Annotated in this window: 94 protein-coding genes (1 of these 94 running past the window's edge); 38 read left to right on the top strand and 56 right to left on the bottom strand. The window is 61.8% G+C overall.

Translation table 11 applies throughout. The features are described 5' to 3' along the window. Positions 1-2,109, bottom strand: the 5' portion of a protein-coding gene (locus AC0ZT5_RS00470; protein WP_488494818.1) for an autotransporter. 1,389 nt of this gene lie to the left of the window's left edge; only the first 2,109 of its 3,498 coding nucleotides appear in the window; it begins with the start codon at positions 2,107-2,109; its stop codon lies off the left edge, out of view. A 241-nt stretch (positions 2,110-2,350) separates the two neighbouring features. Then, entirely contained in the window at positions 2,351-3,076 is a 726-nt protein-coding gene (locus AC0ZT5_RS00465; RefSeq protein ID WP_488494817.1) for a hypothetical protein, read from the bottom strand. Between the two features lie 75 nt (positions 3,077-3,151). On the opposite strand from AC0ZT5_RS00465, the gene AC0ZT5_RS00460 reads away from it, so the two are divergent. Continuing rightward, positions 3,152-4,726, top strand: a complete 1,575-nt coding sequence (locus tag AC0ZT5_RS00460; RefSeq protein ID WP_488494816.1) for a caspase family protein — start codon at positions 3,152-3,154, stop codon at positions 4,724-4,726. A gap of 141 nt (positions 4,727-4,867) precedes the next feature. Here AC0ZT5_RS00460 and eglC read toward each other — a convergent pair whose 3' ends face one another. Next, positions 4,868-6,259, bottom strand: coding sequence for an endo-1,3-1,4-beta-glycanase EglC (eglC, locus tag AC0ZT5_RS00455; protein ID WP_488494815.1), 1,392 nt, complete (start codon positions 6,257-6,259; stop codon positions 4,868-4,870). A 232-nt stretch (positions 6,260-6,491) separates the two neighbouring features. Continuing rightward, positions 6,492-9,068 (bottom strand): glycosyltransferase, encoded by a 2,577-nt coding sequence (locus AC0ZT5_RS00450; RefSeq protein WP_488494814.1) that lies wholly within the window; start codon positions 9,066-9,068, stop codon positions 6,492-6,494. Between the two features lie 86 nt (positions 9,069-9,154). Between AC0ZT5_RS00450 and gmd the strand changes: the two genes are divergently transcribed. Then, positions 9,155-10,195 (top strand): GDP-mannose 4,6-dehydratase, encoded by a 1,041-nt coding sequence (gmd, locus tag AC0ZT5_RS00445; RefSeq protein WP_488494813.1) that lies wholly within the window; start codon positions 9,155-9,157, stop codon positions 10,193-10,195. Between the two features lie 24 nt (positions 10,196-10,219). Here gmd and AC0ZT5_RS00440 read toward each other — a convergent pair whose 3' ends face one another. Next, the gene (locus AC0ZT5_RS00440) at positions 10,220-10,570 is read right to left on the bottom strand and encodes a hypothetical protein (RefSeq protein WP_488494812.1); all 351 of its coding nucleotides are present in this window, start codon (positions 10,568-10,570) and stop codon (positions 10,220-10,222) included. Positions 10,571-10,934: 364 nt separating this feature from the next. Here AC0ZT5_RS00440 and AC0ZT5_RS00435 point away from each other — a divergent pair, with 364 nt between their 5' ends. The 3 genes from AC0ZT5_RS00435 to AC0ZT5_RS00425 are packed head-to-tail and all read left to right on the top strand — an operon-like array spanning position 10,935 to position 15,334. Then, positions 10,935-13,604 carry a hypothetical protein gene (locus tag AC0ZT5_RS00435; protein ID WP_488494811.1) on the top strand — a complete coding sequence of 890 codons (2,670 nt, stop codon included), beginning with the start codon at positions 10,935-10,937 and terminating at the stop codon, positions 13,602-13,604. Continuing rightward, positions 13,601-14,512 carry a UbiA family prenyltransferase gene (locus AC0ZT5_RS00430; RefSeq protein WP_488494810.1) on the top strand — a complete coding sequence of 304 codons (912 nt, stop codon included), beginning with the start codon at positions 13,601-13,603 and terminating at the stop codon, positions 14,510-14,512. Before AC0ZT5_RS00435 ends, AC0ZT5_RS00430 begins: the two co-directional genes overlap by 4 nt. A 51-nt stretch (positions 14,513-14,563) precedes the next feature. Then, positions 14,564-15,334: a glycosyltransferase family 2 protein gene (locus AC0ZT5_RS00425; RefSeq protein WP_488494809.1), complete on the top strand. Its 771-nt coding sequence runs from the start codon at positions 14,564-14,566 to the stop codon at positions 15,332-15,334. 48 nt (positions 15,335-15,382) lie between these two features. Here AC0ZT5_RS00425 and AC0ZT5_RS00420 read toward each other — a convergent pair whose 3' ends face one another. Then, positions 15,383-17,296 carry a sulfotransferase family protein gene (locus AC0ZT5_RS00420; protein ID WP_488494808.1) on the bottom strand — a complete coding sequence of 638 codons (1,914 nt, stop codon included), beginning with the start codon at positions 17,294-17,296 and terminating at the stop codon, positions 15,383-15,385. Between the two features lie 327 nt (positions 17,297-17,623). Between AC0ZT5_RS00420 and AC0ZT5_RS00415 the strand changes: the two genes are divergently transcribed. The 3 genes from AC0ZT5_RS00415 (at position 17,624) to AC0ZT5_RS00405 (ending at position 21,158) form a co-directional block, all read left to right on the top strand. Further along, the gene (locus AC0ZT5_RS00415; RefSeq protein ID WP_488494807.1) at positions 17,624-18,319 is read left to right on the top strand and encodes a class I SAM-dependent methyltransferase; all 696 of its coding nucleotides are present in this window, start codon (positions 17,624-17,626) and stop codon (positions 18,317-18,319) included. Between the two features lie 223 nt (positions 18,320-18,542). Beyond that, positions 18,543-19,016, top strand: a complete 474-nt coding sequence (locus AC0ZT5_RS00410; RefSeq protein WP_488494806.1) for a hypothetical protein — start codon at positions 18,543-18,545, stop codon at positions 19,014-19,016. Positions 19,017-19,079: 63 nt separating this feature from the next. Further along, complete coding sequence (locus tag AC0ZT5_RS00405; protein ID WP_488494805.1) at positions 19,080-21,158, top strand: sigma-54-dependent Fis family transcriptional regulator; 2,079 nt, start codon at positions 19,080-19,082, stop codon at positions 21,156-21,158. 109 nt (positions 21,159-21,267) lie between these two features. Here the strand turns inward: AC0ZT5_RS00405 and AC0ZT5_RS00400 are convergent, their stop codons facing one another. From AC0ZT5_RS00400 to AC0ZT5_RS00365, 8 genes are all read right to left on the bottom strand, one after another. Next, positions 21,268-22,311, bottom strand: coding sequence for an NAD(P)-dependent alcohol dehydrogenase (locus tag AC0ZT5_RS00400; protein ID WP_488494804.1), 1,044 nt, complete (start codon positions 22,309-22,311; stop codon positions 21,268-21,270). A gap of 45 nt (positions 22,312-22,356) precedes the next feature. Next, positions 22,357-23,988, bottom strand: coding sequence for a chaperonin GroEL (groEL, locus tag AC0ZT5_RS00395; RefSeq protein ID WP_488494803.1), 1,632 nt, complete (start codon positions 23,986-23,988; stop codon positions 22,357-22,359). A 77-nt stretch (positions 23,989-24,065) separates the two neighbouring features. Beyond that, on the bottom strand, positions 24,066-24,863 hold the full coding sequence (locus AC0ZT5_RS00390) for an iron-sulfur cluster assembly protein (RefSeq protein WP_488494802.1): 798 nt from the start codon (positions 24,861-24,863) through the stop codon (positions 24,066-24,068). Positions 24,864-24,868: 5 nt separating this feature from the next. Further along, a complete protein-coding gene (locus tag AC0ZT5_RS00385) occupies positions 24,869-25,891 on the bottom strand; it encodes an amidohydrolase family protein (RefSeq protein ID WP_488494801.1) in 1,023 nt (340 codons plus the stop codon). Between the two features lie 73 nt (positions 25,892-25,964). Continuing rightward, positions 25,965-26,336: an MmoB/DmpM family protein gene (locus AC0ZT5_RS00380; protein WP_095080699.1), complete on the bottom strand. Its 372-nt coding sequence runs from the start codon at positions 26,334-26,336 to the stop codon at positions 25,965-25,967. Positions 26,337-26,352: 16 nt separating this feature from the next. Further along, complete coding sequence (locus AC0ZT5_RS00375; protein WP_095080697.1) at positions 26,353-27,411, bottom strand: aromatic/alkene monooxygenase hydroxylase subunit beta; 1,059 nt, start codon at positions 27,409-27,411, stop codon at positions 26,353-26,355. Positions 27,412-27,458: 47 nt separating this feature from the next. Next, on the bottom strand, positions 27,459-28,520 hold the full coding sequence (locus AC0ZT5_RS00370) for a 2Fe-2S iron-sulfur cluster-binding protein (protein ID WP_488494800.1): 1,062 nt from the start codon (positions 28,518-28,520) through the stop codon (positions 27,459-27,461). A 54-nt stretch (positions 28,521-28,574) separates the two neighbouring features. Continuing rightward, positions 28,575-30,248, bottom strand: coding sequence for an aromatic/alkene/methane monooxygenase hydroxylase/oxygenase subunit alpha (locus tag AC0ZT5_RS00365; RefSeq protein WP_488494799.1), 1,674 nt, complete (start codon positions 30,246-30,248; stop codon positions 28,575-28,577). A 556-nt stretch (positions 30,249-30,804) separates the two neighbouring features. Here AC0ZT5_RS00365 and AC0ZT5_RS00360 point away from each other — a divergent pair. From AC0ZT5_RS00360 to AC0ZT5_RS00345, 4 genes are read left to right on the top strand one after another with little or no spacing between them, the layout of a single operon-like run. Next, positions 30,805-31,278 carry a hypothetical protein gene (locus AC0ZT5_RS00360; protein WP_488494798.1) on the top strand — a complete coding sequence of 158 codons (474 nt, stop codon included), beginning with the start codon at positions 30,805-30,807 and terminating at the stop codon, positions 31,276-31,278. Beyond that, the gene (locus tag AC0ZT5_RS00355; RefSeq protein WP_488494797.1) at positions 31,275-31,598 is read left to right on the top strand and encodes a hypothetical protein; all 324 of its coding nucleotides are present in this window, start codon (positions 31,275-31,277) and stop codon (positions 31,596-31,598) included. Before AC0ZT5_RS00360 ends, AC0ZT5_RS00355 begins: the two co-directional genes overlap by 4 nt. Positions 31,599-31,611: 13 nt before the next feature. After that, positions 31,612-32,739, top strand: coding sequence for a WD40 repeat domain-containing protein (locus AC0ZT5_RS00350; RefSeq protein ID WP_488494796.1), 1,128 nt, complete (start codon positions 31,612-31,614; stop codon positions 32,737-32,739). A gap of 32 nt (positions 32,740-32,771) precedes the next feature. After that, positions 32,772-32,945 carry a hypothetical protein gene (locus tag AC0ZT5_RS00345; RefSeq protein ID WP_167458684.1) on the top strand — a complete coding sequence of 58 codons (174 nt, stop codon included), beginning with the start codon at positions 32,772-32,774 and terminating at the stop codon, positions 32,943-32,945. Between the two features lie 102 nt (positions 32,946-33,047). On the opposite strand, the gene AC0ZT5_RS00340 is transcribed toward AC0ZT5_RS00345, so the two are convergent. Next, positions 33,048-34,475: a hypothetical protein gene (locus AC0ZT5_RS00340; RefSeq protein ID WP_488494795.1), complete on the bottom strand. Its 1,428-nt coding sequence runs from the start codon at positions 34,473-34,475 to the stop codon at positions 33,048-33,050. Positions 34,476-35,026: 551 nt separating this feature from the next. On the opposite strand from AC0ZT5_RS00340, the gene AC0ZT5_RS00335 reads away from it, so the two are divergent. The 3 genes from AC0ZT5_RS00335 to AC0ZT5_RS00325 all read left to right on the top strand — a co-directional run bounded on the left by AC0ZT5_RS00335 (position 35,027) and on the right by AC0ZT5_RS00325 (position 38,270). Further along, complete coding sequence (locus AC0ZT5_RS00335) at positions 35,027-35,251, top strand: hypothetical protein (protein WP_095080680.1); 225 nt, start codon at positions 35,027-35,029, stop codon at positions 35,249-35,251. 453 nt (positions 35,252-35,704) lie between these two features. Beyond that, positions 35,705-36,463, top strand: coding sequence for a LuxR C-terminal-related transcriptional regulator (locus tag AC0ZT5_RS00330; RefSeq protein WP_477289939.1), 759 nt, complete (start codon positions 35,705-35,707; stop codon positions 36,461-36,463). A gap of 385 nt (positions 36,464-36,848) precedes the next feature. After that, complete coding sequence (locus AC0ZT5_RS00325; RefSeq protein WP_488494794.1) at positions 36,849-38,270, top strand: glutamate-1-semialdehyde 2,1-aminomutase; 1,422 nt, start codon at positions 36,849-36,851, stop codon at positions 38,268-38,270. A gap of 223 nt (positions 38,271-38,493) precedes the next feature. Here AC0ZT5_RS00325 and AC0ZT5_RS00320 read toward each other — a convergent pair whose 3' ends face one another. The 4 genes from AC0ZT5_RS00320 to AC0ZT5_RS00305 form a co-directional block, all read right to left on the bottom strand. After that, positions 38,494-38,832, bottom strand: coding sequence for a hypothetical protein (locus AC0ZT5_RS00320; RefSeq protein WP_478348959.1), 339 nt, complete (start codon positions 38,830-38,832; stop codon positions 38,494-38,496). A 145-nt stretch (positions 38,833-38,977) separates the two neighbouring features. Beyond that, positions 38,978-39,631 (bottom strand): PIG-L deacetylase family protein, encoded by a 654-nt coding sequence (locus AC0ZT5_RS00315; RefSeq protein WP_488494793.1) that lies wholly within the window; start codon positions 39,629-39,631, stop codon positions 38,978-38,980. After that, positions 39,628-40,443, bottom strand: coding sequence for a sugar phosphate nucleotidyltransferase (locus tag AC0ZT5_RS00310; protein WP_095080663.1), 816 nt, complete (start codon positions 40,441-40,443; stop codon positions 39,628-39,630). Before AC0ZT5_RS00310 ends, AC0ZT5_RS00315 begins: the two co-directional genes overlap by 4 nt. Next, positions 40,440-41,735 (bottom strand): methyltransferase domain-containing protein, encoded by a 1,296-nt coding sequence (locus AC0ZT5_RS00305; protein ID WP_488494792.1) that lies wholly within the window; start codon positions 41,733-41,735, stop codon positions 40,440-40,442. The genes AC0ZT5_RS00310 and AC0ZT5_RS00305 overlap by 4 nt, the downstream gene beginning before the upstream one ends. 353 nt (positions 41,736-42,088) lie before the next feature. Here AC0ZT5_RS00305 and rfbC point away from each other — a divergent pair, with 353 nt between their 5' ends. Beyond that, positions 42,089-42,640, top strand: coding sequence for a dTDP-4-dehydrorhamnose 3,5-epimerase (gene rfbC / locus AC0ZT5_RS00300; RefSeq protein ID WP_488494791.1), 552 nt, complete (start codon positions 42,089-42,091; stop codon positions 42,638-42,640). On the opposite strand, the gene AC0ZT5_RS00295 is transcribed toward rfbC, so the two are convergent. The 5 genes from AC0ZT5_RS00295 to AC0ZT5_RS00275 form a co-directional block, all read right to left on the bottom strand. Further along, on the bottom strand, positions 42,635-43,954 hold the full coding sequence (locus AC0ZT5_RS00295; RefSeq protein ID WP_488494790.1) for a DUF4910 domain-containing protein: 1,320 nt from the start codon (positions 43,952-43,954) through the stop codon (positions 42,635-42,637). The genes rfbC and AC0ZT5_RS00295 overlap by 6 nt on opposite strands. Positions 43,955-43,959: 5 nt before the next feature. Then, positions 43,960-45,021 (bottom strand): NAD-dependent epimerase/dehydratase family protein, encoded by a 1,062-nt coding sequence (locus AC0ZT5_RS00290; protein ID WP_488494789.1) that lies wholly within the window; start codon positions 45,019-45,021, stop codon positions 43,960-43,962. 281 nt (positions 45,022-45,302) lie between these two features. Next, a complete protein-coding gene (locus AC0ZT5_RS00285) occupies positions 45,303-46,613 on the bottom strand; it encodes a glycoside hydrolase family 140 protein (RefSeq protein ID WP_488494788.1) in 1,311 nt (436 codons plus the stop codon). Positions 46,614-46,654: 41 nt separating this feature from the next. Further along, positions 46,655-48,088 (bottom strand): DUF4214 domain-containing protein, encoded by a 1,434-nt coding sequence (locus tag AC0ZT5_RS00280; RefSeq protein WP_488494787.1) that lies wholly within the window; start codon positions 48,086-48,088, stop codon positions 46,655-46,657. Between the two features lie 159 nt (positions 48,089-48,247). After that, a complete protein-coding gene (locus AC0ZT5_RS00275; RefSeq protein ID WP_488494786.1) occupies positions 48,248-49,315 on the bottom strand; it encodes an acyltransferase family protein in 1,068 nt (355 codons plus the stop codon). A gap of 331 nt (positions 49,316-49,646) precedes the next feature. On the opposite strand from AC0ZT5_RS00275, the gene AC0ZT5_RS00270 reads away from it, so the two are divergent. After that, positions 49,647-51,104 carry an oligosaccharide flippase family protein gene (locus tag AC0ZT5_RS00270; RefSeq protein WP_488494785.1) on the top strand — a complete coding sequence of 486 codons (1,458 nt, stop codon included), beginning with the start codon at positions 49,647-49,649 and terminating at the stop codon, positions 51,102-51,104. A 60-nt stretch (positions 51,105-51,164) separates the two neighbouring features. Here the strand turns inward: AC0ZT5_RS00270 and AC0ZT5_RS00265 are convergent, their stop codons facing one another. From AC0ZT5_RS00265 to AC0ZT5_RS00245, 5 genes are all read right to left on the bottom strand, one after another. Next, a complete protein-coding gene (locus AC0ZT5_RS00265) occupies positions 51,165-52,100 on the bottom strand; it encodes a glycosyltransferase family 8 protein (protein ID WP_488494784.1) in 936 nt (311 codons plus the stop codon). 80 nt (positions 52,101-52,180) lie between these two features. Next, positions 52,181-53,158: a glycosyltransferase family 2 protein gene (locus tag AC0ZT5_RS00260; protein WP_477289927.1), complete on the bottom strand. Its 978-nt coding sequence runs from the start codon at positions 53,156-53,158 to the stop codon at positions 52,181-52,183. Between the two features lie 125 nt (positions 53,159-53,283). Beyond that, positions 53,284-54,600 carry a polysaccharide pyruvyl transferase family protein gene (locus AC0ZT5_RS00255; protein WP_488494783.1) on the bottom strand — a complete coding sequence of 439 codons (1,317 nt, stop codon included), beginning with the start codon at positions 54,598-54,600 and terminating at the stop codon, positions 53,284-53,286. Between the two features lie 269 nt (positions 54,601-54,869). Further along, complete coding sequence (locus AC0ZT5_RS00250) at positions 54,870-56,048, bottom strand: glycosyltransferase (RefSeq protein WP_488494782.1); 1,179 nt, start codon at positions 56,046-56,048, stop codon at positions 54,870-54,872. Positions 56,049-56,087: 39 nt separating this feature from the next. Continuing rightward, positions 56,088-57,365, bottom strand: coding sequence for a glycosyltransferase family 4 protein (locus tag AC0ZT5_RS00245; RefSeq protein ID WP_488494781.1), 1,278 nt, complete (start codon positions 57,363-57,365; stop codon positions 56,088-56,090). 196 nt (positions 57,366-57,561) lie between these two features. Between AC0ZT5_RS00245 and AC0ZT5_RS00240 the strand changes: the two genes are divergently transcribed. Continuing rightward, complete coding sequence (locus AC0ZT5_RS00240; RefSeq protein WP_488494780.1) at positions 57,562-58,692, top strand: glycosyltransferase family 4 protein; 1,131 nt, start codon at positions 57,562-57,564, stop codon at positions 58,690-58,692. Here AC0ZT5_RS00240 and AC0ZT5_RS00235 read toward each other — a convergent pair. Beyond that, positions 58,685-59,917, bottom strand: a complete 1,233-nt coding sequence (locus tag AC0ZT5_RS00235; RefSeq protein ID WP_488494779.1) for a glycosyltransferase — start codon at positions 59,915-59,917, stop codon at positions 58,685-58,687. The genes AC0ZT5_RS00240 and AC0ZT5_RS00235 overlap by 8 nt on opposite strands. A gap of 245 nt (positions 59,918-60,162) precedes the next feature. Here AC0ZT5_RS00235 and AC0ZT5_RS00230 point away from each other — a divergent pair, with 245 nt between their 5' ends. The 4 genes from AC0ZT5_RS00230 (at position 60,163) to AC0ZT5_RS00215 (ending at position 62,879) form a co-directional block, all read left to right on the top strand. Beyond that, complete coding sequence (locus AC0ZT5_RS00230) at positions 60,163-61,035, top strand: glycosyltransferase family 2 protein (RefSeq protein ID WP_488495259.1); 873 nt, start codon at positions 60,163-60,165, stop codon at positions 61,033-61,035. A gap of 14 nt (positions 61,036-61,049) precedes the next feature. Next, a complete protein-coding gene (locus AC0ZT5_RS00225; RefSeq protein ID WP_095080625.1) occupies positions 61,050-62,360 on the top strand; it encodes a polysaccharide biosynthesis/export family protein in 1,311 nt (436 codons plus the stop codon). Between the two features lie 69 nt (positions 62,361-62,429). After that, positions 62,430-62,573 (top strand): hypothetical protein, encoded by a 144-nt coding sequence (locus AC0ZT5_RS00220; RefSeq protein WP_488494778.1) that lies wholly within the window; start codon positions 62,430-62,432, stop codon positions 62,571-62,573. Between the two features lie 75 nt (positions 62,574-62,648). Beyond that, entirely contained in the window at positions 62,649-62,879 is a 231-nt protein-coding gene (locus AC0ZT5_RS00215) for a hypothetical protein (protein ID WP_488494777.1), read from the top strand. 12 nt (positions 62,880-62,891) lie between these two features. Here the strand turns inward: AC0ZT5_RS00215 and AC0ZT5_RS00210 are convergent, their stop codons facing one another. The 3 genes from AC0ZT5_RS00210 to AC0ZT5_RS00200 form a co-directional block, all read right to left on the bottom strand. Beyond that, a complete protein-coding gene (locus AC0ZT5_RS00210; RefSeq protein ID WP_477289920.1) occupies positions 62,892-63,686 on the bottom strand; it encodes a sugar transferase in 795 nt (264 codons plus the stop codon). 121 nt (positions 63,687-63,807) lie between these two features. After that, on the bottom strand, positions 63,808-65,691 hold the full coding sequence (locus tag AC0ZT5_RS00205) for a GumC family protein (protein WP_488494776.1): 1,884 nt from the start codon (positions 65,689-65,691) through the stop codon (positions 63,808-63,810). A gap of 205 nt (positions 65,692-65,896) precedes the next feature. Then, positions 65,897-66,232, bottom strand: coding sequence for a hypothetical protein (locus AC0ZT5_RS00200; RefSeq protein WP_477289918.1), 336 nt, complete (start codon positions 66,230-66,232; stop codon positions 65,897-65,899). Between the two features lie 217 nt (positions 66,233-66,449). Here AC0ZT5_RS00200 and AC0ZT5_RS00195 point away from each other — a divergent pair, with 217 nt between their 5' ends. From AC0ZT5_RS00195 to AC0ZT5_RS00180, 4 genes are all read left to right on the top strand, one after another. Beyond that, positions 66,450-67,970 carry a phosphomannomutase/phosphoglucomutase gene (locus AC0ZT5_RS00195; protein ID WP_477289917.1) on the top strand — a complete coding sequence of 507 codons (1,521 nt, stop codon included), beginning with the start codon at positions 66,450-66,452 and terminating at the stop codon, positions 67,968-67,970. Positions 67,971-67,997: 27 nt separating this feature from the next. Continuing rightward, positions 67,998-70,304: an AGE family epimerase/isomerase gene (locus AC0ZT5_RS00190; RefSeq protein WP_488494775.1), complete on the top strand. Its 2,307-nt coding sequence runs from the start codon at positions 67,998-68,000 to the stop codon at positions 70,302-70,304. Between the two features lie 332 nt (positions 70,305-70,636). Then, entirely contained in the window at positions 70,637-70,918 is a 282-nt protein-coding gene (locus tag AC0ZT5_RS00185) for a hypothetical protein (protein WP_184871726.1), read from the top strand. A 183-nt stretch (positions 70,919-71,101) separates the two neighbouring features. Next, a complete protein-coding gene (locus tag AC0ZT5_RS00180; protein ID WP_477289915.1) occupies positions 71,102-71,821 on the top strand; it encodes a Crp/Fnr family transcriptional regulator in 720 nt (239 codons plus the stop codon). Positions 71,822-72,491: 670 nt separating this feature from the next. Here AC0ZT5_RS00180 and AC0ZT5_RS00175 read toward each other — a convergent pair. Further along, positions 72,492-73,001: a hypothetical protein gene (locus AC0ZT5_RS00175; protein ID WP_488494774.1), complete on the bottom strand. Its 510-nt coding sequence runs from the start codon at positions 72,999-73,001 to the stop codon at positions 72,492-72,494. 302 nt (positions 73,002-73,303) lie between these two features. On the opposite strand from AC0ZT5_RS00175, the gene AC0ZT5_RS00170 reads away from it, so the two are divergent. Then, positions 73,304-74,074, top strand: coding sequence for an alpha/beta fold hydrolase (locus tag AC0ZT5_RS00170; protein WP_488495258.1), 771 nt, complete (start codon positions 73,304-73,306; stop codon positions 74,072-74,074). A gap of 63 nt (positions 74,075-74,137) precedes the next feature. On the opposite strand, the gene AC0ZT5_RS00165 is transcribed toward AC0ZT5_RS00170, so the two are convergent. Beyond that, positions 74,138-75,124, bottom strand: a complete 987-nt coding sequence (locus AC0ZT5_RS00165; protein ID WP_488494773.1) for an aldo/keto reductase — start codon at positions 75,122-75,124, stop codon at positions 74,138-74,140. 162 nt (positions 75,125-75,286) lie between these two features. Here AC0ZT5_RS00165 and AC0ZT5_RS00160 point away from each other — a divergent pair, with 162 nt between their 5' ends. The 5 genes from AC0ZT5_RS00160 to AC0ZT5_RS00140 all read left to right on the top strand — a co-directional run bounded on the left by AC0ZT5_RS00160 (position 75,287) and on the right by AC0ZT5_RS00140 (position 79,983). Continuing rightward, positions 75,287-76,501, top strand: a complete 1,215-nt coding sequence (locus AC0ZT5_RS00160) for an ABC transporter substrate-binding protein (RefSeq protein ID WP_488494772.1) — start codon at positions 75,287-75,289, stop codon at positions 76,499-76,501. A 119-nt stretch (positions 76,502-76,620) separates the two neighbouring features. Beyond that, complete coding sequence (locus tag AC0ZT5_RS00155) at positions 76,621-77,502, top strand: branched-chain amino acid ABC transporter permease (protein ID WP_488494771.1); 882 nt, start codon at positions 76,621-76,623, stop codon at positions 77,500-77,502. Continuing rightward, entirely contained in the window at positions 77,499-78,536 is a 1,038-nt protein-coding gene (locus AC0ZT5_RS00150; protein WP_488494770.1) for a branched-chain amino acid ABC transporter permease, read from the top strand. Before AC0ZT5_RS00155 ends, AC0ZT5_RS00150 begins: the two co-directional genes overlap by 4 nt. Then, positions 78,533-79,255 (top strand): ABC transporter ATP-binding protein, encoded by a 723-nt coding sequence (locus AC0ZT5_RS00145; RefSeq protein ID WP_488494769.1) that lies wholly within the window; start codon positions 78,533-78,535, stop codon positions 79,253-79,255. Before AC0ZT5_RS00150 ends, AC0ZT5_RS00145 begins: the two co-directional genes overlap by 4 nt. Continuing rightward, a complete protein-coding gene (locus AC0ZT5_RS00140; RefSeq protein ID WP_488494768.1) occupies positions 79,252-79,983 on the top strand; it encodes an ABC transporter ATP-binding protein in 732 nt (243 codons plus the stop codon). The genes AC0ZT5_RS00145 and AC0ZT5_RS00140 overlap by 4 nt, the downstream gene beginning before the upstream one ends. 8 nt (positions 79,984-79,991) lie before the next feature. Here the strand turns inward: AC0ZT5_RS00140 and AC0ZT5_RS00135 are convergent, their stop codons facing one another. Then, positions 79,992-80,720: a FadR/GntR family transcriptional regulator gene (locus tag AC0ZT5_RS00135; protein ID WP_488494767.1), complete on the bottom strand. Its 729-nt coding sequence runs from the start codon at positions 80,718-80,720 to the stop codon at positions 79,992-79,994. A 138-nt stretch (positions 80,721-80,858) separates the two neighbouring features. Here AC0ZT5_RS00135 and AC0ZT5_RS00130 point away from each other — a divergent pair, with 138 nt between their 5' ends. Next, complete coding sequence (locus tag AC0ZT5_RS00130) at positions 80,859-81,764, top strand: NAD(P)-dependent oxidoreductase (protein ID WP_488494766.1); 906 nt, start codon at positions 80,859-80,861, stop codon at positions 81,762-81,764. A gap of 614 nt (positions 81,765-82,378) precedes the next feature. Here AC0ZT5_RS00130 and AC0ZT5_RS00125 read toward each other — a convergent pair. The 6 genes from AC0ZT5_RS00125 to AC0ZT5_RS00100 all read right to left on the bottom strand — a co-directional run bounded on the left by AC0ZT5_RS00125 (position 82,379) and on the right by AC0ZT5_RS00100 (position 90,230). Continuing rightward, on the bottom strand, positions 82,379-83,260 hold the full coding sequence (locus AC0ZT5_RS00125; protein WP_488495257.1) for an AraC family transcriptional regulator: 882 nt from the start codon (positions 83,258-83,260) through the stop codon (positions 82,379-82,381). A gap of 985 nt (positions 83,261-84,245) precedes the next feature. Then, positions 84,246-86,009, bottom strand: a complete 1,764-nt coding sequence (locus tag AC0ZT5_RS00120; protein ID WP_488494765.1) for an adenylate/guanylate cyclase domain-containing protein — start codon at positions 86,007-86,009, stop codon at positions 84,246-84,248. A 103-nt stretch (positions 86,010-86,112) separates the two neighbouring features. After that, on the bottom strand, positions 86,113-86,292 hold the full coding sequence (locus AC0ZT5_RS00115; RefSeq protein WP_488494764.1) for a hypothetical protein: 180 nt from the start codon (positions 86,290-86,292) through the stop codon (positions 86,113-86,115). Between the two features lie 543 nt (positions 86,293-86,835). Then, positions 86,836-87,549 (bottom strand): SOS response-associated peptidase, encoded by a 714-nt coding sequence (locus tag AC0ZT5_RS00110; protein ID WP_488494763.1) that lies wholly within the window; start codon positions 87,547-87,549, stop codon positions 86,836-86,838. A 454-nt stretch (positions 87,550-88,003) separates the two neighbouring features. Continuing rightward, on the bottom strand, positions 88,004-88,783 hold the full coding sequence (locus AC0ZT5_RS00105) for a FadR/GntR family transcriptional regulator (protein WP_488494762.1): 780 nt from the start codon (positions 88,781-88,783) through the stop codon (positions 88,004-88,006). A 7-nt stretch (positions 88,784-88,790) separates the two neighbouring features. After that, positions 88,791-90,230, bottom strand: coding sequence for an FAD-binding oxidoreductase (locus AC0ZT5_RS00100; RefSeq protein ID WP_488494761.1), 1,440 nt, complete (start codon positions 90,228-90,230; stop codon positions 88,791-88,793). A gap of 161 nt (positions 90,231-90,391) precedes the next feature. Here AC0ZT5_RS00100 and gloA point away from each other — a divergent pair, with 161 nt between their 5' ends. Continuing rightward, the gene (gloA, locus tag AC0ZT5_RS00095) at positions 90,392-90,805 is read left to right on the top strand and encodes a lactoylglutathione lyase (RefSeq protein WP_095080570.1); all 414 of its coding nucleotides are present in this window, start codon (positions 90,392-90,394) and stop codon (positions 90,803-90,805) included. Between the two features lie 83 nt (positions 90,806-90,888). On the opposite strand, the gene AC0ZT5_RS00090 is transcribed toward gloA, so the two are convergent. The 4 genes from AC0ZT5_RS00090 to AC0ZT5_RS00075 all read right to left on the bottom strand — a co-directional run bounded on the left by AC0ZT5_RS00090 (position 90,889) and on the right by AC0ZT5_RS00075 (position 95,597). Then, positions 90,889-91,854, bottom strand: a complete 966-nt coding sequence (locus AC0ZT5_RS00090; protein WP_488494760.1) for an ABC transporter permease — start codon at positions 91,852-91,854, stop codon at positions 90,889-90,891. 9 nt (positions 91,855-91,863) lie between these two features. Beyond that, entirely contained in the window at positions 91,864-93,366 is a 1,503-nt protein-coding gene (locus tag AC0ZT5_RS00085; RefSeq protein ID WP_488495256.1) for a sugar ABC transporter ATP-binding protein, read from the bottom strand. A 5-nt stretch (positions 93,367-93,371) separates the two neighbouring features. Beyond that, positions 93,372-94,412, bottom strand: a complete 1,041-nt coding sequence (locus AC0ZT5_RS00080) for an ABC transporter permease (protein WP_488494759.1) — start codon at positions 94,410-94,412, stop codon at positions 93,372-93,374. A gap of 102 nt (positions 94,413-94,514) precedes the next feature. After that, positions 94,515-95,597: a sugar ABC transporter substrate-binding protein gene (locus AC0ZT5_RS00075; RefSeq protein WP_488494758.1), complete on the bottom strand. Its 1,083-nt coding sequence runs from the start codon at positions 95,595-95,597 to the stop codon at positions 94,515-94,517. Between the two features lie 214 nt (positions 95,598-95,811). On the opposite strand from AC0ZT5_RS00075, the gene AC0ZT5_RS00070 reads away from it, so the two are divergent. Next, a complete protein-coding gene (locus AC0ZT5_RS00070) occupies positions 95,812-97,461 on the top strand; it encodes a GMC family oxidoreductase (RefSeq protein ID WP_488494757.1) in 1,650 nt (549 codons plus the stop codon). Here the strand turns inward: AC0ZT5_RS00070 and AC0ZT5_RS00065 are convergent. Continuing rightward, positions 97,413-98,258 carry an NAD-dependent epimerase/dehydratase family protein gene (locus AC0ZT5_RS00065; RefSeq protein WP_488494756.1) on the bottom strand — a complete coding sequence of 282 codons (846 nt, stop codon included), beginning with the start codon at positions 98,256-98,258 and terminating at the stop codon, positions 97,413-97,415. The two genes, AC0ZT5_RS00070 and AC0ZT5_RS00065, sit on opposite strands and share 49 nt — an antisense overlap. Before the next feature lie 143 nt (positions 98,259-98,401). Between AC0ZT5_RS00065 and AC0ZT5_RS00060 the strand changes: the two genes are divergently transcribed. After that, positions 98,402-99,133, top strand: coding sequence for a FadR/GntR family transcriptional regulator (locus tag AC0ZT5_RS00060; protein WP_488494755.1), 732 nt, complete (start codon positions 98,402-98,404; stop codon positions 99,131-99,133). A 48-nt stretch (positions 99,134-99,181) separates the two neighbouring features. On the opposite strand, the gene kdgD is transcribed toward AC0ZT5_RS00060, so the two are convergent. From kdgD to AC0ZT5_RS00040, 4 genes are all read right to left on the bottom strand, one after another. Next, a complete protein-coding gene (gene kdgD, locus AC0ZT5_RS00055; RefSeq protein ID WP_488494754.1) occupies positions 99,182-100,114 on the bottom strand; it encodes a 5-dehydro-4-deoxyglucarate dehydratase in 933 nt (310 codons plus the stop codon). Positions 100,115-100,193: 79 nt separating this feature from the next. Further along, entirely contained in the window at positions 100,194-101,021 is an 828-nt protein-coding gene (locus tag AC0ZT5_RS00050) for an ATP-binding cassette domain-containing protein (RefSeq protein ID WP_488494753.1), read from the bottom strand. Then, positions 101,018-102,091, bottom strand: a complete 1,074-nt coding sequence (locus tag AC0ZT5_RS00045; RefSeq protein WP_488494752.1) for an ABC transporter permease — start codon at positions 102,089-102,091, stop codon at positions 101,018-101,020. Before AC0ZT5_RS00045 ends, AC0ZT5_RS00050 begins: the two co-directional genes overlap by 4 nt. A gap of 143 nt (positions 102,092-102,234) precedes the next feature. After that, positions 102,235-103,326 (bottom strand): substrate-binding domain-containing protein, encoded by a 1,092-nt coding sequence (locus tag AC0ZT5_RS00040; RefSeq protein WP_488494751.1) that lies wholly within the window; start codon positions 103,324-103,326, stop codon positions 102,235-102,237. 187 nt (positions 103,327-103,513) lie between these two features. Here AC0ZT5_RS00040 and AC0ZT5_RS00035 point away from each other — a divergent pair, with 187 nt between their 5' ends. Beyond that, the gene (locus tag AC0ZT5_RS00035; RefSeq protein ID WP_488494750.1) at positions 103,514-104,542 is read left to right on the top strand and encodes an aldo/keto reductase; all 1,029 of its coding nucleotides are present in this window, start codon (positions 103,514-103,516) and stop codon (positions 104,540-104,542) included. Between the two features lie 110 nt (positions 104,543-104,652). Here AC0ZT5_RS00035 and AC0ZT5_RS00030 read toward each other — a convergent pair whose 3' ends face one another. After that, positions 104,653-104,808, bottom strand: coding sequence for a YjiS-like domain-containing protein (locus AC0ZT5_RS00030; protein WP_143748634.1), 156 nt, complete (start codon positions 104,806-104,808; stop codon positions 104,653-104,655). A 235-nt stretch (positions 104,809-105,043) separates the two neighbouring features. Here AC0ZT5_RS00030 and AC0ZT5_RS00025 point away from each other — a divergent pair, with 235 nt between their 5' ends. Continuing rightward, complete coding sequence (locus AC0ZT5_RS00025) at positions 105,044-105,913, top strand: LysR family transcriptional regulator (RefSeq protein ID WP_488494749.1); 870 nt, start codon at positions 105,044-105,046, stop codon at positions 105,911-105,913. 40 nt (positions 105,914-105,953) lie between these two features. Here the strand turns inward: AC0ZT5_RS00025 and AC0ZT5_RS00020 are convergent, their stop codons facing one another. From AC0ZT5_RS00020 to AC0ZT5_RS00005, 4 genes are all read right to left on the bottom strand, one after another. Beyond that, positions 105,954-107,687 carry a tetratricopeptide repeat protein gene (locus AC0ZT5_RS00020; RefSeq protein WP_488494748.1) on the bottom strand — a complete coding sequence of 578 codons (1,734 nt, stop codon included), beginning with the start codon at positions 107,685-107,687 and terminating at the stop codon, positions 105,954-105,956. A 47-nt stretch (positions 107,688-107,734) separates the two neighbouring features. Next, positions 107,735-109,147: an HlyD family type I secretion periplasmic adaptor subunit gene (locus AC0ZT5_RS00015; protein WP_488494747.1), complete on the bottom strand. Its 1,413-nt coding sequence runs from the start codon at positions 109,145-109,147 to the stop codon at positions 107,735-107,737. 21 nt (positions 109,148-109,168) lie between these two features. Further along, positions 109,169-111,475: a peptidase domain-containing ABC transporter gene (locus tag AC0ZT5_RS00010; RefSeq protein ID WP_488494746.1), complete on the bottom strand. Its 2,307-nt coding sequence runs from the start codon at positions 111,473-111,475 to the stop codon at positions 109,169-109,171. Positions 111,476-111,690: 215 nt separating this feature from the next. Then, a partial coding sequence (locus tag AC0ZT5_RS00005) for a beta strand repeat-containing protein (protein ID WP_488494745.1) occupies positions 111,691-115,343 on the bottom strand: 3,653 nt, incomplete at its 5' end.

Here is a 115,343-nt window from a genome sequence, read left to right as displayed (position 1 = left end):
CAGCGTCGAGCCGTTGCCGAGATTGAGCTGGTTGATGCCTTGCGTGCCACCGCTGAAGCGGAGCGTGGAGGCGTTGGCCGAAAAATTGTCGAAGCCGGTGAAGTTCTGGCTCTTGCCGCCGGCAGCGAGGTCGGTGCCGGTGACGGTGCCGTTGGCTCCCGTGCCGCTGAACAGGACCTCGTCGGCAAGGTTGAGCGGATCGACCGTGCCCACATTATCGATGATCAGCGTGTTGGCGCCGATTCCGGTGATGCTGCCGCCAATCGTGCCGCCGGAGAGATGGACGTGGTCTGCGTCGATGCCACCCTCGATGGTGCCGCCCGAAACTGAAACCTGGTCGAAACCGGCACCGCCGCTGACACTGCCGTGGATGGTTCCGCCGGAGACGGCTACGGTATCATCGCCGTCGTCGCCAGTTACGTTCCCAGTAATAGTGCCGCCGCTGACGGTCATCGTATCGTTGCCGGTGCCGCCGTTGACCGAACTGCCGATGGTGCCGCCCGAGATGTTGACGTGGTCATCGCCGTCATTGCCGGAAACCGACCCAGCGATCGTTCCGCCGCTGATGGTGATTGTATCGTTGCCGAGATCACCGATGATTTCACCCGTTACTACGCCACCGGATACAAAAATCCGGTCGTTGCCGTCATTGCCTTCGATGAAACTGTTTATCGTGCCGCCGCGCAGATCGATCGTATCATTGCCCGCGCCGCCGCTCACGGCGCCCCCGAGCGTGCCGCCGGTCATCAGGAAGCTGTCGTTGCCATCTTCCAGGCCGACAGAATCGACACCGTCCCCACCCTCACCAAGATCGATCCCGATACTGGCGTTGTCCGAGATCGTGACCTTGTCGTTCTGGCTGCCGGCGAAAATCGAACCGTCAATCCTACCGCCGCTCACGTCATAGGTGTTGCCGCCGCCGTCGCCGAAAACCGAACCGGTTACACGGCCCGCGGTCATGTTGAAAATATCGGCGCCGTCGCCGAGGTCGACGATGCCCGGAGACGCGGTCGTCCCGATGGTGCCGCCGTTGATGTTGACGGTGTCGTTGCCTTCGTTGCCGAATATGCTGCCGCCGATGGTGGCTCTGCCGCCGACCGTTATCGTGTCGTTTCCGATATCTCCATCAACGTAGAGATCGAGCGCGGCATTGCCGTTGATCGTGATCTGGTCGTCGCCTGCGTTTCCGGTCACGTAGCTGTGGATCGCGCCACCGCTGACAATCAGCGTGTCGTTGCCTCCGTCACCGCTCAGACTAGCGTCGAGGATGCCACCGGTCATGGTGAAATGGTCGTCGCCGTCGCCAAGCCCGATAGAACCTCCTCCTTCCGAGTCGCCGTAAACTATGGCGCCGTTCTTGATGGTGACGATATCGGCGCCGCCATTGGTGAAAACAGATCCGGTGACAACGCCGCCGGCGCCATCGACGACGCTTGTATCGCTGCCAATGGTGATGGTGTCGATGCCATCTCCGCCGAAGACTGAACCGTTGATTTGACCGCCGGTCATCTCCAGCGAATTATTGCCTTCGCCAAGGTCGATGTCCTGAATGCTGCCGGCCTGGATGACTACCTTGTCATCGCCCGCCCCGGTATTGAGATTGGCCATGACGTTGGGGCCGAATGGCTCGCCGTCGAAATCCCCATATGACATCTCAAACTGGTCGTTGCCGCCAAGGAGTTGGACGGTCCCCGCTCCCGGCTCCAAGGTGGTCGTTACCTCCGACGTTATCGGCGGCAGGTCACTTACGTCAGGCGTAGCCGTAATGTTGTCCAGGATGCCGCCAACGATGTTTACAATGTCGTCGCCATTGCCGTCATAATTGTTGACAATGACAGTCGAAGAGCTGTTGTCTTGCCCTTGGTAACCCTTGAACCCTGTCGTGAATGCGCCGTTGATGTCCTGGACATTTCCGGTTGTTGTGCACTTGACCGTGACCGACGTCGTTTCGAACGTCGTCACGGCCGAGATGCCTGAGCCGACCGTTGTCGCGGTGCCGCTCGCGGCAGCGGAGCAGGCTGCCGCGCCAGATATTTGGAAAGTGGATGCTGCCGCCAACGCGAGCAGCGAAACACCTGCCAACTGATAGGCCTCGCGCGGCACTCTCATTCGACTCCACCTTACGAGAAATCGATACCGTCACAAATTAAGGCAATTAAGATAGGTCCCCGACCCATCTGATGGGGCTCGTCGACTTGCTTGACCTTGAGTGTACGTGGCGGGCTGCTCTGCGGCAATGGTTAGACGTTCGCCCTCGGACCACTATAAGGCCATCTGTGGCGAGAAGGTCACTATAGAAAAGCTCAAAGCGAGCTTTTTACACCCATGTTCACAGTTCAAAGGGCACATCTTAGAGATCAGAATAGGCCGCGGAAACGGTCAGGTCTCCCGCATGAGCAACCTTGCGATTGTAGCTTGCCCATATTTCGCCGCCACACTGCTGCGCCCAGCGGTGACAGAAAGAAAAATCGGTGGGCAAATCCACGTCCGGCGTCACGATCTTTGAAAACGGCGTCAGAAAGCTCTCGAACTGCGCGGTGTATTTGTTGTTTCTGTAGCGCGACCGGTTCACCGTTTCGGGCAGTTTCTCAATTATGGTCGTCACGCAGTCACGGGAAATCAAAAAAATACCCGTGCCACATAGCGATACCCGGACAAAGCCGCCCATCTCCTGCCGCGGTTCAATGATGGTTCCGAGGAACTCCAGACTCCGCGCAAAGGCCTTGTCGAAGGGCAGTTTCGACAGTGAGTGGAGCTTGCGAAGATCGACCAGGCGCCGGGGATACAAAGTGCCGACCACCGGCTTGTCCAGCGCCAGCATCGCCGCGATGAGATCGGGCGAAAAGCCCATGTCGCTGTCGATCATCAGGATGTGGCTGCAATCCGGCTTGTTGTAGTAGAAATTGGTCAGCAGGTAGTTCCGGGAAAACGGGATATCCGTGTACTCGATTTCCGACAGCGAGAAGGCGTAGCTGGACAGGCTCTTGTGGGTCAGGGCCGCGAAGAGGCTGCGAACGAACACGCTTTTGTAGGCTGCTCCATAAACCGGCAGCGCAAGGTTGATCTTGATCGGCATCGCGTCCTCCTCAGTCCATCCGAGAGCATACAAACCCGTTTTCCCTATCTTTGACACGATTCTTGGTATAAATTTTTGCTGGCCTTTGGCGGCACGGGGTCCATACGCTCAGGCATGACTGTATTTGCGTGGGGTGCGCTTCGAAGGTTGCAGACCAGGATTGACGCAGACCGGAACGGGCATACTGATATGACCCATTGCCACAAACTCCTGCTTCGCATCCCGCTGCTTCTGCTTCTCGTGCTTCTTGGCTGGGCCGGCGCTCGCGCCGCGGTCGAGCAGAACCCGTCGCCGCAGCCCCGCAACCGGCTGGCGATCGTCATCGGCAATTCGAACTATCAAAGCACCCGCCTAGAGCATCTCCCCAATGCGGCAAACGATGCCACACGACTTTCGGAGAGCCTGAAACGGCTGAATTTCGAAGTCCTGACGGGAACTGATCTCTCGACCGAGGGTTTCGCCAAACTGCTTCGAGACGCCGATGCAAAGTTGCCGACCGCCAGTGCAGTCTTGATTTTCTATGCCGGCCATGGCGTGCAGTTGAATGGTGAAAACTACCTGCTCCCGGTCGATACGCCCGACCCCGAAAGCCTGGAAAAACTGGTGGCCAGCGCCATCAAGCTGAATGACGTCATCGCCAGGTACGCGCGCCGGGACCGCCAGACATTCATATTCCTGGACGCGTGCCGCAACAATCCGCTCGGTCCCGGCGCCGGTGCCGGCAATGGTCTGGCGCAAGTTGACGTCGGTGAGAACACGTTCGTTGCCTTTGCGACGCAGCCCGGCAATGTCACGGCCGATGGCGGCGGCGAGAACAGCCCGTTCACCGTCGCGTTGCTGAAGAATCTCGAGATCCCCGGACTGAGCGTCTCCGACATGATGATCCGCGTCCGCAACGAAACCGAGGCATTGACGGTTGGCCGTCAGGTGCCGTGGGATCAATCGAACCTGCGCGAGCAGTTCTATTTCACGGAGCAGCAGGCACTCGATCCGGCACAGTTGAGCGCAAGCCTTTCGCGAATTCTGGCCGACCCCATCGCCAAGAAGAGATTGCAGGTCGAGCTTGCCTCCAGCGACCTGCAAACTGCCGTGCTCGTCGTCGGGCAGACGTTGCGGTCGGTCGAGATTCCCGCACCATCAACCGGGGTACCTGAGCCGGTTGGCACTCAGGTCGCCAATCTGTCGCCAACTGAAAGCGTTGAGGACGCTCGCCAAAACGTCGTCTCCGGCCTCGAAACCCTCATTGTCGGCGCTTCGCCGGGCGAAGCGGAAAAGGACAAGGCTGGCGATCTTGCGCGCAGCATTCAGACGGAACTGCGTCGCCTGGGTTGCTACCGGATGCAGGTTGACGGCGATTGGGGCACCGGCTCCATCCGCGCCCTCACCGACTATTACAAAAACACCAAACAGGTTACGTCGACGACGGAGCCGACCGTCGGACTGCTCGGCGATCTCTTTCTGCGCTCCGGCAGAATTTGCAAGCAGCCGGTCATCGTAAAGGCCAAGCCGGCTAAGGTCGCGTCGGATGCCGGCCCGTCGCAAACCGGCTCCGGCCGCAAGACCGCGAAACGCTCGCAGGCCGTCCCGCAACGCCCAGCAGCGCCCCCGCCGGACATTGGTGCGGGCATAGGCATTGGTGGCGTGTTCTAGGATTGGCGGTCAGGCGCGCTTCGTTGCCGCCCTTGATCGCATGCTTATGCCTGGTCCCGATATTTATCTGGACATCGCGGAGTCCGGTCGCCACTCCGCTGCGCAAATCCGTGTCCTGCCCGACCCACCATCAGGTTGCGCCTAGACAATCCAATCGTGCAACGAGTAGGCATGGATGTAGTCGATCTGCATTTCCGCCGGTGTGGCAAGCCCGTCGGCGGGCGTTCCCGCGATGCCGCCAACCGCGAGATCGACCAGCATATACATCGGCTCGTGCATGTCGGCAGGCGTTGGGGCATGCGCGACTTCGACGTTGTCGAAATACCAGACGAGTTCGTTTTCCGTCCACAGCACCCCGTATTTGTGGAACCCTTCGGTATCCGCGGCATAGGGCGTGGAGGATACTGTCGTATGAGTTCCCGTCTCGTTCGTGTGGCTTGTCAGAAGGAGCTTGTTTGGATCCTGACCGGTCATCTCTATGGCGTCCAGTTCCGGGGGCCAGGAGCCGTCCGCCGGCAGAAGCCAGAAGGCCGGCCACGCGCCCTGTTTTTCGGGCATGTCGGCCCGAATTTCGAAATAGCCATAGGTCTGCGCGAAGGAGTCGTGCGTCGTCAGCAAACCTGACGTGTATTGGTAGTTGTTTATGTAGGGCTTGATAGCGTCAGGGGCCTTGGCGGCGGTAATCGTGAGAACACCGTTCTCGATACTGAACGGCTTGACGGAACTCGTCGGGGCGTAATTGGCATCGATATACCATTGAAGCTCGCCGTTGCCGGTGAGCGAGCTGCCGTTGGAGCCTCCCCACCAGAAGTTCGTGTTCCAGGTGCCGCTCGAGCCATTCCGCAGGTTCAGTGTGTTGAACTCGTCCGCGAAGGTGAGTTGCAGATGCGACCTGTCCAAGGCCAGGTCGAACTGGCTTGCGGCGAACTGGTCGATCGTCTTGTTGGCGAAGACAAGAAACTCGTTGCCGGATAGATCAAGTCGGACATTCGCTCCCGACTGGACCATGTTGGCGTGCACCTGGTCGAAGGAGGTGAAGCCGTAGCTCCCGACGCGCACCGTATCGTCGGCGCTGAAGTCCAGGATCAGGTCACTGCCGTTGCCGGGGGCGACGACGAAAATGTCCGCCCCGGAGCCGCCCTTGAGAACGTCGTCCCCCTTCAAGCCGTCGATCGTCTGTTGGCCGGAGCCGCCGGTGATGATGTTGTTCAGCTCGTTTCCGAAAGCATAGTGCTTGTCGCCCGTGACCGTGAGGTTTTCGAAATGCGCCGGGAGCCTGTAGTTCATCCAGGTCGAGATGGTGTCGACACCCTCATTGGCCAGCTCGACCGCCTTGTTCTTCGTGGAATACAGATAGTAGATATCATCGCCCTTGCCGCCATACATCGTGACGCTGACGTTGCCGTCGCCATAGAGCGAGTCGTTGTAGATGCTGCCATAGAGTGCCGGGCCGGAATTCGTGGCCGAGTACCATTTTACCGAGGATCCGCTGTAGGGGAGTGCAACGCCGTAGGCGTTCAGGACGGTGGCCATTGTAGTCTTGCTCCTCGACTCGATGCCAGCCCTAGCATCTATGGAGGGCACGAGAAGCCAATGTCTTTTTTGGTCTTCGACTTAGGAGGGTTACCGAAAGCTTAACACCAGCTTACTGCTGTTCCGCAAACGCCCGATCACCATCCCAAGCCCACAAAGCCCTGCCCGCTCGATCGGGCTGCGACCGCACGCAGCTCATCCCACGCGTCTCGGGACGGCGTCCTCGCCTGCTCTAGGTATTCAGGATGGAATTCCTGTATCCTTGGACGTCTTGAAGGCGATTTGCGATCACCTTGCCGACTGCCTCCGGGCTATGCACTTGAGCCATGTAGGTCCGGGCACGCTCGCCGACCGCGGTGACGGCCTCAATATTATCCGCAAGTTGCGCCATGACCCGAGCAGCTTCGTCTATGTCGGGATCGGCCCATTTCTGCCCTTCTATGAAATACGGGTATTGATCGGGCTCCACGCCGATCAATCGGTATGGAATAGGAAAACCAGTCTGCGTGCTGACAAAGTCCGTGCTTCCGGAAAAGTCCGTTGCAATGACCGCTTTGCCCATGGCCATGGCTTCGGCAATTCCCAATCCAAAACCTTCCGATCGATGCAACGAAATGAAGACATCGCATGATTTCGTCAGGCAATAGGTTTCGGCTCGAGTCAGAATTTCGTCAATCAAGACAACCCGCTTGTCGGTCTGCGCCAGGCCACGAATTGAATTCAGAATTGCTCGTTTGTGCGGGCTATTGCCCATTGTCTTGATGATCAAGGAAACCCGCCGATCGCGGTCCTGTCCGAACGCGCGAAGATAGGCCTGCAACACGGCATCCGGGTTCTTTCGGTCCGGGTAGGACGAAAAATCGAACGCAAACAAGAATGCCGTGGAATCCTTCGGAATCTGGAAGCGCTCCCGGTTCGCCTCGATGTTTGGCGGAACGGAAATAGCCACTGGAATGTGCACGACAGGACGGTCCGTACCGGCTATGAACGCGTCGCGGACGAAGGCCGTGGGGGCCCAAATCTCGTCCACACTCTGCAAGCTGGTCAGCCATTGCGGATGGATCAGAGGCAGTTCCCAGAAAGGCCGGACGATATTGTATCTGTTGTGCAGAACACCGACGCCGACGCCCTGAATGGTTGAACCCAGCATGTCGGCGTTTACGCAGAAAACGTTCACCATTTTGGATGGCCGGGCAGCGATGCGGTGCGTCAGGGCTCTGTCCCTGTGCGACGAAAGAACTTGCTCGTCAAAATTCGTGACATCGTAATTGATGCCCGCGCTCTCAATCGATCGGGCCAGCGAACGCATGGCTTCACCGACGCCCGTCTCTGAAAAAGGGTAACCGATGAGGGATAGACCAGGCGCAAGCGTAGCCTGGGTTGTCGTATCGAAATTCGTGGGCCAAGCACGCCTGAACATCGCATCGAGAAATTGTTTTCGCCTGGCCGGGGGCACCATTCCATAGAGCCAGCGAATGTGAGGTTGGGCTCTTAGGAGAGTTCGATAAGCACGACGCGCAACCCGCCTTGCAATCATCGAGGTTTGTTTGGCGGAGACGTCCGCCATTGCGTTTGGGCCGGTCTTCGCAGACCCAAGTTGGCTCATTCTTTCGGCGACCGTTTTCGTGAACCTGGAAGGAATCCCGGCCGACGATGCGCCGCCGGACATGTACCAGTCGGCATAGTTTATCTGGGATCGTCCCTCCTGGAGGGGGAAGTAGGATTGCAGGTCGCGCCTCGTCGTCCAGAGTGCGTGCGCAAGCTGCGTGACCACGCCACCAGGGTTCGGATTGACGTCGGCTGGACGGTCGAGATGGTCGGGCATCAGGGTGAAGGGATCGCCCTCGAAAGGCTCGAGCTTCTCGCGATAGACAATTCGCGCCAGGCTCGGAATATCGGTACCGTCGGAAAACGTCCCGAAGCCATAAGGCACTGCAGAAAACCTGCTTGCCCCATAGGCCTCCAACTGGTCGTGATAATCGGCCAACAGGTTTTCCAACTCCTTGGTCGACGTTGGCTTCCACCGCTGCTGGTGCTTTGACAGGACACTCTGGTCGCCGGGAGTGATCCCGCTGAAATGAAAGAACGCGAGTGGAGAGCCGTTGACCTCGTATCTCCCACCCATCCTTTTGATCGTGCGGGTATCCAGGTTCCAGTACGCCACGTTGTAGGCCGGATCGCGCAAGATGTGCGTGCCCGAGCAATAGGCCGGCCACAGGTCCATGAACTTCTGGTCGACGAAAATCCCGTCGCTCAGGCGATTGGCGACACACTCGTTTCGCAGGCGCGTCTCCCACCATTCCAGCAAGGCTGACGTCTCGTCCGTCCTGGCCAGGGCCAGAAATCCCAGATTGTAAATCCCGGCTTGCATGAAGGTCAGGTCGTTTGGGCGTTCGGGATGGAGGTTGGGGGCCAGCGCATGCGGCGTCAGGATGGACGTCGCCCCCTCGTCGAACGCCTGCAAGATCTCGTCGAAACGGCGATAGGCAAGGATGTCCGGATCCAGGTAAATGACGCGGTCAAAACCTTCGGCGAAAAGCCGCCGGAATACGGTCGGCTTGATCGCGGTGTTGAGTTCCATGACGTCGTAGCGAAAACTGAAGGCCCGACGATCGGGCAGATCGAGATCGTCGAAGAAAATATGGGCGTCGAACTCGGGAAAGGCGTCCTTCTCCAGGTCTTCCCGATGTGTGTCAGCGATGGCAAGTATGCAGGAAAAGTCTGGATGGTGGCGAGCAAACGAAGACGCAAGCGCCCGGGAATAGTGGAGATAATTCCAGGACGAAATCGTAAAAAACGCATTCCTCATGCTTAGCCCGAATCTTCCTTTGCCTTCACGTCAAAACGTTGCCATAGCGCACGACAAGGGCAATCCACAATCACAAGGGACAGGCCGTGGCAAATAAGACTGCGTTGATAACGGGCATCACCGGGCAGGATGGCGCCTACCTGTCAAAGCTGCTGCTTGACAAGGGATACCGTGTGGTCGGCTCCATGCGCCGTACGTCCGGCATCGGCACATGGCGCCTGCAAGATCTGCGGGTTCTGGACGATATCGAATTCGCGTCGATGGAACTGACCGAAGATTCAAACGTGCGTGCGGTGCTGGAGAAGATCAAGCCCGACGAAATTTACAATCTCGCGGCTCAAAGCTTTGTGGGCGATTCCTTTACACAGCCCATCTACACAACCCAGGTTACCGGGATCGGTGCATTGAGATTGCTGGAAGGCGTCAGGACCGTCGTCCCCACGGCGAAATTCTATCAGGCTTCAACGTCCGAAATGTTCGGAAAAGTACAACAGGTTCCGCAGTCCGAAAAAACTGCCTTCTATCCGCGCAGTCCTTATGGGGTCGCCAAACTGTTCGCGCATTGGACTGTCGTGAACTACAGGGAAGCATACGGGCTGCATTGCTGCAGCGGCATCCTCTTCAATCACGAATCGCCTTTGAGGGGCGTGGAGTTTCTCCCTCGAAAAGTGACGCTTGGCATGGCCAAATACGCATTGAGGGGCGAAGGGCCGCTGCGGGTCGGAAATCTGGAGGCGAAAAGAGATTGGGGCCATGCCAGGGATTACGTCGACGCAATGTGGAGGATGCTGCAAACGACGCCTGTGATGGATTTCGTTGTGGCGACCGGAAGAACGCACACCGTTCGTGATTTTGTCGAAATGGCCGCGAGCGCCTGCGGCATCTCCCTGGACTGGCAGGGAACGGGGCACAACGAGATGGCCATCGACCGAGCCACCGGGAACGTCGTTGTATCCGTCGATCCGGCTTTCTACAGACCATCGGAAGTCGACCTTCTTGTCGGCGACCCGTCCCTTGCGAAAGAAGTGCTGGACTGGAGTCCCACCGTTCGACTGGAGGATCTGGTCTCCGAGATGGTGGAGGCCGATATGCATCGGGTCTCCTCGAACCACGTTTCCGGGTTTTAGCAGACCGGGGACGCAGGCGCTCGGTCAGACGGTCCAGGTCCAGTCGATCGGGTAGTTGAAAATCGGGGTGAACGTCACGCCGACCGCCTCCATATCCCTACGGCCGTCGACGACCATCTCCTTCAATCGGTCCAACTGTGCAGCATGCTCGTCGGTGTCCCAGACACTCACCTGCACGATCGAGCCTTTCGGCGAGACGCCCGCATAAAAGTGAAGGAGCCCCGGCAGCCGTCTGATGGCCGGGATTATGTACTCCGAAGTCTTCTTGCTCGCGGCGTCGACCTCGGCGAACCGGCTCGGGTCGTAGCTGGCGCGCGAGACGCGGACGACGGCGGTTGCCGGTAATGACTCGGCCTTGGTGGTTCTTTCTGTCATAGGGACCTTCCTCGCTGCGGTCTGCATCGCAGCCGCTGTCTGCTACTGACCATGAGTCCGCGCTGCTTGGGGCAGTGCGCGGCGCGCCGATACCAATCAGATTTGCCCGCTTCGATGTCGGCGTCTTCAACACTGGCAATCTTGCCTCCCGGGAAAGCCGGCGACCAGGCTTGGCTTCAACATTCCTAATGTTCCTGTTGACGCGCCACGGCGATCATTGTCGAGCGCTGCGCGCGCCACTATGAGCTTCGATGGAAAAGTCTGATGGGGAAAATTATTGGTGACCGCGGCAACTACGGCCCACGTCCATAGCCAGGCAATTTCGACGCCGGCTTTCCGGCGCATTCGCGCTCGCGATGTCGCAATGGCGCTGCTGCTTGGGCTCCTCTCCCTGTTGGTCTACAACGCAAATATCCGGTCGATCACGGCGGCGGACAGCTATGCGGCGCGCTACCTGCCCTTTTCAATCTGGCAGAATCACAGCCTGACCTTGAATCCAATTCTAATCACGGTGGCTCAAGGACGAAAGCCTCCGGCAACGCCAGAGAAAGATGGCACTGCTCATTGGATCCTGAAGGTTGGGGGAGACCGATATGTATCAAAATTTCCCATTGTCGTTCCCGTCATCCTCTCCCCATTCTATCTGCCGGCAGTCATTTATCTGAACCACCATGGTGCCGATCCGCTGCTGTTCGACCAAGTCGCCCGGATCATGGAAAAGCTTTGTGCTTCTTCGCTGGCGGCGTTGTCAGTCGGTTTGCTCTATTTGCTCCTGCGGCGGCGGACCGATGAAGGGTTGGCCGCCATTCTGAGCCTGCTTTATGCATTTGGTACGACGACATGGGTCATCAGCAGCCAAGCGCTCTGGATGCATGGGCTCGCCCAGCTGCTGGTCGTGGCCACCATGCTTTTGCTCACGGGACCAGCCACGGCATTGCGGGTCGTCCTCGCAGGACTGCTTTGTGCACTTATCGCGGCCAACCGCCAGCCCGATGCCATATTGGCGGCAGGACTGGGTGTTTATGGCCTGTGGTGGGCTGGCCGCATGAGACCGTTTTTCGTCTTGTCGGGCCTGGTCCCCGTCGCTTTGACCCTGGCCTATAATCTCATGATCGTCGGCAACATCGCGGGGGCTTATGCGCTGCATGTTCGGCCCGGCGATTTCAACCACGACATAGTGGGCGGCATCGCCGGCCTTCTTGTCAGTCCGACCCGAGGGCTCTTCGTCTTCTCTCCGTTCCTGCTGTTCGTTCCCATTTTTTGTCGTCGCGTCGTGCTTGAGCGCTCAGGACGAGGGCTGACGGTAGCCATTGGCTGCGCCATGATCGTGCAAGTGTCGTTCTACGCCATGATCGATTGGCGGCAGGGTATCTCCTGGGGACCTCGATGGCTCACCGACATGCTGCCCATGCTGATGTGGATGCTTCCACCTGTCGTGAGGGCCTTGTCCCGGAACGGACGCGTGGCATTCGGGCTTGCATCACTCGTGGCGATCTCGATCCAGACGATCGGTGCCTTCTGGTATACCGGCATCGCCGACATGCCTATCGTCACCGCTCACGGACCAGGCAGAATGCGACCTGCCTGGGACATCCACAACGCAGCGTTTGTCGCCGAACTCCGGCACCCGCATGTCCAGGCCGACCTGATCGTCGATCTGCATGGCAACATCGATGCGGTGAATGTCTTGCCCGTCGGTCAAGGCAACGGCGGCGAAGCAGGCAGGCAGCTTGAGGTCCTCGGATGGGCGCTCACCAACAACCACTCTCCCAGCGACGTCGCCGTGCTGATCGATGGCCAATGGGGCGCCGCAACGCAGGAATTCTTTGCCAGGACCGATGTCGAGAAGGCGATGGGCCAGGCGAGCCCGGCTGGCTGGCGCGTCACCATTCCAATCGACCAGGTGGGCCCGGGTGAGCATCTGTTGGCGGTGCTGGTGCGCGCCACGGAGGGCGGCGAGCCGCGTCTCATGAAGCAGACCTCTTTCGTCCTGGCGCCGGACAATGAGGCGCTTGAGCATGTGACGGATCTGCCAAGTGCGGCGCGGCGCGCCCGGCAGATGCTCGCAAGCCATCAGCAGGCCGGCGGCTATTGGCTGACCTCCTTTACGAGTGCGACGCGATTTGAGCAGCCGCGCCAGGAAATGAACACCTATCTCAACGCCGTCATGCTTGATGTCGCCGGCCCCGTGGCCGAAGCCGCCGGCGCAAGCGACGTGCTTGCAAGGGCGCGCCAGTTCCTGGCAGCTCAGATCGAGCCGAGCGGTCTCGTTCGATATCACGGTCGACCAGATGCGCCGACGATCGGCACTCTTGGCTGCGCCATCACGCCCGATTCCGATGACACCGCCCTAGCATGGCGGGTCGCGCCGAGCGAAAAGAGCGAACTGCTGCAACCCGCGCTTGCCACCATAGCGCAGTTCAGGCGACCTGACGGGCTCTACAAGACCTGGCTTGCGCCACGGGACCAGTACCAATGCCTCGATCCCGGACGCGACGCCAATCCGGCGGATGTCGGAATCCAGATGCACATATTCCTGTTTCTTGAACAGGTGGACAAACCGGCCGCGCGATCGCTGTGCGAAGCGCTCTCGAAAAAAGCGGGCGACGACGATATCTGGGTCTACTACGCCGGTGCGCCGCTCATGATCTCTCTGCGGTTGGCGGAGCTGGAAAAGGCCGGCTGCTTGCTGCAATTCCCACAGGCGCAACTGCGGACCGACACTCCCGAACAAGAAATCTGGCTGCGGGCCGCCGACCAGCTTCGGCAAATGGAAAGCCATGCCGGCTCATATGCTGCCTACCAGCGAACCGCCGAACTGCTGACCGATATCGCTGCGGATGACTTTTCCTTGATGAGCCATACGCCTCCGCTCCTGTATCACAATGACCTTACAGCAACGGTGAAACGATTCTATTGGTCGCAAGATTTCGGATATGCGCTGTGGTTGCGGCTCTATTTCGAGAACGAACGTATGCTATCAAAGCTTCCTTGTGGTTCCGGCGGCCCGGAACAAAAATGTGGTGAGAAGTGACGCAAATCGCGAGCGACACGGTCGGTCAAAATCGCCACCGGGCGACACATCTGTCCCGTTGGCTTTCTTGCATCCGTTTCGATGAAGTCGTCGCGCTTCAGGCCACTCCGATCATCGGTGCGGTCCTTTCGATCGGATCGCTGTCAGCGAGCCATGCGCTGACCGTAGCTATTTTGATGGCCGGCAACCTGTTTCTGATGGCTCACGTGTTTGTCCTCAACGACTGGTCAGGAATCGACGGAGATCTCAAAGATCCGGACCGAGCCAGCCGAACATTCGCAGCAAAAGGTCTGACGCGCAGGGAAATCGGCTATCTTGCCGGCTCACTGCTGGCGATCAGTCTGCTCCTGTTTGGGCTGATAAATACGAGGGCGCTCGTTGTTGCGATAACGATGGCAGGGCTAAGCGCCCTGTATTCCGGCCCGACCCTGCATCTGAAGGGTGCGCCGCTTTTCAGCTCGGCCCTGCATTTTGTCGGCGGCTGCATGCATTTCCTGCTCGGTTATGCGGCTTTTGGCGCGATCAATGCACAGGGTCTCGTCGTCAGTTGTTTCTTTGGATTGGTATTCACTGCCGGCCATTTCACGCATGAGGCACGCGACTATCACGTCGACTTGCTCAACGGCATACGGACGAACGCCGTGGCGTTTGGCAAGACCAGGAGTTTTGTCGCGGGCCTCGTGCTTTTTATCTCGGCATATGCGCTCATGGTCGCGCTCGCTGTGCTCGGATTGGTTCCGTTCGCCCTCGTGTTTGCCGCCGCATTCATTCCGGTACATCTGTGGGCTTCGCGCCGCGCCATGCTGGCCGGCCTGACGTCCGAGAGCCTCTATCGACTGCAACGATGTTACCGGGCGCTCTTCGCCACCATTGGCATCGTTATGATTGCGATGGTCGCTTTGTCCTAGCCGGCAGTGTCGGGTTCCACACAACAGGCGACTTTCCGGCCTCGAGGTTCCATGCTTTCCGTAATCGTACCGGTCTTCAACGAAGCAGTCACATTGCCGCACGTGTTGGCGATGGTGAGCACAGCACTTCCCGCCGCGGCTAAGGAAATCATCATCGTGGATGACGGCTCCTCCGACGGCACCCGCGAGTGGCTCAAGGCCAATTTTCCGACCGGTTCTCGCTGTGCCACGTCCCTGACCGTCAACATCGACGGAGGTCTGGTCTTCACCGAGGAACCGGGGATTGCCCCGGTCACGGTGCGCGTGTTCCATCACGACAGAAATAGCGGAAAAGGCGCCGCGCTGCAGACCGGGCTGGCGGCCGTCAAGGGCGACGTCATTGTCATCCAGGACGCAGACCTTGAATACGATCCTGCGGATTGGACCGTTATGTATGACCTTATTGTCAGGCGAAAAGTTGCAGATGTCGTCTACGGCTCACGCTTCTACGGCCGGCCCCATCGTTCGCTCTATTTCCACCATTATCTGGCCAATCGCTTCATCTCCCTGGTGTTCAATCTTCTCTACAACCAGACGCTGACGGACATCGAGTGCTGCTACAAGATGTTCACGCGAGACGTCATGAGCCGGCTGCGTCTGACCTGCAACGACTTTGGCTGTGAAATTCAGCTCAGCGCCCAGATCGCGCTTGCCGGCCGCTGGCGTATATACGAAATAGGAATCAGCTATTTCGGCCGCACCTACGAGGAAGGCAAGAAAATCGGATGGCGCGATGGCGTCAAGGCAATCTGGTATCTCGCCCGCTTCCGGCTCTTTTCTTGAACCACCGACGGCGGCGCACCAGGACATGCACCGCAAACGCTGAGCTTTTCAGCGTCCGCTTTCGGCAGCCGAGTTGATTTTCTCCAGTTCTGCCGCAAGCGTCCTGGCATATTCCTGGGTCTCAGCCCGCGACTGCTCGAGGCTTCTGGCGTATTCGGCGGCGGCTTTGTTCGCCTCCCGCAACTGGGCTACTGTGTCTTCCAAGGAGCTCGTGTAACGCGCCGCCTCCTCGGTCTGGGCCCGCGACTGCTCAAGGCTTCTGGCGTATTCGGTCGTGGCGTCATTCGCCTCGCGCAGCTGAGCCACCGTCTCTTCCAGGGATGTCGCGTAACGCGCCGCCTCCTCGGCACTTTTCGACCGCTCTTCCAGGGCGACCTGCAAGCTATGCACATATCGGCCAACTTCGCCATTCATGGTATCGCCGCCGGCGGCCTCCTCGGCCTTGGCCCGGGACTGTTCGAGGCTTTTGGCGTATCCGGCCGCGGCCTCGTTCGCCTTCCGCAACTGGGCCAATGTGTCTTCCAGGGAGTTCGCGTAACGCGCTGCCTCCCTGGCATCTTTCGATCGCTCTTCCAGGGCGACCTGCAAGCTGTGTACATATCGACCGACCTCGCCCTTCACGGCATTGCTGTTGGCGGCGATGATCGCCTGCGCGGTGCTTCGCTCGAGTTCCATTTTTTCCAGGTGCTCGATGCCAATCGTCACCAGGCTTGATGGAAATTCGCCGTTCTGCCGCATTATCCAGTCGGCGCTTCCCAAGGCCACAACGGCCAGGGACGCATCGTCGAAAGTCAGTCCGGTCTGCTTCGCCACGGCGCTGGCATGGCCAAGGCCATCCCGGTCCTGAAATAGGATGGCGTCGAAATGCTGGGCGCGGACGTGTCTCAACAACTGGATCGTTGAAGCCAGAAAGGGCGGCTGGTCCAGCGGGCCGTCTGCGTCGAGATATTCGATGTCGAAGAAATGGCTTTCGGCAAAGGCCGCGAAGGCATTCTCGTCTGCCTCGGTGAATGCGCCGATGTCGACGATGGAAACGTCGATGTCGGCGGCTATGGCGGCGTCAACCGCGGCTCTCGCCGCGCCGTCACCACGGGCGGGCTTCCAAAACAGGTCGCCGACAAGGCATATTTTTCGCTGGCCCGCACGCCGGCGCATGACGCGTAGACCGCCTGACGACCGCGGCGGCGCAGGCGGATGCTGAATGCCGGCATAGACACCGTCGAATGACTGCTTCACCGCGCCGAAAACGGCCGGATCAGGCGCGCGGCCTTCGGCAGCGCGACGCAGTTCGGAATAGATCGGCGCGATCCATGCAGACCACACGCCCTGACGGCAATCCAGATCCTCGGGCTTTTGATGATGCCGCAGCTCCCGCGACAGAAAGCCGTCGATCTCGGCTGCGGCATCCGGGATGGATCTTGGCCACGCGATCTTGAGTTCATCGCCGAGACGGCGGGCGACCGACCTCCAGTCGTCCAGCAACGTCGAATAGTCGCAGAACGCCCTGTCGACGTCGCGCGTGTATTCTTCGGCGGCCAGATTGTACCGCAACCACAGCAGGCCTCCCCGATCCAGAGGCCAGGATTGCCAGTCACCTGCCAGGCTCTGTCGCTTCGCCAGGGAAAGCGCGACTTCCATGGGATTGCGCGAGATGACGACCGCGACGCACCGTATTTCCAGCTTGGCCAGCGCGGCCCGCCACAAGGGAAACAGCAGCGAGATCCGCGGATCCTTCAGCACGAAGAGCGGATCGTCGCCATATTCATCGGCGATCATATCTTTCAGCCTGTCGATGAAGGCTTGTGCCGCGGGCCGTTGCAGCCATTCGCCGGACGGTCCCTGGACATCGTTTACGGGCGATTCCGCCAGGTCCAGGATCTGGTCGTTGAGGCGCACTGCGGCTTCCGGTTCCCAATGGCCGATCTCGTTGCCAAGACCCGCGGGATTGAGGTTGCGCGGCAAGGAGGCACCTAGAAAACTGAGCATGCGCGCCAGCGCGGAGGTGCCGCTGCGGTGCATCCCGACGACAACTATGGCGGTTCTGCTGGTCATAAGAGTTCCAAGGATACGCGTTCGGCACCTAAAGGCGATCGAACCCTACGGAGGGACGGCGCCATGCGCTCCCGATTGCTGTCGGGGACATCAGTTGAACTGTTGGCAACGATGGACCCCGCATGCATAGTCGCCGCCTGGCGCACATAACCGGCAGATGATGTTCGGGGCAAATTTTGTCTCCTGATAGAAGCGGGACTTGGATTGGAGATTAGAGAGATGCACTCCGGAGCACCAGTGACCTCCGACCGAGACAGAGCCCGGGCGATCGTTTCAAAGGTACCGCATTGGCACCACAAATTTGAAGTGTACCCCGGCGTGGTCACGCCGGGCTCCTACGATCCCCAGTTCCTGCTCGAAAAACTGCGATTGCCTAAGGATATGACCGGCCTGCGGGTGTTGGACATAGGCCCGTCGGACGGTTTTTTTTCGATGAACATGGCTCGCCGCGGAGCACAGGTAACGGTGGTCGATTATCGGGCCAAGAATGGCCATGGATTCGAAGCCATGGAGCAACTTACCGGTTTGGAATTCGACTACAGGCAGATGAACCTGTACGACATTCCCGGTTCCGATATTGGCGAGTTCGATATCGTCCTGTTTCTAGGCGTTCTTTATCATCTGCCCGACATGATGCGCGCGCTGAACATCGTTGCGCAGCTGTGTCGGAGCCGCCTGCTAGTTGAAACGCAGTTCGAACCGGAGCTGATGCCCGGCGTCGCGGTTGCGCAGTACTACGAAGCAGGGACACTTGCCGGCGACATCACCAATTTCTGGGTCCCCAACAGGGAATGCCTCTTTGCCATGTTGCGCGACGTTGGCTTTCAAATCGATCGGGACGAGAGCTGGGGCAAACGCCTTCTGGTGGACGCTTCATCAACCACCATGGCTAGGACGAAGATGGGCCTTGCCTACGGGCTGGTACCCACCTGAGGGATCGGCAGCCAACATCGATCAAGTGCGGCAGCGCGTGGGCATCTACACAAAAACGTCATTGTACCCGAACCCCTTGTAGCAGCCACCTGCTACCGGCGACCCGAACTTAGGTGCTATGTGATATGGGTGGCGAACCTCACCGAGGCGAGGTAGGATTCACCTCAAGAGAAGAAAAAGTGAGCCGTACCCTCGGCCAAGCCGAGCGAATCTGGGAGGATTCATGGTTGAGATCATCTCCAAGCGGGATGGCCCGCGGCGCGAGGACGTCCAGGTCAAAAGACTGATCGAGCAGAACCGCTCGACCATCGTTCGTCTTGCCGACCAGATCAGCGGCGGCGGCTATTCGGCTTCGAGACAGCCACGCCAGCAACCCAAGGCGGAAGGCCTGATCATCCATGTCGGCGGCAGCGCGGCAACCGCCTCCGAAGCGAGCCCGTCCATCCGTATTACCATGAACGGCCGTGTGATCTCCAAGGATCAGAACACCGGCCGTCAGCTTCATCATATCGGCGACGTCCGCAACCGGGATGGCGACCAGATCTTCGTCCTGGCAACGAGGCAGAACGGCTTTTTCTCGCCCGTCGATGAAACCATCGCCCTGGCCCTTGCCGAGCTGGATGGATCCCGGCTCACCGCGACCTATACCGAAGACCAGCTTGCCGCCGACATCGGTGCGAAACTCGGCATCGACTGACGACCGGCATTCGGGCGTCCAGCATACAGAAATGGCATACCTCAAAGGTACTGTGATGGCTGAATGAGACACGCGAACGGCCCCGATCAGACGAAGACCGATGCTCTTCCGGCGCGCGCTGCAATGGCTACCGGACAATTGTTCCTGGACAACATCGACTATGACGAGCGCGCCACGATGCGCGCATGGGAGAGTTTTCTTTCCGACGAGCCGACTTGCGCCCGCGATCCGGTCCACGTCCGCTCGCTGATCCACGATTCCTGGTACCGCAGCGCCACCGGCGGCATCAATGCGCAGGGCATCGAAGCGCCGCTGAGCAGCGATCGGAACGAGATCGAATATCTGACCCGCGCCAATGCCGAACTGCTCTCGGCGGCGAGGCGGTCATTCGCGTCGCTTGGCCAGTTGCTGGACGGAACGGGAGCGATGCTGGTGCTTGCCGACAGCGATGGCGTGCTGATCGACGCCATCGGCGACAAGAAGACACTGCATGACGGCATGGACATCCATCTGGCCGTCGGCGGCAAATGGAACGAGGATGCCGTCGGAACCAACGGCATTGGGACCGCGCTGTGGACCGGCGAACCGATTTTCGTCCACGCGGCCGAACATTTCTGTGCCGGCATCAAATCCTGGACCTGCGCCGGCGCGCCGATCCGCGATCCCCTGGACGGCAAGATCATCGGCGTTGTCGACCTGTCGGGCTATTCGCCGATCTTCCGGCCGCATAACACGGCGCTCGTCGCAGCCACCGCCAGGCAGATCGAAAAGGCTCTCGCCGAACAGCAGCAGGAGCAGCGCACGCGCCTGCTCGAAGCCTTTATTTCCTCGGCACCCAGCTACCGCCGGAAAGACGGGTTGGTGATTGTCGATCATCGTGGCCGCGCGATCTTCTGCAACAACGTGCCCAACGGCGACGCGACGGAGATGATGGACGGACCGATGGAGCCGGGCCGCGGTCGCTGGCTGATGAACCTGCCGGCCTCCGGCTCGGAGACCGATCTCGCCAACGCGCTGCCGGCGCATCTGCGATCCTGCCATGTCACGCCGCTGAAGCTGGATGGCGACCTTCGTGGCGCCGCTCTGGTGTTTCCCTCCGTACCGGCCGTCTCCAGCATGACGGTGATACGTCGGGAGGGGGACAAACACCTGCGGGCAGCCGCAGCGATGATCATCGGCGAAAGCGAAAAATTGCTGGCCGCCGTCGATATCGCTTCCCGGGTGGCCGGATCGAACGGTGTCACCTCGCTGCTGATAGAAGGCGAAACCGGTGTCGGCAAAGAGCTGTTTGCACGGCTTGTCCATGCCGGCAGCCGGCGCACCGAAAACGACCCGTTCATCGCCATGAACTGTGGCGCAATCACCAAGGAGTTGTTCGGCAGCGAATTGTTCGGCCACGTGGGCGGAGCCTTTACCGGAGCTTCGCGGGACGGCAAGCCGGGCATCTTCGAACTCGCCAATGGCGGTGTGCTCAGCCTTGACGAAATCGGCGAGTTGCCGCTCGAAATCCAGCCCTTCCTGTTGCGTGTCCTGGAGGAGCGCGTGGTTCACCGCATCGGCGACTCGAGGGGCCGGCCGGTGGACGTGCGACTGGTCGCCTCGACCAATCGCGATCTCAAGCAGGAAGTCGCGGCCGGACGCTTCCGCAGCGATCTCTATTACCGCATCTGCGCGGTCTCGATTCATGTGCCGGCCCTGCGCGAGCGCGGCGACGACGTGCTGTTGCTGGTCGAGCATTTCAATCGTCAGATCGCAAAACTGACGGGCACCGATCCCCTGGAGTTTTCAAACGAAGCACTCGACGCGCTGCTGGCCCATCGCTGGCCGGGAAATGTGCGCGAATTGAAGAACCTGGTCGAGCGCCTGCACATACTGGCGCGCGACGGCACGATAGGACTCCAGGACCTTCCCGAAGAAATCAGTGCGGGCAACCGCAACGCAATGGTCATGCACAGCGACCATCCCACGACCATGCTCGAAGCACCCGTGTGTACATTCGAGGACGGAGAACGACAGGCGATCAAGAATGCGCTTGTCGCGGAGGGCGGCAATCTCAGCAAGGTCGCGCTGAGGCTCGGCATTTCGCGGCCGACGCTTTATCGCAAACTCGGCCAATACGGCATCCGGCGCGGTTTCCTCTAAAGCGCGTCGCGGGTCACTTTTGGGCGACATGCACTAGATCCAATCATCGGCAAAAAACCCGCGGCATTCGCGCCGCGGGTCGGGGAAAGTTCGGCGACCGAAATCGCCTTCAGGGAACGATGACACCACGGCCGGTGAACCGGCGGTTCTTGAAATCGTCGAGCGCGGTGTTGATGCTGGCGAGATTGTATTCGGTGTAGTGCATCTTCACCTTGCCGTCGGCGTTGAGCTCCATCAGTTCGACAAGCTCGGTGAAATTGCCGACCAGGCTGCCGCCGATGTTGATCTCCTCGATGACGAGATGCGCGGTCGGTACGTTGATGTTGCCGCCATAGCCGACGACGAACAGTTGCCCGCCCTTGCGCACCATCTTCCAGCAGATGTTCTCGACACCGAGTTCACCGACGAAATCGATCACCACATGCGCGCCACCGCCGGTGATCTGGCTGACTTCCTCGACAACGTTTGGCCCGCCATCGAGGACGAAGTCGGCGCCAAGGTCCTTGGCCAGCACCCGCGCTGCCGGCTCGCGATCGACGGCGATGATGCGGCAACCTGATATCGCGTGCAGCGATTGCAGCGCGATATGGCCGAGCCCGCCTATGCCGAGCAGCACGCAGTAACTGCCCGGCCGCAGGAGCTTTGCGGCGCGCTTGGCGGCGCGATAGGCGGTGATGCCGGCATCGGCCAGCGGCGCCACCTCGATCGGCGTGATGTTGGCATTCAGCTTGATCAACGAGCGTTCGCTGGTGATGAAGTATTCGGCGAAACCACCATTCATACCAAGGCCGGGGAACTGGCCATTGTCGCAGTACATGTCCTCGCCATGGCGGCAGTTGAGGCAGATGCCGCAGGAGCGGAAGGGGTGGCAGATCACCGCGTCGCCGCGCTTGACCGATCGGACGCCGCTGCCGACCTCCTCGACCCAACCGGCATTTTCGTGGCCCATGATGTAGGGCAACAGCGTGCCTTCAGGATCCATGGTCGGTTTCCACACACCCTCGATGATGTGCAAATCGGTGCGGCAAAGGCCGGCGGCGCCGACCCGCACGATCACCTCGTCGGGCGCGGTGATCGTCGGCGCCTTGACCTCCTCGATCTTGAGCCGAACATTCATCTTCGGGTCGTATTCGTAGAGCCTGGCAGCTTTCATGGCTGTGTCCTTTCAACGTCGAAATCGTTGCGTTGCAATGTTGCTTCAGGCGCGGCCGAGCTTTTCCGAGCCGCCGCCACGCGCCGGTCCGGCAGTGGGGTCCTCATCCTCGGCGAGATCGCCAATCAGCGTTTCGGTGGTCAGGATCAGCGTCGCCACGGAGGCTGCGTTGGCGAGCGCGGTATAGGTCACGCGGACCGGATCGATGATCCCTGCCTCGAACATGTTCTGATACGCGCCGGTCGAGGCGTTGTAGCCATAGCCGCCATTGATGCGGGTGACCTCGACCACCACCGCTTCGGGATCGGCGCCGGCATTGGCGGCGATGCGCCACAGCGGTCGCGACAGGACCGAGCGCACCAGGCGCACGCCTTCGGCGACATCGCCATCGACGCCGGCCGCCACTTTGTCGAGCAGCGGCGCGATCTGCGCGAGCGCCGAGCCGCCGCCGGCGACGACGCCCTCCTCGGATGCGGCCCGCACCGCATTCAAGGAATCCTCGATCAGCTGGATGGTCCGCTTCTGCTCGACCGGCGTGACACCGCCGGCATAGAGGATCGCGGTGCCGCCGGAGAGCTTGGCCAGGCGTTCGCGCAGCTTGTCCTGGTCGATGTTGGGCTGCGAGGCTTCATACTGCCGCTGCACCTGGGCGCGGCGCGAGGCGATTGCACTGGGGTCGCCGCCGCCACGGATGATCGAGGTGTAGGACGAACTGGTCTTCACCCGGTCAGCCGTCCCGAGATCCTCGGCAGTGACGTCCTCGAGCCGGCCGCCGAGATCGCGGGCGATCACCTTGCCGCCGGTGATGATGGCCAGATCCTCCATCATCGCCTTGCGCCAGTGGCCATATTCCGGCGGATGGACGACGAGGTACCGTCCCGGTCCCTGCTTGCCGAGCAGTGTCACCACCACTTCCGGCGACATTTCCTCGGACACGACCAGCAGCGGCCGGCCATCCTCGTCGGCAATGCGGCGCGCCGCATCGAGTTGCCCGGGTTCCTTGATCTTGAGGTCGGTCATCAGGATGTAGGGCCGTTCGAGCACGGCCTCCATCTTCTCCTGGTCGGTCACCATGTGATGCGAGAGATAGCCGCGTTCGAAGGACATGCCCTCGACGACATCGAGCGTGGTCTCGGTGGTGACACTGAAGTCGGTGGTGATGACGCCTTCGGCGCCCACCCGCTGATGGGCTTCCGCCACCAGCGCGCCAAGCTTGGTGTTGGTGGCCGCGATATTGGCGACCGAAGCCAGGATCCCGTTGCCCTTGGCGGGTTTGGCCGAAGCCTTGAGCGCCGCCACCACCGTCGCCACGGCAAGGTCGATACCTTTGCACAGATCGACGGATTTCACCCCGCGTTCATTCGCCTCGACGCCACCCTGGATCAGCGCGTTGGCGAGCACGATGGCCGTCGTGGTGCCGTCGCCGGCAATCTCGTTGGTCTGCATCGACACTTCGCGGACGACCTGCGCGCCCATGTTTTCGAAACGGTCGTGCAGTTCGATCTCGGAGGCGATGCTGACACCGTCGCGAGTCACCATCGGCGTGCCGATCGGCCGGTCGATCATGGCGTTCATGCCTTTGGGGCCGAGCGTGGGCTCGACGGCGGCGGCGAGCCGGAAGACGCCACGGGCGAGAGCACGGCGGGCCTCGGAATTGTGAAGCATTATCTTGGGCATGATTCCTCCTTCCGCCTTACGGGCGGGTTGTTGGTTGGGGGCCTCGTGCGAGGGAGGCCGTTGCTGTCAGCTCTGCTTCAGGCGGTCGGTGCGGTCCTGGCCGGCACGCGATCCAGAATGAAATCGACCAGCGTCGGTTCGCCGTCGACCACATCCAGTTCCTTGTATCTAGTCTGCTTGAGCCCCCGGCACAGCGCGCCGTTGAACTCCATGTTGATGCGCACACCGCGCAGCTCTGCGAGATGGGCACCGAGTGCGCCAGGCGGTATGCGCTGCCTTTCCCAGGTCACGAAGACGGGATCGTCGGCCCGGCGATCGGGAAAACGCTCGAGCAGGGCCGCCCTGTATCTCGGCTTCTGCTTGGCCGCCTCGCCCGGCTCGAACCGTGCGACGTCGTATGCCGGCAGGTCCATGCCGAGGATTTCCAGATCGGTCAGGCCATGCAGCCGCAGGCCGCGCAAAACCGCCTCCTGGCGCCGCTTGAACGCCTTCATCCTGAAGGTCTCGCGCAAGCCGCCGAGATCCTGGTCCTCGGCAAGCACGGCAAAGATGTCGCCGAATGTCTTGCCGGCTTCCATGCCGCGATTGACCTCCTCCGCGAACATGTGGTCGTGCAGCTTGACGCGATAGGCCGGTGCCCAGGAGAGCTGGTCGAGCGCCTTGCGGACGCCGTCCAGCATCAGGAACGCGAAGTTGGGCGAACACCAATAGGTCGGCAGGCGGAAGTCGACCTCGACGCTGCCGTCGCCCGTCACCGCGGCCCGCTCGACGAAGCCCATCTCGGTGATTGGTTCGTCGAGTTCCGGGTCGTTGACCTCATCAAGGCGCCGCCAGAGTTCCTTCTCGCGGCTGCCGGAAACGCTGGCGGTTGCCATGGCTCCTATTCCGCAGCGATGCTGAAGGGCGTGCTGGCCAGCGCCTTCTTCTTGGCCTCGACGTCGATGTTGTAAAGACACGCGGCGTTGAGGCCGAGGATCTTCTCCTTGATCTCGTCGGTCAGCTGCACGCCCCGTTCGGCGGCGATGTCCTGCGGGATCTGATAGGCCCAGAATTTCTCGACCAGCCAGCGCGGCGTCCAGATCGCATAGTCGGAACCGAACAGGATCTTCTCCGGCCCGAGCCAGAACAAGAGCTCGGCGATGACCTCGCCGAAATAGCGCGGGCGCGCATGGATGAACGGCAGCGCCACGGCCAAGCCGCCATAGACGTTGGTCTCCTGCGTCGCGATCCAGCAGAAATCGTCGAGCCGCGGCAGGCCGCAGTGCTCGACGATCCAGTTGAGGCTCTGGAAATCCGTCGCCGCGTGGTCGACATCATGGACGTCGAAGGCGTCCTTCGAGAGCGGGATGATCGTCGGGCCCTTGTGGACGTGGATGTTCCTGATGCCGAGCTTGTCGCAGAGTTCGAAGCATTTGTAGGCATCGGGATCGGTGAGCTTCCAGCCCTTGGAAGCGCCGTTCCATTCGGCCGTATACATCTTCACGCCCTTGACGTTGTAGGTCTCCTTGAGGAAGTGGATGTACTCAAGCGCCTTCTCGCCGTCGCGCGGATCAAAGGCGCCGTTGACGATGAAACGCTCGGGATAGCGCTTGGCCACCTCGGCGTTGCGCTCGATCGTGTTGAAGCCGTTCTTGTAGAAGTCCTTGAGATAGGTCGACTGGACGATCGCCACATCGTCGGGACCGTCGATGAACAGGTCGCGATAGAGATCGTCGGCGCTGTACTTCTCGAACTTGCTCTTCTCCCACAGCTGGTCCTTCGGGCTCAGGCCCGTGTGATAGGCATAGAAGCACTCGATGAACTGCTTTCCGTGGATGTTCTTCTGGTTTTCCGGGCTGCCGTCCCAGAAATGAGTGTGGCCGTCGACCACGAAAATGTCCTTGCCTTCTGGTGTCCTGTACATTGTTGCCTCCGCAGCAATCGCGTTGATCGGTTCGGCGCGCCGCTCCCGGCGGCGCGCCGGATTTTCGTGGCGGCTATTCGATGTATTCGAACATCTCGTCCATGTTGCCGAACAGGATCACGGTGTTGTCGTCGACGCGAACCATGCGGCCGTAGTGGGTGGAGGTGTTGACCTCGAAGGTCTCGGCTGAAATCTCGCGGCCGAGATATTCACCGATCGCGTCCATCTTGAAGATCAGCTTGCCGTCGCCGTCGATGCGGATCAGCGCCGGCTGGTAGGTGATGGTCACTCCGGGCTTCTGGCCCATGAATTCGGCGATGGCGCGAGCCTCGACCGAGTCGTTCATGGTGACGCCGCACTGATGCGAAATCGTCTGCTCGAAGGTGATGTCCTTCATCGACTTGAAGATGTTGGAATGGGTTGCGTCGCGTGCTGCTAGTGACATGACAAGTTCTCCTGTTTCAGCGCTTGAGGCCGAGTTCGCCGAGGATCTGGCCAATCCGCTCCTCGGATTTGGCGCGGACATCCGCGAACGCAACCGGCTTGGAATGCGGCATCGACCAGATCGGCTGCAGGCCGGTGGCTGCCTTGTCGGCGAGCGCGCCGTGTTTCTTGACCCAGCCCTGGAAGAGCTTCTTGTTCGCCGCGCCATGCTTCTCGTCATTGGCCAGCATGTGGATGAGGTCGATCGTGTTGGCGAGGTTGCGCTCGTAGTCGGCCTCGGCCGCCGAAATCACCGCCGGCGTGATGAAGTCGTGGTTGGCAGCGGCAATCTGCATCAGGAAGCCGGAGCGGAACACTTCGCCCACCAGCGGCTCGAAGACGATGTTGATGGCGAAATACTGCTCGAGATAGTCGGTGGCGCCCATGATGGTCTCGACCGCTTCGCGCGTGCCTTGCCAGTTCTTGTCCTCGAGCCAGGCCTTCTTGCCGAGTTCGTCGTCCCAGCCGGGAAGGTCCATGCCGATCTCGGCAAGGTAGAGCGTGATGTCCTGGGCAAGCCGGAGCTTGTAGGACGAGTTGGTCAGCGTCGCGTTGTTGATCATCTGGGTGTAGCCGTAGCGCTGCGCCTGCATCAGCGAGGTGCCGAGCCCGAATTCGGCGTGTTTCCAGGCGCCGAGCTGCGTCTGCAGGATCTTGACCCAGGCCTTGTCGAAGGTCTTCGGCGCGCCCGATTTCCGGGCATTGTTGATGACGCTCTGCACCATCGTCTCGATCTTCGACTGGCGCTGGTAGTGCGTGCGCTCCCATTCCTGGTCGGGGGCGCGGAAGGCATGCCAGTTGGAACTCTGCGCGGCGGTGTTCTGCTTGACATAGGCGCCCTTGCCGTCGGCGAAGGAGATGATCCAGTCCTGGATCAAGTAGCGCTCCGGATCGGGCTGCACGTCGACCGTCATGTCCTCATAGTGGGTGGCTCGCTGGCCTTTCGGGTCGAAATACCGGTATTTCCGGCTATCTGAATCGGCGAAGATCGCCGCGCCGGCGGCTCCGGATCCGACTGAACTCGAGGTTGCAGGCATAATCTCTCTCCCTTGTTGCAGTTGTGGTTGGCTTGGCACTGCCGCCCTCAATGGGCCGGCGTTGCACCTGCCGATGTGGTGAACTTGTCGAAGAAGATCCGCTCCGTTTCGAACCCGTTCATGAACAGGACCGGCTGCAGCGCATCGATCATCGGCGGCGGGCCACAGGCATGGACATCGCCCTGCCCGTCTACCGCCAGTTGCTTGAGCGTGGCGTCGACGCTCTGGTGCACGAAGCCGCGTTCGCCCTGCCATTCGGCGTCGTCATTCGCGTGCGACAGCACGGGAATGAAGGTGACGTCGGAATGATTGCCGACCAGCTCGGCGATCCTGTCGAGATAGAACAGGTCGTTGCGGGTGCGGGCGCCGTAGAAGAAATAGACCGGACGTTTCTCGCCGCTCTTCAGGTGGTCGTTGAGAATCGACCAGATCGGCGACATACCCGACCCGGCGCCGACCAGGATCAGGGGTCCTTGCCGTTCGTCGCGGCGGAAACAGGTTCCGTAGGGTCCGACGACGGTGACTTCGGCTCCGGCCCTGATGCCTCCGGAATCGAGTTCTCCCGAGAACTTTCCCTCAGGGTATTTTTTGATGATGAAGGAGAGTTTTTGGGTTTGGTCCGGCGTATTTGCCATGGAGAACGAGCGCGTAATCGTCTCCCCTTTTTGCGTGGTAACCGTGATGTCGACATATTGCCCCGCCCAAAACTTCATCGGGGAGCCGAGTTCGATTTCGATGCCGCGAATGTCGTGGGTCAGCTGCTCGATGCGAGCAATCCGGCCCTTGTACGTTTTCACGGCGATCGCTTTCGCCAGAATCTCCTCGTCGTAGTTGAGAAGCTCGACTTCCAGGTCGGAGTAGGCGATGCAACGGCATAACAGGACGTGCCCGCTCTCCTTCTCCATGTCGTTCAGTGCGAAGGTCGAGTATTTCAGCATGTCGACCTCGCCTTCGAGCAACACGCTCTTGCAGGCCGAGCATTGCCCTTCCTTGCAGCCGTGCGGCAGGGCGATGCCCTGGCGGAATGCGGCGTTGAGCACCGTTTCGCCATTCTCGACCTCGAATTCGACGTCGACCGGGCTGAGCCTGACCGTGTGGGTTTCCGACATACGGACCTCCAGTGAAAGGTAGGGGCGGGACGAACCCGCCCCCCTTTGGCCTGATCAGTTGCAGGGGTTGATCGTGAAGCCGGCCCGGTATTCCGCCAGGTGCTTCTCACGGTCCGGGGGCGACATGGCGCGCAGCGCGTTGAGCGGCGAACCGAGCGTGTTGCCGCGCACATCGTCGAGCGTCCACATCTCCTTGTCGTCGAAGCGCAGATGCGGCTGCGGGACCAGCGTCTTGCCGTCGGAGCGGACGAAGTTCAGGTCCTTGATGGCGTCGGCCAGATCCCAGCCGTCATAGAGCGTCTCCCACTCGCGCTTGCCGCTGAAGCGGCCCATCGCGGGCGTCGGACGGCCCTCATACTCGTCGGCGAAGGCGACCGTGGCAGTCCAGCGGTCGAGCTCGTGGGCGAAGGTGTAGAGTTCGCCATTGATCTCGCCGACCACCATGTCCTCGCGGATCAGGCAGGGAACGAGGCAGGACCAGCAGCGGTGCGGATAGACGTAGCCGACGTCGCTGTTGAACAGCAGCACCTTCTCGCCCTTGTGGCTGAGCTTGGCGTACCATTTCCAGAAGTCGCCGAATTCGGCGTACCAGCCGGGATATTTGTGCTCGAACCACTCGAAGTCCTTGTCGGTCTGGGCTTCGATGCGCCAGAAATTGACCGGCCAGCCGACCGCGAAGAACTGCCCGACCTTGTGGACATAGTTCTTCTTGGTGATGCGTTCCCAGGCCGCCTGGACGTCGTCGTGATGGACCTTGATGCCGTATTTCTCGAGCGGCAGCATGTAGGTGCGGTAGTAGTCCTCATAGATCCAGCGGTGCCACATTTCCGCGTAAGACTCCTTGTTCTTGTCGCGGTTGGTGGTGCCGTATTCGATGAAGGTGCCGATGGCGGCATCGACGATCGCGTGGTTCTGCCAGAAGGCGTAACGCAGGTCGCGCTCGAGCAGCAGGTGGTTTTCCGGTTCCTTGAGCGCCGCCATCAAGAGCGAGTGGCCGTTGCCGATATGCCGGCTCTCGTCCGATTGCACCGACAAGAAGACGGTCGGCAGCGCATAGTCACCGTTGCGGGCGGCCTCCGAAGGCATGGCGACGAACAGCGTGTTGGTGAAGGCGGTTTCGGCCACCACGGTCAGGTACATGCAGGCGGCGGTCATAGTGTCGCCGGTGATGAACCCTTCGGCGAACTGGCGGCCGATGGTGGTGGCGTAGCACTTTCCGAAGGCTTCCTCGGTGATGTCGAAGCCGGCCGGATCGATGTAGTTCTCCATGTACCATTTCTTCAGGTTCATCTGGATGGTCGAGTGACGGAACTCGTCGATCATCTGCATGGTGAAGCCGGTTCTGAGTTCCTCGCCGGGTGCGATGCGGGCGACCATCGCCATCGAGCGGGCGGCGGAGATTTCCGGAAACGGAATGATGGCCAGGAACAGCTTCATCCACTCGACCCAGCGCGGTTCGACGTTGCGGAACATGTCGCCGCGCAATGCCGCATCGAGCGCGCCATAGACGCGGTTATCCTTCTCTTCCTGCATCGGAAAATAGGACCGCAGGACCTGCTTCATCGGGTCGCGCGGCGTCTTGTTGATCTTGTAGTCGGTCGGAAATGTCATCGCTTCCTGCACGTAGGAAGGATTCCAGCCAAGATCGGCAATCTTCTTGGTCGCCTCGCCGACGGAAATTCCGCGTTGCGAGGTAATCTTGTTGAGCGTCAGAGACGTCATGGTCATAAGCCTCCACCAGGTTGGGGCCGCGGGTCCCTTGACCCCGGCATGAAGCGGCACAAAGCACCGCCAGTGAGAGTGCGAACGGCATGACAACGGGCTGCGCATTGAGGCGCGACTCATGGTCCGGCCATTCAAGTGGATCGCGGCAAAGGTTTTCGAGGCGTTTTGGCAGAGACCCGCGACGCCAACCGCATTTGCGATGGGCGTATCGAAACGCTGCTTCCTCCGTTCCTTCGTTCTTTTGGCACCGCGCCAAGCGCGATGGGCTTCTTGTGAAAATAATCAAAGCAAGCGTCGTGCCAGTTTGAAAACGAGGTCCGCGGCCAGCGCCTAAAACAGGATCGCCATCTTTTCGACGTATGAGCAGGCAGCAAACTGTAACGTTATTTTACAGATGTAATTTACGACTGTAATATTATCCATATATTCGCAACCGCAACATATCTAGTTAGCCGTTGCAGCAAATATCAAAATACGCGGACCATCTATTTAATTCTTCGTCTTTCTCTACTATTTGATGCCAACGGCCCATGGGCGGGCCTGGCGCTGGAGAGAGACCATGCCAAACGATAAGGACAGGAGCGGGCCGCCCCGACCAATGTCCAGCCATGCCGACGGCGTCACGGGCGATCTTGTCAAGCTGATGCCCCGCGATCTGGTCTTTGTCATGCGCTTCATGGGCGAGAGCCAGCACCGCCTGCAGAGCCATTTCCAGGACTTCATCCGGGCCGAGCTTGCCGCCGGCGGCGTCACCACGGAGACGCATCCGATGATCCATCTGTTCATCGAAAACCATGCGATCCTGCTGCGCGACTTCGTGTTTTCCGGCGTTTCGCTGACACGCCAGTTCCGCGTCGACGAGATCGAGCGGCTGACCGGCGACACGACATCGATGATCCGCGTCGACATCTGGGACCAGCTCAAGAGCCACATCGAGACGGCCGAAAGACAGTTCCATTCGCAGGCCGGCACGTTGCCCAAATTGCTGTCGGCTTTCGAAAAGCCACCCGGGCCTTTGGGGAGCGAGAAATGACCGGCGGACCCGATGCTGCCAGGCGTGACGCGCTGCTTGCCCGCCGGCTTGACCTCGTCGCAGGCGTCTCCGCCCTCACTGCCGAAGCGATGCGCCTCAACCAGAAACGCGCCGGCATCGAAATGGACGTACTGCGCCTGGAGCTGGAAATCGGCAGAAGCGGCACCGGCGCGCAACTGGTGCAGGATTTGCATGAGGCAGAGCGAAGTGCTGCGGCGATCATGCAGGCATGCACGGCTTGCGAGGACCGCATCGTCGCGGCCGAAGGCGACATCGAGGACGTTGATCGCCGGCTTGCCGCAACAGCGAACGAGAACTGACGGGAGAGATGGCATGAACCAGCAGACGATGCAGAACCTGACCTTGTTCGACCTTCTGGCCCGCAGCTGGCAGCGGCCGTCGGCGATCGCCGATCTGCGCTTCAGCGCCGACGGTTCGGCTGTCGCCTTCACCTCCGTCGACGGAACCGTCGCCATTGCCGCGGTCGCGGATCACGAGCCGCCGGAGTCGCGGATCAGGGTGAGCAACGATCTCGGCCAGACGACGATCCGCCCCCGGGAAAAGCCACCAGTGCCATTGATCGCCACGGCGGCATTCGGAGATGGCGACGTGCCGCTCTGCGCCGATGCGCATTCAAGCTTTCTGGTCGGCGCGGCCAGCGGCGAAGCGTTGCATCTGACCGCCGGCGGTGAAGTCGCGGACCCCCTCGTCAGGATCGACGGGCCGATCTTGGCCATGGATTACAGCGCCCGGGCGACGCTGACAGCCGTCAGCAATGGAAAAGATGTCTTCCTGTCGAGTGGCCAAGGCGATGCGGTGAAGCTGAAACGTGCCACGACATCGTCCATGGACGCCCTTGCGTTCTCGCCCGGCGGGAGACGCCTCGCCTGCGGCCTTGATGGGGGCCTGTCGATCTGGTCGGTCGAAGGCGACGCCGCCTTGATACGAGACATTTCTCTTTCATCGCGCCCGGTATCGATCCGCTGGAGCGGCGATGGGCGTTGGTTGACCTGCGGGCTGGAGAGCGGCGGCTTTGCGCTGATCAGCCTGGCCGATGGCCGAGCCGATATCGTCGCGGGATTTCCATCGCCCGTTCGGACGGTGTGCTGGAGCGCGCCGGCAAATGCGCTGTTTGCCTCGGGCGCGTTCCGGATCGCCGGCTGGTCGATGAACGCCCCGCCATTTGGCGGCGAAACCTCGGGCGCATTGGAGACGGGTCGCGCCGGGCTGGTTCTGGTCGAAGCGGTGGCGGCGCACCCTGAGAAGAAGCTGATTGCCGCGGGTTACGCCAACGGCCGTATCATCCTCGCCCAGATCGGGTCACGCGACGAGCTTCTCGTCAGACCCCTGGGCAGCGCTGTCACCGCTCTCGCCTGGTCCGGCGACGGGCGGCATCTGGCGATGGGCACCGTCGACGGCACCGCCGCGATCGTCACCTTTCCCGCGCAGTTGTTCAAATAGCGGACACAGTCCACATGAAACAGGAGGATGACATGCAGACCGAACTCACCGCCGAGGACGAGAGCAAGGACGAATTCTTCGAACGGTTGGCCAAACTGTCGGAGGAGATGGTAGCCAGGCATGGCAAGGATTTCAGCATGGGCGCGCTTGTGCTGGCCGCCCGCTGGATCGCCGAAAACCGGGTCGGCAAGCTGAAGACCAACTAGGCTGGCGGGACTGTCCGTTCCTCAGCCGACGAGGCGATCCCGTGGAGCGGAGTTGCCACCGTTGCTACGCCATGGTTACACCGTGCCAGACGGCGAGACCATTCATGCTGCCTCTACCGCTGTCTGATGCCAGGCGGTTCGCTCAAACGCTGTCAACGTACGTCGAGCATGGACCTTCGTGGCGCAAACCACGGCAAGTGCGATGAAGAAGAGGATGCCAGGATCGGCGCTGCCACCCGACAGGGAGCTGGCAATTATGCCGGCGAGGGAAGCATTCCTGACGCTCGTCACGACTGCTTCGGTTTCTGGGTCCACCCATTCCCGCATCCGTCCCAATCCGCCGACCAGGACGCCGAGCAGGATCGCCATCATCAGCGATCCGAACAAGCCAAGTTGGGAAAGGACTGCGATCGGCCAGCTTGATGCCCTGGAACTGCCGAAACCGACGCCAAGGCCGCTTGTGTCCAGGAAGGACTGCAGGCTCTTGACGTTCCAATAGGTGCGCTCATGGCCTGAGGCAGAATCCGCTTTGTTGATGATGGTGCTGTTGATCAGCCTGACGAAAGGCTCCAAGGCTCCGGCATGGTAGAGGCTGATGCCCATGATGGCGACCACGCCTATCGCCATCAGAGCGGTTACCATTATGTCCTCGCGCTCAACCCGCCCCCTGAGGACTGAAACCAACATCGAGAAGGCGACCGGAAGGCACAGGAGAGTCAGACCGACGTAAGCGGTCGATGAAGTCGACAGAATGGTCAGGAAGAGCAGGATGCCCGCCAGCCACTGAGCAAGGCGTGACTTGGTCTTTCGCCAGTAGGTGTAGCAGAATGCCAGGCAGGCGAGGGAAACGCTGGCGAACGAAGAGGCCTCCGCAAATGGCCCGGTAATCCGCACGAATCCTTGCTCGACCGCTTCCGTTATGAGTGCGTAATTGGCGGTTCTGATCGGGGCCAGCAAGTCTCCCGCTCCTACATTCTTGCCGATAAAATCGACCAGCCCCAAGCCCGTGTGCAGACCGCACCACAAGAAGAAGCCGCGGCGGACCTGGTCGATCCTTTGCGAGTGGAGCAGCAGCACACAAAGCGCGATGGCGGTGAGCCCGCCAAGAATGAAGTAGCCCGTCTGTGAAGTGTTGGCCGAAACCGGGGCCAAGGACGCTTCTACGACAGCGCCTCGGGTTTTCGACTGCACGAAGACGGCGGTCTGTCCCGCGAAGAATCTTGGAAACAGCCAAGCCCCGATGATTGCGTAAGCCATGAGGCTTGTGAGAACCCAGACCGGGCGGATGCTCCCGAACACACTTCCAAGATCGAACCAGATGCGCCGCCTGACTGTCACGGCCATGACGAGCAGGGCCGCAAACATGGTGTAGATCAGCGGAGACGACCCTCCTAGGAAGGTAAGCGTCACGATGGCGGTCGCACCGAACGCCTGGGACGCGATCAGCCCGATGATCAGCATTCCCCTGGAATAGCGGGCAACGGCCAAAATCGCCGCGCACACCAGCAGCCCCACCAAAGAGACCTGCATTGTTGATCGAGCCTCCCGCTTGGTTTGGCCCCGGACTGTGCGGACGCAGGAAGCCGTCCGACCACCCATCTTTCGGCAGATGGATATCGCGGGCAAGAGAGCCAAAGGACGTAGCCTGCCCCCCGCATCTGCTGGACGTGCAGGTACCCCTCCCTGCGGTGGGTACCGAAGTGTGATCATCCGCCTGGCGTACGCTCAAAGGTTGAATAAGCTGAATGTCCCGGTCACGGCTGCTGCGATGTAAAATGCACGGCGGCAGATCGGAGGATGTGAAAGGAGTGCCTTTCGTTTTCGAGCGAGGGGTGACCAGCGGGTCGGTGGGCTTCTTTGTTTCGCGACGGCAGTCCGGCCTACGCCTCCTGCAAACGGCTAACCCTCGGTCCGCGAACGCCTACTAAAGAACGCCTCGACCAAAGAAAATAGTAATCTTACAGTACGGTTGCAGGCTTGTTTTTGCTTTCAGTTGCAAAATCCTGTGTTAATGATGAAATTGTGGGAGCGCTGGGCAAAGGGCGGGTTGTTTGAGTTCCAGCACCAGGAGGAGAAGCGGTATGACCACTCAGGTTGTACAGAGCGTATTCGGCCCCAAGCAGGTCACGAAACTCAAGGAAGTTTACGAGCGGGCGCGGGTAGTGGAGGCAAATTATCCCGAGTCCCACATTGCCAGCAAAGCCGCCAAAAGGCTTATAGAGGCCTTCGAAACCGTGATCCACGTTGACGGGACGGTTCTGGATGTGAAGTGGCTCAGCGAGGCCAATCCCCAGGGAAACGCCTGAGACCAGGCCTCGTCTTGGGGTCTGTGAAGCTATATAGTGAAGGACTTCATTTCTTCCACTCAGCCTGCCCGCAGGCGGATCCAGCTTGCCGTTCCAAATCAACTTCTTGGGACCTGGCTTGACGGCGGGTTCGCCGTGCGGAGCTGCGCCCTGGGAACGACCGGGCCGTCCCATTCAAGGTCTCGCAGCGCTCCGGGACCCACTGTGTACGTTTCATACACAGACTTAAAAATTTTACCGAAAATTAACCTAAGTTAGAGACTGCTTATGGATAGCCCATAGACTGCCCAAGCTGCTGTACATGTCGGCAGCCAAGAACTGCTCAAGGCTCCAGGTTGGGGTAACGGCCTGAAGCTTTAAAATGGGTTGGGTATCAAACTTTCAATTCAAGAGATGAGGGGCTTTGTTGGGCGCCGCTAAGCGGCTTTCGTTGGGGAAAGGGTGGGTATAAGTATGGGTTCAACAGTAGGACTGCACAACTACACTTCGACAAATCAATCGGGAGTTCCGTCTAGCGGAATAGAAAATGTCCACGAGCAGGCAGGCAAGCAATACCTTCTCATGCTGGACGGAAGGGCACTGGACCGCGAGTGTCTTGCATCGGCCCTCGAGGATCACGAACTCGGCATGGCGGTCGTCGCCATGGGGTCGATCGAAGAATGGCGCATGAAGAAGGGGGCAGCCCCGCCACTTGCAGCTATCCTCTTCAACCTTGGCGGCCGGAAGGTCACCGATCATGGCATCGCCGACGAGATCAGGCACATTTCGTCCGAGTTCAAGTCGGTCCCCGTGGTCATCCTTGCTGACACCGAAGACCTTGGACAGATACTGACGGCTCTCGAATGCGGCGCACGCGGCTACATTCCGACCTCGGTCGGGATCGACGTCTGTGTCGAGGCGATCAACCTTGCGGCAGCGGGAGGCATCTTCGTCCCGGCGAGCAGTGTCCTTTCCATGCGGCACCTCATAGGTTCAGGTAGCCGCGACACGCAGCCTTTGACGGGCATGTTCACGCTCAGGCAGGCAGAGGTTGCCCAGGCGCTTCGGCGCGGCAAGGCGAACAAGATCATCGCCTACGAGCTGAACCTGCGCGAAAGCACCGTGAAGGTCCACATCCGAAACATCATGAAGAAGTTGAAGGCCAGCAACCGCACGGAAGTGGCCTACAAGGTCAATGATCTCTTCGCAGAAGGCGCTCTGGCCGAAGAGTGATCGCAAACAATAAGACGACCCGCCTTGGGTGAACCCTGGCGGGTCGTATTTGTACCGCACTACAGATTCAATCAATGACGGCCGATGGATTTCCGTTGCCTTGAATGGCGTCGGGCGCCGGCCGAGATATACGGTCGCGCTTCGACGCGGATCGTTGCCCCTAACTCCCGACAGTGTGCCGCAGGTGGACATTTGCGGAGTGCTCCGAAACGCCTGGATCCGTAGCGATGATCTCGTTGTGTGGCACCCTGAAAAGCTGTTCCATTTGCTCGGTACAGTCGGTGCCCGCCTGTGTATCCACCATAAGTGCTAACCGCTGACCTTATGGAGAACGCGAAATCCTGAGCCGAGCATGTAGACTTGCTGCCGGAATGGAGTGGTCGGCATGTCTGAGCAAAGCCTTCGTTTTCGCAAATCCGTGCGCCTGCAGGAACGCGGTCGTGAGCTGATCCCGGGCGGTAGCCACACCTACGCAAAAGGCGAAGACCAGTATCCCGTCCTCGCGCCGGGCTTCATCGAGCGTGGCTTGGGATGCCATGTCTGGGACGTCGACGGGAACGAGTACATCGAATACGGCATGGGCAACCGTTCCGTCGGGCTGGGACACGCCTACCCGACCGTGGTCAGAGCCGTGGAGACGGCCCTCCAAGGTGGGTCCAATTTCACGCGGCCGGCCAGGATCGAGGTCGACTGCGCCGAGACGTTCCTGGAGCTCATCGGCGCGCAGATGGTGAAGTTCTGCAAGGACGGATCGGATGCGACTTCGGGAGCCGTTCGCCTTGCCCGCGCCTACACGGGTCGCGATCTCGTTGCCTGCTGCGCCGACCATCCCTTCTTTTCGACAGACGATTGGTTCATCGGGACAACGCCGATGAATGCCGGAATTCCGGAGGCGGTCCGAAAGCTCACCGTCACTTTCCGGTACAACGACATCGCCAGCGTAAAGGATTTGTTCGACAGGCACCCCGGCAAGCTGGCCGCCCTGATCCTCGAGCCTTCCCGCGGCGACGATCCGGTGGACGGATTCCTGCATGAAGTCCAGCGTCTCTGCAGGGAAAAGGGCGCACTGCTCATTCTCGACGAGATGATCACCGGGTTCAGATGGCATGCGGCCGGGGCGCAGAAGCTCTATGGCATAGAGCCGGACTTGTCGACATTCGGCAAGGCACTTGGCAATGGGTTTTCGGTCTCGGCGCTGGCGGGCAAACGCGAATACATGCGGCTCGGCGGCCTCGAGCATACGGACCGCCCAAGGGTGTTTCTGCTGTCGACCACGCATGGCGCCGAGACCCATGCGCTTGCGGCGGCGATCGCGACCATGCGGACTTACCAGAACGAGTCCGTGATCGAACACCTGCACCGTCAGGGGACGAAACTGAGGGCGGGGATCGCAGAGGCTGCCAGACGGCATGGGGTGGATGGGCACTTCAAGGTTGTCGGCCGTTCTTGCTGCCTTGCCTATGCCACGCTCGATCCCAACGGCAAGCCGTCACAGGCATACCGCTCGCTGTTCCTGCAGGAGACGATCAGGCGTGGAGTGCTCATGCCGTCTCTCGTCGTCAGCTACACCCATGACGACGCGGCCGTCATGAAGACGATAGAGGCCGTCGACGGTGCACTGGCGGTCTATGCGCAGGCCCTGGAATCGGGACCGAGCCGTTTCTTGGTAGGCCGCCCCACGCAGGTTGTCTTCCGGCGTTTTAACAGTGGTGACGGCCGAGCTGAAATGACGACTCCAGAGAACCCTCCAGCCGCGAATAATGCGACCATGGTGCAATCTGAAGCCCGGCTCGCGGCAACATCCTGACGCCACGAAGGCGTTGCTTTCTGGTTCTCTTGGACCAAAGACGGACCCTTATGCGGCCATCCCGCATTGTTTCCGCATGAGGGGATGGGACAGAATCTCACTTCCATTGCGGAAGCAGCAAGGTGCGGGCTGTCAAAAGGCCCTTCAGGCGAGTGAGGTACAGGACACGGGCCGAAGCCATCGCTGGCTTGCACAGGCGCCTTGCTGCCGCGGAAGCCGCCGATCAATCTACTGCAGGAACAGGCTCGGGGAAGGTGTATATGCCCACCCACTTAACGGCTTCCTCGATCGTATCGAAGTTCTTGTGCAGCCCGCTCAGCAGGCCGAAGCCGGTCTCTAGGAACCACTTGCCTTTCGTGCAGTAGGCTTCCTCGTCGATCTGGGTAAGCACGGCGACCAGTTGGTCGGATTTCCACACTAGAACCCCGGATTCTCCGCCCTCGACCGTTCCGATGCGAGCTTCGCTGAAAGAGAATCCCGGCGCAATGATTGCATTGCCCATTTTGATAAAAATCCCTTCAATTTCAAAATGGAAGGCAGAAAAGGCAGAAAGGAAAGCCATAGGATCGATGGCCCGTTTCTGTGGTATTTTTCACTCAGATGCAGCGATTTAAGTAACAGATCGTCCGGTCAGTTCAACCCCCTTTTCACCCGATTCATCGGTCATCCACCATTCTCTCCTTGGCGAAAAAATATGTGAAAAGCCGCTAAAAAATCTTGACCTTTCGAAGCGTGAACGCCTCGGCGAAATGCTCGGGTGCCCGGCATTCCATCCCGCGCAACCTGGCAAGGCCGGCGAATGTTTCGCGGTCGAACCAGTCCTTGGAGCGCTGCGTCCCGAAGTGCTCGTGAAGGAGTTCGATCTTGCGTTCCAGCACGTTGGCCGTAAGCGGCACGTAGGCATTGGGCTGGCAAAGATCACCGTCCCATTTCGGAATCTCGTATTCGAGCACCAGGTGGTCGCGGAAGACGTTCCAGGTCAGTTGGTTGACCTCCCGGTGGTCCTGATGGGCGTCGAACCTGGCGTGGGTCAACACCACGTCGGGATGAACCCGCGATCTTAGATCCATCAGCCACTGCTTGATGGATCGACTATGGGTCGGAAAGTAGCTGTCTTCGAAATCGGCGACGTGGACCGTGGACGAGTGCGATCCTTGGAGAAAGGCCTCTGCCGAAGCCCTGGCTTCGGCAGACCGCTGGCGGCCGGCGCTCAGTACGCACCAGTCGACATCCAGTTCGACCCCCGACGCGATCAGCCCGAGGATCGTGCCTCCCGCACCGATCTCTATGTCGTCGGAATGGGCGCCAAGGCAGAGGATCGAGAGTTTCTCCCCGCGACGTGCGAGGCCGAGTCCCCTCATGATGCAGCCATCACCATGCTGCGCCTGATTTTCTCCGCGGTGACCCTCCTATTCCAGGGCATGTCCCCCTTTTCGACCATGTCTTCGAGCGATTGCCAATCACGCAGCGTGTCCATCGAACGCCAGAACCCGTCGTGCTTGTACGCCATCAGCATGTTGTCATCGATCAATCGCTTGAAAGGTTCGATAACGAGTTCCTCGCCGTCACGCATGTAGTCGAAGATTTCGGGACGGAACACGAAGTAGCCGCCATTGATCCAGATCTCGGACGTCTCCGTCGTGCGGAACTCGCGTACGCGACCGTCTTCAGCAATGTCGGCCAAATGGTATGTCAGCGGCGCGCGCACGGCGAGGAAGCAGGCGATCTTGCCGCTGGCCTCGAACTTCGCGATCACATCGTCGAGGTCTACATTGGTCAGGCCATCGGAGTAGTTGGCCAGAAACATCTTCTCGTTCTTGACGTGATCCTTCGCAGCCCAGAGGCGTTCTCCGATGTTGCGCCAGATGCCCGTATCGAGCAGGGTGATGCTCCAGTCCTTGACCGTGTCACCCAGCAGCTTCACGTCCTGGCCTCCGTGCGTAACCACGCAATCGGAAAAGGTCTGTGGCCGGGTGTTCAGGAAAAAATCCTTGATGACGTTGGCCTTGTAGCCCAGGCACAGGACGAATTCGTCATGCCCGTAATCGCTGTACCACTGCATGACGTGGCGCAGGATCGGCTGGTGGCCGAGCGGAATCATCGGCTTTGGTATGCTTTCGGAATAGTCGCGGATCCGGGTCCCGCGGCCGCCGCAGAAAAGGACGACTTTCATCTCCGTAACTCCGATAGATCGATCACTGTCACAAAAGGAATTGGCACCACGAATTTCGCGCCCCAGGCGGCGACATGGTGCATCTGCTGAATGATCTCGTCCTTCAGGTTCCACGGAAGGATCAGGATGTAGTCTGGCTTGGCCTGGTCGATCGCGTCGATGGGCTTGATCGGGATATGCATGCCAGGCGTGAAGCGGCCGTGCTTGTAAGGATTGCGGTCCACCGTGAAGTCGAGGAAGTCGGTGCCGATGGCGCAGTAGTTGAGCAGCGTGTTGCCCTTGCCAGGCGCGCCGTAGCCGCAAATCGTCTTGCCCTCGTTTTTAACCGAAACCAGGAACGCCAGGAGATCGCGCTTCGCACGCTGCGCCTTGTAGCCGAAAGACGCGTAGGTCGTCATTTCCGTAAGCCCATGCCTTTTTTCGCGCTCGAGCAGTTCGGCGACACTGTCATTCGTGGCCCAGCTGCTGTCCTCGTTGGCGAGATAAACACGCAACGAGCCGCCATGGGTGGGCAGTTCCTCGACGTCGATCAACCGCAGCCCGTGGCGGGCTGCCATCAGGTCTATCGTCAGCAGTGAGAAATATGAAAAATGCTCGTGGTAGATGGTGTCGAACTGGTTCTCCATCATCAGCCGCTCGATGTGCGGGAACTCGAGAGTGACCACCCCCTCCGGTTTGAGCAGGATCTTTATTCCCGCGACGAAGTCGTTGAGGTCGGGCACCTGCGCCAGGACGTTGTTGCCGATGATCAGATCGGCGCGGAGCCCTTCGGCCACCATCTGAAGTGCCAGCCGCACCCCGAAGAAGTCGACCCGGGTGGGCACGCCCTTCTCGACCGCAGCGCGCGCAACGTTGGCCGCCGGCTCGATGCCAAGCACGGGAACGCCGAGCGGCAGGAAGTGCTGCAACAGGTAGCCGTCATTGCTTGCGAGTTCTACCGCGAAGCTGTCGGCGCCAAGCCCAAGTCGCTTCGTGATCGCTTCGCAATAGGCTTTCGAGTGGGCCACCCAACTTGTCGAGAAGGAAGAGAAGTAGGCGTATTCGTTGAAAATCGTCTCGGGGCTCACATACTCCTTGAGCTGCACCAGGTAGCAGCGCTCACAGACCAGGACATTGAGTGGATAATAGAGTTCCATCTGGTCGAGCTGGTCGGCCTGCAGGAAGCTCTCGCAAGGTGGCGACATGCCCAGGTCGACCAGACTGTGGCGCAGGCGCGATCCGCACAGCCTGCAGCTGACACTGCGGCGTGCCGTGTTCTGGTCGCGAGCAATCTCGACAGCCTGAATATTCATTCCGTACCCCTCTGTCGCCCTGGTTTGAAAAAACGGAGACGCGGTGGCCTGACGATGAACCTGTGCCCGCCGCGCTCCGCAGGGAGTGCATCTTTTCAACGCAGGTTAGGACGGGGCGCCCCGCGAGTTCGATTTGCCAATCCGTTGGGTGCCTTAATCCTTATAGGGAAACGGCGGGGGCAATGACTGCGCAAGGACCTCCGAACGGGGTAATGCGGTCGGCCGGGCATACCGCGATCGGAGAAGCCACCTAAGGCTTAGGTAGCTCTTCCAGCCCAGGCAGGTGGTGCCGACAATCCGACCGCGGTGCTAGCCCGGCTAACTGGGCCCGGCTACTGGGGATTTAGGCAGACATGCGGTTTACCGAAACTGAGCTGAAGGGTGTCTGGTTGATCGAGCCTACACCGGTGGTTGACGATCGCGGTTCCTTCACCCGCATATTCTGTGAAAAGGAGATGGCCGATTGCGGGCTGGCGACGCGCTTTGTCCAGCACAGCCGCGCACACTCGGTCAAAAAGGGAACACTGCGGGGGCTGCATTTCCAGGACGACCCGTACGCCGAGGTGAAGGTCGTCTCCTGTGTCCGCGGCGCGATTTTCGATGTCGTGGTGGATCTGCGCCCGAACTCGCCGACACGCTACAACTGGCTGGGCTTCGAGCTGACGCCCCAAAACATGAAGCAGGTCTACATCCCTGCCGGCTTCGCCCACGGGCTGCAGACCCTTACGGACGATGCCGAGGTCTCGTATCTCATATCGCAATTCTATACGCCTCATGCGTCGACGGGCGTCCGCTACAACGACCCTGCCTTTTCGATAGCCTGGCCTTTGATGCCGACGGCGATGTCCGAAAGGGACAAGGCGTGGCCGTTGCTCAAGCCGAGAACGGTCGCTGGAGCCTTATGAAGCCGCAGCCAGCAGACCGTGATCCGACAGCATTCTCGCGGCGGCGGCCAGTTCCCTGAACGGCAGACCCGAGCACTCCGCCATCGAGAGAAGCGAATGCTGGCCGTCGGCGAGATTGAGCACCCAAAGCAGGGACATCGAGGTTGCTCCCGAAGACGCCTGTCCGCCCAGGGCGGCGTAGAGGCCGCGCTTGCCGAGTTGTGGTTCGCCCTTGGGACAGAGGTTCAACGGCGTCCAATCCCCTTCGACGATGTCGATCACGTCGGTCAGGATACGGAAGGAATCCTCCAGGTACTCCGGCTTGATGAAGTCGAGATTGTCAGCCGACGTGTGGTATTCGGGGAAGGTGCCGTGGACGCTCCGCTGGAACATGCCGACCGGAAGGTTGAAGCCCGGCGAACAATATTGCCTCTCGTCATAGCCGTAGGGGGAGAAATCCATCAACTTTGCCCCGGCTTCACGCCCCAGCACATGAGCCATGGCGCGATCGATGACGGCATCGCCACGCCGGCTGCGCTTGTATGCAGGGCGTCCCGCGTCCCCCACGCATGACAGCACCAGACCATGGTCGATGAGATGTGTCCGGCCCTCGTTGCGAGACAGCCACGCGATCGACCCGATCGTGCCCGGAGCGAACAGGAAGCGGTAGCTGTATCGTGTTTTTCTTGCCTTCATGCTTTTCGCAAGGGTCGCCAGCAGGGCCAGGCCTGAACAGTTGTCGTTGGCCAGTGACGGATGGCAGATGTGCGCCGAAAGAAGGAATTCCCGCTCGGTCTGCCCGCGGTGCAGGTATTCGCCGTAAGTGAGGCTGCCGTCCTTGTGTTCGGCATCGATCTCCACCCGGTAGAGACCGTCGGGCATTTTGGCGACACGGTCGTAAGCTACGCAGAAGCCCCATGTCGGGGCATAGTAGCTGGTTCGGTAGGGGATCACTTGCGGCTGGTCGGGCAGCGTATGGATATGCGACATCAACTCGTTGAGCGGCAGGATCCCCTTGAAGGGTACGCTGTAGTTGACGACGTGCAGGTTAGAGTCGGCAAATTCCACGACCGTTTGCCCGTCCGGGCCTATGATGCTGGCCGAGCGGACGTTCCATTCCTTTGGAACCGTCCAGTCGAACACCTGCGTGCCGGTGGGCACCTCATGCCGGTCCAGGTCGACGTGCCCCGACAGGATATCCAGCGTCTGCCGCACACCGTCCCCGGTGATGCTCCTGCAAATCGGAAAGAGACGTTCGGCCAAGGCATAGATTTCCTGGCCGAGGTCGATGGAAGACGGCGGCGGGCCGAGTCCCTCGGGGGTTATGTGTTCCATTCCGGTTAGCTTGCCGCTGCCTCCAGCTTTCGCGAAGGTTCGGTGACCCGCATCCGCTCATCCAGAAGCCGGTTGGCCAGAAGATACCGGATGTGGCCGATACGCTGGAAGCGCGGTCCTTCGAATTCCTCGAGAGTGACATTGGACTTGCCGTAGGCCTGGTAAAGCTGTTCGGCGCCCTTGCGCGCGTCCCACTGCGGCTTGAAGGCAGGAAGGGAGCGCGCGATCTTGCCGAAGTCGACGCGGTAGGACCGCTTGTCGGGTCCAGCATCCGACGCGAATTCAAGCCGGCAGCCCGGCACGACTTTGGCGACAATCTCGGCTATGTCGCGGATTCTGTAATTGTGGTCCGTCCGTCCCACATTGAAGGCCTCGTTATGGACGACCGCGCGCGGCGCTTCCAGTCCGGCGATGAACGCCCTGGAAATGTCCTCGATGTGGACGATCGGCCGCCACGGTGTCCCGTCGGACTTCAGGAGGATCACGCCTTTGGTGACGGCCCAGGCGACCAGATTGTTCAGCACGATGTCGAAGCGGAGCCGGGGTGACACGCCGTACGCGGTGGCCGGCCGGAAATAGGTCGGAGAGAAGCTGCTGTCGGCCAATTCGGAGATATCCCGCTCCGAAAGCACCTTGGACCAGCCGTAGGGCGTGACCGGGTTCAGCTCGCCCGTTTCATCGACCATCCCCTCGCCCGCCTGGCCGTAATTGCTGCACGACGAGGCGAAGAGGAAGCGCGACACGCCGGCCTCCTTGGCCGCCTTCGCGAAACGAACGCTGCCCTTGTGGTTGATCTCGTAGGTGATGTCCGGATCGAGGTCGGACAGCGGGTCGTTGGAAAGAGCCGCCAGGTGGATGACGGCATCGACCCCTTCGAGGTCGCGCGCTTGCACGTCCCTGACGTCCTTTTGGATGGAGGGAACGGAAGCCTGCTCTCCGCCCGAAGCAAAGGTGCAGCGCCGGTAGAGATCGCTGTCGTAACCCGTCACCGAATGCCCCGCGCGGAGCAGCATAGGCACCATCACCGAGCCGATATAGCCTTGATGGCCCGTTACCATGACTTTCATCGCACACCTTTCCCCAACGGATATGATCGCGCAGAGGCTACTTGGGCTGAAAACAGTGAGGGAGAACGCCAATAGGCGATCAGGATGGCCCGTTGGACGAAGCCTCGCCGCCCGCTACCTCTTTCGGATGGTGCGCGGCTAATCCTTTCGGCGACCGGCATGAGCCGGATCCACACCCCAGTTGGCGAACGCCGCTGCCTCGCCTTGCTGTCTTGGCGCACACCTGGCCTTCGCTGACTGCGCGCAGCTCGTGCACGGCGTCGGCTTTGCTCCATAGGACACTAAGGCGTGAGTTCCAGAATCCAGTCCGGGTAGCCGCGGCTGTTGAGCTCTGGCGGCTTGAAAGCTGTGCGCTCCGCCTTGAAAGGGGAACCTTCGACATCCGTCAATTCCCCGCTGGTGGGATCGCGCCAGCGGGCGTGGACGATAGTCTCCGAAAGCTGCGCGAGGTCGACGGTGACGGCCTCGTTGCTGGGCATGTAGACGACGGCGTAGGAGCCGTCCTTGGCCATCGCAGCGACCGCTCTCCCCATGTCCTTGCCCATGCCTTCGACAAGAAATCTGTTCTTGCTGTCGGGTTCGAGCAGCCACCATTTTATCGACGAGATAAAGGCGATGAGCACCTCCATGCTCTTTGCGCCGGGACTGTCGAGGGCCTCCCTCCACTCCATGGTCTGCCGATGGAGGCCGGGCCCCTCGAAATGCCATATCGGGTTGTTGCCATAGAGATGCCCGAATGCGCCCGAGAGGATCGCCTGGTAAGCCTGGACGCGGATCCGGTACTCGTCGGCATCGTATTCGAATTCGTAGGCAGTTTCGATCAGGAAGAAAGGCATACCCCTGGCGAGATCGTACTCTCTGATCGCTGCCGTATAGACCGGGCCGTACGTGAAGACGTTGTTCACCTTCAGCCAGGTTTCTTGACCCCAAAAATCGAGCGGCGCTGTATCGGAATGGCCGTGGAAGGTGCTGAGAGCATCGGGGTCCTCGTCCATGATGCCTTTGGCGAGAGCCGTGACCAGATCTTTGTCCGCTGGATTGTAGTCGCCGCCGTTGACCCACATGATGTTATCGAAGCGTCGGTAGCGACGTCCTACGAAATGGCCGTAGGCGGCAAGATCCCCTACCCCTGCAGCCGCCATTTCCTGATACCAACCGTCACCGCCACCGCCATATCCGAGATATGCCGGAGCGAGCAGCACCAGGAAACCAAGATCGCAAGCCCTCTGCAGGATGCGATCGGCATGGGCGAAATATGCCTCGTTGGGAACAACGAAATCTTGGTTGTCGGCGAATGGTCTGTCGCCATACGCGTCTGCTGGCGCGTTGCGGGAAAATCGGTGCTCGAGGAGGTTGACCAGAACGGTGTTGAACCCGCGAGCCTTGCGGTCCTCAAGGTAGAGGTAAGCGTCCTCGTCCGTCAGGTCGCCGATCAGCGACCAGGGCGAGTCTCCGTGCATGAAGAACGGATGGCCTTCCCTGTCGACCGGGTAGTTTTTTCCGGATTCGATCCGCAGCGGGAACTTTGTCCCGCCAGAGCGCTCACAGGCCAAGCTTCCGGTCGCCATAGCCGCCAAAAGGGCGCTGGCCATCAGAACAGATGCGAGGCGCACTGCCTTGACGCTCCTCTTGCTCACCCGGGGGGCGGCGCTGCGGACGCTTCGCGGGTGGCAGCGTGTTGGGATTTGAATTCCGATGAACCGATGATGCCGAAGGCCAAATCCTCGCGTGTCATGGTCCCCGCGCGCAGCTGCCGGGAATAGGTTTCTATCCCATAATCGTCAGCGGGACGGTTGAGAAACAGCATGTAAAGGAAACCGATGTAGGCGCGGTCGGTAAGGCCGATCGTAGCATAGCTGGTCTGGAACTCGTCCGAGCGCATCAGTTCCACGGCCATTCCAGCGATCGTCCTGTCCCCGCTTTCAAGAGCAGCCGACCACTGATCCACGCTTTCGGTGTCGCCCTCACGCCCAAGCACGAGGCAGTAGGCGAAGCTCGCCTGCCTCACATATGGGGACTTGTTCGCGGCGGTCGTCTCTGGATCGCACTCGCGATGCGGCTTGGGCAGCGGCTGCGGGCCGCGGGTGAAGTCACGCACCGTCTTGTAGGCGGGCTTCGGCTCGCCGACCCTCCATTTGCCCTCGGATGCAGCGGTGAGCCTCACCAGTCCCATATTGGCTTCGAAGCCGGGGGCCCAGTAGGTCTCATCGAACAGTTCGTAGATTTGCGCGGCCTCGACCTTGTACTTCTCGTTGAGCTCGCGAAGCCGCGTCATTGTCTGCTTGATACCATCGGCCTGCTGCCGCTCGCCGCGCTGACTTCCATTGGGACTGTTGAATTCGGTGACCCAGATCGGCTTGCCGTATGCCGAGATTTCGCGGAAAGCCCATTCCGGGTCGTCGCCATACATGTGCCAGACCGAGATGTCCCAGGCGATCCCGTCGTGCTTCATCCGCGCGAAAGCGCCGGTGTGGCCCCATCCGGCGGTGCCAATCGCCTTCCTGATGCCCGGATCGACCTCTGTCATGCCGTCGGACAGACCTTTGAGGACGGCGCTCACCTTAACCCAGCGCGGGCCGTAGTAATCGAGCGCTCCGGTTCCTCCTGCAGGTCCCCATCCACATGGATATTGCGAGCCGTCGTCGCGTTTCTCGCAGGGCTTGATGATGGCGTAGTTCTCCATCTCGTTGCCAAGTTCCCAAACGCGGATATCGCTCTTGAACCTGGTGCCAAGGGCGATCGCCAGTTTCCGGGTCTTCCCGTAGAGCTCGTCCGGAGTATCCTTGTCCAGGTCGATGCCCGCGGGGGTGATCAAAGGCAGGATCTCGATCCCTCTGGCCTTTCCGGCGTCGACAAGGGCGGCAAGCATATCTGCGTTGTCTTCGCTGGTTATGTTGACCCTGTATGATTTCAGGCCGAGATTCTTGACGAAGTCGAGCTGCAACTCAACCGGGATGCCCGGATAGGCGGTTATCGGATGGCCGTTGACGCCCCAGAGGACATCTGCGGAAGCAGGCGCAACGGTCACCAGCAGGCAGGCCGCAGCGGTTGCGAAACGAAATGACATGGCAACAGCCTCCGCTGCCCGATTTCAAATTCAGCCCAGATTGTCGGGCATGTGATCGGGGGAAGCAATTTGCTCATACGGGTGAACAGAGTACTTGCACTACCCCTTTCGGAGACTGCTCCTTCGGCCCGCGTCGTCAATGGACGGCCGCCGGTTGGATTACCTTGGCAGAATGCCAGCCTCCAGGGGCGGCGGCCTCCGCTGAAGGATTGCGGCCTTCCGTAGCAGCTCCAGAATTGGCTTTTCCACAAACAGGTGCGTCAGAACACCGACAATAAGGCACAAGCATATGATCATAGGAGCGAAGGAAACCTGCGATACTCCCCCAACGAATGTCGCCTTGATTAGCCAACCATACCCCAGCATGACAAAGATGTGAGTTAGGTAGATGGCATAAGATGCATCCCCAAGCAGGATCATTCCCCGGCCGGCCTTCGATCGCGGTCGCTTAGTCTTTAGGAAGGCCCCCACTATCAAAGTTGCTGGAAGGCCCCATGCGATGACTCGCAATATGGCTGTATCGCCGGGATGGCTAACGAAGACTGGAGAAACAATTATCAAGAAAAACCCGAGCGCGCCGAGTGCCGGCGGATATTCCCATTTACTTCTTGAGATAAACAATAGCGCTATGGCAATACCGAAGCAAAACTCAAGCACGATAGGGCTAGAGATAAATTCAGAAAAACTCGAATCCTGAATCCAACGCCCCAACACAATTCCGCAGATCATAAGTAAAACTGTCGAGATGGACGTTTGGATAAGTTTCCCGAAAATTAGGCATATCGCGAAGGCAACATAAAAATACATCTCATACGAAAGCGTCCATGCAACAAATATTAATTTATCTCCTGGAAGCAAAAATATGGAATTAAATATTGAAAACTCGCCTATGTTTTTGTCCTTCAAAAACCCAACCAACGATATCGCCAGTATCCCAGCGCTGCAGATCCAATACAGCGGAAATATTCTTCTTGCCCGTTTGATCATGAAACGCCCAGGTGTATCCGCAGCCCGACCGGGCGGAAAGCTCACATACACCATGATGAAACCGCTAATTACGAAGAAAAGATCTACGCCTGCCGCACCGAAGGTCGTCATCCAAGCCGGACTGAACCGCCCAGCTGCCGATCCATCGGACATGTCGAGGGTGTGGCGAATGACGACGCCCGAGGCTGCGATCGCACGCAGTATCTGCAGTCCATACAGTTCGCGATCCTGCTGGTCCATCCCATCCGGTCCTGTGAGAAAGAGGGGGCAAAGAGGGGTCACTGACCCTACGTCTAACCGGCCTTAATACAAGGCATCCCTCCGACGTGGCCCTCCTACGTCCGACGAATGATCCCTGCTTGCTCGTTCGGCAAATATTCCGCCAACCGACCGCCCCGACGACTTCAGCCGCCGGCGGGCCGGCCCAGGGGCAGACGGAGCACTTGGGTTTGCGCTACCGCTTTAGGCGGCTGTATTCCTCGCCTATTGGACGCCATGACTTTCAACTGGGTTTGTCCGACTATCCCTCGGGACGCAGGCGTCGGGTCGCCTCGGTCGGGAAGGTACACGCATGCTTTCGGTGAAACGCGCACTCCTGATGAGCGTGGGCGAACGCTACGTGCTGCTCGTGACGAATTTTGCCACAGCAGCTTTGATTTCCCGGATATTGACGCCCAAGGAGATCGGGGTGTCGGTGATCGCCATGGCCATCATGGCGATGGCCCTGTCCCTAAGGGAGTTCTCCAGTGCGAGCTTTCTCATCCAGCGCGAGGAACTCAGCCGTGAAGATATCCGCGGCGCCTCCACGGTAATGTTCATCCTCACCGGGGTCATCGCCGTCGCTCTCGTCGTCGTTTCCCCTCTCCTGGCCTCGTTCTACAGCGAGCCGACCCTCATCCCCTACTTCAGGGTTGTCGCGGCCTGTCTCTTTCTCGATACCTCTCTAACGCTGATAACCGCTCTGCTGCGGAGGGAAATGTCCTTCGGCAAGGTTGCGGCCATCGACATAGTGGGAGCGGTGACGAATTCCGCGGCCACGATCATTCTGGCATTGGCGGGCTTCAGCTACATGAGTTTCGTCTGGGCGTGGTTGATCGGCAGCGGTCTTGCCGCAGGCCTCGCCTTCGCCCTATGGCCCCATTTCTGGATGTTCAAACCGTCCCTCGCCAACTGGCGAGGAATGGTTTTGTTCGGCGGATACAACGGCGCCATCGCCATTCTTTTCCGCATCTTTGACGCGCTGCCCCTACTCCTGCTCGGCCGCTTCATATCGCCGAATGCTGCAGCCTTGTTCAGCAGGACGCTCTGGATCGGGCAGATACCCGACAAGCTGGTTATCGGAGGCGCCATGGCGGTCGTGCTGCCCGCCTTCTCGGCCGAGGTCAGGCAAGGCAGGGATTTGAAACGTCCCTATCTATCCGCCCTTTCCCTCATCACCGCGCTCCACTGGCCGGCGCTCCTCGTGCTGTCGGTTTTGGCGTACCCGACCGTGAACATCGTGCTGGGTCACCAGTGGACCGAGGTCGCGCCGCTCGTGCAAATCGTCGCAATCGGGTTGCTTTTCTCCTTCAGTTTCGAACTCAATTACCCCGTAATGGTTGCGATGGGAGCGATCCGCGACTTGTTCATCCGCGCGCTGATCGCCTTCCCAATTTCGGGCATTCTCCTCTCCGCAGCCATTGTCTTCGGCGGATTGCAGGCAGCCGCCTGGTGTATGCTAGTGACCGTTCCCTTCCAGGCATATATTGCCCTGAGCTTCGTCCGGCGCAGCCTGGGACTTGGACGCATGGAGATCGCCGCAGCGCTAGGCAAAAGTGCGGTCGTTGCCTTTGCGAGCGCGGTGCCTCCCCTCGCAGCCGTGGGCCTTTCCGGTTCCGGCTTCGAGCTCTCCAATATGGAAGCCATTGCGGCGGGCCTGTTGGCGTTCGGGGGATGGTCGGCTGGATTGATCATCACCCGGCATCCCCTGCTCGATGAGATCATCAAGATTTTCCCGGGACTCCGGCGGGCACGGGTTTCGGTAGGTTGATACCGAAACTTATCCGAGATCCCGCGCCATCAACTCGCGGTAAGTCGACGGGAGGTCTGCTCAGATGGAAGGCCCCGGAAGCTGTCCAATGAGCCTCGAAATTCTGATCCGATACGCTCTCCTGCGCAATCTGTTGACCTTGTAGGTTAACCCCAGATACGCAGGAGGAATATTCAGGCCGAGTTCCCCGCAGTTGCAAGATATGCGGCCTAGGATAGACCGTTCCTGGCTGTCGATGCGATGTGCCACCGCCGGCAGGAACTTCTCCGGCCCCGTATAGTGGCGGATCAACGCCCGATCCCAATAGCTGGTCTGGAATGCCGACTTCTGCACGTTGAATTCCACGGGAAGCGTCTCCCATGCACCATGGGCGGCGATGTTGAAGGCGCATTGGTCGATATGGGTGCATGAGCCGTCCCAATAGGGACAGAAGTACGCGTGCGACTTTAGAGCGGAAGAGAACCGTTCGGGAATTCCCGACCCAATCCATCGAGACACATTGATGGCCATAAAGCCGGAATTGAAGTAACGCCGTTCGAGGCCATGCTTGTCGCAATTCTCAAAGAATGCGCGGTTGTCGAGACCTGTGCAGATGGAAAGGTCGGGCACGGCGGCGAGAGGTCGCGTCGTCGGGGCGACAGCTGCCAGGTCAAGAGGCCGCACGGCCAGCGTATCATTGTCGAGATAACAGACGACATCGTGATCGCCCGAAACGGTGGCGATCGCTGCGGTTTTTTCATAGGCAGTCGATGTTATGTGGCCATGACCGGGTAAACCCCGATCGACCTTCGCAAGGCTGTGGGTCGCCAGCCGATGACCCTTCGCCTGGAGGATCCTGAGCACCGTCGGCGGGGGGGCCGAGTTGAACCCCGATTGGACGATGTGGATGTCTATCCCCCGTGCATGATTTAATCCCAACGCCACCGCGCTGGCATAAGTCAGGTCATCACGCTTGCCGTCGGTCAGATAAACGACCCCGATGCGCTTTTCGGTCATGCGTTATCCTCTACGCGGTCGGCATCCGATCCGAGGCTGAACCATCGTGATGGCAGCCACATGGCCGGTCACATCGTTTCTCAATGCCGGCTCCAGGCCTCCGCCAGGCGCGTACGGATGTGGCCTAGCGGATTGGGCATATGGGCCAGATAGTCTACAGGCGGAATGTAGGCCAAGCTTGGCGAGAGCTGAGCCGCAAATTTAAGCAGATCAAGGCCAGCTGCTCGCTCACCGCGCGCGATGTGTGAAAGGCCGGACCAGTATGCGCGCTTTCCGAGATTTCGGTAAACGCCCCTGCGCAACCGTTCCACCCCGGGCACGGAGGCTGCCTCGTGCGAGAAAAAACTATCGAAGGTGAGTTTCTTCTCGATCATGTCCCGCTTGAAGTCCTGCCAGAATATGGCGGATAGATTCGCGCCGTGCACCCGCCGTATTCCATGAATCGCCTTTGTCAGCGCGGCCCTCCGGCCCAATGAGAGCCGCAAGAACATTTCCAAGTCCTCGCTGAACGATATCTCCGGCCTGAAATGGCCAACCCGTTTGAGGTCGGCGGTTCTCATCACCGCTGCGCCGCCTCCAAACAACACTTTGCTGGGAAGCGACCGCTCCAGGGCGAAGGATTCCATGGACAGAAATCGCCAGTCATGTGCGTCTGAATTCTCCACTGCCGGGAAGGGCCGGTCCTCATGCCAAACCAGTTCGCCTCCACACGCAAAGGATACATCGGGTTCTCGCTCAAGAACCGACAGGGCACGGTTAAAACAACCCTCGACGAGCAGATCGTCGGCACAAAGTATCACAAAGTACTTCGAGATGGCCCAATCGATGCCCTCATTGCAGGATGCGTGCAACCCGAGATTTTTTTCCCGTGCGATAACCGTTATCCGCCTGTCACGGCTTGCCAGTTCATTTGCAACATCGACACTGTCGTCGGTTGACGCATTGTCAACGATCAGAATCCTGATGTCTTCTACTTGCTGGCGCACGATGCTCTGGACGGACTGAGGCAAGTAGCGCCCGTAGCAGTAATTTGGAATCACAACGTCGATTAGTGGCATTGATCAACCTTTGCGAATTTGTTGGACGTGGGAGCATCTGCTCATCTGTTTCACCAAGACGGCGATCCGACCTTCGGTGTCGCTTTCACGGATTCTTGCGTCGCACATGCCCGCCGCACTCAGCTTCAAGACAAGATCGGGCGCGACACGGCATGGGCGAAAACTTGTGTTCGAAGAAGAACCTCCTGGTCCAAAAGTTGTTGCCGATATCGCGAAACCGTTTCGCGAACTTCCTGCGCTCGCAATTCCCGCTCGGCAAAGAGTGCGTCCAGCCGCGACTCCAGCCATTCGACGCTGAAGGTTTCGACGCTGGTGCAAAAGGCCGATAGACCGGTGTCGGCAGCAAGTGCGTCGTGCTTTTCGAGGTATCCGAGAGATATGACAGGGAGCCCGACCCGCAGGGCGCAAACAACATTGTGAAATCGGGTGGCGACCACGACCTCAGTAGTCTGCATTTGCGCCATGACGTCGTGGAGCGATGCAGACCGACTGAAAACGACCCGGGCCAAATCCGCGTCGGAAAGCCGGCCGCGGAGTCGCTCGATGAGATCGACTACCGCAACCTCGTCATTGTCCTGGCCTAGGATAAGTCGAATGTCGAAGCCTCGTGTCACAGTGCGTGCGACAAACTCCGCGAGCTTGGCAATGTACGTCTGATAGATTGAGTCATTTCCACCCGTGCGACCGCGGTAATTCATCACGCCCACGCCAACAACAGTGGTCTTAGAGACCTCACGCTCGACGTTCAGGATTGGTAGTCCGAAAGCAAGATCGGGAAAAACCCGGTCGTTCGCAACATCAACTCCGAGGCTCCCGACGAATTCGCGTGAAATCCTATCGCGAAACGAACGATATGACGCGCAACGGGCAGTCCAGGCGAAGAACACGCGACTCAGGGGGTGGTAGGCGGGCCCGGCGCCGATGCTCGCAAATGCGACGACACAGCCCCTTAGCCGCGCCATCAGGAACCACTTAAGGAAAACGTAGGGCATTCCAAACGGAGTGTCGCCAAAATCATCGAACGCGCCAGTTCCGGGCAGAATGACAGCATCAAAGCCACGAAGTTTGAGGAAGGCGCGGATCGGTCCCCACATCTTGTAGGGCACTCGACCGAGCATGCGGTTCGCCAAGTCGAGCCAACGCGACTTGATAGCTGGCCGCGTCAATCTGATGGTCTCCACGCCGAAGGCCTTCTCGACGGATTCGGGCCATGTGCAAATCACGGAAAGCTCGGCCTCGGGGCAAATCCGCCTGAGCGTGTCGATCATTGCCTCGAGTGAGCCGTCATTGCCGAAGTTGCCGACGCCAAACTGCCCTATCAAGCCAATCCGAATTCGCTTGGTGCGTGGCACTGCATGCGCGTGGTCGTAGCCATTGATCCATCGATGCGATCGGAGCTGAGGCTCAAGCACGGTTTCAGTTTGCGTTTTTTGGGACTGCATAAGAACCCGTAGCTTTCAAGTGAGTGAGTGCGTGAGTGCAGTGCACTATAGAACCACCGGTCCGTTTCTTCGCCTCAACCTATGGGCTGAAGAACACCTCTTTTTGGGTGTGTCAGTGCCTGCGGGTTGCCGGCGTCCGGCAATCGAAGCCTTGTCCTGCGGCGCACCTTATGAGGCTGATCTGCGCCGAAAAGCCAGTTGACCTGACCGCTGCGGGACACCGCCAGCACAGTGCGAGCGCGTGCACGGTAACGGGCTCGCCGCGCATTTCAGCCAATGGGCTTTGTTGCCTGCAGTTTGCGCAAACCTGCACGTCTGGCTGCGTCTGCGACCAGCAAATCCCTCCATTGCTGGAGAAACCGATCCTTGGTTGCAGCTGACGCCGTGTTGCGCAGCGAGCGGCTTGTTTCCGCCTTCTCCGCAGGGCTTCGGGAAAGCGCTTTTCGCATCGCGTCTGCGATCGCCGCCGGATCGTTCGGCGGCACCTGCAAGCATTGGCCTCCCACCGCCTCGACGAGCGCACTGTCCGCGGACACTATCGGCAGCAATCCCATGTAAGCCGCCTCCAGTGCCGGCATCCCGAAACCCTCGAGAAGGCTCGGCAGCACGAATGCCTCGGCGTTTGCATAGAGCCAGCGCAGCTGTGCATCGGGCACGTAGCCCATGAGCCTTACTCCGGCGATGGATCCCGCCAGTTCCGCGGTCTCTGCATGACCATCGCCACGCGACCCACACAAGACGTATTCTATTCCCTCACGATGGAACCCACCGTCCCGATACGCCTTCAGGGCGGCGATCTGGTTCTTGCGGGTTTCGAACGCGCCCACGGTAAGAAAATACCGACTGCTCAAGCCGGAGATTACTTCCGCAGGGCCGTCAAACAGTTCGGTGCGCAGATACAGCGGGATTGTCGTCAGGAACCGGAAACCAGAGCCAAAAAGAGACTCGAATTGCTTGGCAGAGAAATTGCTGACGAAGACGACCCCGGGCTTGATGCGCCGGATCTTCTCGTAAGCGAGGTGGTAGTTGGCGCAAGTCCGTTCGCCGTAGAGGTCTTTGTGCGTCAGCGGACCGACATCGTGGCACAGGACGATATCATTCTCGGTCAGGCGTGACCTCAGGACGTAGAGCGGATCCAGAAACAGCCGGAAGCCACGCTCTTCGACCCCGTCACGGATCAGGAGAAACTCGCTGTCGCGGAGCCAGTTGATTTCCAGCATCATCAGCCGGGCGACTATCTTGCGGACAAGACCCTCGGGAGCGAAGGAACCCAGCCGCCAGTAGCGGACTTTGGCCTGGCCCGGGACAAATTCCCCGGTGAGGTCCTTGGCAATGTGGTAGGCGCCGGTCCTGTTCAGGATCGACAGGGAGTTGTCGAAAAGCAGCATGTTGGCGGATGCCCGCCTGCTCGCGGCGCGTAGGTCGTGCGGGTCGGGCCGCTCGTTCATCGTGCTCTCCTGGAGATCAATCCTTGTACTGGCTGCCGGTCAACTTCCGTACTCCCCGAAATCGGCGTCGACCTGAACCATCAGTTCGAGGTATTTCCACGCTATCCACCGCCAGGAATAACTGCTTGCCCTCGCGTGCCCCTTGCTAACCAGCCGCTGCCGCAAGTCTGGGGTAAGCATCAGCAGGCGGATGGCTTCGGCCCATGACTGGACGTCGTCGGGATCGGCATAGAGGGCCGAATCCCCGCAGATTTCGGGAAGACACGGCGAGGTCGAGGCTACGACCGGGCAGCCGGAAGCCATCGCCTCGACAGCGGGCAGCCCGAAGCCCTCGATCCGTGACGGGAACAGGAAGCACAGGGCGCCTTCGAGCGCCTTCTTGAAGTCGTCATCCCCTATGCGGCCAGGGAGGACGATGTTTCCGGGCATTTCCGGGACGTACCTCAGGACCGTGGTCTCGTCGACATCGCCTGGCATCCAGAGGTCGAGACCCATCCCGTCGAGGAGTGGGGCCAGCCTGGCGAGAAGCCCCATGTTCTTGTATTCCTGGTCCCGCCTGCCAAGGCAAAGGACATACGGCCTGTCCCGGTCGACGACCAGAGACGATCTCGCTGCATCCCATCTCTTCGCATGGTCGCTGCCGTTGTAGGTGACGACGATGTTTTGCTGTGGCGCGATCCCGAAATCGACCAGATGGCTGCGCGAGAGTTGCGAGACCGTGGTGATGCGGGCGGCCCGCCTGCCGAGTGCCGGCAGGATCAGGCGGTGCGCCCACCGGAACCCCCGCGCGTAGCTCGACGGCATGAGCCTGGTGTGCATGTCGTGGATGCACGCGATCTGGCGCCTCAGCACGACCGGAGCGAGGTTGCAGAAGCTCAGCAATCCTCCGGGCACATGCCAGGGCAACTGCGCCTGCACCCAGAATTGGGGAAGTCGCGGCCTGTTGAATTCGGGAACGACACGCACGGAAATGGCATCGAGGTGGAGAGGTTCGGAAAGCGGGCGCGGCACCACGAGATCGATTTCCAGGTCGCGACCGAGGGGATGCCCTTCCGAAATGAGGGCGTCGAGAGCCAAGGTGACCTCGCGGGCGTAACGGGCCACTCCAGTCGGCCGAAGCGTCGTGAAGTCTCCGTTTATCGTCCAGCGTCGTCTCGGCGCTTCAGGGTCGACGCACACCCCAGCCGAATGCCCGATCAGGAATTCGGCGCCGTCGGCAGCAGATCTGGCCAGGGGTGTGTCGGCTCGGTGTCCATTCACCCGTCTGGCCCGTCTTGGTGGCGGCGACTCCGTCGTGTCGAACTCGAGTTTGCCCATGTCCCCCTTCCCCGGTCCTTCCCGCACCTTGGGCCAGACTAGCATCCCCGGGGGCACCAAGGCCCTCAAACGTTTGAGGTAGGCACGCTGTCCGACCTCGCCTATCCGGATGATTGCCGCTTAGCCGGATGACCCGATGGCCATGGTGACCTGGCGTCTTTGCGGCTCCACATTGAAGGTTTCAAAGGGGGACGACATGGCGCGGCGTTGGACCATCAATGGGCGGTTTCTTTCCCAGCCGACAACAGGTGTGCAGCGTTATGCCCGCGAGGTCGTCCACTCTCTCGACGCCTTGATCGCGGAACAGGAGCCCCTCGCCCGCGGCCTAGAACTCAGTCTGCACTGTCCGCCCGGGTCCGGGGACATCCCCCTGGCTCTCATCGAACGTCGCGAGATCGGCCGCACGAGCGGGCATGTCTGGGAGCAGGTGCAACTCCCCTCATCCCTCGATGGCGGCGGATTGCTCAGCCTCTGCAACACCGGGCCGCTGCTTTCCCGCAAGCATATCGTCTGCATCCATGATGCAAATGTCTGGAACGCCCCGCAGAGCTACTCCCTTGCCTTCAAGCTTCTCTACAGGAACCTGTTGCCCGGCCTCGGCAAGACGGCGTGCGGAATTTCGACCGTTTCCAATTATTCCCTGGATGAACTGGTTCGCCGCGGCGTCATCCCGGCAGAACGGGCTTTCGTCGCGCCGAACGGCCATGAGCATGCCTTGCGATGGAAGCCTGAACACTCGGCACAGACACGGCTGGCGGCCTCGCGGGAAACCGTTGTCCTGATCGGCAGTGCCGCACCCCACAAGAATGTGGATCTCCTCCTGAACATGGCTGGTCGTCTTGGCGAGGCCGGACTCAGAATAGCGATCGTCGGCATGTCGGATTCGCGCGTCTTCAGGTCAGGGTCGGCCAGGACCGAAGCTCGAAACATCCATTGGCTCGGCCGCGTTTCCGATGGCGAATTGGCGGCCCTGCTCAGGGACTCGCTATGCCTGGCTTTCCCCTCGCTCACCGAGGGGTTCGGTCTCCCGGCCCTCGAGGCGATGGCCGTCGGCTGCCCCGTGGTGGTTTCGGACCGCGCCAGCCTGCCTGAAGTCTGCGGCGGCGCAGCCCTGTTTGCACCTCCCGACGACCCGAACGCATGGTTCGACAGCTTCGCGCAGCTTCGCGGTTCCCAGGCCTTGCGACTGCAGATGATAGGCAGGGGAAGGGCGAGGGCCTCGGCATACAGTTGGAGGGCGACGGCCTTGCGTTATCTCGAGGCGATGGCGGCCGCGGACGGCGTCGATGCGGAAGCGAAGATCGTCAGGGCTCGCGAATTCACATGATCTCGTAAAGTGCCTGGACGGCCCCGAGTGATTCCAGGATCGCGCGGTCGAAATTCTCCTCGGAGAAACGTCCGGCATTCTTGGCGCAAGCGCGGGGCGTGATGGCATAGCTGTTCTCTTCGAACCGTTCGACGGCCTCCTTGAGGTGATCGACGGTCTGAGCCTTGAAAAGGACCCCTGTCGGCTCGGGGGATGATCCCAGGCGCTGTACGATGTCGACGGCCCCGCCGCGGCCGAAGGCAACCAGCGGCGTCCCGCAGGCCTGGGCCTCGGCCAGCGCTATGCCGAAATCCTCGCAGCCCGCAAAGACCATCGCCTTCGCCCGTGCCAGGGTGTCCACATAGTCTTTCCGCGGCAGGTAACCCGAGAAGGTGATGTTGGGACCGGCAAGCGCCCGCAAGCTGGCCGATTGCTGCCCTTCGCCAACGATGACCAGTCGCCGCGACGGCATCTCGTTGAAGGCCCGGATGACGAGGTCGGTGCGCTTGTAAGGGGCGAGGAAGGACGCCGAGACATAGTAGTCGTCCTTGTCCTCCACACAGGGCAGTTCTCCGAGTGAGACCGGCGGGAACACGACGCGCGCCTCGCGCCCGTAAATATGCTGGATTCGGGAGCGGACATAATTCGAATTCGCCAGCATCAGGTCCGGACCGTGCGCGGTTCTCGTGTCCCACGTCCTCAGGCGATGGAGCATGTACCGATAGAGCATTCCCTTGGGCCCGAAGCCAAGCCGCCCTTGCTGAAGATAGGAAAACTGCTCGTCCCAGGCGTAGCGGACGGGGCTGTGCACATAGCATAGATGCGGCTGGTCCGGCCTGGTGATCACGCCGCGCGAAAATGCAGCCGAAGACGAGATCACCGCATCGTAGCCTGTCACGTCGAACTGTTCGATCAGGAAGGGACAAAAGAAGAAGAGTGATCTATAGAATTTCTGGACCATCGGGATCCGGTTGGCCGCGGACGTATGGAATTCCACGTCGTGGAAATATTGCTCCTTCACCTCGGGCGGCAGGAAATCGAAAAGCGTGAAGACTTCGGCATTGGGGAACTGCTTGCAGATTTGCGCCAGAACCCGTTCCCCTCCCCGGAAATTCGGACACCAGTCATGAACGACCGCTATCTTCGCATACCTGTCGACGGCAGGCCCCGGCGCGGCCGGGAACTCCTCGATGGGCACATCGACCTTGGCCGCGACCGCCAAATCGGAAGAGCGTTCGTGGAGCATGGTTCCCCCTAGCCTCGTCAGGCCAGCAGTCTCCATTCCATCTTGTTGCCCCGGCAAGTTGTACGATCGGTTACAGGTTGTTCCGGACGCATGCCTATCTAATACTTATGGCTGTGGGTCGTTTACATGGATACTCCGAAAGCCTGTGTCCGGGGGTAGGCCAAGCTCGTTCCGTCACCTTTTATGCAGGCTGTTTCGGTCCCCTCGTCGGTCTAGGTTCGGCGGGAACCGAAACTGGATCGAGCATGAGACTCGCAGTGATCATCCCGACCCTTGGCCGCCGCGGACAGGTCGCGCGCCTGCTTCGGTATTTGGGTGACCAGACGAGACTTCCCGACGAGGTCATCGTGTCGGCGCCCGACGCCACGCATGTCGAACTGCCGGAAGATTGTCCTTTCCCCTTGTCGCTCGTTTTCGGACCGATGGGATCGTCTGCCCAGCGGAACACGGCTCTCGTACCTTCCCTGGCGCGCTTCGACATCATCACATTCTTCGACGACGATTTCGTTCCGTCCACCGAATACCTGGAGCAGGTCGAGAAAGCTTTCGTGGAAAATGACGGATGGGCGGTGGTGATGGGCATGGTCGTCAGGGACGGCGCCACGAATGCCGGCCTCACCTGGGAAGATGCCGAAGCCGCCTTGCGGGAAACCCGGGGCAAAAAACATGATGGACCACAGGTGGTCGACCATGTCGGTGCGTACGGATGCAACATGTCCTTCCGGTCCTCGTTTGTGGGAGATTTGCGCTTCGACGAGCGCCTGGTCCTGTACGGCTGGCAGGAAGACATCGACTTCACCAGCCAAATGAGATCCAAAGGTCGCGTGGTCTGCGTCACTGCAATCACGGGCGTCCACCTCGGTATCAAGTCAGGCCGGGTCAGCGGAAAGCGGTTCGGCTATTCCCAGGTTGCGAATGCGATCTACCTGATCAGGAAGGGCTCCGTTCCGGCCTCTTTCGCGCTTCCCCTGATGTTCAGGAATATTGCGGCAAACCTCGCAAAGAGCCTGCGGCCCGAGCCATATATCGATCGCAGGGGCAGGCTCAGGGGCAATATGCTGGCGATCCTGCACATCGCCATGGGACGAATCGAACCCGAATACATCCTGAAAATCTGACGGCGGGAAAGACAATGCGGAAATGGCTTTTGACGGTGGCGGCGGCTTCATTGGCGGCAGCAGCTGCCTGTCCCTTGCCGACGATGGCTGCCGAGTATCTCCTCGGACCCCAGGACAAGGTCAGGCTCAAGGTTTACGAATGGCGCGCCTCACGCGACGTGATCTTCGAATGGACGGCTCTCAACGACAGCTTCGTTGTCGGTGCCGACGGCACGCTCTTCCTTCCATTTGTCGGTCAGATACGGGCGCAAGGCACCGCCCCCGGCGACCTCGCCCGTGCGATCGGCGACCGCCTGATGCAGCAGATGGGACTCGGCCGCCAGCCGGATGTCGCCGTCGAGATTGTCCAGTACAGGCCGTTCTACATCGTCGGCTACGTCACGCAGCCCGGCGAGTTTCCCTTCAGACCCGGACTGACGGTCTTGCAGGCGATGGGAATCGCCGGCGGCCTGCGAACTCGCGAGGAGGACATGTCGAGGCTCGAGCGTGAAGTCATCGCGGGCCAGGGCGACGTGGGTCTGTTGGCGCTGAGCAACGTCAGTCTGCTCGCCCGCAAAGCGCGGCTGGAATCGGAACTGGCTGGCAGCGACGACATCGCCTTCCCTGCGCAACTGATGGACAGAGCTTCGAACGAGACGGTCGCGGTTGCGATGGAGCAGGAGCGCAAGATCTTCGCTGTCCGCAAGGACGCTATGGCGACGCAACTCCGTGCGCTCCGCGAACTCAAGGATTTCCTCGAAAAGGAACTGACCTCGCTCGGCCAGCAGATGGCCTTCCACGACCAACAGATCGAACTTATCCAGAAGGAACTCGCGGGTGTTTCGGCCCTTGTCCAGAAGGGGTTGGCGGTTGCACCGCGGGAACTGTCTCTACAGGGAACGGTCGCACAGATGCAGAGCGACAGGTTGGTTGCCGAGACCTCGCTTTTGCGAGTCAGGCAGGAGATAAGCAAGACCGACATCGAGATCCTCAACCTCGCCAATAGCCAAGCCAGCGAAGTCGCCGCTTCCTTGCGCGAGACGCAGCTGCAGCTCAATGAAGTCACAAGCAAGGCCAACACCGCGGTGCAGTTGCTGCACGATACCGAGGTCACGGCACCTGCTCTGCTCGCCCTTAGAGAGCGCGGCGAAAGGGCCAAGCCGATCTTCAAGATCGTGAGGATGACGGACAGCGGCTCGCAAGAACTCACGGCTGAGGAAACCACGCCGATCGAGCCGGGCGATACCGTGAAGATCGATATCCCCCCGCCCCCATCCGGCTTGGCTGCCCTCCCTGCAGGCGGCAGCGTGCAGGCAGAGACGCTCCCGATTCAGGGCACCAACTGATCAACCTTGCATGGTTCAGGGAGGTTCACGACTCGCCGCACCCATTGGCGTGGGCTTCGGAAGCTGAAATTGCGCCTGGAAGCCGCCTGGAAGCGCGAAGAACGCAAGGGTGCAAGAAAACAAGGGCGCAAGAAAACTGGGGGTGATGCTTACCCGGATCATCTGCACAATACCCTGGCACTTGCCATGCACTTTGAGGCCGCATATCAGTGAGCACACGCTGACGAAACCTTCCCTGCCGCAGTGAGGCGATCAGTCCTGCGGGTATCACTGGAGATTTCGGTGCTCATGAGTGTCGTGGCTGTATCGGCGGGGGGCGTTCTGTTGGGACTGCGGTTCAAGGCTCCCGCCCTGATCGCGGCTACTGCGCTGCTTGTGATCGGAAGCTTTGCCTGGAATGGCCTTGGGTTGCCCGGCCATGTGACCGTCACCAAATTCCTGATCCTGGCATTCGCATTGGCTTGCGCCTACATCGTCGGCCTGTCGCTGTCCGTCCACTGGAAGCGGACGGAAGGGTGAGCGGTCGGGACTTCAGGCAGCCCTGTCGAAGCGCATCACTGCGAAAATCGTCCTGAACAAGATCACGATGTCGAGCCAGATCGACCAGTTCCGCACATACTGGCTGTCGAGCGCCACGCGGTTGGCGTAGTCCATGCTGCTTCTTCCGCTCACCTGCCAGAGACCGGTGAGTCCCGGCCTTGTCCGAAGGTATTCCCCCAGGTGGTCGCCGTAGCGTATGAGTTCGTCCTTTACGATGGGCCTTGGGCCTACGCAGCTCATGTCGCCACGGATGATGTTGAAGAGCTGGGGGAGTTCGTCGAGGCTCGACTTGCGCAGCATCCACCCAAGCAGCGTGACGCGGGGGTCGTTCCTGATCTTGTGGGTCTCTTCCCACTCCTTGCAGACATCAGGGTTGGCTTCGAGATATGCTTTCAGAACTTCTTCCGAATTGGCGACCATCGAGCGGAACTTATAGCAATCGAACGGCTTTCCGCCGAACCCGATACGGCTGTGCGAGAACACTGCCGGGCCTCCTGCCGTCATCCTGATCAGCAGGGCAACGACGATCATCACAGGCGCTGCCATGATAAGCGCCGTGCCCGCTATGACCAGATCCATGATCCGCTTCAGGAGACCTCCGATGGGAGGGTTCGTCGTCCCCGTCCTGATGGCGGGCGACAGGTCTGTCAATACTGCCCCGGCACTGTTGTGGTCGGGCGCAGGAACAACGTGCAGGACTGCCGTTCGGCTGTCAGCCGCCACGGGAAGAGGTGGCTGAACCCAGATCGGTGTTCCCTGGTGCGACTCGAAGGTGTTTGTTGACATGGGACGATTGCTGTTCGAATTGTTCCGGTCACTCTTCCAAGGTCGGGGCTTGTCGGCAAGAAAGGCAAAGGAGGTAGCGTGACGTTCCAAGGCTACCCCCTAATCCCAAGGAATGATCCCCCTACACGCTTTTGCGACTTCCGAGGGAGGGATGTCTCGCCACCAGTTTCATGCGGGGCTTGGACTTCATCGCGCGGGCCTTCGTCAGGAGCACGCCCAGGATGGGCGTCCTGCTGGCCTGCAGCGTCCTGACGAGTTCCCGCAACGTTTGGACGTGTGTCTTGCCCCACTGGGCAACGACGACGACGCCATCCAGGACGGATCCGACAATCAGTTCGTCGGCTCCCGAGGCAAGCGTCGGCAGGTCCAGGATGACGATGTCGTAGGCGGCAAGTTCGTAGGCGGCAAGGTCGCGAGCGGTCAGATCCAGGAGGAACGCCTCCATGTTGCTTGGTGCCAGCAGATGCCTGGCGTCCACCACCGAACTTGGAAGCAAGTCGAACGGCCGCCCAGGAGCGCGGACTATGTTAAGCCGGACAGGGTCCTGGCACGGTTTGTCGAGGGCGCCCGACGGGCCGAGCAGCCGCGTGGTCAGTGTCGGTCGCCTGATGTCGGCGTCAATTACCAACGTCTTCAGGCCGGACATCGAATACAGCGTGGCAAGATTGCTGGCGACCGAACTCTTCGAACTGTCGTTGGATACAGCCGTCAGCCCAAGCAGCTTGATCGGGCGGCTGGTTTCCGCAAGGCTGATTTCGGTTCGCGCTTTCCTGAGACTGTGGCTGTATCGGGAGTGCGGATATCTTGCGACTTCGTCGAGGTGGCCGGATTCCCTTCTCCTGGTGGTGGGCGGCAGCTCTCCGACGCATTCGACACCCAAATTGTCCCGGATGAGTCGTGCTGACCTGATGGTCCAGTCGAACGTATGCCTCACAAACGAAAGTCCGATGCCGAAAATGAGCCCGGCAACCGCCGCGAAGGCCAGCATCAGCTTCGGCCTTGGAGTGCTCGGATAGAGCGGCGCCGTCGCAGCTGTGATCACCCTTGCGTCGGCGACCGGGTACGACTGTTGGCTTACCGAGTTGGTGTAGGCCTGGAGGAAGCTCTCGTACATCTTCTGGTAGGTTTCAGCAGTCACCTCGAGTTCTTCGAGCGTCGGCACAGCGTTCGCCCCACCTTCGTCCGTGGCTTCACTGCCGACGCTGTAATCGTGCCGTGACCGGAACTCTTGCGCCTTCGCCATGGCCTCGTTCATCTGGGTGCGCAGTTGTTTAAGGCGCATCTCGAGCCACGCGCCGCCTTCCCTTGCCGCGTCGGCCTTGGTTTCGATCTGCTCACGCACGAAGGCATCGGCCGTGGCGTTCGCAACCTTGGCTGCACCTTCGGCATCGAGAGAGGTGAAGGATATGTCTATCGCGTAGGAAACGCCGACTCTGCGCACGTCGAGGCCGTTGCGGAAAATCAACATGCTGCGCCGGGACTTCTGGTAATCGGTCAGCGTCACGGGTGTTTCAGGCACGCCTTGGCCGAAATGCTCGGCAAGCGACGTCAACGAGGCGCTTTTCCTGAGCCCGGAAGCATCGAGCAGGACTGATCCTATCTTCTTGAATCTCTCCCGCAAAGTCGGAGTCTGCGGACGGTTGAACTGGGGGTCGTCGACGAGTTTCAACTGGTCGAGGACCATCGCGGCGATCTTTTCGGACTGCATCACTGCTATCTGGCTTTCCACCTGGGCGGTGTCCAACGACAGATCTACTTCGCCACCCTCCTGCAGGTGTTGTGGCAATTTCGGCTCGATCAGAATCTGCGCGCTGGCGATGAAAGTTGGGTCGGTGGTCGAATTGTAGAACCCGGCCACCAAGAGAGCCGCAGCAAGGCAGGCGATGATGGTTCCAACGTAGTGCCGCAGAAATTCGGTTATGTCGGAGAGGCCAATAAACTCCTGGCCGACGGAAGTCTGCTGGTCCGCTGCCGGAGGCCATTGATTGGGAAACATACGGTTCATTCAAATTCTCCTGCAGGCGTGCGGGAAATCCTGCGCGCGCGCCGTCCCCATGCACGCCGTCCCCATGCAGGCGGTCCCCATGCAGGCGGTCGATGACATTCAGCCGATGTTTTCATTGAAAGCTGAGGCCCCTCGATCCCAGACTGCCGCGAAAAGATTACGCCTGCGTCAGGGAAGGTTAAACGTCGCCAATTGGCGTAGGGACCTACGCCCTATGGGAAGGGAGAATGCCCGGCAGCCCTGCTCTCGTCCTGTCGACAAAGGACAACTGCTTTTCCAGCAAGGCCTGCCGTCCGCGGCTGAGTGCCAGGTCGCGCGCGAGGGAATCGATCCGCGCGGATATGCGTTCGGGGCTCTCGCCATTTTCCATGGCCTCCAAAGCGAACGCGGCGCAGTCCGTCATCCTTTCCACGGACGGACGCAGTGCCGCGGATTCCCTTTCGATTTCCACTTGAATGAGCTCGAGAAGCCGAGCCAGGCGAGCGAACCGCCTTTCGTCGACATCCTCGCGGAACGGGTACATGAATGCGGTCAGCGGCATCTCGCAGCCCACCTTTCTCGTCAGCGCCCGAGCAGGACGCACCTTATAGAATACAAGACCCCATTGCCTGGACGAGACATCCTTTCGGCCATCGGCGGTCATGCTCCTATTGGATGAGGGGGTGCAAACCAGCGCGTTAGGGCTACTCGAATTCATGAAGGGGGCTGCGTCCGGCACCGTGCTACGACTATTCGCCTGTAACTGCAGAGCGGAAACCGTGACCGTGACCATAGTCGGCCAAGCCAGGCCAAACACGTTCGCCTTCGAAACCAGTGCCCTGGTCAAAGCCACTGGCTTCCGGGAATACGACGCGCGCTGGTGGTTCGGGCAGCCAGGCTCGGACAAAGAACCCGAACTCAATCTGATGGGCGTGCAGGCGATCGGCATGGGGCTCGGCACCCTGATCCGCCGAATGGGTGTTGGCCCGGACATCGTCACTGGCCATGATTTCCGCAGCTATTCCATGGCGATCAAGATGGCGCTGGTCTCCGGCCTGATGGCGGCCGGCGCGCGCGTCAAGGACATCGGCCTGGCACTTTCTCCCACGGCCTATTTCGCCCAGTTCGCGCTCGACGCTCCGTCGGTGGCCATGGTGACGGCCTCCCACAACGAGAACGGCTGGACCGGCGTGAAGATGGGAGCGCAGAGGCCCCTGACATTCGGGCCCGATGAGATGACCGCTTTGAAAGCGCTCGTGCTGGACGGCGATTTCGATCTCATAGGCGGGGGAAGCTATGAATTCGTATCCGGATTTCGCGAGAGATACATCGAAGACCTGACTGCCGGAAGGAACCTCGGCCGAAAGCTGAAGGTGGTGGCGGCCTGCGGCAACGGAACCGCCGGCGCTTTTGCACCGCAGGTGCTGGAAGGCATCGGCTGCGAAGTCATCCCGCTGGACGTTGAGCTCGACCACACGTTTCCGCATTACAACCCCAATCCCGAAGACATGCAGATGCTGCACGCGATCCGGGACAAGGTTCTGGAGACGGGTGCCGATGTCGGGCTCGGCTTCGACGGCGACGGCGACCGCTGCGGCGTGGTCGACAACGAAGGCAACGAGATTTTCGCGGACAAGGTCGGCGTCATGCTGGCGCGAGACATCTCGGGCCTGCATCCGAAATCCGTCTTCGTCGTGGACGTCAAGTCGACGGGCCTTTTCATGACGGATCCCGTCCTCCTACAGAATGGTGCAAGGACGGATTACTGGAAGACCGGGCACTCCTACATCAAGAGGCGCGTTGCCGAACTCAATGCCATCGCTGGTTTCGAGAAGTCGGGGCATTTCTTCTTCAACCCGCCAATCGGACGCGGCTACGACGACGGGCTCCTCACCGCGATCGCCGTCTGCGAGATGCTCGACCGCAACCTGGGCAAAACACTCGCCGACCTTTACCGCGATCTGCCGCTGACCTTCGGCACCCCGACCATGTCGCCCCACTGCCCGGACGAGGTGAAATACGGCGTGGTCGCAAAAGTTGTCGGGGAATTCACAAAAATGAAGGGGGACGGGATCGAGTTCGCCGGCCAGCCGCTGGCCAATCTCGTCACCGTGAATGGGGTGCGTGTGGTTGCCCAGGATGGCACATGGGGTCTGGTCAGGGCTTCGTCGAACAAACCGGAGATTGTCGTCGTGGTCGAAAGCCCCGTCTCGTCGGAACGACGTCGCGAGATGTTCGAGGCTCTCGATGCCGTGCTGCGCCGCAATCCAGAGGTCGGAGCCTACAACCAGACATTCTGATGGGTAGTGGCTGAGAGGAATTGGACCATGCCGGACCGGATCGTAAGTTTCGTCATGAGCGGGGGCGTCGGCTCACGGCTGTGGCCGCTTTCGCGCGAAGACAATCCCAAGCAATTCCACGACCTTTCGGGCGACGGCTCCATGCTTGCGAAGACTGTTCGACGCCTCAAGGCGCGGCCGGACGGTGAGACGCCTATCTACCTGATAGCGTCCGAACGGCATGCCGACCGCGTCATCTCGGACATTGCTCCGCTCGGCCTGAACGGCGGCAGACCGATCTTCGAGCCGGTCGGCCGCAATACCGCCGCCGCGGTCGCCATAGCCACCCTGCAAACGATCTCCGAACATGGCGCCGACGCGCTTGTGCTGGTGGTCCCGTCCGACCACCAGATATCGACCGAAGCGCAATTCTGGGAAACCGTCGAGGCGGGCGTGCCTGCCGCCGATGCAGGAAGTATCATCGTGTTCGGCATCAAGCCGACGCATCCCGAAACCGGATATGGCTACATCGAGGCCACGGCAGATGGTGACCGAGTAGCCTCGGTTTCGCGTTTTGTCGAAAAGCCAGACGCCGAGACGGCACGCCAATACCTGGCTTCGGGACGATTCTACTGGAACGCCGGCATCTTCCTTTTCCGTGCCGACGCCATGCGGCAGGCCTTTCTCGATTTCCAGCCGGACATCTGGGACACTGCGGAACGGGCCTACAAGACAGCGCGGAGCGAGGTCTCGGGTCTGTACCTGCCACAGGGCTTCTATCTGGCTGTCCCCTCGACGTCGATCGACTACGCGATCATGGAGCATGCGGGCGACATCGCGATGGTCACGGCTTCCTTCCGCTGGAACGACCTTGGATCGTGGCAATCGCTGCTGGAAGCCAGCCCGACCGACGGTGACGGCAACGTCGTCATGGGTGACATCGTCGCCATGGATTGCGGCAACTCCTACCTCAGAAGCCAGGGCAGGCTACTGACCGTCGTCGGAATGAAGGATGTAGCGATAGTGGCGACGCCGGACGCGGTGTTCGTCGCCCCCGTCAGCCACAGCCAGCACGTGAAAAAAGTCGTCGAACAGCTGGAGAAGAGCGGACGCCTCGAAACGAAATTCACCGCCTCGGAAGACCGGGTCATCATCAGCGGCTCATGGCGCAAGCGCGTCGAACACTGGCTCTTCGAAGAAACCCTGCCGCTGTGGTCCACTGCCGGTGTCGACGATGTATATGGCGGCTTCCACGAGGCGCTCGGCTTCGATGCAAGGCCATTGGGCAAGCCCAAGCGCATGCGGACGATGGCTCGCCAGATCTATGCGTTCGCGGTGGCCAAGGAACGCGGCTGGACTGGACCGGCCGACAAACTCATCGACCACGGTATTGACTTCATCGCCAAATACGGCCGCACCGACCGTGGCGGCTGGGTGCGCACTCTTAATGCCAACGGCAGCGTGGCTGACCCGACCGAGGACGCCTACGACCATTCCTGCGTGCTGCTGGCGCTGGCACATGCTCATCGGTGCGGCCATCAGGAGGCCCTGCGGCTTGCACAACAGACATTTCATTTCGTCGACACCCATCTCGAGGACGACAGTCTGACCGGGTTCCTCGAGAGCCCCGGCTCCAACGGGGCACGGTTTTCGAACCCGCACATGCATATGCTGGAATCCTTTCTTGCCTGGCACAGTGTCACCGGCGACCGTGCCTATCTGCGTCGGGCGGCACGCGTCATCGATCTCTTCCGATGCCATTTCTTCGACCAGGAAAGCTGGACGCTTGGGGAATATTTTGACGTCGACTGGCTGCCCTTGCCGGGAGACAAAGGTCAGTGGACCGAACCAGGGCATCATTTCGAATGGGCCTCGCTCCTTGTCGAGTTCGCGCGGGCGAGCGGGCAAAAAGACCTGGTCGCCTACGCCAGGAAGCTCTATTCGTCGGCGGTCGCCAGTGGATTGAACCGAGCCACAGGTCTGGCCTACGCAGCCGTATCGCGGCAGGGAATGCCTCTCGACCGGTTTTCCCGCAGCTGGCCGCAATGCGAAGCCGTCAAGGCAGCCGCAGCCCTTGACGGCATTGGCGGGCCCGATCTGAAACCGGAGATCGAAGCTCGTGTCGCGCGCCTGTTCAGATGGCATATCGATCCCGCACCGCTTGGCTTGTGGGTCGACAGGATCGACGAACGCGGAAGGTCAGTGGCGACGGAAGTCCCGGCAAGCATCTTCTACCATCTGGTGACGGCGTTGATGCAGTATCTGGACAAGACCGGCGGACAGGTCGAGCCTTTCCCGGTTCCAGCTTTGGATGTGGGCAAGACAGGTCTGAAGCAGATCCTCAGCCGCCGCTAATGCGCCGATCCTGGGATACGATGTTCGTGCCATTGTGGTCGTATGCGGCGAACCAAAGCGACGCCAATCCAAAGAGGCTACGACCAGCTATGCTTTCTCCTGCGTCGGCTTGTAACCACGGTAGCCCAGAGGTGGTAGGGAGGTGGTAACTACGGCTAATTCGGTATCCCATGCCTCTGTGTCGTGGCTGCAAACCGGGATAGTATGCTTACAGGATGCCTCAAAGAGAGGCATTGGGCGACCTCTTCCGATCTTGGAGTTGCGGCTAACTCGTCGAGGCGTTGTAATTTTGAGCCTATGAACCTTCATGTCCGAACGGTTGAGACGCAACTATGGCAAAAAAAAAAGCGCGTTCCAGGCCCAGCGGTGATCTTCTGAAACTGCTCGCCACCAGACCGAGAGCGGTGGCGCTTGCCGCGCTGCACGTGAGTGAATCCGTGCTGCTGGAACTCGAATCCTCCGAGGTGTTGTCCGCGGCAGAGATCAGGGGATTGCTGAAGGACGCGTCGACGACGTTACGAAATGCCGCCGAACAGGTCGACAATCGCAGCTGTCTCATTGCCAGCGAAATCGTCGACTCCATGCGGGAAAGTTTCAAGAGAAACAAAACCTAGTTCTGCCGCCACGTGCCAATTCCGAAGCGTGCCGGTGGCAAGCCGGTGGAACCTGCGCATTTTCATCGAAAAGCGCCGTCGCAACACCGATCGATAGTTTGCCATCAACGGATACTCATCACATCAAATTTGATGTACATTCCATCAGAGGGAGGTATTTTGGGGCAATGGGCGGGGCTATAGATGACGTACGCTTCACATCCTTTTTTGCGCGGGAATGAAAATCGTCCATCGTATGTCGGACTTAACGACGACGATGCGGCGCTTATCAAGACGTTGGGATTCACGCCGAAGCGCTATCTGGCGGAGACGGTCATCGTCAATCAGGGCGAGGACAGCGATCGCATGTTCATAGTCGAGTCGGGTTGGGGCTGTAGATCCCATGAACTCGCCGGCGGGCAGCGACAGATCCTGGATTTTGCACTGAGAGGCGATATCGTCCTGCCTCAATCGTACTCGGGCAGCGCTCTTGAAACGTTCGTGGCTCAAACCGAACTTACGGTGCTGGTGGCTTCGACCAAGACATTTACCCTTGCCGCCATGCAGTCGCCTCATCTCTTCTCCCTTGTTCTCGAAACCCTCGTGCACAATGGAGCGGTTATCGCTCAACATCTCACCAATGTAGGACGACGCAGCGCTTTGGCGCGGACAGCGCACCTCTTCCTCGAACTGAAGGCGCGCCTGGAACGGACCGGCTCTGTTACCCAAAACAGCTTTGAATGCCCTCTCACCCAGTACGATCTCGCGGACGCTCTCGGCCTCACTCCGATTCATGTCAATCGAATGCTGCGGGAATTGCGCGAGCGCAAGTTTCTCGAATTCCGCCAAGGCCAGGTGCGCGTGCTCGATCAACCGGGCCTGACGAAGTTTGCTGGATTCGAGCACGAATATATCGAAAGCTAGGGCGTATCGGCATACGAGGCCTGGTCCCCTCCCGTCGAGAAATCATGTGTCAGGGATGGCCGGCACCAAACCACCATGCGTGCGTCGGCGGCATCCCATTGCGGGGTCCACCGTGTCCGGCCCTGCTTCCGCGATAACACCATAGGCGCCAGCGGTCCGTCTGTTAGATTCGTCGGGTGGCGGATCCATTCCGCCTGGCCGGCGCCTTGACCCCAACCAGGCCCCCCGCCCAACAGGCGCCGGCCATTTTCAGTGATCTCTTCGGCCCGCAGCTTGTCTCCGATCTCCCTGACGAGATCAAAAGCCTTCGGCGTTCGTCGTCAAAACGGTAGGCCAGCGAGGCTTCTCGAACGCGTCACCGGTTTGTCGGTCATCGCCAGAGCGTTGCGTTCCCTCGTTCGGATGGCTTCACTTTACATTAGCGGAGGCGCATAAATTATCCAGCCGGCGGCATTGTTCCTCACAGGCATCCTGTCGGTTAGGCCCGGTGTCCTAGCTCATCCCAACAGAAGGGATGCCGGGCCGCTCTCATCAAGCCGCGGGAAGAAGGCATGTGACACGACGATGGCGTCTGTTGCGCCCTTCACGGTGGCCATCGGAACGCTTGAACAGTCCGCGAGGAACCGGAAGGCGATGCGCAATCAATGTGGCCGGTTGGATGGTTCTGTGATCATTGCTTGATGAACGGGCCGGTGTAGGTCTGGCCGGCAAGCGCAACGGTGCCGGCTAAGGTTCCTTCTGGCAGCATCACAAGACTGACGTCCGCGCCATTCGGGAGGCGTTTGAGCTTCAATGTATTCCCCGCAATTCTTCCAGCGCCGGCTGCCTCTCCCGGACTGTTGTCGCCCAGATTGCCCCAGGCAACGGTGGCCGTCACATCGCCTCTCGGAGAAATCGTCTGCACAGCGACTTTGGCTTCGGACGTCCCCTCCAACCGTCCAGCCCACATGCCGGAGAATGCGGCGTACTTTGCCGGAACGCCTTTCGCTGGCGGGGTGATCGTTGTCGATTGATCCATTGTCGCGGAACCAGGAGCAGCAGCGGCGGGATCCAAGGTGGATAGGGGAGCGATGGCAGCGGGGCTCAACGCAGGGTCGGGAGCGGGTGATTGCGATGCTTCAGGAGCCGATTGGCACGCGGCCAGGGCAAGTGCGGCGAAGCCCAGCATCGTGTTCCGCATCAAGTTTCTCCACTTCGTTTCCATGCCATCGGTGGGCCGCAGACCCGTCGAATTGCGTCATTCTACGCCACCGCCACGCGCATCGAAATAGCCGGGCGAACCTGTGGATAGTCGCGGGGAGAATGCATTCCTGAAGGACGCAGCCCCGTGACACGCGATCACGAAGCGGTGACGGCTGTAACGAAGGCGCAGTGGGCTGCGAAGATTGGACGTGAGCGCCGCGCAAAGCGCCTACGGCTCGTCTCGGCCGAAGTTTCGGCACAAACTAGATCCCCATCTGCCAACCGCCCAAGGAATCCACGATTATGATAAATCGGCGTACTTTTTCCACCGCACTTGTCGCCGGGGTGGCGACGGGCTTGTTGGCCGGCTCCCGAAAGACGCAAGCGCAGACAGGCCCCAAGGCCCGCAATGTCGTGCTGGTCCATGGCGCTTATGCGGATGGTTCGTGCTGGTCGGAAGTGGTTGGCATCCTGCAGCAGGCCGGCTTCAGGGCAACCGTCGTCCAGCACCCGCTGACCACGCTGGAGGCGGGCGTCGAGGCAACGCGGCGCGCGATCGCGCTCCAGGATGGACCGACGATACTTGTCGGACATTCCTTTGCCGGCATGATCATCACCGAGGCAGGGATAGATCCGAAGGTTTCCTCGCTCGTCTATGTCGCGGCGCGCGCTCCGGACGCGGGCGAAGACTACACGGCGCTCGCCAAGACCTTTGCGGCGCCGCCTGCCTCCGCCGGCCTTGTCTGGTCCGAGGGCTATGGCAAGCTCAGCGAGGAGGCTTTCCTGCGGGATTTCGCCGGCGATATTGCCCACGAGAAGGCGCGCATCCTCTATGCCGTCCAGGGGCCGATCTCGGACAAGCTCTTCACCGGAAAGACGACGCAAGCGGCCTGGCGCTCGAAGCCAAGCTGGTATGCGGTCTCGACCGAGGACCGCACGATCAATCCGGATCTCGAGCGCTTCATGGCAAAGCGCATGAACGCAAAGACCATCGAGGTGAAGGCAAGCCATTTGTCGCTGATCTCGCACCCGCACGAGATCGCCGAGCTCATCTCGCAAGCCGCCGGGTAGCTCAGCTAGCGAAGTCGGCTGGGACGCCGCGCCATGAATTGACCAGGCTTTGCAGGCCTTCGATCACCAGCGCTGGTGCACATGGGGCTTGATGTCCTGGTCGTAGATATCCCGGATCTTGCCCATGAGCTCACCCGACAGCGGCGCAAGGTCCGCCGCTTCGGCATTGGATATCGCCTGCGCCGGATTGCGGGCGCCTGGGATGACCACCGTGACCGCGTCGAACATCAAGATCCAGCGCAGGGCGAACTTGGCCATGGTCGTGTCGCCGGAAACCAGCGGCCGGATGCGCTCGACCGCCGCCAGTCCGACCTCGTAGGGCACGCCCGAGAAGGTCTCGCCGACATCGAAGGCCTCGCCGTGGCGGTTGAATTTGCGGTGGTCGCTGTCCTCGAATTTGGTGTCCGCCTTGAACTTGCCCGACAGCAAACCGCTGGCCAGCGGGACGCGGGCAATGATCGCCACATCGTTCTTTTTCGCCAGGTCGAAGAACAATTCCGCGGGCCGCTGGCGCAAGGCGTTGAAGATGATCTGGACGCTGACGACGCCGGGATACTGCATCGCCTTCAGCGCCTCCTCGACCCGCTCGACGCTGACGCCATAGTTGCGGATCTTGCCCTGCTCGACGAGACGGTCGAGCCGCTCGAACACCTCGGGATGATAGTAGAGGTCGGTCAGCGGGCAATGCAGTTGCACGAGATCGAGCGTGTCGGCCTCGAGATATCTCAGGCTGCGGTCGATCCAGTCGGTCAGGTTCTTCTGGCTGAACCCCTCGACCGTTTGCTCCGGCAGGCGCTTTCCGGCCTTGGTGGCGATGAACGGCCGCTCGCCACCGCGCTCCTTCATGACCCTGGCAATGAGCTTTTCGGAACGGCCGTCGCCATAGACGTCGGCGGTGTCGATGAAGGTGACGCCGGCGTCGAGGGCGGCATGCAGGGCGGCCACCGCATCGTCGTCATTGACCTCGCCCCAGGCGGCGCCGATCGCCCATGAGCCAAAGCCGATCTCGCTGACGTCGCGGCCGGTACGGCCGAATTTCCGTGACTGCATGTCCTGTTCCTAACTGCGGCTTGGTGGTGATCCCTGATCTGCGGGCCGCCTTTTATCGCATGGCAACGCGATTGACATCCCCGTTCGTTAGATTTACCAGATAACAGGGTTGTATGACAACCCGGTAAGACTGCAATGATTTGGAGTCGGGAGGATCTCAAGTTGAAAACCATTCTGAAAATGGGCGCGTCGGCGGCCTTGTGCCTTGGCGTGCTTGCTCATCCGGCATTCGCCGAGGACAACATCGTCAAGATCGGCGTCGTCGCGGCGGAGTCGGGCTCGTTCGTTTCCGCCGGCCATACCTTGCCGGCAGGCGTCGGACTTGCCGTGAAACAGATCAACGACGCCGGCGGCATCAATGTCGGCGGCAAGAACTACAAACTGGAAATGGTCAAGCGCGACGACCGCACCGATATCGCGACCGCAATCGCCGCGACCCAGGAACTGGTGCGTGACGTCAAGGTGCAGGCGATCTTCGGATCCGAAACGCATGACTTCACGTTGGCCATGGCCAAGATCACGCAGCCGGCCAAGATCATCCATTTCGCCGGCAATTCGACGCTGGCGAAAATCCTGACACCGGACTCGGTCAAGCCGGGCGGCGAGGATCATTATCTGTTCCAGTCCGAGCCGCAGGAGTTCCAGCGGTCCGGATCGACCGCGCGCGGCGTGCTGACGCTGCTCGAGCCGCTGCTTGGCTATCATCCGAAGAAGTCGGTCATGATCGTCGGCAACGACGCCACCGGCCAGTTCCTGTCGTCCTACTACTACAAGGCGCTGAAGGCAGAGGGACAAGACGTCCCCGACATCATTTTCTATCCGCCTGACACGACCGATTTCTCGCCGTTCCTGACCCGCGCCAAGAGCCTCAATCCGGATATCATCCACTTCTGGTACAATGGCGATTCAACGCTGACGGCGCTGCCGCAGGCGCTCGAACTGGGAGCCGCCAAGAGCTACTTCCTGTTCGGCGTCGACCCCGGCATCTGGAAGGAGAAGCAGCTTTCCGCCGACGTGCCGGTGGCGATGAGCTGCGTTCCGGTCTGCTGGGGCGAGTCGTCCAACCCGAAAGCCAAGGCCTATTTCGACGCCTATTTCGCGGCGGGCGCCCCACACGGCGTGACCTCGTCGGTGTCGCTGCTCTACCACGACTATGTCCACTTCCTCGCCGAAGCCTGGGAGAAGGCCGGCAGCTTCGATCCGGACAAGACGGTCGAGGCGCTGCTGACATTGCATCATCAAGGCGTGGTCTCGGACGACCTGACCTTCAATCCAACCCATCAGGTCACCCATGCCACCGAGGTCTGCGCCGCGGCACCCGGCGGCGCCATCTCCTGCTCGATGCAACAGCCGCCGGCTGAAGCGCCGAAGAGCTGACCTGGCGAAACGAGCCTTGAGTTGGCGGCGTCACTCACGCCGCCAACTTCTCTTCTCAGAATGCAGGCAGGGCTTGAAAGCCGGCCACCACGTGAAAAGCGCCATCACTTCGACAGAGAATGCGAGCCGTGGACATTTTCATACAGCAGATCCTCAACGGGCTTTCGATCGCCAGCGTCATCACGCTGATCGCCATCGGCGTCACCCTGATCTTCGGCCTGACCGGCATCATCAACTTTGCCCATGGCGAATTCCTGATGACCGGCGGCATCGTCACCTGGCTTGCCGTCGGTGCCGGCCTCGGTTTCCCGCTGGCCGTGGTGCTGGCGATCCTGGCGGTCGGGCTGATGGGCTACATCCTCGAGCGTGGCGTTTTCCGCTTCACCCTGGAGCGGCCGACCAATGGCTTCATCGTCTCGCTCGGCCTGATCGTCGTGCTGCAGCATGTCGTCGTATTGTTCTGGAACCCCAACCAGAAGAGCATTCCGCGCCCCCTGACCACGGTCTGGGAGGTTGGCGGCGTGCGCATCGCCTCGGTGCGGGTCATGGTCATCGCGATCACCATTGCCGTGGTGGCGCTCAGCTTCCGAATGATCACGGCAAGCCGCTACGGCCGTGCCTTGCGGGCGAGCGTCGAAGACCGCGATACGGCGGCCCTGATGGGCATTCCGGTGCGCCGCTACATCACCGGCGTGTTCGTGCTCGGCAGTGCGCTGGCCGGGCTCGGCGGCGCATTGCTGATCGCGCTGTTTCCGATCACGCCGTTCACCGGCGGCACCATGGTGATGAAGGGCTTTGCCGTGGCGCTGATCGGCGGGCTCGGCAACATCTACGGCGCCGTCGCCGCCGGGCTCATCCTCGGCATCGTCGAGGGCTTCAGCGCCGGCTACGGCTTCTCGCAATGGACCGATGCCTATTCCTTCGCGCTGATGATCCTGGTGCTGATCGTTCGCCCGCACGGCCTGTTCGGCGGCACCAGCGGACCCAGGATGGCGTCATGACGGAAGGCCTCCACCAGGATCGCGCCGGTTCCGGCCTAAAGGCGTTGCGATCGCTGCTGCCGGTGCTGGTCATCCTGGCATTGATCGCGCTGGTGCCGCTGTTCTCGCCGAGCAACCGCTTCCTGTCGCTGGCGATCTCGGCCGGCATCAACGTGATCGCGCTCTACGGCCTTTCGGTGCTGTTCGGCCAGACCGGCATCCTGTCGATGGGGCACGCGGCCCTGGTCGGCGTCGGCGCCTATGCGGCGGCGATCCTGGCGCGGGACTTTGGCGTGGGGTTTTGGGCAGCGCTGCCGGCAGCGGCTTTGGCAAGTGCTGCGTTCGCGATGATCGTCGGCATTCCGTCGCTGCGCGTCGGCGGCCATCACTTTGTCATCATGACCTTTGCCTTCGGCCAATTGCTCGCCATCGTGCTCACCAATGGCGGCGACTATACGGGTGCCGCGACAGGGCTCGACCTGGCCGGCCCGGTCACCCTGTTCGGCGCCGATATGAGCGATTTGACGCGCTATTACCTGATGGTGGTGGCCTTCGTGACGGCCGCGGCGGTGGCGAGCTGGGCGATCATCAACTCGTCGTATGGCCGCACGTTGCGCGCCATCCGGGAGAACGAGAAGCTTGCCGCCTCGCTCGGCATCAATGTCGGCCGGCACAAGATCGGCGCCTTCGTCGTCAGCGGCGTCTTTGCCGGCATCTCCGGCGTGCTGCTCGCCTATTTCCTCGGCCACATCTCGCCGTCGCAGTTCTCCTCCTTCCCCAGCATCTACCTGGCGCTGATGGTCATGATCGGCGGCGCCCGCCTGATCGAGGGACCGCTCGCCGGCGGCATCCTGGTCGCCTTCCTGCCGGAAGTGCTCGACCTCGATCCGGTCCAGTCGCGCATCGTCTATGGCGTCTGCCTGATCGCGGTGATCATGCTTTTGCCCGACGGCCTGATCGGCGGCATCGTGCGCGCACTTCGCGCGGCGTTTTCGGGCAAGCCGAAACCGGAGGCGGAACAGCGCAACGCGGCGCCCTCGGAGGCGCGCCGATGATCCCGATCCTGGCGATCAATGGCCTGAGCAAGCAGTTCGGCGGCGTCACTGCACTGGCAGGCGTCGACCTCGCCATCGAAGAGGGCGAAATCCTCGGCGTCGTCGGTCCGAACGGTTCGGGCAAGACGACGCTGTTCAATGTCGTCACCGGCGTGCACAGGCCGAGCGGCGGCACCGTGCTGTTTCGCGGTCAGGACATCACCGGTCTCAAGCCGCATGCCATATCGCGGGCAGGCATCGGCTACACTTTCCAGCAGGCGATGGCCTTTGCCGGCCTTGGCGTGCTGGAGAATGTGCGGATCGCCGGCGAGCATGTGGGGACTGGCAGCATCGCCAACCCGTGGCCGACGCCGCAGGCGCTGCTCGACTTCGTCGGGCTGAGCGCGGTTGCCAATGAGAAGGCCGGCGTGCTGCCGTTCGGCAGCCTGCGCCTGCTCGGCCTCGCGCTGGCGCTCGCCACGCGGCCGTCGCTGCTCCTGCTCGACGAACCCGCCGCAGGCCTCAACGACCGCGAGACCACGGCCCTGGTCGGGCTCGTCCGCCAGCTGCCCGGCCACGGCATATCGGTCTGCGTCATCGACCACGACATGAAGCTGATGCAGATGCTGTGCCGGCGCCTCGCCGTGCTCGACTTCGGTTCCAAGATATCAGACGGGCCGACCGAGGCGGTGCTTGCCGATCCCAAGGTGCTGGAAGTCTATCTGGGAGGCGATCTGTGAACCTGCTCGCCGTTTCCGATGTCGTCACCGGCTACGGGCCGACCATCGTCAACCGCGGCGTCTCGCTGACGCTTGGGGCGGGCGAGATCGTCACCATCCTCGGCCCCAACGGCGCCGGCAAGTCGACGCTGCTCAAGGCGATCGCCGGGCTGATCCGGCCGCGCGCGGGCAGCATCTCGTTCGATGGCGCCGAGGTGACCGGACTTGCCGCCGATGTCATGGCCAGGCGCGGCGTCGTGCTGGTGCCGGAGGGGCGCAAGATCTTCGTCGAGATGAGCGTCGAGGAGAATTTGCGCCTCGGCGCCTATGCACGCCGCGACGTTGCGGCCGTGGAGGCCGATTTCGCAACGATGCTGGCCTTCTTCCCGATCCTCGCCACCAAGCGGCGCGACAAGGGCGGCTCGCTGAGCGGCGGCCAGCAGCAGATGCTGGCCATCGCGCGCGGGCTGATGACGCGGCCGCGCGTGCTGTTGCTCGACGAGCCGTCGCTCGGCCTGTCGCCGCTGCTGGTCAAGGAGATCAAGGTGATCATCCTCGGCATCGGCGAGCGCTTCGGCGCTTCGGTGCTGCTGGTCGAGCAGAATGCCGGCCTGGCGCTCTCCGTCGCATCGCGCGGCTATCTCATGCAGAACGGCCGCATCGTCGTCTCAGGACCGATCGCCGAATTGCGCGACATGTCGCTGATGCGGGAACTCTATCTCGGCGGCGTGGCGGGAGCCACGGCATGAGCAAGCGCTCAGTCGTGGCTTGCCCTGTCGCGCAACTCCTCGAAGCGGGCATAGCTCTTGGTCAGATGGCTGCGCATGGCGCGCCGCGCCGCGTTGGCATCCCTGGCCTCAATTGCGGCGAGGATGGCGCGGTGCTCTCGCTGCATCCGGGCCAGGTATTTCTCCCGCTCCGGCAGGGTCATCCGGTCGAGCCGTATCCATTGGCGCGGGATCATGGCGCTGCCGAAGGTGTCGAACAGCCGGGTGAAATTGGCGTTCTGCGTCGCCGCGAGGATGGCGCGATGGAAACCGAAATCCTCTTCCGAGCCCGACCCGCCGGCGCGCACCGCCGCCTCCAGCGCGTCAAGCCGAGAACCCATCTGCTCGAGCGCCGCTTCGCTTCGCCGCTCGGCGGCAAGCCCGGTCGCTTCGACCTCGATGCCCATGCGCAGTTCGAGCACGCGCAGCACCTCGTCGATCGATTCAAGATCGTCCGGCAGGATGGAAAAGGTCCGCGGCAGCGGATCCTTGGCGACGAAGGCGCCGAGGCCCTGGCGCGTGGTGATCAGGCCACGGGCGCGCAGTGCGGCGAGCGCCTCGCGCACGACGGTTCGGCTGACGCCGGTGGCAGCGACGATCTCCTGCTCGGTCGGCAGCCGCTGGCCCGGCGCCAGGTCGCCGGATTCGATCTGCGCGATCAGCGTGTTGACGAGCCCGGTCCGCAGATTGGGCGCTTGCGGTATGGCATCGAAAAGCATGGGCTCCGCCATCGGGGGATACGGCCTCCGGTCCGATTCTTCGGCAAAGGCCGATTCTTCTTCGAAGGATTGCATCGACAGGTGCCCGCCGCAAGGTGACGAAATGCGGCCCACGAACGTGGGTCATTGGAGGATGGCATGAAAGAACGCATCGGCTTCATCGGTCTGGGCAGCATGGGCGCCGGCATGGCCGACAACCTGCTGCGCAAGGGCTGGCCGCTGGCGGTGAGCGTGCATCGCAGCCGCACCGCCGCCGACCGGTTGATCGCAGCCGGCGCTAGGGAGGCTGCAAGCCCGCGCGCGCTCGCCGCCGCCTGCGATGTCGTCATCCTGTGCGTCACCGGTTCGCGCGAGGTGGAAATGCTGGTCAAGGGGCCGGATGGACTGGCCGCGGCAGGCAAGCCGCTGCTGGTCATCGACTGCTCGACCTCCAATCCGTCCTCGACGACGGCGCTTGCGGCCGACCTCGCGGCACTTGGCGTGACGCTGATCGATGCGCCGCTGGCGCGCACGCCAAAGGAAGCGGCCGAAGGCAAGCTCGACGTCATGGTCGGCGGCCCGGCCGACGCCGTCGCCCGCGCGCGGCCGGTGCTCGAGGCGTTTGCCGCGCGCGTCGTCCATACCGGGCCGACCGGCAGCGGCCACACGATGAAGCTGCTCAACAATTTCGTCTCGATGGGCTATTCGGCGATCTACTCGGAGGCGCTGACGCTCGGCGCCAAGGCCGGGCTGACGCCGCAGGTCTTCAACAGCGTGATCTCCGGCAGCCGCATGGATTGCGGCTTCTACCAGGCGTTCTTCGATTTCGTGCTGACCCGCAACGAGAACGCGCAGCGTTTCGCCATCGTCAATGCGCTCAAGGACATGACCTATCTCGCCTCTTTCGCCCAGGCCGCCAATGTCGCCAACCCGATCGGTGCGGCGGTGCGCAACGGCTTTGCCACCGCGGTCGCGACCGGCCATGGCGAGAAGTTCGTGCCGGCGCTGTCGGATATCGTCGCCGGCCTAAATGGCGTCTCGCTGGTGGAGCCGCCGGCGACTTGAGGGGACCGGACAGGTGGCTTCATGCAGTCGTCATGAAGGCGATGCAAAGTTAGCAATGCCGAAGGGGATCCTCTCACTTTCGGTGTTCCCAACTGACCTCCCGAGCCCGGTTTCAAGCCGGGCTTTCTTTTAACTCTCGGGGACCAGCTTCGACCGGATTTCCTTGACGGCCCTTGCAACGGCGTCCGCAGTCGTGAGGTCGAGGGCCAGGTCTAAAATGCCCTCCGTTGTCTGAATCGAAAGGATGCCTAGAAGGCCCTTCTCATCCTCGACAGTACTGACGTGAAGCTCGGTCGGCACGAAAGGCAGAGCCTTTGTAGTGCGGCGCATCGATCACCTGTCTCCCCCAAGCGGGCGATAATCGCCCACCCAGGTTACGATTTCAAGCCGGCCATAGGCTACCCAGCGTTTGCGAGCCTAGCCGCCATGGCGGAAAAGAATGGCCGGTGCAGGGGTGCTTGGGTGAAGCGAGCCGCACCGGCCATTGCGGGATAGGATTTGGGATCGTCCCCCGCGCTGCCAACGCTACAGGCATATTAGTCATAGCTCAACTAAGACTGAAGTCCCTTGGTCACCGGGCGTCCCGAACCATTGCAAGCCGCTGTCCAGCAGAACTATTTCAGCGGCAGGAACAGCTCCGCGACCGTCTCATGCTCCGGCACTTCCGGGAAGAAGCTCAGCCGCTGGCAATAGATCGGGAAATCCCTTGCTTCCTCACCGCTGGCCGGCAGCCAGTGGCGATAGAGGTAGAGCGCGGCGGGCTCCAGATTGTGGGTATTGCCGACGACGCGCAGCACCGCGCAGCGCCCGCCGGGGATCTCGCCGGCCTTGATCTGCTCGTCGTTCGCCTCGATCGGTTGGCCGGTCCCGACACAAAGGTCCACGCTGTAGTCGGCAGGCGACGCAGGACGCCGCTCGGAACGCCAGACATTGAAGGTCGGACTTGTCTTCGGCGACAGGCCGGCTGCCTTGCGCCAAGCGATGAACCGCTGGATGGTGGCGCCGAGCATCGCCGGGTCGCCCCGATGCTCCATGATCGCCACCGGCGTCGGGGCTACATCGCGGATCGTCACGTCGTCGGTGGTAAAAGTCTTCTGCATGAGCTTGCTCCTGGCGTTGTCGAGAGGCCCGAAGGCCGCAAGCCACGGCTCCCAGTCGGGAGATTTCCGGAACGACGAAGGCGATTGTCCGAACCGTTGCCGAAAGGCGCGGGCGAAGGCATCGGGTGCGTCGTAACCGGCATCCATCGCGATGTCCGTGACGCTTTGGGCGTCCGTGTAGGCCAGCCGGTACGAAGCGCGCTTCATGCGGGCGAGTTGGACATAGCGATGCACGGACAATCCGAAGGTGGACATGAACTGCCGGTGGAAATGGTATTTCGAGAACGCCGCGACGCCGCTCAACGCTTCCAGGCCCAGATCGCCGTCCAGATGCCGGTCGATGTGGTCCAGCACCCGCTGCATCCGGGCATGGTAGTTTTCAAGCGACGCCTTCACCGTCTCTTCCTCCGTGGCGACACCAGCTAGGCCCTTCGGCATATGGCGCGCTCGACCGATCTTGCGATTTGGCATGGATCAACAGGCGCCTGCCAGCAACAGCATACAGGCAAGCCCGCTCTGGGGTTGAGCGGCGGAACATGGGCCTTGGCGATGGCTTTCTTAAATCCGAACTCTATTCGCTACGGCTGGCCTGCCTCTTAGGTCTGACCCTGGCAAGCGATTGTCGCCTACGAGACGGTCTTCGGACGATAGTTTGGGCGGTATGAAACGACCGGTAGCGCCGATCTCGCCTAGCCAATCCTCGTAGCCAGTGTTCATTTTGGACGTCAGTTCATCGGGATGATGTATCCCGGACTGGAATAGGCCCTTGAGGCGCCGGCCGAAGTGTTCCCATGCCGGATGGCCTTCGGGAATTCCTGCCTCTGTGCAATAGTCGTTGAGAACCTTTGTCAGCATTGCAAGTTGCTCAGAATCGAGATGATCGTTGAATGACATCGCTTTATCCCTCGTGGGGCGAAAGCGTGATCGACTCTTCCAAGCGCCAGGCGCCCGTTCAAATTGGCCAGCGACGTTCCTTCAGTACGCTTTAGTCGGGGATTAGCGAGTCAAATCGGGCGTGGAACTGAGCTTGGGATATATCTTTAAGCCGACGGAACGTTTGTACTCGCGCGGTGTTGTCACCTTGATCCCCGCATAGGGATCATAACGGGCCTTGCCCCTCTTGGCCCGAGTTTGAGTCCGCTGTCTCTCGGAAGTGCCCATCTGCGAAACGTTTGCGCTTTTGGAGCCGTCGACAGCGGACCCGACGCATTTGAGTGATCGCCAGCATCCTCTAAATGCAATACCCACAAAGGGCGAGGAGAAGCGCTAACAGCAGGTAGACGCGCCCATGCCGGCCACTAGGCAAAGGGGCCATGCCGATCATGTCGCGCTGCCAGACGCCCACCAGGTACGCTGATGGCAAAGCGCCAGCGGTTTCTTCTCATTCCCGCATGCCGGCCCTGCGCAAGTTCTCGCGAAGGTGTTCGAGATCGCCGGGATTTTTGTAAGGCGTCATTTGGGGGCCGGTTCTCGAAACGATTGTGGCTGATGGGTCCATTTGCTTGATCCGCTCCACGGCTTCCCTCGCTTCGATCATATTCCCCAATGCAGCATGACCGGCTGCCAAATAGAGCCAGCGGTACACCGTGTCGATTGTCCTTAGGCTACGCAAAGCCGTGACTGCTTCATGGTATCGTCGGGAGTCGTAATAAATCTGGCCGAGCTCTTGAACGTACCACTCGGGATAGCGAGGATTAAGCCGCAACGCCTTTTGTGCTGCGTCGAGGCCCTCGGTGGTTCTTCCCGCGCAACTCAGGCAGTAGCCAAAGTCCATGAGAATGTCTGCATCATTGGGATTGAGATCAAGGGCGCGGTGAAAGGATGCAATGGCAGGTTCGTACTGCCCGCAAAAAAGGCAGTGTCCTGCGAGTGCGTAATGGCCCCACGCATCCGCGTCGTCGCGTTCAATCGCGAGATTGGCGTAGCGCAAAGCATCAGCCAACGAGGACTCGGGATTCTCGCTATATCCATCGACTACATCCATCATGTGCGTCCAGGCAACCTTCGCAAAGGCCTTGCCAAATTTGGGATCCAGTTCACCGGCCTTGCGGAAGAGTTCGCGCGCACGCTGATTGTCCTCCTTGGTATTACGGTCTATGGCCTCCATACCTCGCACGAAGTAGTCCAGCGCTTGAAAGTTCCGTGTCCCCGCGACTTCCGGGCGCTCGTGCCACGCCTTTAACAGTCGGCCTCCGTGCGCTGTGGCTAAACTGCCAATTATTCTTTCGGTGACATCGTCCTGCACGGCAAAGATATCATCGATGCCTCGGTCGTAGCGCTCTGCCCAAAGGTGCCGCCCAGTCTTGCCGTCAATGAGCTGAGCCGTAACCCGGACACGGTCCTTCGACCTCTGTACGCTGCCCTCCAGGATATAGCGGGCACCCAGCTCTCGGCTGGCATCCTGTATCTTCGTGGCTTTGCCCTTGTAGGCAAACGTCGAATTGCTCGCGATGACGAAAAGATCGCGAAACCGAGACAATCCGGTGATGACGTTCTCTGTGATCCCATCGGCAAAGTAGTCCTGCTGACGGTCGTCGCTCATATTGACGAACGGCAGCAAAGCGATGGAGGGCTTGTCAGAAAGCGAGGTCGGCGAAGTGGGCGTCGCGCCGGGACCGTCGAGACGCACTGCATAAGCTCGCACGGGGCGCTCAATATTTTTAAGTGTCTGCTCACCGTTATCGTCGAATTGCAGGTCAAGCCGGTTTCCGAGGTGATCTCGCACCGTGCCCGAAACCATGACACCTCCAACAGGAGCGATGCCTTCGAGCCTCGCCGCCACGTTCACGCCGTCACCGAACAGATCGTCACCCTCGACGATTACGTCGCCGAGGTTGATCCCAATGCGGAATTGTATCGCCCGATGTTCGGAGACGGCCCCGTTTCGGTCCGACATGGCCCGCTGGATATCGACCGCACAAGCCACGGCGTTGACGACGCTCGGAAACTCGGCGAGGACGCCATCGCCGGTCGTCTTGAAGATGCGGCCTTGGTGCTCGGCCATCTTGGGGTCGATAAGGTGGGTCCGTATCGTCTTCAGTTCGCCAAGTGTGCCGGCCTCGTCGCTGCCCATCAGGCGCGTATAACCCTCCACGTCAGCGGCCAGGATTGCGGCAAGACGGCGTTGGACGCGTCCCTCGGCCATTCGCGAGATTGTCCTTCAAGCGCAGCAGAGCCGCGATTGTACGGGCGACGGCTGGCCGAGTCCACGAGCCGGAACATCGCCGTGGCCATTTGCGGTCCCTCCCCTAGCGGCTTGCTCTGCGCGGGGTCGAGAGCGCCTCAAGCCGCTCTTGAAGGTGCCCGTTGAGCACGATCATTTCCTTGAGCGCCTTCATCACGTCGCCCTTGTGGACTGCAATGAAATCCTCGGCATGGGCCTGGAGGGCGGCCTCTTGACGGCTGTTGAGTGTGACAATGCGATCCATGGCAATTCCTCCAAACGCTGCAGGGCCGCAGTGAACAAAAAGGGAACGAAAATGTCAAGAGCGAATTGACTCGGAGAGGAATGCGTTCCTATTTTTGACCATGCCGGAACAGAGCAGACGACCGCGCCGCCTTGTGCAGACCCTATGCCGAGCGCATGAGGTCGGGCAGCTTATCCGTGTCCGCTGCATCAACTGCAACATCACCCGCCACTACCTACCGGGGGACCTCGCCAAGCTCGTCGGGGACATTCCGTTTTGGGACGTGGCCCGGCACATGCGTTGCGAGCGGTGCAAACGCCGCGAGCTCGACGTGGATATCCTGCTGCCGAGTGCGTTGGAGGGCATGACGATACGCGTGAGGCGGCTTGTCGAAATCCGCATGGTCCGCCGGGTGATTTGGAGAGACGAATAGAACGCTAATCAACCCGACATCAGCGCTTAACGGCGCATACGACGAAGAACCACTACGACCAAAATTGCAAAGAGGAGACCAAGCGTAAACCATGGCGCAGCGTCGAACAGTATCCGAAGCCCGCCAAACATCTAGAACAATGAGCCTTGAGCCGGAGCCTGCGGTGCCTGCTGCGGAAACTTGATCTGCGTGGCCGGCTTCTCGACAATCACCAAAGCATCGTCCGGCGCCGTGCGCTGCAGCCGCCTCGCTTCCGACCATGGCGCTGTCAGCCAGGTCTCCGTTTCCTCTTGCGTCCTCAGGATCACCGGCATGGCCTTCTCGTGGATCGGCTTGATGAGCGCATTGGGGGCGGTCGTCATGAAGCCGTAAAGCTCGAAGTCGCCGGGGCCGTCCTTGACCTTGCGCACCCCCTGCCATGGCGTCCAGAGGCCGGCGAAAAAGAACAGCGGGCGGTCCTCATTGAGCGCGAACCAATAGTTTCGCTGGATGCCCGTCTCGGGGTCCTTGTCGCCGGGCGTCGGGCTCGGCTCCGCAAAGCTCGTCACCGGCACCACGCAGCGGTTCTCGACGCCGACATATTGCTGCCAATGGCCATACTGGGGATTGCGTATGTTGGTGGTGCCGTAGTCGGCCTTGCCCTTCATCCGCTCAATGGGTGTCGGCATGCCCCACAGAAGGTTGGCAAGCTCGCGCTGTCCGTCCAGTGCGTTGCGCACCACCGGACCGGGTTGGTTGGGATAGATGTCGATTGACGGCTCAAGGTTGCCCAGGATGTCCCGCAAAGTGCGGGTCCACTGGCGCACGGCTTCTTGCGACGTGGTGATGTTGTAGAGGTTGCACATCGCCGCACTCTGCCGCGAGAGCGGTCCTGCGACTAGTCGAAATCGGCGCAGCGGTTGAGCAACGGCTTTGCCTCCGCGGTTGCCACCGGCCATGGCGAGACGTTCGTGCCGGCGCTGCATCGCCGGCCTGAACGGCGTTTCGCCGATTGACCGCCAAAGATGTGACTCGAGGCGAGGGGAAGTACGCCAACCCTAACCCTTCCATAAGGGCAGGGAAATCGGATATGGCGCTCCCCCACTCCGTCTCGGCTTCGCCGAGCCACCTCTCCCCCATTTCATGGGGGATGAGGAAACGCCAATCTCCGAGGTCGCGGCTTTGAGAAGCTTGGGTTTCCTCTCCCCTACAAAGTGGGGGAGAGGTGGCTCGGCGAAGCCGAGACGGAGTGGGGGCCGGCGCTGCCACAGGCGATTTGGCTGTGTGGAGGCGCCTTACAGATAAACGCCGAGCGAACCGCTATCCGGCAGCCTGCTTGCGGATAGCCTTCCTCAATCTCGTGTGCCGCACCGGAGCTGCCGCCTCCGCCTCACCATCGTGCAACCCAACGCGCAGAGCCGCACCCGCCAGATGGTCGCGCATCGCCGTCTGCGCCGCCTCGGCGTCGCCGGCGCGGATGGCGGCCAGGATGCGCTCGTGCTCGCCGAGCGTGATGCGGGCCATGTCGTCCGACTTCTGCTGGTTGCCGGCGGCCAGGATGCTTTCGCGCACCCGCTCGGACACGAAGACTAGGAACTGGCCCATATAGGCGTTGCGCGTCGCCTCGGCGACGGTGCGGTGGAATTCGAGGTCGCTGCGCAGCCAGGCGACGCTGCCATAGGGCGCGGCACGCATGCCGGCCAGCGCATCGCCCATCGCGGTGAGATCGGCTTCGGTGCGCCGCCTTGCGGCAAGGGCGGCCGCCTGCACCTCGAGGATGCCGCGCAGCTCGAACAAATTGCGGAAGGAGTCGGCGCGCTGCAGCGCCTCGTAGTCGATGGTCAGCACCGTCGGGTTGGTGCTCTCCACCACGAAGGCGCCGCGCCCCTGCTGCGACCAGATGCGGCCTTCCGAGCGCAGCCGCGCGATCGCCTCGCGCACGACGTTGCGGCTGACGCCGAACGTGGTCGCCAGCGCCTGTTCGGTCGGCAGCTGGTCGCCGGGCTTCAGGCGCCCCTGCGCGATCTCGCGCGAGATCGAACTCGCAACCAAAGTGGAGAGGTGCGGACCGCGATTGACCTTGTCGAGCTTCAGCGTCATCGCTCACCTATAGACCATGATTGGCCTTGCTTGCCAGAATGCGGCCATTGCTCAGGATATGGCGCGGATCGAAGGCTTGCTTGATGCCGGCCGCCAGATCAAGCGTCACCGGATCGATCCGGTCGAGGAACGCCTTCTGCTTGACCCGGCCGATGCCGTGCTCGGCGCTGATCGAGCCGCCATAGCGGTCGACGACGGCAAAGATCTCGGCTTCCGCCTCCTCGAACAGATGCTCGACGGCTTCGGGCGCCATGCCTTCCGGCGGCACGACGTTCAAATGGATGTTGCCGTCGCCAACATGGCCGTAGGTGACGGCGAGCGCGTCCGGCCGGGCCCGCTGCAATTCGAAGAGCGCGTCGGTGACGAAATCGGCGAGTTTGGAGATCGGCACCGAGACGTCGGTGCGCAGGTAGCGGCCACCCCTGCCCTGCCGCTCGACCATGATCTCGCGATAGAGCCACAGCCGCTCGGCCTGCGCCCGTGTCGATGCGACGATGCCGTCCTCGACGATGTCGGCGACGCCGCCGAGAAAACCCATGAGCATGGCCGACAGGTCGATCAGCCCGCCTGAGGAAACCTCGATCAGCACATAGGCCGGATAGGCTTTTGCCAGCGGATCGGCAAAATCCGTGCCCTCGCGCATGGTGATCTCGATGCCCTGGCGCAGGATCAGTTCGAAGGCGGTGAGGAGATCGCTGCAGTCACGCCGGGCCCGCGCATAGAGCGCCATGGCGTCCTCGACCGAGCGCAGGCCGACCAGCGCCGTCTCGATCTGCGTCGGCTTGGGAAAGAGTTTTAGCGCGGCTGCGGTAACGATGCCGAGCGTGCCTTCCGAGCCGATGAAGATCTGCTTGAGATCATAGCCGCGATTGTCCTTGCGCAGCACCTTCAGCCCGTTCCAGATCCGGCCATCGGCCAGCACCACTTCGAGGCCGAGCACCAGGTCGCGCGTCATGCCGTAGCGCAGCACGTTGAAGCCGCCGGCATTGGTGGCGACGTTGCCGCCGATGCGGCAGCTTCCCTGCGCCCCGAAGGTGATCGGCAGCAGGCAGTCGCTCTCCCCGGCGGCACGCTTGGCGTCCTCGAGGATACAGCCGGCCTCGACCACCATGGCAAAGTCGATCGGGCTGATCGAGCGGATGCGGTTCATGCGCTCCAGCGAGATGACGATCTCGCCGCCATCGGCGGCGACCGCGGCGCCGACGAGGCCGGTCAGGCCGCCTTGCGGCACGACAGGGATGCGTTCCGCATGGCAATGCCGCATCAGCGCCGACATCTCCTCCACCGAGGCCGGACGCGCGACCGCCAGCGGGCGGCCGAAATGATCGCCCGACCAGTCGCGGCTGTAGCGCGCCAGGTCTTCGTCGCTGGTCAGCAGCCCGCCATCCGGCAGCACGCCAGCAAGGGCCGATAGCAGCGATGCGGAAGTAGGCGGCACGACATTCATGACCTGGTTCCGGACCCTCTGGGAAAACGACTGGACAACCACCTTGCTTGTCGTGTTATCATACAACCCTGATTTAGAACATCAAGCGAGGCCATGTTCCCGCCAGTTGCTTGATGTGGACGGTCAGACCAGCCAATCACCCGACACGGAGGACTTTCCCAATGAGCGACGCCCCGGGCTTTCGCTATATGCACACCATGATCAGGGTGCTCGATCTCGACAAGTCGATCGCCTTCTACACCGAGGTTCTCGGCATGACCTTGCTGCGCCGGGAGGACTATCCCGGCGGCAAGTTCACCAACGCCTTTGTCGGCTATGGGCCGGAGGACAAGGAAGCCGTGGTCGAGCTGACGTTGAACTGGGGCCGCGAAGAGCCCTACGAGATCGGCACCGGCTTCGGCCACCTGGCGCTCGGCGTCAACGACATCTACGCCGTCTGCGCCGAACTGGAAAAGCGCGGCGCCAAGATTCCGCGCAAGCCCGGGCCGATGCAGCACGGCACCACCCACATCGCCTTCGTCGAGGATCCGGACGGCTACAAGATCGAGCTGATCGGTCTCGACACGATGCAGTGACCTGAGCCGGCGGGGCCGCATCGCGCCTTTGATGCGACCCCGTCCGGTCCGCGCTTGCTTGGGAGGCGGTGCGGATGGATCTGTCACTTGATGACCGCGATCTTGCTGCGGTCTATGGTGATGGCGACGGCGGCGATGAGCACCGCGCCGAACACCATGTTTTCCAGGAAGATGTTGACGCCGACGAAGGTCATGCCGATGCGCACGATCGAGATGATGAGCGCGCCGACCGCCGTGCGGGCGACGCCGCCCAGCCCGCCGGTGATGGCGGTGCCGCCGACGATGACGGCGGCAATGGCCGGCAGCAGCAACTGGTTGGCGAGGACCGGCGAGCCGCTCGATAGCCTGGCTGCCAGCACGACGCCGGCGATTGCGGCCAGCATGCCGGAGGCGGCGAAGGCGATGATCTTGGTGCGGTCGACATTGATGCCCGCCGCCCAGGCGGCCGGCTCGCCGGCGCCGACGGCGATCGCCTGGCGGCCAAAGCGTGTGTAGCGGAGCGCCAGGAAGCTGGCGATGCCGATGACCGCCGAAATCAGCACCACAACCGGTAGCCCGGCGACCGTGGCGTTGATCCAGGCGGTGTTTTCGCGGCCGCCTTCCTCGATGGTGATGGCGCGGCCGTCGGACACCCACAGCGCGATGCCGGTGACCACGCCGCCGGTGGCGAGCGTCGCCACGAAAGACGGGACGCGCAGCTTGACATGGACGATGCCGCTCAAGGTGCCGAAGGCGAGCCCGGACAGGATCGCCACCGGGAAGGCGGCGAGACCAAGCGAGGGCAGCAACTGCGCCAGGATCACGCTGGCCAGCGAGGCGACCGCCTGGATCGACAGGTCGATGCCGCCAAGCAGGATGGCGAAGGTGACGCCGGTCGCCAGGATGAACAGCACGGCGGTGTTGGCGAACAGAAGCGCCACGGTCTCGCCGGTCAGAAAGCCGGGCGCGGCGATCTCGATGATCAAAAGCAGGGCGACAAGCAGGACCAGCGGAATGGCGCCTTGCGTCCACTTGCCTTCGAAGATGCGCCTGATGGAAACTTCATTCATCGGCTTGCCTCACACCATCGCCCGTAGCAACTCGACCTGGTTCGGCTTGTTGCCAGGGCTGGCGTCGAAACGCGCGGTGATCTCGCCGTCGCGCATCACCAGCACCTGGTGCGACAGGCCGATGGTCTCCTCCAGCGTGTCGGAAATCAAAAGGATCGCCACGCCTTGCGCGGAGAGATCGCGGACCAGTTCGTAGACCTCCTCCTTGGCGCCGACATCGAGGCCGCGCGTCGGATGGTCGAGCACGAGGATGCGCGAGCCCGCTGTCATCCAGCGCGCCAGCACCACCTTCTGCTGGTTGCCGCCGCTGAGCTTGCGGCAGGCGGCATCGGGGCCCGGCGCCTTGATGCGCAGCCGCTTGATCCAGTCGGCGGCGAGCCGGCGCTCCTTGCCATAGTCGATCGCACCATGGCGCATGACGCTCGATAAATCGGCCAGCGAAATGTTCTCCGCGATCGACAGGAACATCACCAGCCCCTCGAGCCTGCGCTCGCGCGGCACATAACCGATACCCCTGCGCACCGCGGGTTCCGGCGAGCCGAAACGCACTGCGTCGCCGGCGATTTTCATTTCTCCGGCATCGTGCTGGAGGAAGCCGCCGATGGTGCGCGTCACCTCCTCGCGGCCGGAGCCGACGACGCCGGCAATGCCGACGATCTCGCCGGCCCTGATCATGAGGTCGACGCCGTGATAGGCGCCGTTTGCCCCCAAGCCCTTTGCCTCGACCATGACCGTCTCGCGGGGCGCCTGCTGGCGGGCCTCGCGGTAATATTCCGCCTGCAGCCCGCGCCCGACCATGATCTCGTGCAGCTCCGGCGCGGTGACATCGGCGGCGCGATGCTCGGCGACGACCGCGCCGTCCTTCATCGTGTAAACGCGGTCGGAGATCGCAAGCACCTCGTCGAGACGGTGCGAGACGAAGACGAAGCTGGCGCGCGATTTGAGCGAGCGTACGCGCGCGAACAGCACCTCTATGTCGGCGGCGTTGAGCACCGAGGTCGGCTCGTCGAGTAGGATGAGCAGCTGCCGCTCGACCACTTCCTCAAGGGTCAGCGCCTTGGCCAGCTCGACCATCTGGCGCGCGGCGAAGGTGAGCTCGGAGGTGCGCGCGGTGACGTCGATGTCGATGCCGATCTTGGCCAACTGGCGGCGCGCCGCCGCGTTCATGGCGCGCCAGTTGACGATGCCGAAGCGGGTGAAGCGATCTTCCTCGCCGAGATAGATGTTTTCGGCGACCGTCAAATTGAGCACCAGCGACTGTTCCTGGAACACCATGCCGATGCCATGCCGGGCCGCGTCGCCCGGACTACGCATGCGCAGCTGGTCGCCGTCGAGGGTGAGGCTGCCGCCGTCCGGCCGGTAGCTGCCGGCCAGCACGCGCATCAGCGTCGACTTGCCGGCGCCGTTCTCGCCGATCAGCCCGACCACCTCGTTCGGCCGGACCTCGATCGAGACGTCGCGCAGGGCCTGGACGCCAGGGAAATTCTTGATGATGCCGGAAGCGCTCAGCATGGCGGTCACTTGACTATTCTGAGGCGGACGCGGTCGAGCGACAGCGCCACCGCGGCGATGATCATCAGGCCCTGCACCGTCTGCTGGATGTAGGGCGAAATGCCGAGCAGGATCATGCCGTTGGCGAGCACGGTGACGATCAGCACGCCGATCAGCGTGTTGACGACGCCGCCTTCGCCGCCGGTCAAGGCCGTGCCGCCGACGACGACGGCGGTGACCGCGGCAAACAGCCTGCCGTCGCCGATGACGGCGTGCGACTGGCCGAGCTGTGCGGCGGCAAGCACGCCTGATATGCCGAAGAAGAAACCGGCGAGCGCAAAGGCGGTGACGCGCACCCGCACCACATTGACGCCGGAGAGCTTGGCGACGTCCTCGTCACCGCCGATGGCCAGGATGTGGCGGCCGAGCTTGGTGTGATACTGGATGACGGCGGCGAGCAGGAACGCTCCGGTGGCGACCCACACCGCCAGCGGCAGGCCAAGAAAACGGGTCAGCGCCAGATCGCGGATCGAGGCGTCGTTGAGGCGGATCGCCGAACCGCCGAGCATATAGACCGACAGGCCCAGGCCGATGAACCACATGCCGAGCGTGGCCATGAAGGACGGGATGCGCAGCATGGTCTGGACGAGACCGCTGAAGAAACCCATGGCGGTGCCGCCGACGATCGCGGCCAGCACCGCCCACCAGCCATAGTCGTTGCCATTGCTGTCATTGGCGGCGAGCAGCACCACGACCATCGCCGAGACCGACAGCGTGCCCTCGACCGAGAGGTCGATGCTGCCCATCAGGATGATGAAGGTCAGCCCCATCGCCAGCGTCAGCGGCACGGCGGCGGAGTTGGCGAGGCGCACCAGGTTGCGCAGCTCGATGAAGTTCGGGTTGGCGATGGCGATCAGCACGCACAGCACGACCAGCACCGCCAGCGGCGCCAGGCTGCGCCAGCGCCTGCCGCCGAACACGGCGGCGATGCGGCCGGGGAGAAATGTCATAAGCGTCGTCCGCTCGATGTCCGAAACGGACTTCAGGGGTTCTGTATGGATTGTCAAGAAACCGCTTCCCGTCTGCTGATGACCATCGCCGGGCGGGTACGATGCACGACGAACGTAAAGGGGAGCGGGCCGCCAGGGAGCAGCAGCCCGCCCTGGCGGTCAGGTCCGGATGGCTCCGGTCACCCGACCCCAAAGATCGTTCCAGTCGATCTCCGGCTTGGCGTCGACATTGGTCTTGTAATATTCCTCGACATTGTCGTGCGAGATCAGCACCGCCTTGCCGTAGAACTCGCGATGTTCCGGCGGCTCCTTGACCGGGTCGAACTTGCCAATCTTGGCGTTGTAGCCGATGGCCAGCCCCATGCCGCCCTGCCAGAACGGATCCGAGGTGACGGTGCAGGCGAATTCGCCGGTGCGCACCGCGTCGACCGCCGTCTTGATGCCGTCGACGCCGACGATCGGCACCTTGCCGGCAAGGTTTTCGGCGCGCAGCGCCTCGAGCGCGCCTGAGCCCATGTCGTCATTGGCGGCCCAGATGCCCTTGATGTCGTCGCCGAAGCGGGTGAGCAGATTGCCCATCAGGTCGAAGGCTTCCGTCGATTTCCAGTTGGCGACCTGGAAGTCGAGCAGCTTGATGTCGGGATTGGCGGCAAGGGCTGCGTCGAGACCCTTCTTGCGCTCGATCGCCGCCGTGGTCGAGATCAGGCCGCCGAGGGCGACGATGCCGCCCTTGCCGCCGATGGTCTTGAACAGGATCTCGGCGATGGTCTTGCCGCTGGCGATGCCGTCGAACTCGATGTGGGAAACATAGTTCGGATTGAAGTCCTTGGGGTGCAGATCCGCCGGCTTGTTCCATTGCGTCACGACATAGGCGCCGGCCTTGGCGCAGGCCTCGACGATGGGGCGTGCATCAGGTGTGTCGTTGGGATCGGAATTGAGCACCATGTTGCCACCGGTCTTGGCAAGCATTGCCTTGATATCGGCGATGCCTTTCTCGCTGTTGCCTTCCGAAACCAGCGTGACGTGTTCGAGCCCGGCCCACTTGGCGTAGGCCTCGGCGCCGGTCTTCCACACCGCGTGGTAGGGGTTGGACAACGAGCGGATCGACGTCACCAATGTCGGCTTTTCCTGCGCCCGCAAAACTTTTGGCATGGCGAGCGCCGCCATTCCGACGGTGGCGCCCATCATCAGCGTCCGGCGGCTGACTGCGCCGGAAAGCGTTAAACCTGTCCTGTCCTTCATTTATCGAACCTCCCGATTGAATTCTGTTTCCCGCCCGGCGGCTTGCGCGGGGAGCGCGGCCGGGCCTCCGATCGACGGGTTGCCAAGTTCCTCCACTTGTACGACAACCCTTCAACACGGCAACCATACCCTTTCTCTTGACGCGGCACAAGGGACTTGAGATCGTCGCGCACATGAGGCTGCCGTAATCTGCGGCCGTGGCATCGGAGGAAAAATGCCGGATTACATCATCGTCGGCGGCGGCTCGGCCGGCTGCATTCTGGCTGCCCGGCTGAGCGAGGATCCGGACCTGTCCGTCATCCTGCTCGAGGCCGGGCCGGCCGACACCGATCGCTACATCCATCTGCCGGTCGGCTTCTTCAAGATGACGACCGGACCGCTGATCTGGGGCTATGACACGGCGCCCGGCAAGGCGATCGACGGCCGCACCATGGTCTATCCGCAGGCGCGCGTGCTCGGCGGCGGCTCCTCGATCAACGCGCAGGTGTTCACCCGCGGCTGCCCGCAGGATTACGACGGATGGGCTGCTGACGATGGCTGCGCGGGCTGGAGCTACGCCGACGTGCTGCCCTATTTCCGGCGCTCCGAGGGCAACGACACATTCGCCGGTCCGCAGCACGGCACCGATGGCCCGCTCGGCGTTTCCAGCGGCGCGCCGCATCCGCTGACGCGGGTCTTCGTCAAGGCGGCGCAGCAGGCGGGTCTTCCGTTCAGGGCCGATTTCAATGCCGGCCAGCAGGAAGGCACCGGATTCTACCAGACGACAACGCGTCAGGGGAAACGCAGCAGTACGGCGGTCGCCTATCTCAGGCCGGCGCTTGGCCGCAGGAACCTGACGCTGCGCACCGAGGTCATGGTCAGCCGCATCGTTGTCGAGAACGGGCGCGCCATCGGCGTCGAGATCATCGTCAACGGCAGTACCGAGCTGTTGCGCGCCGGGCGCGAGGTGATCGTCACCGCCGGCGCCATCGGTTCGCCCAAACTCTTGATGCTGTCCGGCATCGGCCCGGCCGCGCATCTCGGCACGCACGGCATCAAGGTGATCCACGACTTGAGCAGCGTCGGCCAGAACCTGCATGACCACATGGATGTCGATGTCGTCGCCGAACTCAACGGGCCGCACGGCATCGACCGCTACAAGAAGAAGCGCTGGCAGGCGGTCGCCGGCCTCGAATACGCGCTGTTCGGCAAGGGGCCGGTGGCGTCCAACATCGTCGAAGCGGGCGGCTTCTGGTGGGGCGACCGTGCGGAGAAGACGCCTGATATCCAGTTTCATTTCCTGCCCGGCGCCGGGGTCGAGGAAGGCATCGGCTCGGTTCCCGGCGGCAATGGCTGCACGCTGAATTCCTACCATGTCCGCCCCCGCTCGCGCGGCAGCGTCACGCTCAGATCGGCCGATCCGCGCGATCCGCCAATCATCGATCCCAACCCTTTCGCCGAACGCTACGACCTGGAGCGCGCCGTCGACGGCATCGAGATCAGCCGCGAGATCCTGTCTCAGCCGGCCTTTGCAAAATACATCAGCCGGGAGCATCTTCCGGGTGCGGCAACGAAGGGACGCGAGGCACTCGAAGCCTTCGCCCGCGAGCATGGCCGCAGCGCCTATCACCCGGTCGGCTCCTGCCGGATGGGCGGCGATGCGCAAAGCGTCGTCGATCCCGAGCTTTGCGTGCGCGGGCTTCAAGGCCTGCGCGTCTGCGACAGCTCGGTGATGCCACGCATCGTGTCGTCAAACACCAACGCCGCCGTCATCATGATTGCCGAAAAGGCAGCCGATATGATCGCCGGGCGGGGCCTGTTGCCGGTGCAGCCAGCTCATTCGTCCGGGAACATCGAGCGCGGCGGGAAGTCGGCGCGGCTATAGTCGACGACGATGAACTTGCCGCCCTGATATCGCTCCACGACCGGATTGTCCGTCACCTTGCCACGGACGCGCTCGGCCTGGCTGTCGGAACTGTCGAGCGGCGCCCAGCCGATCTTGTGGCGGGCATCGTGCCGCCAGAAGCCACGGCTGTTGTTGGACTGCCCCCAGATGACCGAGCAGTCGACATGCTCGGCCCCGGCGCAACGCTCGATCAGGCGGACAAAATCGTCATGCGATATCCAGGTCGACAGGATCCTTTCGTCCGGAACCTCCGGCAGCACCGAGCCGATGCGGATCAGCACGCTTTCGACCGCATGCTTGTCCCAATACAGCCGCGCCAGCATCTCGCCATAGGCCTTCGACAGGCCGTAGTAGCCATCGGGGCGCAACAGGCAATCCTGGTCGAGGATCTCTGTCCGCTCATAGAGGCCGACGGCGTGCACCGAGGAAGGGAACACCACGCGCGCCTTCTGGCTGCGCGCCGCTTCGTAGATGTGGAAGCTGCCGCGCAGGTTGGGGCCGAGCACCGTCTCGAAGGATTGTTCGGTGGATATGCCGCCGAAATGCAGGATCAGACCGCACCCCCGGGCGAGATCGTTCACCGCCTGCTGGTCCTCGAGATCGACAATGTCGAAACTTGCGTTGCGCGGCAGCGGGATCGGCAAGGGCACGACATCGGTGAGCCGCAAGGTCCAGCCGAGCGCCGCCAGCCTCGCCGAAAGCAGGCGTCCAATCGTGCCGGAGGCTCCGGTCAACAGCACCGCTCTGTCGGAGAGAGCCAATCCCTGTCCTTTCATGGTAGAGAAATCCGGGGACATGTTTGAGCCGGCCTGGCAAGGCGAATGGAGATTTGGCGCGCCGAGCGCCTCGTCAATGTCATCATATCACCATACAAATAATTGGTTGCCAAGAACAGCGGTTCGTTTATTGCTTGGTGGCGATGAAACGTTCCTTTGGCCTTCCCCCTCAGATCAGCCGCACGGCGCAGGTGGCCGACTGGTTTGCGCGCGAAATACGCGCCGGCCATCTGACCAGCGGCGAGAAATTGCCGACCGAGCAGGAACTGATCGCGCAATTCGGGGTCAGCCGCACGGTGATCCGCGAGGCCATGGCTTCGCTGCGCTCGGAAGGGCTGGTCGTCAGCCGTCAGGGTTCGGGCGTGTTCGTCGCCGACCACGAGGCCAACACCACATTCCGCATCGTCTCCGACGAGCTTCACTCGCTGACGGAAGTCCAGAACGTGCTGCAGCTGCGGCTCGCGGTGGAACTCGAAGCCGCCGGCATCGCCGCCGAGAAGCGCAGCGACGACGATCTTGCCCGCATGCGCGATTGTCTCGATGCCATCGATGCGTCGATCGCCGCCGGCGACAGCGCCATCGAGCCGGATTTTGCCTTTCACCGGGCGATCGCCTCGGCAACCGGCAATCCCTATTTCGAGCGCTTCATGCATTTTCTCGGACCGGTCATCATTCCGCGCCAGTCGATCCGCCCGCGGGCCGAGACGCCGGAGCAGCGGCGGCTCTATCTCGAGCAGGTCCAGATGGAGCACCGCCGCATCTATCAGGCCATCGAGCGGCAGAATGTCGAAGCCGCCCGCTTCACCTTGCGCGAACATCTGGAGGCGGGCCGCGAGCGCTATCGCCGCATGGTCGATGGCTCGGTCAGGTCGTAACACGGCGTCAAACCTGATCTTCGATCCGTTTGCGCGGCCCATCCGATCTCACGCCAACTCTCCGACGGGCATGCGGCAGGATTGCATGAGCGCCGCAAGCTGCCGTTCCTCATCCGCCGTGAGGTCAAGAAGCGGCAACCGGACCGGTCCACAGTCGATCCCCGCAATGCGAGCGCCGGCCTTGACGATCGAGACGGCATAGCCGGCGCGCCGGTTGCGGATGGCGAGATAGGGCAGGAAGAAGGAGCGGATGAGATCGCCGACCTCCGCAGTGCGCCCGGCGCGCAAGGCATTGAAGAAACGCAGCGCCATCTCGGGCGCGAAATTATAGATCGCCGACGAATAGGTGGTCATGCCTATTGCCGCGGCGGCACTGGCATGGACTTCGGCCGTCGGCATGCCGCCGATGAAGATCAGACGGTCGTCCATGCGGTGGCGCAAGGCGGTGAGAAGCTCGATATCGCCGACGCCGTCCTTGAGCCCGATCAGGTTCGGGCAGTCCTGCGCCAACCGGTCGAGGGTCTCGGGCGTCAGCACCGCATTGTCCCTGTTGTAGGCGATCACGCCGATGCCGACCGAGCGGCAGATGGCGGTCAGATGCCGGCGCAGGCCCTCCTGCTCGGACTTGACCAGATAGGGCGGCAGCACCAGCAGACCGTCGGCGCCATTGGCCTCCGCGGCCTTGGCGAACTCGACCGCCATATGCGTGCCGTAGCCGACGCCGGCCAGCAGCGGCAGGTGATCGGGAACTTCATCCGACGCCGCCCGCACGACGCGCTTGTACTCAGCGAGCGTCAGCGAGAAGAATTCGCCCGTGCCGCCGGCGGCGAAAAGTCCGCTTGCTCCGGCCGCCCCCTGTTGCGCGACATGGGCGCGATAGCCTGCTTCGTTGAAGGCGCCGGCATCGTCGAAAAAGGTCAGCGGAAAGGACAGCAGCCCGCGGCCAAGGGATTTGGTCAGCTCGGTGGGTGAGAACGTCAAAACGAATACTCCGTGTATGGGGCCGGCAAAAGGATGGTCGGGCCGGCCGAGATTTTTGCAGCCGCGGCGTTGGGTGGGCTCATATGATGCCCGGCCGGACTTCGGCCGCGGCGGCGTCGATTGCCTTGCGGCCGAGGCCCGACTTGACGATGCGGATCAATTCCTCCTCGCTGGTGTCGTCCGTGGACGCGTCCAGCGCGACCTCGCCCGAATGCAGGAAGTTGATGCGGTCGCAGACTTCGAAGATCTGGTTGTAGTTGTGGACGATCAGGATCACCGAGACCTGGCGTTGCTGGCGCAGGTTCTGGATCAGGCCCAGCACATGCGCGCTCTCGCGCACGCCGAGTGCCGCCAGCGGCTCGTCGAGGACCAGGATCTTGGGCGACGAATAGATCGAGCGGGCAACGGCGATGCACTGGCGCTGTCCGCCCGAGAGGAGGTCGACCGTGCTGTTGACGCTGGGGATCGAGATGCCCAGCGTGTCCAGATAGATTTGCGCCTGTTCGCGCATCTTCCGGTTGTCGAGCAGGTTCAATCCAAGGATGCGCTTGTGGTATTCGCGGCCGAGGAACATGTTGTGGAAGACGCTGAGGTCGCCGATCAGCGCCAGGTCCTGGTAGACGGTTTCGATGCCCTGGGCGCGCGCGTCGCGCGGCGAGGCGAAACGCACCTCCTTGCCTTGCGAGACGATGGTGCCGGTGTCGGGCTGGTGAAAGCCTGACAGGATCTTGATCAGCGTCGACTTGCCCGCGCCATTGTCGCCGACCAGGGCCAGAACCTCGCCCTGGCGCAGCTTGATCGAGACGTCGACAAGTGCGGTGACGGCGCCGAAGCTCTTGGAGATGTTTGACATTTCCAGCACCACGGGCGCGTCGGGCGCGAGCGGCGGAATGGTCTGCGTGTTCATAGGCGCCTCCTTGTGCGCAGCCGGTCGACCTGGATGCTCAGGATCATCGCCGCGATGATGGCGGCGCCCAGATAGATGTCGGAAACGGTGGCCTGGGCGCCGATCATCACCAGGCCGTTGTTGAGCGAGGCGACCACGAACGCGCCGATCAGCGCGCCGATGACGGTGCCTGAGCCACCCAGCAGCGAGGTGCCGCCGATGACCGCCGCCGCGATCGCCTGCAAGGTGAGAAACGGACTGCCGGCCTGCGGGTCGGCGGATGTGAACTGGGCGGTGTTGATGATGCCGGCGAACGCCGCGCAGCCGCCGGCGATCATGAAATTGTAGATCTTCATCCGGTCGGTGCGCACGCCGATCTCGCGGGCGCCGATGATGTTGCTGCCGGTGGCGATCGTGTGCAGGCCGAAGGTGGTGCGGTTGAGCGCCAGCGCCAGCGCCAGCACGATCAGCACGGCCCACAGGAACGGCGTGAACGCCGTCACGCCGTGCCAGGACAGGAGAGCATCCGACGGCTGGTAGAGGCTCTGCCCGAAGATCGCGTTGAAGGGCTGTTCGACCGGCGCCACGATCGGCTGGCTGTTGTAGATCGAGACGACGATGCCTTGCAGGAAGAACAGCATGCCGACCGTGGTGATCAGCGACGGCACGCGGAAACGCACCGTGATGATGCCGTTGATGGCGCCGACCAGCACACCGATCAGGACGCCGACGACGGCGCCGACGGCCAGCGGCACGCCCCAGGTGACCGACATCAGCGCCATGACATAGGGCGCGATCGAGAAGATCGCGCTCAGCGAAAGATCGATCTCGCCGGTGATCATCAGCATGACCTCGGCGGCGGCGATCAGGCCGAGCCGGCCGGTGTCGCGCAGCACGACGCTCATGAATTGCGGCGACAGGAATCCGCCATCGCTGCCGACCTGGAAATAGACGACCAGCACGATGGCGACGACGGCGATGCTGGCCTCGCGATAGCGGGAAAGCAGGATGAGCAGCCTTTCCGTCATCGTGTGCGGCGCCTTGACGCCAACGGCGTTCTTCCCGGCTTTTAAGGGGTCGATTGACAGCACTCTTGTCTTCCTGATTTCGAATTCTGGGCGAAGAAGCGGATCGGCGGCGAGCGAGACGGCTGCATGGCCGGCAGCCGCCCTGCCCTCGCCACGTCATCGGATAATGACGTGGCGAGGGCAGGCGTTTCGCTTGGCTGACTGCGTCAGGTCGGCTCGACGTCGCTGCGGCCTTCGAAGCGGGACTTGCCGACATAGGCGTCGACATTGTCCTTGGTCACATAGGCCTGGCTGGTGTCGCTGTTGGCCGGACCGACGAGACCGCCCGACAGCTTGTAGAGATACATCTGCTGGACCGGCAGGAAGCCCTGCAGATAGGCCTGCTGGTCGGTGGTGAAGTTGACGTCGCCGGACTTGATGAAATCCAGCGTCTGCGGGAACAGATCGAAGCCGGCCACGGCGCCGCCGGCTTTCACCAGGCCATATTTGTTGGAGATGAAACCGCAGGCGTAGGTGTCGGAACCGCCGGTGCCGAACATGCCCTTCACGTCCTTGTGGCTGAGATAGTAGCTTTCGACGCGCGAGATTTCCGTTGCCGGATCGGGCCCGGTGTTGACGACATCGTAAGTGACGCCGCTGCCGCTGTCCTTGATCGCCTGGATGTAGCCGTCGAGGCGCGGCTGCGTGTTGAGCGAGCCGGGAACGCCGATCGACAGCATGACGTGACCGCCCTTGGGGATCAGCTTCAGCCACTTCAGCGCCGAGTTGTAGCCGGACTGATAGAGCGGCTGGCCGACATAGGACAGCCGCTTGTTGGGGCTGCCGACCGGCACGTCGGCGTTGAAGGCGACAACCGGGATGCCGGCCTGCGCGGCCATGTCGGTGGCGGCGTCGAAGGCGGTCGGATCGACCAGGCAGACGGCAATGCCGTCCGATTTCTGCGCGATCGCGGTCTGCATGGCGCTGACCATTTCGGAGACGACGTTCTTCTGCGAACCCGTCCACTGGTAGCTGCATCCGAAGGCGGCGCAGGCGTCCTGGATGCCGTAGACGGTCGGCGTGAAGAACTGGTCGAGCGTCACGTGGCAGACAAAGTGGAACTTGTAGGGCTTCTTCGGCAGGCCGGCCGATGAATCCGCTGCTTTGGCGGCGCTGACGCCGCCGGCAAGACCCGTACCCGCCAGTCCGCTGGCAAGGCCGGCGGCACCGAGACCGAGCTTTCCGGCCAGTGCGAAAGCACTGCGCCGGCTGATGGTGGCATTCACCATCTCCATCTGTTTTTTCGTTTCGTCGTCCACTTGGTTCCTCCCTCTTCGTTTTGCGGGCTCGCCCACATTTGTCGTCTGGTTACATTGTTATATGACAACTTTTGTGTCAATGCTTTTTCGACACCGGATTCACGACGGCCTTTCGCGGCCCGAGCGCGGTACGGGAAGGCTGCCGCTTGATCGGCACGATGGACAGCAGGGATCACAGGAAGAGAAAATGGCTGGAATCGAATTCAGGGCTGTCGCGAAGAACGGCCTGAAGGTGACGACGATCGGGCTCGGCGGCACCGGGCTGGGCAACATGTATCGCGCCGTCGACACCGACGCCGCGGTCAAGACGGTGCACGCGGCCTATGACGATGGCATCCGTTATTTCGACACCGCGCCGGTCTATGGCTTTGGCGTCAGCGAGACCCGGCTTGGGCTGGCGATCAAGTCGCTGCCGCGCGCCGACATCGTCATCTCGTCGAAGATCGGCTACGACCTCGTGCCGATCCCGCCCGAGGACCTTCAGCCGGCGTTGTGGGACCAGCCCGGTTCCTTCCGCGCCGAGTTCGACTATTCGCGCGATGCCGTGATGCGTTCGCTCGAAGGAACGCTGAAGCGCCTCGACACCGACCATGTCGACATGGTCTCGATCCATGATCCGGACGAAGCCATTCATTTCGGCCCCGGCGAGGATCCCTATGCCAGAAGCCGTTTCAGGGAGGCCATGGACGGCGCCTACCCGGCGCTCGACGAGTTGCGTTCACAAGGCGTCATCAAGGCGGTCGGCGTCGGCATCAACCAATGGCAGATGCTGTCCGATTTCGTCGTGGCGGGTGCGTTCGACTATTTCCTGCTGGCCGGCCGCTACACCCTGCTCGAGCAGGAACCGCTGGCGACCCTGCTGCCGCTGTGCGAGCAGCGCGGCACCAGGATCATCATCGGCGGGCCCTACAATTCCGGTATCCTGGCCACCGGCGCTGTCAAGGGGGCAACCTTCAACACCAGGCTGGCACCGGAGCCTGTGCTCGAGCGCGTCCGCCGCATCGAGGCGATCTGCGCCCGCTATCATGTGTCGCTGCCGGCGGCCGCGCTTCAATTCCCCCTCGGGCACCCCATCGTGTCGAGCGTCATCCCGGGCGCGCGATCGGTCGAGGAGTTGAAACAGAACTTGGCCTATCTGCGCGAGGATATTCCGCCGGCTCTGTGGGCCGATCTCAAGCAGGCCCGGCTGATTGAAGCCGGCGCACCGGTACCTTGAGCGGCGCGTCCGATAGAGCGTTTCTGCGTCTAGCGTGAAACGGCGGAACCGCAATAGGCGCTCTCGGCGATATTCAGCACCGCATCGCCATGCATCCCGCCCCCATGATCTCAAAGACGCTGGCTGGCTTGGCGGGCGCGCTTGCGGATCTCCTGACGGGAAATGCCGGCATCCGCCAGCGTGCTGTCCGACACATGCCTCAAGCGCGCAAGCGTCTGGCGATAGGCCCGCCAGCGGGCGAAACGGCGTCGAAGTTCATCCAACATGATTGTCTCCTCTGGCGCGTGGATGGCCAGTGCGCATGGTTGGTCGAAAGCGCAAAGCATCCGTGCCAAGCGCGTGCGCGATCGAAGGGATTGCACTGGCTTGCTGGCCAGCCGAGGCGCTTGGTCAAGGTCCCGCAAGGCAGGATTGTCCAACGCCTCCAAGGCTTGCATACTTGCGTCTGATGCCCGCTTCGCGCTACAGCCAGGGTCGCAAGGAGTTTTTCATTTCTGCAAAATGGATATCGGCTGGGACGATCTGAGGTTGTTTCTCGACGTTGCGCGGCTGGGTGGCCTGAGCGCGGCGACGGGAACCACGCGGCTCAGCGCGGCCACCCTCGGACGACGCGTCACCGCGCTCGAAAAGCAGATCGGCGAACCGCTGTTCGTGCGCCAGCAGACCGGCTACCGGCTGACCCCGGTCGGTGAAGAACTGCTGCGGCGCGCCGAAGACGTCGAGGCGGCAATGCAGTCGCTGACCCGCTGGCGCGAAGGAAGCCTGCCCGACCGCATTGTCCGCGTCTCGGCCGGGCCATGGACCTCGGCCTTCGTTTCCGCCCATATCGGCGAGATCTGGACGGTCGATGACGGCATCAGGGTGGAACTCGTCACCACCACCGACCGGGTCGATATCGGACGCCGTGCCGCCGACATCGGCATCCGCAGCGAGCGCCCGACCGAACAGTGGCTGGCCGGCCGTCTAAGCGGCAAGGTCGCCCACGCCATTTATTCCGGACGCCACCTGATCAACGGCATCGCCGCCGGGCTGTTCGTCGGCGTCACCGGCGAAGGTGCAAACATTGCTTCGGCGCGCTGGCTGCAAGCCCACCACGGCGACCGCATCGCGGTGCGCGGCAACAACACCCATTCGGTGCGCGAACTGGTGGCCGCCGGCGCCGGCCTTTCGGTCTTCCCGTGCTTCGTCGGCGACAGCGATCCGCGGCTGGTTCGCGTCGCCCAGCCTATCCCCGAACTCGAAACCGACCAATGGATCGTCACCCATCACGAGGAGCGTCATTCCCCGCCGGTGCGAAAAGTCGCCGACCGGATCGCCAGCTTGATGCGGGCGCACCAGCCGCTGTTTCGCGGCGATATGCCGATCCGGTAGCCGCGTCGTTCGGCAACGTGCGGCGACCGCCGCACCGGCCTCAAGTCGACGCGAATTCGGAGAGTTCGTCGACGGCTTCCTGAACACCTTGTGCAGCCGCTCGCTCGAACCACAGGCGACCGGCTGCCGGGTCATGGTCCCCGGCAAGACCATTGGAGAGATAGCGCCCGAGCATGAGTTGGGCCTGGCCATGTCCCCGCTCGGCGGCGGCGGCGAACCATTTCTGCGCTGCCGCCGGGTCGAGTGACAGACCCTGGCCGCTCCCGTACAGGGCGCCGATCGCAAACATCGCCCCGACGTGATCGGCTGCGGCTGCCCGCTTGAACAACTGCGCCGCAGCCACGGGCAAGGATGCGCCGCCGCGCCCATTGAGGAGCATTTCGGCAAGCGCCACCTGCGCGTCGACCATGCCGGCGTTGGCCGCCCGCTCAAACCAAAGACGGGCCTGTTTCTGGTCGGCGGCCACGCCGCGCCCATCCTGAAGCATGCGCGCATACGCATATTGCGCCTCGGCCACGCCTTCGGCCGCGCGCCTCACCCATTGCGCCGCCTGCTCCTCGTCCTTTCGCACGCCGACGCCCTGGGCAAAGCAGAGCCCGAGGTTGAAGGCTGCAACCAGATCGCCCGAAGAGGCGGTCGCCTCGAACCATCCGGCAATGCTGGCGCGGTCGTCAGGCTCGCCTGCGCCTTCGAGGACCAGATTGGCGAAGTCGACCTGGGCTTCCTGATTTCCCGCATTTGCGGACGTGCGCAGCCAGCGCGCTCCCTCCTCGACGTCCTGGGCGACACCGTTTCCCGACAGATAGAGCGATGCCAAGGCGCGAGCGGCGGCCTGATGTCCTGCATCGGCCGCGCGTCGATACCACGTCGCGGCCTCCGCATAGTCCGGATGCGAACTCTTCACATAGCGATCGCCGAGACGGTAGGCTGCCTCGATGTTTCCCGCCAATGCGGCGCGCCGAAGCCACGCCTCGCCGGCCGCGATATCCTGACCCGCAAGCCCACCATCGATGAGCCCCAATCCCAACCGGAACTGGGCCGAAGGAAGGCCTTTCTCCGCGGCGAGTTGATACAGTCGCGCCGCTGCCGCTCGATCGACCGGCACGCCACGCCCATGCTCGGTCAGCACCCCAAGAAGGTAGATTGCGGTGGGCAGGCCGGCGTCGGCAGCGCGTCGAACCTCGGCGGCAATCTTGTCCGCCTGCCCAGGTTGCCTGCGCCGGGCGAGCGAAAGAGCAAGGCCCAGGCATCCCTCGGGGCAGCCGGCAGCCGCGGACTTCTCATACCAGCCATGCGCCGCATCGACGTCGCGCATCGCTTCGGGGCCTCTGCTGAGGATATAGCCGAGGATTGCCTGCCCGGTCGCGGAGCCGGCTTCGGCAGCTTTTTTCGCGAGACCGAGCGCTGGCGCGAATTGCGGCTGCCGCGAGGAATCCCGTTCGAACAGGCTCTCCGATCCGATGCGATTGCCGTCGGGCTCCTGTGTCGCCAGTCCAGCCACGTAAAGCGCGGCGAGAAGCGACTGCGCATCGGAGCTGCCGTGATCGGCCGCCCGCCGCAGCCAGCGCGCGCCTTCCGACCGGCTCGGCGGCACACCCAAACCTTCGAGATAGCAACGAGCGACCCGGTATTCGGCCTCGGTGATGCCGGCGCGTGCGGCAATTGCCATCAGCGGAAAGGCCTCTGAAGGCTTGCCACTGTCGGAAAGCTTTATCGCCCGGCGCAACACCAGCGCCGGCGGGGCAAGGGCAGTCAGCCGGTCAAGGATTGCCATCGATGCGAGAACTCATACCTCCGTTTGTCGCGGCACGGCACCCAAGCCTATGGCTCCCGCATCGCTTCCTGGCCTACGGGGAGCATGGCGCCGAGAATGTACTTGAGCACGGTGCGACGGCCGACCTTGACGTCGGCGGTCACCGGCATGCCGGGGCTGATCGTGAAACTGGCGGGCACGCCATGGAGGGCGACCTGGTCGATGGAAATCTGCGTGCGATAGAACAGGTCAGTGTCCGATGGCAGCATGGCCAAGGAGCTGTTCGGGTCGCGCGCTTGTTCGCGAGCCGAGAAGGAATCCGGGCTGACCGCGCGCACAGTGCCGTGAGCCAGGCCATATTGCGAATAAGGAAAGGTGTCGAACTTGATAGCCACGGGATCGCCGACGTGGACGAACCCACTGCTGCGACCGACAATGTTCGTCTCGATCTCCAGCACCGCGTCGTCCGGCACCAGCGTGATCAATCGGTCGCCGGACTGCAGGATCGAGCCGACGGAGACCTTGGCTACCGACTGGACGATGGCGTCCGCCTCGCTCTTCAGTTCGACCAACTGCTTGCGCAGCTTTGCCTTGTTGAGAAGCTCACGGGCGTCGGACATGCGCGATCCCGCCTCCGACAGGCCCTGCGAGACTTCCGCGCGCCAGCTCTGGATGTAGCCATCGCGGTCGGCGGACACCGTCGCCTGCTGTCGCTTGGCGGCTTCCGATGTCTGCAAGGCGTTGCCGAGCGCCCGGGACATTTCCGCCGAGTTGTCCTCGGCCAGAAGCGTGTTGAGGCGGCTCCCCACCTGTCTTGCTTCCAGTTGCTTGCGCATCTGTTCGATCGAGGCCGCGACGGCCAGCCGCTGGCGGTAGCCGTCAGCGTCGGACTGGGAACGCGAGATCACGGAACTGAGTTCATCGCTCTGCCGGTCGAAACTCGCCAGCTTGGCGTCGTAGACGGCTTTGCGGCGATCATAGATCGACGCCTGCAGGGTCCAGCTCGGGTCCAGGCCGTCATAGTTGAAGGGCTTGCCGTCGGCCTCCGCTTTCAACCGCGCCACTTCGGCCTCAAGCGTCGAAACCTGTGTCGCCAACGCGGTGAGGTCAGCCGAGGCGAAGGTCGCATCGAGGCGCGCAAGCGTTTGACCGGCTCGCACGCGCTGTCCTTCGCGTACCTCGATCGAGCGCACGATGGCTGTCTCAAGCGGCTGCACCACGATGTTTGGCGATTGCGAGACCACGAGCCCTCTGGTGGTGACGACCTGATCGACCGGTATGATCCCTGCAAGTGTTATCAGGGCGATGACCATGCTCAAGATGATGTAGACGATGCCGCGCGCCATTCGCGGAACAGGCGCATTGGCGATAGCCGTCGACGGCCACTGGAATTCCAGGATGGCGGGCATCGTCGGATCGCTCGGTTCTGTCCGGCGCCGGCGGGCGGGAAGGCTGGATTGGGTGATGCTGATGCTGCTCATGGGGCGCCCCGATGCCGATGCTCAAACAAGTCGCGGCGGCACGGCGGCCAGACGACCGTGACGGCTGTCGAGATGTCGGTTCTGCTGCAACCACAGCTGGCGGTAGAGCGCGCATCGTTCGAGCAGGGTCGCATGCGGCGCGACATCGAGGACCTTGCCCTGATCCATGACCAGGATCTGGTCGCACTCGGTCAGCGAGGAAAGCCGGTGCGAAACAATAATCATCGTGCGACCCTTGGCGATGCGCATGAGATTGGCGCTGACCACCGCCTCGCTCTCCGGGTCAAGCGCGCTGGTCGCCTCATCGAGGATCATGACGGTCGGATTGTGGATGAGAGCGCGCGCGATCGCCAGCCGCTGCTTTTGACCACCTGACAGGTTGGGCGAACCTTCCTCGATATAGGTGTCATAACCGTTCGGCATGCGTTCGATGAATTCTTCGGCGCCGGCAAGGTGAGCGGCTCGCATGGCATCCGAAAGGGTCAGACCGGGGCGCCCGGCGATGATGTTGTCACGGATCGACCCGCGGAAAAGGAAATTGTCCTGGAGGACCACGCCGAGCCCCTGGCGAAGGTGACGCAGGTTGATTTCCTTGAGGTCGACGCCATCCAGCTTGAGAAAACCGCTGTAATCTCGATTGATCCCCTGCAGCAGCCGCGCAATTGTCGATTTTCCTGAACCGCTGCGCCCGACGATGCCGAACATCGTCCCTGCCGGAATGTCGAAGCTGACCCGGTCGAGCGCTGGCGTCTTGGTGCCGATGTAGGAGAAGGTCAGGTCACGGAAACTGATCTCGCCAACGAGCTTCGGCCTTAGGCCGGTGGAATTCGAACTGCTTTCCAGGGGTCGGTTGAGGACGGATCCTGCTTCGCCGATTGCCGCCCCTACCTCCTCGAAGTCCTCGACCAGTCGAGCAAGACCGACGAGAGGCTGCGCGACGCGTTGGGCGATCATCATGAATGCGAACAGGCTGCCGATCATGTAGCCAGAGGTGTCGCTCATCGCGAGATAAGCGCCGATCAGCATGGTTCCGAGGACCATCACACGCTCGATTGGCGTGACAAGCGTCTGCGGCCAGTTGGCGAGTTGCCCGAAGGCAAGGCGGGCCCTGCCCGCGTCCGCCACCCGCTCGTCCCAAAGCGCCTTGCGTTGCGGTTCCAGACCGAGCGCCTTCACCGTCTTGATGCCGACGACGGTTTCGCCGAGCGCCGCCGACTTCCAGGTCTCCGCTTCGACCACCTGCTGGTAGCTGCGGCGCAGTGGTGCGAGAAAGGCGAAGATGATCAGCATGATCACGCCCGCGCAGGCAAGCACGATCCAGCCGAGCGTGGCGTTGATGTAGAACATCACCGGGATCAGCACGCAGAGCGTGATCAGATCGAGGAACGTGCTGAGGAGTTTCCCGGTCAGGAACTCGCGGATGCGATAGATCTGCGCGAGGTGGTACATCGTCTGGCCGGCTGGATGACGTTCGAAATAGTCAAGTGGCAGGCGCAGGAGCCGGCTGAAGACATGCAAGTTCAGTTTGGTGTCCAGCCGGGCGCCGACGACGTTGATGATCAGCCTTCGGGCGTGACCGAGGAGCGTCTCGTAAACGAACAGGACGGCGATTATGGCCGACAGGAGCACAAGGGTCGAAACGCTGTTGAACTGCAGCACCTTGTTGACCAGCGTCATGACGATGAGCGGCGGCAGAACGGTAAGGATGCTGAGCGTGAACGACGCGATACCGATGTCACGCATGGAACGGCTTTCTAACCGTACCAGGTCGATCAACCAGCGCAGCGTGAAAGGCGCATCGGCCGCGATGTAGGATCGCGCCGGACGCAACAACACCGCCTCACCCGTCCACACCTGCGACAGGCGCAACTCGTCGATGGCGATGGCTTCTTCATCGTCGGGCGCGCCCGCGCTCTTGAGGAAGACGACCTTCCGCTCCGGGCTGGCCCCGGTGAGCAGACCCGCGCCACCGTCATTGAACAGCAGGACGACCGGCCCCGTGTGCTCGAAGCGCAGGAGATGCGACCAGCGGATGCGAAGCGCGCGCGACCACATGCCGCCGTTCTGGGCCCATTGCGAGAGGTCGGTCGCGTTCGGAACCGTGCTTGGGCTCGCCGCCCTGAACTCGTTGGGGTCGAGTTCGACGCCATGATAGCGCGCGACCCGCAGCATCGCCTTGAGGCGCGGCTGGATCCGGTCGAACTCGGCGGGTCCGCCGGGAATCCTGCCCGTGCTCTCGCTGTCCGCCCTGCCCGTCGCAACTTCGGCTTCGGTGCCGGCGCGGATCGGGACCGGCTGGTTTTCGGCGTTCACAGGGACGTTCACCATGGACTTCTCATCCGGTACGCAGGGCGAGGTTCAACAATGCCCGGGCCGAGGCGTTTCAGCCGAGGTTTCCCGCAATGCCCCACTGTACTCCGAACTGATCGGCCGCGCGACTCTCATGCCACTCCTTGTCTTGAGATGATGAACGCGCGGATCCGCTCCCTCGCGAAATCCGCGCGCACGTTTTTCTGTCGGTCGTCTCTCTTCAAGGTTCTTGCTCACTCGTGCGGCTTCAAGAGGTCCTTCAGGGTCTTGGCGGTGTGGTCGTTGCTGACGAAGCCGGCGCCATGCTTTGTCTGATCCGAGCTGAGATCCGTGCTCGCCCCCGACGGCTTGTTCTGGTTCTGGCCAAATCCGCTGATCGTCTTGAGGACATTGAGCAGGTCAGTCGTCACGGATGTGGACGCCAGGCCGATCAGGTTGCGGAACGACGCATGGCTGCCGTGATCACTGTTGCCATGTGTCGAGCCCGACTGCAGGAATTTCGCAGCGTCCTTGAGCCCGAGCGACTCGAACGTGACCTTGCCAGCGTGACCGTTACCCGGCTTGCCATCGTGGTCATGCTTGTTGTGTCCCTTCGCTGAATTGCTGCTGTTCTTGTGGTCGTTGTCGTGGCCGTGGCCATTGCCATTGCCGTTGTTGCCATGATGGCCATGGTGACCATGCTGGTCGTACTTGTCATGATCACCGCCCCAACCGGTCGCACCAGTCGGACCAGGCGCACCTGTGGAACCGGTCGAGCCCGCCGCTCCGGTCGAGCCGGTTGCCCCGGTATGGCCGGTCGCACCCGTCGAACCCGTGGCGCCTGGATCTCCCGTTGCTCCAGTCGCGCCGGTTGCCCCGGTAGAGCCGGTTGCCCCGGTAGAGCCAGTCGCACCGGTAGAGCCTGTCGAGCCGGTATGGCCGGTCGCACCCGTCGAACCAGTGGCGCCGGTCGAGCCGGTTGCTCCGGTAGAGCCAGTCGCACCGGTAGAGCCTGTCGACCCGGTATGGCCAGTCGCACCCGTCGAACCCGTGGCTCCGGTCGAGCCGGTTGCACCGGTAGAGCCGGTATGACCAGTCGAACCCGTCGAACCTGTTGCTCCAGTCGCGCCGGTCGCACCGGTAGAGCCGGTATGGCCGGTCGCACCCGTCGAACCAGTGGCGCCGGTCGAGCCGGTTGCACCGGTAGAGCCGGTATGGCCGGTCGCACCCGTCGAACCAGTGGCGCCGGTCGAGCCGGTTGCACCGGTAGAGCCGGTATGACCAGTCGCACCCGTCGAACCAGTGGCGCCGGTCGCGCCGGTCGCACCGGTAGAGCCGGTATGACCAGTCGCACCCGTCGAACCTGTTGCTCCAGTCGCGCCGGTCGCACCGGTAGAGCCGGTATGGCCGGTCGCACCCGTCGAACCAGTGGCGCCGGTCGAGCCGGTTGCACCGGTAGAGCCGGTATGACCAGTCGCACCCGTCGAACCCGTGGCGCCGGTCGAGCCGGTTGCTCCGGTAGAGCCGGTATGACCAGTCGCACCGGTCGAACCAGTGGCGCCAGTGGAACCAGTATGACCCGTTGCTCCGGTTGCCCCGGTAGAGCCCGTCGCACCGGTAGAGCCTGTCGACCCGGTATGGCCAGTCGCACCCGTCGAACCCGTTGCTCCGGTCGAGCCGGTTGCACCGGTCGAGCCGGTATGGCCGGTCGCGCCCGTCGCGCCGGTTGCACCGGTCGAACCGGTGGCGCCAGTCGAACCCGTTGTACCAGTGTCGCCAGTTGCGCCGGTCGCACCAGTCGAGCCGGTTGCTCCAGTCGAGCCGATCGAGCCCGTCGCTCCAGTCGAGCCGGTATCGCCAGTGGAACCCGTATCGCCGGTTGCTCCGGTTGAACCCGTAGAGCCCGTCGCGCCGGTATCACCAGTTGTGCCGGTGGCTCCGGTTGCACCGGTCGAGCCAGTAGCTCCGGTATCGCCGGTCGCACCAGTCGAGCCGGTGGCCCCGGTCGAGCCGGTCGAACCCGTTGCACCAGTGTCGCCAGTCGCACCTGTCGAGCCAGTTGCGCCGGTCGAGCCTGTCGCTCCGGTCGAGCCGGTATCGCCAGTCGCACCAGTCGAGCCAGTGGCACCCGTCGAGCCGGTTGCGCCGGTCGAACCAGTCGAGCCAGTCGCTCCGGTATCGCCAGTTGCCCCAGTTGAGCCCGTGGCGCCCGTATCGCCGGTCGCGCCAGTCGAACCCGTAGCTCCGGTATCGCCGGTGGCGCCTGTTGAACCCGTGGCACCGGTCGAACCCGTTGCGCCAGTGTCGCCAGTCGCACCTGTCGAGCCGGTTGCGCCGGTCGAACCAGTCGAGCCGGTTGCTCCAGTCGAGCCGGTCGAGCCCGTCGCTCCGGTCGAGCCGGTATCGCCAGTGGAACCCGTATCGCCGGTCGCACCTGTGGCTCCGGTTGCCCCAGTCGAGCCGGTCGAGCCCGTCGCACCAGTCGAGCCGGTATCGCCAGTGGAACCCGTATCGCCGGTCGCACCTGTGGCTCCGGTTGCCCCAGTCGAACCCGTGGCACCTGTAGAGCCAGTTGCTCCAGTCGAGCCAGTCGCTCCGGTATCGCCGGTTGCACCGGTCGAGCCAGTAGCTCCGGTATCGCCGGTCGCACCTGTGGCGCCGGTTGCTCCAGTCGAACCTGTGGCTCCAGTATCGCCAGTGGCGCCGGTCGAGCCAGTCGCCCCGGTCGAGCCGGTCGAACCCGTTGCACCAGTGTCGCCAGTCGCACCTGTGGCTCCGGTTGCCCCAGTCGAACCGGTGGCTCCGGTCGAGCCGGTTGCTCCAGTCGAGCCGGTCGAGCCCGTCGCTCCGGTCGAGCCGGTATCGCCAGTGGAACCCGTATCGCCGGTCGCACCTGTGGCTCCGGTTGCCCCAGTCGAACCAGTGGCACCGGTGGAGCCCGTCGCGCCGGTATCACCAGTTGCGCCGGTGGAACCCGTAGCACCTGTGGCTCCGGTTGCACCGGTCGAGCCAGTAGCTCCGGTATTGCCGGTCGCACCTGTGGCTCCAGTTGCCCCAGTCGAACCCGTGGCACCTGTAGAGCCAGTTGCTCCGGTCGAGCCAGTCGCTCCGGTATCGCCGGTCGCACCTGTGGCGCCGGTTGCTCCAGTCGAACCTGTGGCTCCAGTATCGCCAGTGGCGCCGGTCGAGCCAGTCGCTCCGGTCGAGCCGGTATCGCCAGTCGCACCAGTCGAGCCAGTGGCACCCGTCGAGCCGGTTGCGCCGGTCGAACCAGTCGAGCCAGTCGCTCCGGTATCGCCAGTTGCCCCAGTTGAGCCCGTAGCGCCCGTATCGCCGGTCGCACCTGTGGCGCCCGTTGCTCCGGTATCGCCAGTTGCTCCGGTTGAACCCGTGGCGCCCGTATCGCCGGTCGCGCCTGTGGCTCCGGTTGAACCGGTCGAGCCAGTCGCTCCCGTATCGCCAGTGGCGCCTGTCGAACCCGTGGCGCCCGTGTCGCCGGTCGCGCCAGTGGAACCCGTGGCACCGGTAGAGCCGGTCGAACCTGTGGCTCCAGTATCGCCAGTGGCGCCGGTCGAACCCGTGGCGCCCGTATCGCCGGTCGCGCCTGTGGCTCCGGTTGCTCCGGTCGAGCCAGTGGCTCCCGTATCGCCAGTGGCGCCGGTCGAACCCGTCGCGCCGGTATCGCCGGTCGCACCTGTGGCTCCGGTTGCTCCAGTCGAACCTGTGGCGCCCGTGTCGCCGGTGGAACCCGTGGCACCGGTATCGCCGGTCGCACCTGTGGCTCCGGTTGCTCCGGTCGAGCCAGTAGCTCCCGTATCGCCAGTGGCGCCTGTCGAACCTGTGGCGCCGGTATCGCCGGTCGCACCTGTGGCTCCGGTCGAACCTGTGGCTCCCGTGTCGCCGGTCG

The sequence above is a fragment of the Mesorhizobium sp. CNPSo 4670 genome, from assembly GCF_057784235.1.
The sequence above is the reverse complement of the archived record's forward strand: the minus strand, read 5'-3'. Positions and strand labels throughout refer to the sequence as shown.

Excerpts from the sequence above, each read along its gene's own strand:
- AC0ZT5_RS00245 (WP_488494781.1), bottom strand. The coding sequence starts at position 57,365 with ATGGGCAAACTCGAGTTCGACACGACGGAGTCGCCGCCACCAAGACGG.
- AC0ZT5_RS00285 (WP_488494788.1), bottom strand. The coding sequence starts at position 46,613 with ATGGCCAGCGCCCTTTTGGCGGCTATGGCGACCGGAAGCTTGGCCTGT.
- AC0ZT5_RS00355 (WP_488494797.1), top strand. The coding sequence starts at position 31,275 with ATGACCGGCGGACCCGATGCTGCCAGGCGTGACGCGCTGCTTGCCCGC.
- AC0ZT5_RS00385 (WP_488494801.1), bottom strand. The coding sequence starts at position 25,891 with ATGTACAGGACACCAGAAGGCAAGGACATTTTCGTGGTCGACGGCCAC.
- AC0ZT5_RS00370 (WP_488494800.1), bottom strand. The coding sequence starts at position 28,520 with ATGTCGGAAACCCACACGGTCAGGCTCAGCCCGGTCGACGTCGAATTC.
- AC0ZT5_RS00060 (WP_488494755.1), top strand. The coding sequence starts at position 98,402 with ATGAAACGTTCCTTTGGCCTTCCCCCTCAGATCAGCCGCACGGCGCAG.
- AC0ZT5_RS00210 (WP_477289920.1), bottom strand. The coding sequence starts at position 63,686 with ATGTCAACAAACACCTTCGAGTCGCACCAGGGAACACCGATCTGGGTT.
- AC0ZT5_RS00380 (WP_095080699.1), bottom strand. The coding sequence starts at position 26,336 with ATGTCACTAGCAGCACGCGACGCAACCCATTCCAACATCTTCAAGTCG.
- AC0ZT5_RS00115 (WP_488494764.1), bottom strand. The coding sequence starts at position 86,292 with ATGGATCGCATTGTCACACTCAACAGCCGTCAAGAGGCCGCCCTCCAG.
- gloA (WP_095080570.1), top strand. The coding sequence starts at position 90,392 with ATGAGCGACGCCCCGGGCTTTCGCTATATGCACACCATGATCAGGGTG.
- AC0ZT5_RS00295 (WP_488494790.1), bottom strand. The coding sequence starts at position 43,954 with ATGGAACACATAACCCCCGAGGGACTCGGCCCGCCGCCGTCTTCCATC.
- AC0ZT5_RS00275 (WP_488494786.1), bottom strand. The coding sequence starts at position 49,315 with ATGGACCAGCAGGATCGCGAACTGTATGGACTGCAGATACTGCGTGCG.
- AC0ZT5_RS00035 (WP_488494750.1), top strand. The coding sequence starts at position 103,514 with ATGGCTGGAATCGAATTCAGGGCTGTCGCGAAGAACGGCCTGAAGGTG.
- AC0ZT5_RS00120 (WP_488494765.1), bottom strand. The coding sequence starts at position 86,009 with ATGGCCGAGGGACGCGTCCAACGCCGTCTTGCCGCAATCCTGGCCGCT.
- AC0ZT5_RS00360 (WP_488494798.1), top strand. The coding sequence starts at position 30,805 with ATGCCAAACGATAAGGACAGGAGCGGGCCGCCCCGACCAATGTCCAGC.
- AC0ZT5_RS00010 (WP_488494746.1), bottom strand. The coding sequence starts at position 111,475 with ATGGTGAACGTCCCTGTGAACGCCGAAAACCAGCCGGTCCCGATCCGC.
- AC0ZT5_RS00155 (WP_488494771.1), top strand. The coding sequence starts at position 76,621 with ATGCGAGCCGTGGACATTTTCATACAGCAGATCCTCAACGGGCTTTCG.
- AC0ZT5_RS00015 (WP_488494747.1), bottom strand. The coding sequence starts at position 109,147 with ATGAGCAGCATCAGCATCACCCAATCCAGCCTTCCCGCCCGCCGGCGC.
- AC0ZT5_RS00110 (WP_488494763.1), bottom strand. The coding sequence starts at position 87,549 with ATGTGCAACCTCTACAACATCACCACGTCGCAAGAAGCCGTGCGCCAG.
- AC0ZT5_RS00230 (WP_488495259.1), top strand. The coding sequence starts at position 60,163 with ATGAGACTCGCAGTGATCATCCCGACCCTTGGCCGCCGCGGACAGGTC.
- AC0ZT5_RS00375 (WP_095080697.1), bottom strand. The coding sequence starts at position 27,411 with ATGCCTGCAACCTCGAGTTCAGTCGGATCCGGAGCCGCCGGCGCGGCG.
- AC0ZT5_RS00025 (WP_488494749.1), top strand. The coding sequence starts at position 105,044 with ATGGATATCGGCTGGGACGATCTGAGGTTGTTTCTCGACGTTGCGCGG.
- AC0ZT5_RS00425 (WP_488494809.1), top strand. The coding sequence starts at position 14,564 with ATGCTTTCCGTAATCGTACCGGTCTTCAACGAAGCAGTCACATTGCCG.
- AC0ZT5_RS00325 (WP_488494794.1), top strand. The coding sequence starts at position 36,849 with ATGTCTGAGCAAAGCCTTCGTTTTCGCAAATCCGTGCGCCTGCAGGAA.
- AC0ZT5_RS00175 (WP_488494774.1), bottom strand. The coding sequence starts at position 73,001 with ATGCGGAACACGATGCTGGGCTTCGCCGCACTTGCCCTGGCCGCGTGC.
- AC0ZT5_RS00405 (WP_488494805.1), top strand. The coding sequence starts at position 19,080 with ATGAGACACGCGAACGGCCCCGATCAGACGAAGACCGATGCTCTTCCG.
- AC0ZT5_RS00280 (WP_488494787.1), bottom strand. The coding sequence starts at position 48,088 with ATGTCATTTCGTTTCGCAACCGCTGCGGCCTGCCTGCTGGTGACCGTT.
- AC0ZT5_RS00450 (WP_488494814.1), bottom strand. The coding sequence starts at position 9,068 with ATGAGGAATGCGTTTTTTACGATTTCGTCCTGGAATTATCTCCACTAT.
- AC0ZT5_RS00180 (WP_477289915.1), top strand. The coding sequence starts at position 71,102 with ATGACGTACGCTTCACATCCTTTTTTGCGCGGGAATGAAAATCGTCCA.
- AC0ZT5_RS00145 (WP_488494769.1), top strand. The coding sequence starts at position 78,533 with ATGATCCCGATCCTGGCGATCAATGGCCTGAGCAAGCAGTTCGGCGGC.
- AC0ZT5_RS00240 (WP_488494780.1), top strand. The coding sequence starts at position 57,562 with ATGGCGCGGCGTTGGACCATCAATGGGCGGTTTCTTTCCCAGCCGACA.
- AC0ZT5_RS00365 (WP_488494799.1), bottom strand. The coding sequence starts at position 30,248 with ATGACCATGACGTCTCTGACGCTCAACAAGATTACCTCGCAACGCGGA.
- AC0ZT5_RS00100 (WP_488494761.1), bottom strand. The coding sequence starts at position 90,230 with ATGAATGTCGTGCCGCCTACTTCCGCATCGCTGCTATCGGCCCTTGCT.
- eglC (WP_488494815.1), bottom strand. The coding sequence starts at position 6,259 with ATGGCCACCGTCCTGAACGCCTACGGCGTTGCACTCCCCTACAGCGGA.
- AC0ZT5_RS00390 (WP_488494802.1), bottom strand. The coding sequence starts at position 24,863 with ATGGCAACCGCCAGCGTTTCCGGCAGCCGCGAGAAGGAACTCTGGCGG.
- AC0ZT5_RS00020 (WP_488494748.1), bottom strand. The coding sequence starts at position 107,687 with ATGGCAATCCTTGACCGGCTGACTGCCCTTGCCCCGCCGGCGCTGGTG.
- AC0ZT5_RS00330 (WP_477289939.1), top strand. The coding sequence starts at position 35,705 with ATGGGTTCAACAGTAGGACTGCACAACTACACTTCGACAAATCAATCG.
- AC0ZT5_RS00030 (WP_143748634.1), bottom strand. The coding sequence starts at position 104,808 with ATGTTGGATGAACTTCGACGCCGTTTCGCCCGCTGGCGGGCCTATCGC.
- AC0ZT5_RS00085 (WP_488495256.1), bottom strand. The coding sequence starts at position 93,366 with ATGCTGAGCGCTTCCGGCATCATCAAGAATTTCCCTGGCGTCCAGGCC.
- AC0ZT5_RS00070 (WP_488494757.1), top strand. The coding sequence starts at position 95,812 with ATGCCGGATTACATCATCGTCGGCGGCGGCTCGGCCGGCTGCATTCTG.
- AC0ZT5_RS00350 (WP_488494796.1), top strand. The coding sequence starts at position 31,612 with ATGAACCAGCAGACGATGCAGAACCTGACCTTGTTCGACCTTCTGGCC.
- AC0ZT5_RS00340 (WP_488494795.1), bottom strand. The coding sequence starts at position 34,475 with ATGCAGGTCTCTTTGGTGGGGCTGCTGGTGTGCGCGGCGATTTTGGCC.
- AC0ZT5_RS00135 (WP_488494767.1), bottom strand. The coding sequence starts at position 80,720 with ATGCTTTTCGATGCCATACCGCAAGCGCCCAATCTGCGGACCGGGCTC.
- AC0ZT5_RS00260 (WP_477289927.1), bottom strand. The coding sequence starts at position 53,158 with ATGCCACTAATCGACGTTGTGATTCCAAATTACTGCTACGGGCGCTAC.
- AC0ZT5_RS00185 (WP_184871726.1), top strand. The coding sequence starts at position 70,637 with ATGGCAAAAAAAAAAGCGCGTTCCAGGCCCAGCGGTGATCTTCTGAAA.
- AC0ZT5_RS00335 (WP_095080680.1), top strand. The coding sequence starts at position 35,027 with ATGACCACTCAGGTTGTACAGAGCGTATTCGGCCCCAAGCAGGTCACG.
- AC0ZT5_RS00410 (WP_488494806.1), top strand. The coding sequence starts at position 18,543 with ATGGTTGAGATCATCTCCAAGCGGGATGGCCCGCGGCGCGAGGACGTC.
- AC0ZT5_RS00150 (WP_488494770.1), top strand. The coding sequence starts at position 77,499 with ATGACGGAAGGCCTCCACCAGGATCGCGCCGGTTCCGGCCTAAAGGCG.
- groEL (WP_488494803.1), bottom strand. The coding sequence starts at position 23,988 with ATGCCCAAGATAATGCTTCACAATTCCGAGGCCCGCCGTGCTCTCGCC.
- AC0ZT5_RS00465 (WP_488494817.1), bottom strand. The coding sequence starts at position 3,076 with ATGCCGATCAAGATCAACCTTGCGCTGCCGGTTTATGGAGCAGCCTAC.
- AC0ZT5_RS00075 (WP_488494758.1), bottom strand. The coding sequence starts at position 95,597 with ATGAAGGACAGGACAGGTTTAACGCTTTCCGGCGCAGTCAGCCGCCGG.
- AC0ZT5_RS00225 (WP_095080625.1), top strand. The coding sequence starts at position 61,050 with ATGCGGAAATGGCTTTTGACGGTGGCGGCGGCTTCATTGGCGGCAGCA.
- AC0ZT5_RS00205 (WP_488494776.1), bottom strand. The coding sequence starts at position 65,691 with ATGAACCGTATGTTTCCCAATCAATGGCCTCCGGCAGCGGACCAGCAG.
- AC0ZT5_RS00310 (WP_095080663.1), bottom strand. The coding sequence starts at position 40,443 with ATGAAAGTCGTCCTTTTCTGCGGCGGCCGCGGGACCCGGATCCGCGAC.
- AC0ZT5_RS00270 (WP_488494785.1), top strand. The coding sequence starts at position 49,647 with ATGCTTTCGGTGAAACGCGCACTCCTGATGAGCGTGGGCGAACGCTAC.
- AC0ZT5_RS00435 (WP_488494811.1), top strand. The coding sequence starts at position 10,935 with ATGGCGCTGCTGCTTGGGCTCCTCTCCCTGTTGGTCTACAACGCAAAT.
- AC0ZT5_RS00305 (WP_488494792.1), bottom strand. The coding sequence starts at position 41,735 with ATGAATATTCAGGCTGTCGAGATTGCTCGCGACCAGAACACGGCACGC.
- AC0ZT5_RS00165 (WP_488494773.1), bottom strand. The coding sequence starts at position 75,124 with ATGCAGTCACGGAAATTCGGCCGTACCGGCCGCGACGTCAGCGAGATC.
- AC0ZT5_RS00215 (WP_488494777.1), top strand. The coding sequence starts at position 62,649 with ATGAGTGTCGTGGCTGTATCGGCGGGGGGCGTTCTGTTGGGACTGCGG.
- AC0ZT5_RS00440 (WP_488494812.1), bottom strand. The coding sequence starts at position 10,570 with ATGACAGAAAGAACCACCAAGGCCGAGTCATTACCGGCAACCGCCGTC.
- AC0ZT5_RS00400 (WP_488494804.1), bottom strand. The coding sequence starts at position 22,311 with ATGAAAGCTGCCAGGCTCTACGAATACGACCCGAAGATGAATGTTCGG.
- AC0ZT5_RS00265 (WP_488494784.1), bottom strand. The coding sequence starts at position 52,100 with ATGACCGAAAAGCGCATCGGGGTCGTTTATCTGACCGACGGCAAGCGT.
- rfbC (WP_488494791.1), top strand. The coding sequence starts at position 42,089 with ATGCGGTTTACCGAAACTGAGCTGAAGGGTGTCTGGTTGATCGAGCCT.
- AC0ZT5_RS00190 (WP_488494775.1), top strand. The coding sequence starts at position 67,998 with ATGCCGGACCGGATCGTAAGTTTCGTCATGAGCGGGGGCGTCGGCTCA.
- AC0ZT5_RS00345 (WP_167458684.1), top strand. The coding sequence starts at position 32,772 with ATGCAGACCGAACTCACCGCCGAGGACGAGAGCAAGGACGAATTCTTC.
- AC0ZT5_RS00200 (WP_477289918.1), bottom strand. The coding sequence starts at position 66,232 with ATGCCGCTGACCGCATTCATGTACCCGTTCCGCGAGGATGTCGACGAA.
- AC0ZT5_RS00250 (WP_488494782.1), bottom strand. The coding sequence starts at position 56,048 with ATGAACGAGCGGCCCGACCCGCACGACCTACGCGCCGCGAGCAGGCGG.
- AC0ZT5_RS00050 (WP_488494753.1), bottom strand. The coding sequence starts at position 101,021 with ATGAACACGCAGACCATTCCGCCGCTCGCGCCCGACGCGCCCGTGGTG.
- AC0ZT5_RS00235 (WP_488494779.1), bottom strand. The coding sequence starts at position 59,917 with ATGCTCCACGAACGCTCTTCCGATTTGGCGGTCGCGGCCAAGGTCGAT.
- AC0ZT5_RS00315 (WP_488494793.1), bottom strand. The coding sequence starts at position 39,631 with ATGAGGGGACTCGGCCTCGCACGTCGCGGGGAGAAACTCTCGATCCTC.
- AC0ZT5_RS00090 (WP_488494760.1), bottom strand. The coding sequence starts at position 91,854 with ATGAATGAAGTTTCCATCAGGCGCATCTTCGAAGGCAAGTGGACGCAA.
- AC0ZT5_RS00065 (WP_488494756.1), bottom strand. The coding sequence starts at position 98,258 with ATGAAAGGACAGGGATTGGCTCTCTCCGACAGAGCGGTGCTGTTGACC.
- AC0ZT5_RS00290 (WP_488494789.1), bottom strand. The coding sequence starts at position 45,021 with ATGAAAGTCATGGTAACGGGCCATCAAGGCTATATCGGCTCGGTGATG.
- AC0ZT5_RS00320 (WP_478348959.1), bottom strand. The coding sequence starts at position 38,832 with ATGGCTTTCCTTTCTGCCTTTTCTGCCTTCCATTTTGAAATTGAAGGG.
- AC0ZT5_RS00130 (WP_488494766.1), top strand. The coding sequence starts at position 80,859 with ATGAAAGAACGCATCGGCTTCATCGGTCTGGGCAGCATGGGCGCCGGC.
- AC0ZT5_RS00255 (WP_488494783.1), bottom strand. The coding sequence starts at position 54,600 with ATGCAGTCCCAAAAAACGCAAACTGAAACCGTGCTTGAGCCTCAGCTC.
- AC0ZT5_RS00105 (WP_488494762.1), bottom strand. The coding sequence starts at position 88,783 with ATGACGCTGAAGCTCGACAAGGTCAATCGCGGTCCGCACCTCTCCACT.